This is a genomic window from Marinobacter sp., from assembly GCF_965229985.1.
In the GTDB taxonomy this organism is placed as follows: Bacteria; Pseudomonadota; Gammaproteobacteria; order Pseudomonadales; family Oleiphilaceae; genus Marinobacter.
Window position 1 is genome coordinate 2,754,689 of record NZ_OZ245935.1, and the last position, 115,343, is coordinate 2,870,031.

Sequence of the window (115,343 nt, forward strand, 5' to 3'; positions counted from 1 at the left end):
CCATACCCAGAGCGGCGGACTTGCCCCGGCCCCGGTCTGCCGTGACAACGAGCGGCCGACGTCTCCGGCCAAGGCCAAACCGGACCAGGCGCTGGATCAGTTGTTCCTGATCGCGGGTTGTTCCAATTCGGAAGCTTTGCTCCGGTACGAGGGGCATGGCCGGCAAGGGCGATGTCGCGCTGCCGGTGGATATACGGATCACGGCTTCATGGTCGGCGAGAACGTCGGCCATCCGGGCCGCAAAGGGATGTTCCCCGCCATGGTCCAGGCCGGTTCTGTGGTAATCCGGATCGGCAAACCGGTGCCAGTCATCCAGCGGCGGCATCAACCAGAACAGCAGGCCGCCGGCGGTCAACGCGCCCGAGAGTGCAGCGAAGGCATCCGGTGGGTTTCCCTGCCAGCCGTCCCAGACAATCATGGAGACTTCACGGCCGAGCCATTGTCGGGCCTCGGTGGATACGATCCGGGTCAGGCGGGGATCAGGGCTCCGATCTGCCGGACCGGTCCAGACGCCGGTTTGAAGTTCGAGCTCAGGCAGCAGGCCCGAAAGCCATCTGAGGTTGTTTTCCCGATTGCCCTCCAGCAGAACCAGACGGCGTTCGCCTCTGGCGGCAAGGCTGGCCTGCAGGGCGCGCCACGCCGCCGCGTCCGGCGCAGTTTCGGGTCCGGGATGGCTCATCAGCTAAGGTCGGCACCGTGGGCTTTGAGGTCATCGAGGGCGCACTTTTCCAGGGCCGCCTGGTGGGTGGCACGCAGGCGCACTCGTGGCGCGCTGCCGGCTTCAAACGCTTCCTGCCAGCGGGCGGCGCACAGGCACCAGCTGTCGCCCGGCTTCAGTCCCTCAAAGCCAAATTCGGGCCTGGGGGTGCTGAGGTCGTTGCCCTGGGCTTTGGAGAATTCGAGGAATTCGGCAGTGACTACCGCGCAGACGGCGTGCAGGCCAAAGTCATCGGGGCCTACATTGCAGCAGCCATCGCGGTAGAAGCCGGTAATCGGGTCTTTGCCGCAGGTTTCCAGTTTTTCGCCCAGTACGTTTACTGATTCTGCTATTTCCATTTTTCCAGACCTTCAAGTTTCGGGGGCATTAAGTTGGGATAAGCCTTTCCAAAACACGCTCCTTGCGGCACATCCATGTGGCGCTTGGGCTCCGCCATCCATGGCTCCGCACAGTTTTGGAAAGGCTTATCCCAACTCACTGTCGTACCTGTGAGTTATAGTCCAACGGCCATAATGAGGACTTTCAATTATGCGGCAGCGGTATCCGCTCTACCAGCAGGCCGTTACAATACCGGCCATGCCGACCGAACCCCAAATTTCTGATACCACCAACCTTCCGGATTACCTCACCGATGAACAGCGGGCGATTATTACCGCCGGCTATGAACATTCGGTGATTACCGCCGTGGCAGGCAGTGGCAAGACGTCGACGCTTGCGTGGCGGATTCGGTACCTGCTGGAACAGGGGCATGATCCGGACCGGATGCTGGTGTTGATGTTCAACCGCAGCGCCCGGGTGGATTTCGAGCGCAAGCTGCAGGAGGTGTGTGCTCAGAGTGGGCTGGCGCTGCCGGAGATCCGGACCTATCACGCCATGGGCTTGCGGCTGTACAAACGGTTTGTGCGAGAGGGTTATCTGCCGGGGTTTTCAGACAAGATTCTGACCGAGCAGGAGATCAGTTTTCAGGCCTGGCAGTTAACCCGTCGGCTGGCGCCGGAGGATCTGGCGGATGAGATCCGGCGCAACAAGAAGGATTTTGTCGAGACGGCGACGGGGTTTATTGACCTGGTAAAGACAACGCTGTCGCCGGCGGAGATCGTGTTTGAGGAGTTGGGGTATTCGGACAAGCACAAGTACCTCATTGATCTGTTCCACAGCTTTGAGCAGTGGCGTAAAAGCCAGGGTCGGATCAGTTATGCCGACATGCTGTACGAGCCGGTGATGGCGATTCACCAGAACTCTCCGTTGCAGCGGCTGGTGGGCAACAAGATGGATCTGATTCTGGTTGATGAGTACCAGGACACCAATGAGATCCAGCATCTGCTGTTGCGGTACGTGGCCGGGGACCGGGCCCGGGTGACGGTGGTCGGCGACCCGGACCAGACGATTTATGAGTTCCGGGGCGCGAAGCCCGAGTTTATCCTCAAGCGGTTCAGCGATGAGTTCGAAAGCCCGTTGGAGCAGACCCTCAGTTACACCTTCCGCTACGGCCATCGGGTGGCGTTGCTGGCGAATCATCTGATCTGCCACAACACCGGACGCAAAGATGTACTCTGCCATTCCCACCCTTCCACGCCCGGCACGGAGATCACCCTGCACCGGGCGGAGAGCGATGCCGATACGGTGTTGCAGGTTCTTCAGGGCCAGTCGGAACCGGCTTTGGCAAGGACGGCCATTCTGTTCAGGGTCTGGAGTCAGAGTGTCCCCATCGAGCTGAAATTACTGGCCAGGCAGATTCCCTACCGGATTGATGCCGGCAAGGGTGCCCTGTTCAGCCGGGAGGTGCAGGCGATCACCGCGTTGCTGATGGTGGTGACCGGCAAGCTTGAAAATCTGCCGGACGAGGATCGGCTGGAACTGGCACGACAGTTGTTGCGTTTCCCCCACGTTGGCTTGAAAGAGCCCGAGCTTGAGCAACTGGCGCGGTTCCTGGCCGGGTTTTCCGGCGGCTGGCAAGAGCGGTTGCTGGCCATGGATTTTGACGCCCTGGCACCCATGGCGGCCCGTAAGTTGCGGAAACTGGGCGAGGTGCTTGCTCAACTTCGCAGCTATGGGGGTCCGGTTGCAGGGCTTATCAGTGTCTATGCCGAGCATACCGATCTCTACGAGGGCATCCGCAGCCTGGCCCTGACCCATGAGAGCGCCGAGGAGCGGATTGATACCGTACAGGGCTTTCGGCAATACCTGAAAAGCCTGGATGTCACCGCCGAGGGTGCCCTGGAGCATCTGAAAGCCCTGAAGCAACAGGCGGGCGAAAAGCAGCAGGGGGGCGTTTTGCTCTCGACCATTCATCGCACCAAAGGCCTGGAATGGCCGACCGTGATTATTCCCGGCCTGCAGGAGAAATACCTGCCCTACAGCCCGCGGCCCCAGGACGATGCCCGAGGATTTCTGGAGAGTGAACGGCGGCTGCTCTACGTGGCTATGACGCGAACCCGCCAACAGCTGCACCTGATTACCCGACCCGCCAGCAAGCAACCGCACCTGGACGGCGACCAGGGCCCAAGCAGATTTGTGGAAGAATTCTGCTTCTCCCTGGCCGAGGAGTTCGGGCGCTGGCTGGATGAACGAATCCCGGCCGAGACTTCAATCATCCGCTTGACCGCACCCCTCACGCCGGTCAGCCAGCGCTATGCCGAGCGGGAGAGCGTCACTCTGGAAGGCCAGGCGGCAACATCCGTAAATTCGATGGAACCGCTCTGGCATCAGAAGCGTCTTAGCCACGCGATTTTTGGCCCCGGCTCGGTGGTTTCCGAGGATGAAAGCTCGTTCGAAGTACACTTCGACAACGGCGAGATCCTCAATTTCAGTAAGAAGAGCGCTCACCTGTATTTTTCGGCTCTGGCCTGAAACGACTTCCGGCACGTAATGGTCAACTGGGTACAATTGCGGACGTAACAATCCGTATCATTTTTTTGTCTTTTTTGGCCTACTAGCCTAAATTCCGGGTATACAAGCACTTTTCATGAAGTGGTGTTGTACCAAAACGACAATGAACAGGAGGTTCTGCATGAACGTCATGCGTCCGATTTCCGCGGCGGTCCTCGCCGCCACTCTGACAACCCCGGCCATGGCCGACCGTCAGGAAACCGTCTATATCAACCCGTTTGCCGCCTTCCAGCTGTTTGACGACAAGCGCGACCTGAGCGAGACCGGCACCTTCGGTGTTGGTGTTGAGTACCGCTTCCGCCCTCACTGGTCGGTTGAGGCGCTCTACTCACGTGCCGATGCTGATCGCAAATACGTGGCAGGTGAATCCGAATTTGAGGAAGTCAGGGTCGATGGCACCTATTACTTTGCGGGTCCGGACGAGGCCTGGAACCCGTATGTGTCTCTGGGCGCCGGCAATGCCGATTTTGGTTCTGACAATAGTGGTGTCCGGACCGCTGGTAGCAACCATGACGAAACCCGGGTGAACGTGGGTACCGGCTTCCGCTACAACATCAGCGACGCCGTATCACTGCGTGGCGATCTGCGTGAGTTCCACGGTATTGACGAGAGCACCTTCGATACACAGGTTTCTTTGGGTATCAGCTTCGCCTTCACCCGGACCATTGCCCAGGCCGCACCTCAACCTGCGGACTCCGACGCGGACGGTGTTCCCGATTCCCGGGACCAGTGCCCCGGCACTCCTGCAGGGACAGTCGTTGACAGCACCGGTTGCGAACCGGATGCCGATCGCGATGGCGTTGTGGATAGCCGCGACGACTGCCCGAACACTCCCCGCGGGGCCGAGGTGGACAACCGTGGATGCGAACTGGACAGCGATAACGATGGTGTCGTGAACAGCCAGGATCTGTGTCCGAACACTACCGCCGGCGCTGAAGTCGACGAAACCGGCTGTGAGGGGGTTGTCGAAACCATCGAGACGTTTACCATCGAAGTGCAGTTCCCAACCAACAGCTCTGTCATCGGCAATTCCTTCGATTCAGAGATTCGCCGGGTGGCTGATTTCCTGAGTGAGAATCCTGAAACCATCGTGGAAATCGCCGGCCACTCCGACAGCCGTGGTGCTGCCGACTACAACCGTGCACTGTCACAGCGTCGGGCCGAAGCCGTTGCCGAACGCCTGACCGGCCCTCTGGGAGTTGATCCGTCGAGGGTTAACGCCGTAGGTTACGGTGAGGAAGCGCCTATTGCCTCGAACAACACCGCGGAAGGCCGCGCTGAGAACCGCCGGGTTGAAGCGCGCATTCAGATTCGCCGTTAAGCAACGATCGCAATCTGAGTAGTTTGAAAAGGCGCCTTCGGGCGCCTTTTCTGTTTCTGAAAACACGCGAGGGACCGATGCTCCAAGCCATTGCCCTGTTCTTTACCCTCTCCGCTCTGGCAGTGCCGGCACAGGCCCAGGTTTTTCGCTGCGAAAAAGACGGCAATACGGTGTTCTCCGACCAGCCCTGTGGAGAGGATGCCGAATCAATTGAGTTACGGGACAACCGCATTGGCGGCAGCTTTAATCAAAACCTGCCGGCGCAAGAGGCACCCGATCCCGGGGAACAGGCCGAAGAGTCAGAACCCGAGGAAGAGGCCGGCACCTGCCGGTTTATAAATTCCACCGATCTTCGCCGTTATCTGGTTCGCGAGCAGGTGGTCCGGGGCATGACCCGGGAGCATGTTCGCCGGGCCTTCGGCAATCCGCCTGAAACCTACACCAGCCCGCAGGAAGTCTGGATCTACCAGACCCGCTATTACGGCGCGCTTTATGAGCTGACCTATGTGTATTTCAGGGATGGCTGTGTTGAACGGGTAGAGTATCGGAAACCCTGACGGCATCGAGTAGCAGATTACGGGGCGTTAGCGCCCGGTCGCAGAACTGGCCCAGTCGTACTCGGTAGCCTTGCTCCTCCAGATAGATCGCGTAATCGAGCACCATCCAGAGTTCCAGCGGGCGCCGGAACAGATGCCGGACCAGCTCGTGGCGGCGAACCTCCGCCAGCCGACGCTCACCAAACGACAACCAGAATTCGAAATCGACCGGGTCGGGTAGCTCCAGGTGCTTTTTCGCCGCTGCCCATTGACAAAAAGCCGGAAAGCCTTCGTTCAGCAGTCGCGCCGGATGTGAAGGCACTGGCAGGTATTCGTCATGCCCCCGCAGGAACCGCTGCAGGCCATCGAACCCGAGCCGCCACTGGCTGATACGCCGGGTCTGCTCACGCACGCGTGCAGGCGCCGTTACCGTTTCCTGGACCGCCAGCCGCAGATCGTTTCGGCCCGGTTGCAGCACCTTCTGATAACCCGACGCCCGTCTGGAAAGAGGCCGGTAAATAGTCTGGTCGGTCAGGTGGTAGCAGCAAGGTGAAATACTCAGCCTCGGCAACCCGGCCTCGCTACCCCGCTTCAGAAGCTGTCTATGCAGGTCGCCGCAGGCATGGAGCGCAACACCATGGTGATTGCCAGGAAGCGCCAGTTCCGCCGCCATGACATCCTGGCAGCCGATCGACACCCGATCCCCGAAGTGCTGGGCCAGCCGGTTGCCGTCACGCACCAGTTCCGGATTCCACTCGAGACCCTGTATCTCACCAGGGCAAAACGGCGCCAGCGTCCTGGACAGATGGCCCTTGCCGCAACACCAATCCAGGGCGGAGTGTTCCAGAGGCGTCAGTGCGGCGGCAAAAGCACCCGACTGCAGTCGCTTCCGGCCGGGCATATCCGTGGCCCGGATTTCCGGCAGGGTCGCCTCCAATGCCTTCTCGGCTGATGGCAAAAGCTCCGGCAGCTGCACCAGGTCGGCATAAGCCTCCAGCGACGGCAGCCACCGGGACGCTCGCGCGGCCAGCTCAATGGGGGCGTCATCCAGATGCTGACATTCTGCATCGGTTAGCTCCGCCAGCATCGCGGTCAGTTGCGGATAAACTTTTGCCCAGGCCGGTTCCGGGGTCATGAACGGCGCCGGTTGCCAGAACTCCCGGTGCAGCACCAGCCAGTCGTTCAGCTGCTGCCACCGCTGGTAAAAAGATTCCGCGCCGTGGTGTAAACTCGCCGCCGGAGGTAACGTCATGCAACTGGCCTTTGTACTTGTTGAACCCAAGGTTCCGGAAAATGTCGGCGCAGCCGCCCGCGCCCTGTGCACCATGGGCTTTGGCGAGCTCTGGCTGGTCAATTCCGATCTGCACACCCGCCCGGAAGCCCACTGGCTGGCCCATGGCAGCGACCACATCCTGGACAATGCGCGCATTTTCCCCGATCTGGAAGCGGTAAGAAACTCCGTAGACCTGCTGATGGGCACCTCCGCCAAGACGCGGCATCGGCGCCAGGATTGGCACACGCCCTCAGGCTTGCGGGAAGTATTGGCTACCAAGGGCTCATCCGTGGCCACGGCCGCCCTGGTATTCGGGCGCGAAGACCGGGGCTTGTCGAACGATGAACTTGCGCTCTGCGATCTACTCACCGGCATCCCCATGAAGGTCGCCTACCCCTCCCTGAACCTTGCCCAGTCGGTGATGCTCTACGCCTGGGAAATGTCCGGGCTTTCAGAAACTATGGATAACCAGCCTGAGCCTGCCGACGAAAATCGCCTTGGCGCCCTCCGCGGTCGGCTCGAAACCTTGCTGCCGGAACTGGATACACCGCCTGAAGGGAAGCTGTCCCAGTGGGTTTTCGAGCGGCTACCGTTGCTGTCTGATCGGGATATCGGGTTTGCTCATACGCTGTGCTCTAACGTGGAGCGCGCTCTAGTGAAGAGCAAGAACCGAACGGACAAGCCTTCCCGGGATACGCTGTGAATACGTCCATGTACGCTCGACGAAAACATCCATGTTTTCGACGATCCCGGGAAGGCTTGTCCGTTCGGCTCCCGGGCCTTTTGCGCGCATCGGTTTATTGAGACTATTCCTGAAATCTTCCTGGGCGGAAGGCGTCCAGACAAAGGATTGGGTCCTCGCCATCTATTACTTGGGCAATCAGGTCTGCACTACCTGCGGAAAGGGTCCAGCCGAAGGTGCCGTGGCCGGTGTTCAAATAGAGGTTTTCTCTTGGGCCACGGCCGATAATCGCCGGGCCGTCCGGGGTCATGGGGCGAAAGCCGGTCCAGGTTTCGGCGGCGTCAAGATCGGCGCAGCCGGGGAATCGGGATTCGACCGACTTCTTGATAGTTGCCAGTCGGGCTTCGGGAACATCCCGGTTGAAATCCGCCAGCTCGACAAAGCCGGTAGCGCGCAACCGGTTGCCCAGACGGGTGGAGACGACTTTGTAATTGTCGTCATGGATGGTGGAAGTCGGGCCTCGCTCTGAATCTTTCATCGGCACGGTGAGGCTGTAACCTTTCACCGGATAGATGGGCAGTTCCAGGCCCAGGGGCTGAACCAGGTTGTTGGACCAGCAACCGGCGCTGATCACGACAGCATCCGCTTCCAGGGTTTCCATCACGCCATCGCTGTTTCTGACTGAAATAGCACTGACCTTCTGCTCATCGGCAATCAGTTTTTCGGCTTCCACGTTGTAACGAACGACAACCCCGTTTTCCTCGCAGGCTTTCGCCAGTTCACGTGAGAACTTGTGACAGTCTCCGGTGCCGTCAGTATCGTAGCTCAGGGCACCGTAAAGCGGGCCGTTACCGACCATGCCGGGTTCGGCCTCGCGCACCTGTTCGGGGGTGAGCAAACGGGAAGGAATGCCGAGTTCGTTCAGGAGTTCATGGGTTGTCCGGTAGCCGTCCAGCGCCTCCGGGGTGCTGGCCAGGTGCAAAAGGCCCTGATGGTCCCCGTCGAAGTCAAGATCAAGCTCCTTTTCCAGAGCCAGGAACCGTTCCCGGCTATGGATACCTAGCCGCAACATGGCCCGGCGATTCAATCCGAACAGGCCCGGCGACCAGGCGTAACGGAGGGTGGCGAACATGAATTTCAGTGTTTCCACAGACGGCGGAAACCGCAGTTTCAAAGGGCCATCCTGCTTGAGGATCCAGGGTATGGCCTTGAACACAATCGAGGGATCGGCCCAGGGGTAGACCACGCCATAGGATCGCTGTGCCGCATTGGCTTTGCTGGTCTCGTTGCCGGCCATTGAATGACGTTCCAGCACAGTTACCTGGTGGCCCCTGCGGTTCAGCTCGTAGGCCGTGGTCATTCCCACCACGCCGCCACCGACTACAACAATGTGCATGCATTCCTCCACTGTGTTTATTTCACGCCATTTTTTGCCAACAGGTGCCGGTACTCTTTCAAGACGTTCTCATCTTCTTTCGGGTAATCCGGCGCCAACTGCTTCAGCTGCTCAGCCAGTACTGCCGCAACAATGGCACGGGCCTGGGGTTTCCGGTCACCCGGCACGATGAACCAGGGCGCCTGCTCTGTATGAGTCGCGGCCAGGGCCTCTTCTGCAAAGGACTCGTATTGGCGGCGCTTCTCCCAACCGTCGATATCCGACTGATCAAACTTCCAGCGCTTGCGCGGTTTGTCGAGGCGTTTCAGGAGGCGCTGACGATGCTCGTCCTCTGACAAATTGAGCCAGATCTTGATGACCGTGGTGCCCTCTTCCACCAGATGGTTCTCGAAGTGCCGGATCGACCGGTAGCGGTTTTGCCAGTTATAGCTATCGGGCTCATGGACCGGCCATACCCGCTCGGAGATCACAGCCTCATGATGGCTGCGATTAAAGGCGACCATCTCGCCAAAGCCGGGCAGATAAGGCGTCACTCGCCATAAAAAATCATGGCGGACTTCGGCGCCCCTGGGCCGGCTGAACGACCAGGCATGGAAGCCGGCGGGGTCTGCAAAGGTCGCCAGGGTTCGGATCAGGCTGTCCTTGCCGCTGGTATCCGGGCCGTGGGTGACCAGTAAAACCGCCCTGGCCTGATTCGCCCAGAGCCGGCGCTGATATTCGCCAATCTGTTCCAGGCTGGCCTCCAGTCCCGGCAGCTCCGTTTCATCGCTATCCAGCAACGTCGGGTAATCCCGGAACCGGGGCTTTCCGGGGTCGAAAAGAAAAGTACTGGCAAACGCCGACAGCTTCATCAAGGTGCTCCGTGCAACTCCCTATGGAGGTAATACAGGTCAACAATCGAACAAGCTGGTAAACTTGTGAGCCTGAATTCACAGAATAGCAGCCTGGACGCAGGTTGCGATGGAGTGTAGTGCCCGGCAATGAGTAAAAAACGTCGCGAGATTCCCGTATTCGATCACCCGATCATTGAGACCCACTGTCACCTGGATTACCTCAAGGACCGCCCGCTCGAGGAAACCCTGGAACAGGCACAAGGGGTCAATATCGAGAAAGTGATCACCATTGCGGTGTCCCCGGACAACCTTGCCAGGGTACGCGAACTCAGCCAGGTAGCACCCTGGGTATATGGCACCCAGGGAATCCACCCCCACGATGCCGAAAGCTATTCCGACGAAGTGGAAGCAGAAATCCGTGCCCACGCCCGGGATGAGAAGATCGTTGCCGTGGGCGAAATCGGCCTGGACTATTTTTACGACAACGCCGACCGGGACGTGCAGCGCGAGGTGTTCCGGCGTCAGTTGCAGATCGCCTGTGACACGGACAGGCCCGTGGTTATCCATAGCCGCGAAGCGGATGAAGACACCATTGCCATCCTCGGTGAGTTTGAGGATACCCTCAAGCGCCGTGGGGTGATCCACAGCTTCACGTCCGGCCCGGGGCTTGCCCGGTATGCGCTGGATCAGGGTTGGTGCCTGGGCTTCAATGGCATCACGACATTCAACAAGGCCGAGAATGTGCGGGATATCGTGCGCATGGCGCCGATTGAGCAGATCCTGCTGGAAACCGATTCACCCTTCCTGACCCCGGTACCCTACCGCGGGAAGGAAAACGCACCGTTTTACCTGCCCTTTATCGCCGAGAAAATCGCCGAGGTGAAAGAACTGCCTCTGGATGAGGTGATTGGTAAGACTTACCAGAATAGCCTGAGGACGTTCTTCCCCGGCGAATGATCAAACGCGTCCCCATATCCGCACTCAAGGTCGGCATGTACATAACCGACCTGAACAACGACTGGATTCCCCATAACACCCAGCGCAAGCGCGGTGTGATCAAAAAAGAGGAAACCATCGAGAAAATCCGTCGGATGGGGGTGGAATTCGTTTATATCGATCCATCAAAAGGGCTCGACACCCAGGATTCGGAAACGGCCGCCGAAGTGGATCGCCGGAACGAGTCGGCCCTGCAAAAGGCGGGTGAACTGACGCCCGGCCTACGTCCCTACGTACCGCTTGCCGAAGAAATGGTGATCGCCCAGCAGGTCCACAGCCAGGCTCAGGGGCTGGTCGGCGAATTCATGAATCACGCCAAGGTTGGCGGTGCCATTGATGTGGCCCCCATCCATCAGCTGGCAGACGAACTCCAGCATTCCGTCCTCCGTAATGCCAACGCCCTGAGCTGTCTGGGACGAATCCGGGAGAAAGACAATTATCTGCTGGAACACTCGGTCAACCTGAGTGTGTTGATGTCCCTTTTTGGCAATTATCGCGGCCTGTCTTCCGATGTCCTGCACCAGACCATCGTTGGCGCCCTGCTCCACGACCTGGGCAAGATCCTTACCCCCGATGAGATACTGCACAAACCCGGTCGCCTGACCGCCGAAGAATTCGAGGTGATGAAACTCCACGCCCGCCACTCGCGGGACATTCTGGCCACCACCGAGGGCATTGGTGAGCTCACCGTCATCACCGCAGCCCAGCACCATGAGCGTCTGGACGGAACCGGCTATCCGGAAGGTCTGAAGGGCGACGAGATCTCGGAGTACGGTCGCATGGTCGCGATCAGCGATGTCTACGACGCCATTACGGCAGACCGGGTCTATCACAAGGGCATGACGCCAACCCAGGGCCTGAAGAAGCTTCTGGAATGGAGCGGCAGTCATCTGGATCCGGTACTGGTCAAACAGTTTATCCGTTGCCTTGGCCTTTATCCGGTGGGCTCTCTGGTGCTGCTGGAAAGTGGCCGACTTGGCGTGGTGGTCGAAGCCAACGAGAGCGACCAGAGACTGCCGACTGTGCGCGTTATGTACCACACCAAATTCCGCATGCCGATCACGGTGGATACCATCGATCTGGCGAAACCGGGCACCCAGGACCGTATTCTTCGGGCCGTAGATCCGGATGAGTATAAGATTGACGTCCGGAAATTCCTCGCTTGAGTAGCCGACACCTCCGCTAGCCACGGGCTCTGCTAAGCTCAGAGAAAGCGGGCTTCGACCAAAAAGAACCAACATGACTGCAACTATTTTCCAGATTCTTGGCGGCCTGGCCCTGTTTCTGCTGGCCATGGAAATGATGACCAACGGACTGAAAAGCGCCGCGGGCCATCAATTGCGCCATATGCTCGGTCACTGGACCCGCACACCCCTCAGGGGGTTCTGCGCCGGTGTTCTGATTACTGGCATCGTGCAGTCCTCCAGTGCCGTGACGGTTGCCACCATCGGTTTTATAAATGCCGGTTTGCTTAGCCTGGGCCATTCACTGGGTGTGGTTTTTGGCGCAAACGTCGGCACCACCATGACCGGCTGGCTGGTGAGCCTTGTCGGTTTCGGCTTCAAGATCGAGGCCTTCGCCATGCCTCTTCTGGCAGTAGGCGTGGCCATGAAACTACTGAGCCGGGGCCAGAGAAACCAATCTCTGGGGGAGGCATTGGCGGGCTTTGCACTGTTCTTCCTGGGTCTCTCGGTGCTGAAGGATTCCTTGGGCCAGCTGACTGTCGGGCTTGATAGCTCCGACTTCCTCGGGCAGGGGCTGGTACTGCCGTTATTCGTTCTGTTCGGGTTTCTGGCGACCGTTCTGACACAGTCGTCCAGCGCTGCCCTGGCCATCATCCTCAGTGCCGCCGCCAGCAACCTTCTCTCCCTTCAGGATGCTGCGGGAGCGGTGATCGGCGCCAACCTTGGAACCACATCCACAGCGGCTATCGCGGTGCTCAAGGCAACGGCAAATGCCAGGCGTCTCGCCCTGGGCCACGTCATCTTCAATCTGGTCACCGGCGCCATTGCCATACTGATACTTCCGTTGATGCTCTGGCTCGTTGCCTCGGTAACAGACTGGCTGGATCTCGACACCAACGCCGCCATGTCACTGGCCCTATTCCACACGCTTTTCAATCTGCTTGGCGCCGCCATTATGCTGCCGCTGTTGAAGCCGTTCGCAAAAATCCTTGCCCGTATGTTCCGCAGCAAAGAGGAGGATAACGCCGAGCCCCGTTACCTGGATGATACGCTGATCAACACGCCGGAGCTGGCCGTTGGCGCGGTTGATCAGGAAATGAAGCGGCTGTTCGGTTTGACCCGCGGTCTCCTGCGGGTATGTCTTGACCGAGAGGAGCTGATGCCGGAGCAGATTCGCGCCAGGTCGGAAGCAGCCCTGAGCCTCAATAGCGCAATAACGGAGTACATCTCCCGCCTTCGGGCCGAGAAAATGTTGCCCGCCACGGTAGATACTCTGACCCTGTCCATTCGAACCTGCCGATACCTGGCCGAAGCAACGGGCCTGGCCCCGGCACTTCTGAAGTTCCGGCAGGCCGGAAAACTCGCACAATTGGCATCGTTGAAAACAGAAATGGACGCTTACACCGATTTACTGCGTGATCTGGTGGCATCTGAAGCACGCTTACCGGAAACCTTTGGGGAAACCGAGAAGGTCTACCACATTCTCAAATCCCGAGTGCTGTCCATGATTGTCACCCGGGAACTCCCAGCACTTGTGGGGGAACGAACCCTGGATGATCTGAGTTCAGTTCGCAGACTCTGTGATCAATGGAGTAAATCCCTGGATTGGCGCTCCTCTTCAGAGCTGCTCAATGGAGAGATTCAGGCAGAAGGCTCAACGAACCGGACATAGCGGTTACGGCCCCGGTGCTTGGCCTGATACATGGCCTGGTCCGCCTGCCGCAGCAGCTGATCTCCATCCAGATCCCCGGTTTGCGGGAACAGCGTATAGCCAATACTCGCTGAGACCTCGACGCTGTGATCGGCGACCCAGACCGGCTCTGCCACCCGGGCCAACAGACGCACCAACAGGCTTTCCAGGGATGCGTCATCCTGAACGTTCATGACGATAGCCGCGAACTCATCTCCGCCCAGCCGCGCCAGAGTGTCCTCTTCCCGGAGTTCTGCACGCATTCGGGTTGCAATCTCGACCAGCAACTGGTCGCCCGCCTCATGGCCGAAGGCATCGTTTACCGGCTTGAATTCGTCCAGATCAATGTAAACCACCGCCAGTTTGCCACTCTGTCGCCGGGTCAGGGCCATGGCCTGCTGGAGTCGATCAGCAAACAGGACCCGGTTCGGCATTCCCGTCAGGGCATCGTAGTGAGCCATAATCCGGAGCTTTCTTTCCTGCTCCTTGAGCCGGCTGATATCGCTGAAAATTCCGACAAAGTGCGAGACTTCACCATGATCGCCACGAACACTGCTGAGGGTTACTGCCAAAGCAATGGGCTCGCCGTCATTTCTTCGACTTGCGAACTCACCTGACCAGAATCCCTGGGCGCGGGCACTGGCGAAGATGCCGGTGCCCTCATCCACTGGCAAGGGGGGCAGACGCCCAATGGCCCGATTGCGTGGCCGACCAGTAATGGCCAGGTACGCGTCGTTGGCATCAATCACGATACCGTGATTATCGGTAATGAAAATGGCCTCGCGGGCATATTCGAATACGCTCGCTGCCAGACGCTGGCGCTGTTCTGCCCGTTTCCGCCGGGTGATGTCGTACAGTGAGCACAGAATAAGCGCTTCCGGCTCATCCTCGGTGTGCACAGGGGCCATGGTAAGCTCAACCCAGACTTCGGTACCGTCAGAGCGGTTCAGTACCCACTCGCATTGCTCGACCTGACCTTCGGATACCCGGGCCAGCATGGACGCCAGTTTCTGTCGGGAGATCTCACCATCCGGCTGGTATTCCGGCGAAAAAACCGCCAGATCCTTGCCAATCAACGATTCACTGGAGCTGTACCTGAGCAGATCCACAGAGGCCCGGTTAGTATCGCTGAATACGCCGCCCTGGATCAGTAATGCCGCTTGCGGCCAACTCCGAATCAGCTGTCGCAGACGTCTCTGTTCCGAGGCCAGCTGCCTTTTGCTCCGGCCCAGCCATAGAGAGGATGCAACCAGCAGCATAACCAGGACCAGAATGGTAAAAACCCAGAGCCGATACTGGTGCAAAGCATCGACCCAGGTCAGTTGGGGCACCTGATCATAAGGCGGAACACGCAGCGTCCGCGCCAGATACTCCACGGACTGATAATCCGCGGGCGGCGAAAAGCCGGCAATGCCAATCGCCAGCGCAACATCATCTTCCGGTTCGATGGCAAAAAGCGCCGAAGCGATCTTTCGCACAGACCTTTCGTTTACATGAGGCAACGCCACCAGGGGCCATTCCGGATAAAGACGTGTTGAAACAACATAAGGGAAACCAGCCAGCCGCTGACGGTTCAGAACCTTCACCCTGGTGAACAGATCTGGGTCCGTCTGCGCCAGCTGTTCCAGAATGCTGGTGCGGATGAAACCCACATCGGCATCACCGGACAGTACTGAGCGAACAACCCGGTCATGAGTGCCCAGAAAGCGAATCAGGTTCACTCGCCGGATATCAATGCCGGCGTCCAGAAGTTCCAGAACCTGGGTCTGGTAGCCACCCAGGAAATGAACGCCGGGCGAGGCTATCGTCTTGTCACGGAGATCGGCAAGATGCTCAATGTCGTTACGCCCTGCCCTGGTAAAAATCACGCCACCAAGACTCGCGGTCGAGGATTCGCGGGACCGTCTGACCAGAGTAGCCAGCACACCGGTCAGACTTCGCTCGCTCCGAATCAACAGAAAATGACTGGGGTTGGTGAGAAAAAGGTCCAGCCGGTTGGCGGCAATTGCCCGACTCATGTTCTCCTGGTTGAGGACCTCCAGCCTTATACGGATCCCGGTTTCCCGGGACAGATAGTCGGCCAGAGGCTGGTAGCGTTCCTGAAGCACATGGTCTGGCCGGTAGGCAAATACGCCCAAGGTCAGCGTCTCATCAGCATTGACTTCTGCAATCGCCATCAATTCCGTGGCAATCAGCAGCAACACACTGATAACAAAGCGCCGGACGTTCAAGGGACCCTCGCTGGCAGAAACAAAGGATCTGACAAACGCTGGATGCTCGGGTTCCGATCAATCATTCCCTCGGCAAGCATCAGGCGGGAAAGCGAGCCGGCAATCGTTTCAATGGGACCGGCTGCCCTGAGGTAACGCTGGTTTGCGGCCAGGTCCGGCAGCATAACTGTGGCAAGCGCTGAGCGGACCTCATCAGGTGCTATTCCCTGACGGTCGGCGACCCGGTAAACGGAGTCGTGCATGTTCCTTACCAGGTGCTGCAAACCGGCAAAGTGGGCTCTCACCAGATCACGAACCGAGCTGCTATTCTTTTTTGCGGTCTCGCGGGTCACAACCAGGACATCAAAAATGGTTTCCGGAATATCACTGCTGTCAAAAAGCCGGACTCCACCCAAGCTCTCAATCATGGAAGCCGTTGGCTCGTAGCATACCGAAGCATCCACCTCCCCCCGGGACCAGGCATCCGCATGCTGGCTAACCGGCAAATCCACCTTGGTGACGTCATTCGGGCCAAGGCCTGCCACCTCGAGTATCTTTAACAACATAATGCCCGAGACACCATTCAGCTCCACCGCAATTCGCTGCCCCCTCAATGCTGCCAGCTCATCGATGGCAGGCTTGACCATGAGCACATCGGCGCCGGCTGATACATCGGCCACAGCTACCACCACCAGCTCTAACCCCCTGGACCAGATCCGTATGGTTTCGTCCAGAGTGAGCGCCGCGCCGTCAAGCGCGCCGGCCAGAAGGCCTTCCATGGAGTCGGTTGCAGAAGTGCCCGGCCTCAGCGCAACCGTCTCCGGCAGCCAGTTGAAATCGTCAGCGAGATAGAGCGGTTCGTAGCCAATCCAGGGGTGAATGCCGAATCTCAGAGGGCCGGAACTGCTGCAACCCGGCAATCCCGCCGCGGACAGTCCGGCTGCTATCGAAAAACCAAGAAATTCACGGCGCTGCATCAGGATCCGGACCGGGCTTGGACATTAACAATTGTCAATAAACGTTAGTTTACTGTTTCACATACTACCCGTAAAACCGCAGCATGCATTGCACCGCGTCAATTTATCCCAAAGACAGGAACACCCCCATCAAAACCGGTGACAGGAAAGACAACAGGAAACCGGAGGCGATGGCCACCGGTACACAGGGCAGCCCACCACTGCTGCGGATAACCGGCAGCGTGAAGTCCATGGCGGTAGCACCACCGTAACCAATGGCCATTGCCGGTCGACTGGCGATGAGCAGGGGAATAATGGCCAATGCAACGATCTCCCTGAGCACATCGTTGAGGAAGGCAACCCCGCCCCAGGCAGGCCCGAGGGCTTCGCCAATAACAATACCGGACAGCGAATACCAGCCAAACCCGGAGGCCACTGCCAGGGCATCGTGCCAGGGCAGTCCAAGCCAAGGTATCAGCAGCGCCCCGGCCACCAGGGAACTGAGCGTCAGAGCCAGTGCGATCCCCAGACCCTGACGATTCATCAGCAGCTTGCGCAACGACAGGCCGGCATTACGCAACTGGAGACCTATGAGGAACAGCAGAAACATCAGTGCCCAGGTGGCCAGCTGTTCCGCCATGGGCATGTCCGGCAACAGGTAGTATCCGGCAAGCAGTCCGGCGATCACTGCCACCAACGGCTTCAGGCCGGCAAGGAAAAGCCTGCGGTAGCCAGGGCTGACACTACCTTCAACCCGCTCAACCGACATTGGCTGCCAGCGGTGAAACAGCCATAGCCCGAACATGTTGGCGACAAAAAGCACCAATACCAGTGCGATTACCTGGGCCGCCATGCCACCCAGTTGCGCCGCCAGCCCCTCCATCTGGCCAAGCCCCAGGCCGAGCAGCAGCAGTATGAAGTAGACCAGGCCCTCGACGGTGTAATGGATTACAGTCATGGCCCTTCGATTCTCCAGGGCGATAGCAAATCCCAAGAACAGGGGAGCAAGAATGAGCAGGGCTCCGGTCAGCATGGTGTCCTCAAAAAAACAGAAAGGGAGGTTATCAGGTCAGGGGCTTGAACTGGTCGGGGTCGGATTCAGGCCCGACTGGGGCATCCTCAGGAGTTCCGATGGTTCGGGCAAGGCGCTGGGCAGTCACGGACCAGACGACATAATCGGCTGGACAGGGCTCATACCCCTTTCCCATCATGGTGCCGGCAACACTTCTGAGAACGGATTCGGCACGGGCCTGGGTTGACCAGGGGCCTCGACAGAACTGGCCATCCGGTCGTCCCTGGTCCGGGCCAGACAGAGCCACCAGCCCCCAGCGGCCATCGCCGACAGGCCTGATATGCAGTTCAATCCGCTGGCCCTTCTTCACCATCACAAGGTCCCGAAGCGGGCTGCGGCCGTGAAAATAGTGAAGCTTCATAACGTCGGGGTGTCAGTGCAGAACATTGCCAGACCTGTCCTGAACCAGGACCCAGGGCGCGATGACCACCGCCCAGAGCTCCGCGTTGCAGTCGTACCAGTCTTGCGCTGTATCCGGCGCAACTTCGCCAACCCGGCCGTCCTGCATCCACTGTTCGAAACGAGGTTTGTTGTCCGCTGCCAACTCGGTGGCCACGTCCAGCAGATCAAGCTCCGGCGCCACCCTGACCACCTGCCCCCGGGCAAAATAAGTCTGCAGTTCATGCCAGCGGATGCGGGAAGTCTCGAGATTCAGTTTGGCTTTCAGTTCGTCCCGGGACGGGGAGGATGACATGGGTACCTCATCAATCAAAACAGGGCTAAGGCTGGCCAGACTACCGGAAATTGCGCCCGTCCGCATCTGTTCGAAGCGAGCCAGAAACCGTTCATGGTTCCATTCGGGCCCTGGCCAGAATCTCTGAAATCTGCTCTGCGAGCGTCATGGGGTCAAAAGGTTTTGGAATCACACCCGCGGCACCCAAGGCCCGGTACTCATCAATCTCGGAGCGCTGCAGTCTTGCCGTCATGAAAATGACCGGCACTTGCGCCATGCCCGGCAGTTCCCTGAGTGCCCGCAAAGTTTCAGGCCCGTCCATGCCGGGCATCATGACATCAAGCAGCACCAGTTCCGGGCCAAAGGCCGGGGCTACATCCAGCGCCTGTGCCCCGGATTCGCAGAGCCGGGCCGTAAAACCGCCCACGTCCTGCAGCGCGATTTCAGCGATCGCCCGGATATCAGGGTCGTCCTCCACATACATGACCCGCTGAGGCACACTTTCCTTTTTAGGCACCACGGCCCTACTCCTGTAACTGGTTTTCGGTTTCCAGACCAATACGCCGAAGCAGCTTCTGGCACTCTCCCGTAGCCTTCTCATCAGCAGCCATCATGGCAGCCGCCCGCATAATCAACCGGTCGTCCCGCGTGCAATCGCTCGGGATAAAGTGCACAGCACCGATCAGCTCACGCAGACCGAGTGGCAGCCGCCACTGGACCTTCAGACGATTGCCATAGGGTTGTGACCATTGATTCAGGGCCTGCTGCGCTTCGCTGTCCGCCAGGGAGCCTCCCGCCGCAATGTGCTGGTTAAGCACCTTGAGGACTGCCAGTTCTCCCAAACGACTGAGCAGCCCGGCCTGCTGAAAAACGACTGGCTGCTTTTTCAGCCGGATAGCCAACCGCTGGGCCTCCTTGGCCACCTGCAGGGCCATTTCATGATGTTGTCTCGCCAGTTCCCTGAGTGACTCGTGCTGAAGCTTGTTGGACACATCCAGAGACAATGCCAGAGCCTGATTGAGAGCCATGGCCACACCAAGCGACGCTATGGCGTCTCTGAGGGTCTCCACCGGCTTGCCGGAGCGCCGGAACGAACTGCTGTTTGCAACATCCATCAGGCGAGCAGTCAGACTGGTTTCCTCCCGCCACCGCTCCGCAAGCTGCGCCGGCGACAACTCGTCCTGCCGGCTGATTAACTCGAGAATTTCCTGCGGATCCACATCGGACGGCAGCTGAATCAGCTGTTCCAGGGAATTTTCCAGCAGTTCAGCAACCACCGCCGGCTCCCGGGACTCGATCTTCAGCAGTCTGGAGAGGCGTTCATGCAGAAGCTGGACATTGAAAGGTTTGGTAATGTAACCGTCAATACCGTAATGGGCTGCCTGAAGCACCGACTCCCGGTCAGAGCGACCTGACACCATGACCACCGGCACCTCGCGGTCCGAACTGCGAACCTTTTTGACCAGATCCAGCCCTGACCCGTCCGGCAGATTCCAGTCTGCAATAACCAGATCAAAACGGTCTTTTGCCACTCGTTGAGCCGCCTCAAAAAGAGTTGCGACTACAGTCACACTGACACCGGGATACAGACCGGCCACCACAGTTTCCAGCAGCTCGGAAATGAGATCATCATCTTCAAGTATCAATGCGTTCAAGAAATCACCTCTGGCATGCATGGGCAAGACTATTGGAGAGAGTGCACGGTGACGCCGTTCCGGCCACTGCGCTTGCGTTGGTAGAGTGCCTGGTCAGCGGCCTCGAGGGCGTCATCCCCGTTGGCAAAATCGTTTATGGCGGCCACACCAGCACTGAGCGTAACCTGGAAACTGCCTTCACCAGCCGAGAACTCCAGCTCCGCAAAGCTTTCGCCGATCCGCCGAACAAGCTCCGCTGCTGCGGTAACTTCACAGTGCGGCAAGACTACGAGAAATTCTTCACCACCATATCGCCCAATCATGTCGGTCTCCCGCAACCGGTTTCGCAGCAGGTTGGCGAGAGTGCGAATGACAATATCACCGTACCGGTGGCCCCAGGTGTCGTTGATCTGTTTGAAATGATCCAGATCCAGCATAACCAGACTGGACGGGTGGCCGTCCCGGCGGCATCGGGCCAGCTCTTTTTCCACTTCCTGCTTGATCAGTGAATGTTTGAGCAGACCAGTCAGGCTGTCCCGATTCATGAGTTCCGACAATTGCCGGGCCCGGTAGCACCGGATCCTGACCGAGCGAACCAGGTAATCATCAGAGACAGGCTTCATCAGAAATTCATCCGCCCCCTTGGACAGTGCCTCCAGCTGGTTGTCCGGATCATCCTCGGACGAAAGGTAGATGATCGGCAGACTGAGCCAGCGCGGCTCGAACCTGATCAGCCGCGCCAGGGTGACCCCGGAGTAATCACCGATCTGGACATCCATCAGGACGATATCCGGCTGAAAGGATGACAGCGTAGGCATGAGATCCAGAGGGTCCGACACAGTCCGCGCCTCGATTCCCGCCGACTGAAGGACCAGGCAATAGTGTTCTGCCAGTTCGGTGTCATCCTCAACGATCAACACCCGGCCCTGAACACTGGCGCTTCGCTCAATGGCCAGAGATTCTATGCGTTCGGCAAGTTCGGGGATATCCACGGGTTCCTGGAAGAATGCGAACGCGCCAAGCTTTGCCAGGTGGTACTTGTTGTTGAACGAACCATCACGACCGATGCATATGACCGGCAACCGCCTGTGGAGCCCTTTTGCCGTGGCCTGGTTACGGAGCAACATGACATCCGCCACCGCTGCGTCGCGACATAGTATGGCGGCAGCACCTGGAGTGTCAGCCAGCACCTCCTGTACTGACGCCGAGACCCTCTGGTCAACGGTCTGACAGTTGAAACCATACCGGGCCATCTCGGCACTGAGCGACGCCAGTCCCTCGCAGCCGCTGTCCATGACAATCACGCTCACCTGCATACCGTGACTGCCCTCAAATATGTCAGCCCTTGAAATGGCGGCCCGGGTCTGGCCACTGATTTCGCTTTTCACTTCGACCAGTTTTGCCAGGGCATCAACCCCGTCGGCAAAGCCGTCATTCACATCAATGGTCTGGCTGTGGTTGTTTTCGGTCTCTGTAAGCTCTTCAGCCTGGCTCTTCAGCTTTTTTTCCAGGGCCCGGGCCGCAACACCCAGCTCTGGCAAACCAAAGGTACCGGCGGAACCGGCAAGCCGATGCAGCTGCTGGTAACACTGGATAAGCCCCTCCGCAGAGAGTTCACCGCGGCGGGTCTGCTCCGCGTAGGCACGCAGAACCTGAATATCCTCGCTGGCGCGAACAAGGAATTTCTGCCTCAGCGCAGCCAGCTTTTCCGAGACATCGCCATTTTCCTGCGAAGCCAAATCAAGTCTCCCGATGAATGTGATTTGCCGCCCTTGCAAAATCCACTATTCTCGCCTCAATAAAACCATGTTTAAGGTCGGCCGGCCATAACCTTAAGGAAGTATATTGCGAAATCTGTCCCTCGGCAGTCGAGTAGCGCTGATTGCCATCTTCAGCAGCATTATTACGGTCGCTGTCTTGTTGGCGATCGCTTACAACGAGCTGGTGCGCGACTTCGAAAACGTATTGACCCAGCGCCAGTTGCTCGAAACCGAAACCAGCGCCAATCGCGTGAACCAGGACCTGCAGGTTCGGCTGCAGGCTCTGGGGGCATTTGCCGCACTGCTGACGGACGGTGAAAACCGACTCCCACTTGCACGGCTCAAGAATCTTATGGGCCGGCAACCGACCCTGGAGGCCTACTTTCGGGAGGGCCTCGTAGTATTCGATGAAGACGGCGTTGCCATCGCCGAGACCTTGCATGTTCCCGGCCGCCTCGGCACCTCCTACGCAGACCGGCAGCACTTCCGGGACGCATTTGCATTGCGGGAGCCTGTTATCAGCCGGCCGATCATTGGCCGGACCACCGGTCTCCCGCTGCTATCGTTCCTGGCCCCCATTGAAAGTGATGATGGCGATCTTCTGGGTTTTGCCGGCGGCATCCTCAATCTTGCCGAAGCCAGCATCATTCCAACGCAGGAGGCGAACCGTACGGATATGGTTTTCAAGGTTCTCGATACCGACCATTTCATCCAGGTTGATGCCCTGTCTGGCATCAATACCATGCCGGACCTTCCGGAACCCGGTGAAAACCTGATCATCGACGCCGCCCTGTCCGGCGTCACCTCCGGGGTCGTAACCGATCTGGCAGGCAAAAAATGGATCTATGCCACCCGTCACCTGGAGCGCGTAGGCTGGATGTTCCTTCGGGCTGTGCCTTACGAGCAGGCAACGCAGCCGGCGTGGGCATCATTCCGGAAGTTCCTTGGCATCAGCATCGTTGCCATGCTGATCCTGGCAGTAAGTGCCTGGATACTGGCCCGCGCTGCGACCCGGCCGCTGGAGAAAATGTCGTCCAGAATCCGCGCCATGAGCCGGGATGGTTTCATCTCTGCCCGGCTTCAACCGGCCGGGCCACCAGAAATCCGAAGTGTCGCCTGCGCCTTCAATCAGCTAATGGAGGAGCGGGAAGCCCTGGATGTACTGAAGGACCAGTTTGTTTCCACTGTAAGCCATGAACTGCGCACCCCACTGACCTCCATAAATGGTTCCCTGAAGCTTCTCAATTCCGGCGCCGCCGGCAATTTACCGCTCAAAGCCCGAACCATGGTGGATGTGGCACTTCGCAACAGCGAGCAACTGCAAAGGCTGATTTCCGATCTGCTCGACTTCAACAAGGCTCTGGCCGGACAGATGCCGATCCACCCTGAAATCATCGAGGTCAACTCGGCCATTGAGGATGCTTGCGATGGTAACGGTGCCATGGCCAGACATTACCGGATACCTCTGAATCCTGAGCCGTGCAAATCACAACTTGTGATCGCCGACCCGCTGCGTCTGCGGCAAATCCTCGATAACTTTCTCAGCAATGCCATCAAGTTCTCTCCCCTGGAAGGTACCGTCAGGATCCGATCCGACGCCGCGGCACCTGGCCGGGTGAGGGTTATCGTGTCGGATCAGGGCAAGGGCGTTCCGGAAGATTTTTTGCCCCGGCTTTTCCAGCGTTTTGCCCAGGCGGAGTCCGGCTCAACCCGGGCCAGGGCAGGTACCGGTCTGGGCCTGGCCATCACCCGGGAGCTTGCAACACTGATGGGAGGCGAGGTCGGCTATTATTATGATAACGGTGCCCATTTCTGGGTGGAATTGCCCGCTGCGGATACCGAAGTGCCGGAAACTGGAGAGCGCCATGAAACCCCCTGATCTGCCACCGGATGAAACCCATCGGCTATGTGCCCTGGACGAGCTGAAGCTTCTGGATACACCGCCAGAAGAACGATTTGACCGGCTCACCCGTCTTGCCGCCAGAAGAACGATTTGACCGGCTCACCCGTCTTGCCGCCCGCACCTTCGATATTCCGATTGCGCTGGTTTCGCTGATTGACAGCAACCGACAGTGGTTCAAATCAAGGCACGGACTGGAAGCTCCGGAAACAGCCAGGGATATTTCCTTCTGCGGCCATGCCATTCTGCGGGAAGAGCCCCTCGTCATCGAGAATGCCCTGAACGATGAGCGATTTGTGGACAATCCTCTGGTAACCGGCGAGCCCAACATCCGTTTCTACGCCGGCGCGCCGCTTCACGACCGCCACGGCCATCGTGTTGGCACTCTCTGTGTGATTGATCGCAAACCCCGGTCGTTCTCCGACGAAGACAAAGCCACCTTACGGGATCTCGCGGACCTGGTTGAGCGGGAGTTCGGACTGGGGGAGCTCGGGAATTTTTATGATGAACGCAACCGGGCCCTGAATATTCTTACTGAAATTGCCCTGGATACCCAAGGAGACGCCAGCCAGAGGGTGACACGAGCCCTGGAAATGGCCTGCAACTATCTGGGACTGGAGACCGGTATCGTCAGCCGGATAACCGGCGGCGCCTACACGGTGCACTGGCATTTCACACACCTGCAGGACACCCTGACCAACGGCACCACCATTCCACTGGAGCGCACCTACTGCTCTCTGATGGTGGCGACCGGACAGGTACTGGCCATTGATCATATGGGGCAGTCGGCCTATCGCAACCATATCTGCTACCAGGTCTTCGGGCTGGAAAGCTACCTGGCTGCCCCAATCTGGATTGACGGCGAGATATTCGGCACCATCAATATTTCCTCCAGGCATCCAAGACCGACGCCGTTCACCGCCACCGAGCGCATGTTCGTCACGCTTCTGGCACGCTGGGTCGCGGACACCATATACCAGCAGCAGCATACGGAAACCCTAAACAAGCTGGTGACCCAGACCCCCGGCATGCTTTACCAATATCGCCTCTGGCCCAACGGGCACAGTAGCTTTCCCTACACCAGCCCGGGCATTCAGGACATTTATGGGGTTTCGGGGGAGGAGGTAGCCGCTGACGCCTCTCCTGTGTTCGACCGGATTCATCCGGACGATCTGGCAGGAGTGGCGGAGTCCATCCAGCGCTCTGCAGAGTCACTTGAGCAGTGGCAGCATCAGTATCGCATCCGCTGGAAGACCGGCGGATGGCACTGGGTGGAAGGGCTCGCCCGGCCTGAACCTCTGCCTGATGGCAGTATCCTGTGGCATGGCTATATCTCTGACGTGCACGAGCGCCATAAAATTGATGAAATGAAAAACCAGTTCATTTCCACAGTGAGCCATGAACTGCGAACACCACTGACTTCCATCTCTGGCTCTCTGGGGTTGATTCTGGGCGGCGCCACCGGGCCACTTACCCAGAAAACCACGCAAATGCTGGATATTGCCAGACGCAACACCGATCAGCTCAGGCGTCTGATTGATGACCTACTGGATATCGAGAAACTGGTCACTGGCAATATGACGATTGATGCCTCCGTGCAGGACCTCGAAAGCGCGGTACGGGTAGCACTGGAGGAAATCCAGCCGCTTGCAAACCAGCACAACATCGAGATCCAACTGAGCAACGCCAATCCCGGGGTCTGCGCCAGTTTCGATGGCACCCGGCTGACACAGGCCCTGTCCAACCTGCTGTCCAATGCCATCAAGTTCTCACCGGAGGGCGACATCGTTGATGTCGGTATTCGGCAATCAGGAACACGGATAAGACTGGAAGTCAGGGATCGTGGGCCCGGCGTGCCGGAGACTTTTCGGGACAGGATATTCCAGAAGTTTGCCCAGGCAAACGCTTCATCGTCACGCAGTAAGGAAGGCACCGGTTTGGGTCTGGCCATCACCCGGGAGCTGATGCATGCCATGGGAGGGGAAGTCGGCTTCGACTCCGAAGAGGGCAAAGGCGCCTGCTTCTGGCTAAGCTTGCCCCTGGCCGACGCAGACAATAAAGGCGCCACCTGACAGGCAGCGCCCTTGCTCGTCACTGGCCGGCGAGGTTCAGCTATCCAGCCCTTCCAGAAGACCGGCCATATCGTCGGCGTGCTCCTCTTCCTGGGCCAGGATTTCCTCAATAATCCGCCGGGACGTAGGGTCCTGGTCGCCGAGATAACGGGCAATCTCACGGTAGCTGTCGATCGCGATGCGTTCGGCAACCAGATCCTCAACTACCATGTCCCGGAGCGTTTCGCCCTCAACGAACTCCGCATGTGATCTGGTCAACAGGCCTTCTGGCGAGAAGTTGGGCTTGCCACCCAGCTGCACGATCCGCTCTGCCAGCCAGTCAGCGTGTTGCTGTTCCTGATCCGCATGTTCCAGGAATTCCTGGGCAACAACATTGGCGTTGATGCCATCGGCACGGAAATAATGGCTCTTATAACGCAACGTGCAGACGATCTCGGTCGCCAGCGCCTCGTTCAGAATATTCACCACATTATCGCGGTTGGCGCCATAGCCCTCGGTCAGAGCCCCCTCTTCAATGTGTTTGCGGGCCCTTTCGCGAAGGGTTTTGACGTCTGTCAGAAACGGTTGATCGGTCATAAGGTCTCTCTCGTTTCTCTCTTGAATGTATTGGCCTTGAACCTGCCCTGGCGGATGAATCGGGCATAGCGACAGCCGCTATGCCCTGCCGCCCAATGCACTCAGGCAGTGCGCAGCATCTCCCGCACAACGTAATGGAGGATGCCGCCATGTTTGAAGTAAACGGCCTCGTTCGCGGTATCGATCCGCGATTTCAACTCGCAGCTTTCTGTAGAACCATCCTTGTATTTCACCGTCATCGTCAGGGTCTGGCCCGGTTTGATCTCGCCAGACAGGCCTTCAATGCTGATGGTTTCCTCTCCGGTAAGTTTCAGGCTCTTGCGATCCGTGCCTTCCGGGAACTGGAGTGGCATCACGCCCATCCCGATGAGGTTGGAGCGGTGAATGCGCTCATAGGATTCGGCAACCACGGCTTTCACGCCCAGCAAGCGAGTACCCTTGGCCGCCCAGTCCCGGCTTGAGCCGGTTCCGTATTCCTTGCCGGCAATGACCACCAGCGGCGTGCCCTGCTCCTGATACTTCATGGCGGCATCGTAGATGGCCATCTGATCGCCGGTGGGCACGAATTTGGTGTAACCGCCTTCCACGCCGTCGAGCATCTCGTTCCTGATGCGAACGTTGGCGAAGGTACCGCGCATCATCACTTCGTGGTTACCCCGGCGGGAGCCATAGGAGTTGAAGTCTTTCGGCTCAACGCCGTGTTCCTGCAGGTACTTACCGGCAGGGGTGTCCGGCTTAAAGGAGCCGGCAGGCGAGATATGGTCGGTGGTCACCGAGTCGCCCAGCAGCGCCAGGATGTTGGCGTCCTTGATATCGTCAATGGCATCCGGCTCTTCCTTCAGGCCTTCGAAGAATGGCGGATGCTGGATGTAGGTGGACTTGTCGGACCACTCGTACACCTTGCTTTCCGGCACCTTGATGGACTTCCAGGTGGCGTCGCCGTCGAAGACTTCCGCGTATTCCTTGCGGAACATGTCGGTTTTCACTTTCTCTACGGCCTCGGCAATTTCCTGCTGGCTGGGCCAGAGGTCCTTCAGGTACACTGGATTGCCATCCTTGTCAGTGCCAAGGGCTTCTTTCTCCAGATCAAGACGCACGTTACCGGCCAACGCATAGGCCACCACCAGGGGCGGCGACGCCAGCCAGTTGGTCTTCACCAGCGGGTGCACCCGGCCTTCAAAGTTTCGGTTACCTGAGAGCACCGAGGCGACGGTCATGTCACCATCGGTAATGGCCTGCTCCACCTCTTCGGGCAGCGGCCCGGAGTTGCCGATACAGGTGGTGCAACCGTAACCCACCAGATTGAAGCCAAGTTTGTCGAGATCCTCCTGGAAACCACCAACCCGGAGATAATCTGTGACCACCTTGGAACCCGGTGCCAGGGAAGTCTTGACCCAGGGCTTGGTGCTCAGCCCCTTCTCCACGGCTTTCTGGGCGATCAGCCCTGCAGCCATCATCACGCTCGGGTTGGATGTGTTAGTGCAGGAGGTAATAGCCGCGATCACCACCGCTCCCGGATCCAGCCGGGACTTTTCGCCGTTCATGTGCAGCGGCTGGCTGGACGGGTGCTCGAAATAGGCGTCCTGCGCCCCAACGGCTGTGCCGCCGCCCTCGGACTCCAGATTGGCTTTCCGGTTCTCGGCGGGTCCTTCGGCCGTCTCCATCAGTAGCTCAAAGGACGACTTCATGTTCTTCAGGGCAACCCGGTCCTGCGGGCGTTTGGGGCCGGCAAGGCTGGCCTCAACCTCGCCCATGTCGAGTTCCAGGTTGTCGGTGTACACCGGCTCATGGCCAGGCTCACGCCACAAACCCTGGGCCTTGGCGTAGGCTTCCACAAGCTCGAGCTGCTCTTCTTCACGGCCAGTCAGGCGCATGTACTTGATGGTCTGCTCATCCACCGGGAAAAAGCCGCAGGTAGCACCGTACTCCGGCGCCATGTTGGCGATGGTGGCACGGTCGGCCACTGGCATATCCTTCAGGCCGTCGCCGTAGAATTCCACGAACTTGCCCACCACGCCTTTCTTGCGCAGCATTTCGGTGACGGTCAGTACCAGATCTGTTGCGGTGATGCCTTCCCGAAGCTTGCCGGTAACCTTGAAGCCCACCACTTCGGGGATGAGCATGGAGACCGGCTGACCCAGCATGGCGGCTTCCGCTTCAATACCGCCAACACCCCACCCAAGGATGCCCAGGCCGTTGATCATGGTGGTGTGGGAGTCTGTGCCCACCAGGGTGTCCGGATAGGCGATGGTCTTGCCATCCTGATCCTTCTGCCACACCGTCTTGCCCAGATACTCCAGGTTCACCTGGTGGCATATGCCGGTACCCGGCGGCACCACACGGAAGTTGTCGAAGGCCTGCTGACCCCAACGCAGGAATTCGTAGCGCTCCTGGTTGCGCTCCATTTCGATGGCCACGTTATCCTTGAACGACGACGCGTCGCCGAATTTGTCGACCATCACCGAGTGATCGATTACCAGATCCACCGGCGACAGCGGGTTGATCATGGCCGGATCCTTACCGGCAGCTTTCACCGCCTCGCGCATGGCAGCAAGGTCAACGACGCCGGGCACCCCGGTGAAATCCTGCATCAACACACGGGCAGGCCGGAACTGGATTTCAGTGTCGGAGTGGCGATCTTTCATCCATTGCACCATGGCATCAATGTGGCTTCTGTCCACGGTGGTGCCATCTTCGTTGCGCAGCAGGTTCTCCATCAACACCTTGAGTGAGAATGGCAAACGGTTGAGATCTCCGAGGGTATCCGCGGCCTTGGGCAGGCTGTAGTAGTGAAAGGTTTTACCGCCAGCCTCCAGGCTGGAAAGGGTATTCAGGCTGTCTTTGCTGAGACTTTCGTTCGACATGTGGTGCCTCCTTTTCGTCGTTATCCGCGTGTTCCGGAAGGCTCTTTCGAAGCCCTTTCAGCAACGCATCGACCCGGAAAAGCATTCCGTACCGGGCCATAGCCTGATGAAAGGACTCCACAGCGTGAAGTCACCTTTAACTATTGCAGCAATTAACGAGAGTTCAACCGCGGGCCGATGAATGTTCGGCATCAGTGCGATGAATATCAGACCAACGTCGGAGAGCCGCCATTACATCTGGCGCTCGCCATAAAGCTGGGCGTAGAGGCCCTCTCTGGCAATCAGTTCGTCGTGATGACCCTCTTCGATTATCCGACCGTCTTCGAAAACACAGGCTCGATCTGCCTGTTTAACGGCGCTGAGTCGGTGGGCAATGATCAGGGTGGTGCGCTGCTTGAGAAATGCTTCAAGGTCCCGATGGAGCTGGAACTCGGTTTCCGCATCCAGCGCTGAGGTGGCCTCATCGAGGATTACCACCGAGGGTTCGGACAGGATCATCCGGGCGATGGCCAGCCGTTGACGCTGTCCGCCAGACAGGCGGACGCCCTGGCGGCCAATAACGGTATCAAGCTGGTCTTGCATCGCCGCAACCGTGCTATCCAATTGAGCGATTCGCAGGGCCTCCCAGAGCGCGGCATCGGGCTTGTCCCTCCCCAGAGTCAGGTTCTGGCGAACGGTATCATTAAACAGCGCCGGGTGCTGGAGCACCGTCGCCACGTGCTCGCGAAGGCACGGCAAGCCGATACGCTGAACCGGCACGCCATCAATCAGCACTTCTCCCTGCTGGGGCGTGTACATGCCCAGGATGACCTGAATCAGCGTGGATTTACCGCCGCCACTGGCGCCCACCAGGGCCACTTTCTCACCGGGCGCCAACTCCAGATTGATGCCCCGGAGGACTGCCTCCTCGCCGTAGGCAAAGTGGATATTCCGCAGTGTAAGCCCCACGGTATGCCGGTCGCGGAACGGGTTCTCAAGCGCCGGATAGCGGGGCTCTTCCTTCAGATCCAGCAAACGGTTAATCCGCGCCAGGGCGGCATTGGCGGCGAACCAGGCGTACTGCATGTTCAGCATTTCCTGAACCGGCGTCAGCATGAACCAGAGATAGCCGAAAATGGCGAACATCATGCCAATGCTCAGGTCGCTGAACAGCACGGTCACCATGGCCGCAGCCCGGAAGGCATCAACACCAAACTGGAACAGGGCGAAGCTGGCCCGGCTGGCGGCATCGCTGCGCCATTCGAACTGTATGGCGTGGTCACGTACATTGCGGGCGCGGTCGATCAGCTGACGCAGGTAATGCTTTTCCCGGTTGGCCGCGCGCAATTGGTGAATGGCATCCAGGGTTTCGGTGAGGTCCCCCTGGAACTCCTCGTAAGCGCTGTTCTCACGGCGCTTCAATTCCTTGACCCGCTTGCCGATCAGAATCGTGGCGAAGATAACCAGGGGATTGAACAGCAGAATCAGAAGGGCCAGCTGCCAGTGCACCCAGAGCAGCACCAGGGCGGTACCGAATACCGTGAGACTGGCCACCAGAAACCGACTGATGGTAGTACCCAGAAACTGGTCAACGGTATCCAGATCGGTAATAAAGTGGCTACTGATCCCGCCGGAGCCCCGGGTCTCATACTCCGACATGGCCACCCGCTGCAAACGCCCGAGCAACCGGGAACGGATTCGGAACACCACATCCTTGGAAACCTTGGAAAACTCCCGGGACTGCAAGACGTTGAACGACAGTGCCGCCACCCGGAGCAGAAAGGCTACCACCACCATCAGACCGATATAAACCACCGGTGTTTCCCAGCTCCCCGGCAAAAACGAGTCCATTACCGGCAACACCGGGCCAGGCTCGTCCAGCAGCACTTCATCCACCAGAACCGGGAGCAGCAGGGGCACCGGCACACTCATAACGGTGGCCATGATCGCCAGAAGATTGGCGCGCACCAGTCGGGGCTTGTGCTTGAGCGCAAGACCGAAGATATCCCGCCAGGTGTACTGCTGCCGGGTTTCACGGGTGTCGATACCGGTTACGCTGTTCTGGGGGCGTTCCAAGCAACCTCCGGATAATGAAATGTGCCCGGTTGGATACGCCCGGGAACTGACAATAGTCTACCTGTTAACTGGTTTGCTGCGCTCAAAACCGACATCTGTCATCATGAGCCAACGATTTTCTGATGGACCAGGACACAAGCACCTGTGAAACACGATTGCCACTACCATCCCGGCGACCCCGCCAAATGGCACTGCGGAGAGTGCCAGATTCACTATTGCAGCCGCTGCATGCCCGATGCCGACACCCGCCAGCGCCGGGCTCTATGCCCCCACTGCAGCAAGGCCATGCGATACCTGGGCGCCGCCACCGAGGTGGTCCCTTTCTGGCAGCGACTCGGCGCTTTTTTCCGCTACCCGTTCCATACCGATCCGCTGATCGTTATCGCCATCTGTACCCTGGTGCCGGTGGTTGCCCCGGCCAATCTGATTGGCATCCTTATCTGGATAGTGCTGGCGCTTGCCCTCTTCAAGTACACCTATGCGGTGATCAACTACACCGCTGAAGGTCACCTGAAACCGCCGGCCGTGTCCGTCGCCTTTACCGGCAGCGGCTTTGATATCGTCATCCTGCAGTTCCTGGTCTTCGTGCTGATGGGCGGTCTGGTTGGCGCTGCCGCCATGCTCGGCGGCCCGATTTTGATGATGCTGGCGCTGGCATTTGTCATCCTGGCATTACCGGCCAGCATCATGGTTCTGGCCATGGAGCGTTCTGTGGGTGCTGCGGTGAATCCGATGAATCTGGCGGTGCTGATCTCGCGAATTGGCACCCCTTATTTCCTGCTCTACGGCTACCTGATCCTGCTGACCCTCGCCTCGGGCGCGGCCCAAGACTTTGCCGTTAATCACTTTCCGTTCTGGGTTGCCCAGCCCCTGGCCGGCTTCCTGAACAGTACCTTTACCCTGATTCTGTTCCACATGCTTGGCTACCTGCTGTTCCAGTACCAGGAAGAGCTGGGTTTTGCCTCGGACATCCAGGATGACACCGCCGGGCAGGACACCCACCAGCGAGACCGCAGCGCCCGCTTCGATGCCGATATCGATATGAACCTGAAAGACGGCAACTACGATCGGGTGCAGAGCATGTTGAAGGAAGCTTTGAAGCGGGACCGTGATAACGCCCTGAGAATCGGCCAGCTCTACCAGCTACTGACGGCCCGCCAGGACACCGACGAACTCTACCGCTACCATCCACGCATTCTGGGCTGGCTAGCCGACCGCAACGACGGCGAAGGCATCGCCGGTGTGCTGAATACGATCCAGAAAGCAGAACCTGGCTTCAAACTGGTGGATCCGGACCTGTCTGTGCGCTGCGCCCGGGCCCTTTATCACCGGGGCCAGTTCAAACCGGCCTTGCGAGTGCTTCAGGATTTCCACAAACGCTTCCCGGACAGCGAACAGCTGGCACCAGCCTATCTGCTGGTCGCCCAGACCCTGGCCAACGGCTTGTCCCAGTGGGAAAAAGCGACGGCCTTCCTGACGTTTATCCAGAAAAAATGCGTGAATCATCCGCTGCATGAGCAGATTACGGTTTATCTGCGGCAGGCGCAGAATAAAGAGCCGCTGAAGGGACCGAAAGCAACGTTTTCTGCCCAGGACTGACGCAGGGTATGGGAGGGGCTTCCCAAAACCGTGCGGAGCCATGGGTGAAGAGCGACAGCGCTTCACGGGCAGGCCAAGGACGGCCTGCCCCGGACCCTTGCGCGACGCAGGAGCGAAAAGCGTAAGGGGCGGAGCCGAGCGTACAGGGACGTATTCACAGCGTGTTTTGGGAAGCCCCTCCCATACCCTGCTGCCCCGAGGCTAGCCGGCCTGAAGAAGTTGACGATAATGACGAGCTTTGGGCGCCATCTGGCGCTTTTCAAACTCTTCCACAAGCAACCGACAGGCCTCGGTAGCCAGCATGTCATCGCCCGTGCTTCTGAGCCGCTCGAAGGCTTTCTCTGCAGCCTTGAGGTCATGTTGCTTGAGACTGGTGAACAGGACCCGGTTATGGTCTTCTGCCGCTAGTGGCTGATAGCTCTCCCCTTTGCCCAGGTATTCCTGCCAGATAGCAATCATCTGCTCTGGCTGGCGCCGGCTGAGGGCATCGTTCATAAGCTCTTTGGCGCGATCACGATATTCGGGCAAGTCCGGGCGGAGTTTGGCCAACTGGTATAGATGTTCCAGCAGGATATGGCGTTCCGGGTAGTGCTCACGCAGGGCCTCGAATTGCCGGCGGGCCAGATCAAACTCCATCCGGCCGAGGCTGGCCATGGCCTGCGCGTATCCGGTGGTGAACCGGGCATCCTGCTCTTCCTCTTCCGGCTCGAAGAATTCCTCGCGCACCTGCAGCCAGCTCTTGCCCAGCAGCCAGACCAGGCCTGCGCCGGCAATCAGGCCGCCAGCGTGGGCCATGTAGGCGATGCCGGTGGCACCGGCGTACCAGTAATCGTAGATTTCCTTGCCCACCCATACGGGCAGCAGGGCGATAGCAGGCGCTCGGAAGTAGTTAAAATAGACACCCAGAAAATAGAAGAAACGGATTTTCTGCAGTCCGTAAATGGCCACGTACATGCCCATCAGACCGGAGATCGAGCCCGAGGCACCCACCAGGGGTACATAGCTACCCGCCGAAACCGCGGTAAACATCAGGCCGGAGAGGGCTCCGCATACCAGGTAGGCAATCAGGTACCGGCCCGGCCCTAACGCTTTCTCAACGGTAAATCCGAGCAGGAACAGGAAGATCAGGTTACCGATGATGTGGCCCCAGCCGCCATGTAGAAACTGGTAGGTAATCAGGGTATACAGCGACAGATCCGCCGGCACCAGACCAAGCTGGTTGGCACTGAGTTTCTGGAGATACTCCTGCTCGATGACGCCGCGCTGTTCCTGCCAGTGCGCCCGTTCCGCCGGCGCCCAGATGACATCGCGATTTTGCAGCAGGTATTGGTAGAACTCCCGGTCCATCATCAGGTTGATGGCCAGCCAGAAGTTCTCGTTCTCTTCCCGAAGTTGCTGAAACTGCTGGAGCTCGTAGACCCGGCTCTCTTCGCCCTGGAACTGGATTTGCCGCTGCAGGTAATCCTCGTAGGCTGGCGCCTCCAGCTCATGAAGGTCGGCGGCCAGGTATTGTTCGACCGCTTGCTCGAGTTTGCGGCTGTCGCCCCCCTGATAGAAAAGAAAAACCAGCAGGCAGGCCATGATCAGGCCAAGGGTCACCCAGGGCGGGCGTTTCCAGTTAATGGCGTTTTCGGCGGGGATAATCAGCATGGGCGGTCACAATTCATCATAATCTGTCCCTGAAAGAGTGTTTTTTACCACACCCACGCCTTCTTTTCGCGCTCAAATGGAATCCAGCGCAAAGGTCGTTGGGGGTCAATCCCGGAAATGTGGCACACACCACAGAGTCGGAAAAGCCCAAACGACTGGTCCGGCTGTCATTGGGATGTCACAGAAATGACATTTAATCGGTTCCATCGACGGACTGTACCGGGCCATATATCGACCTTTCGCCAATTGCCGTTGTTCCTGCTCCAGCCAATAGTGAACAGGAATAACAAGAAAAACCGGATACCGAACCAAGGATTTTTCAGATGACCGTACTCGTATTGGATAACCCGGAGCTGATTGCCAATGCCGCGATAGCCGCCGGCTTCACCACAGCCAACTTTGAAGCCGGAACCAGGCGCCCGCACCGTATGAAGTTCCATTACGGCTTCAACAAGCACTCGCTGAACAGTGATGACATTGCGTTCCTGCAACAGCATGCCGCGTATCTGAAGGAACATCCTTCGGTCAGCGTCAGAATTCATGGCCACTCCGACAACTTCGGCTCCGAAGACTACAACCGGTTTCTCTCTCGATTGCGGGCCAACGCGGTCGCGCGGATTCTCATGCAGGAAGGCGTTGCGGAATCCCGGATTCTTGTGAGTCACTGGGGCTCAGCCCGTCCTCTGGCAACCCCGGAAGATCGGGCAGCCAACCGGCGTGTTGAATTGGAATATCGGACTCTGGATGTGGCCCAGGCGCTCTAGGCCGAGGCAACCACGACAAAAACCGCCCCCGAACTTCCGTCATCGCGGGGGCCGAATGCCGCCCGCTCACCAGCGACGAGACACACAACTGAACCAATCTTCGGCTTTTCTGGAATCTCAATTATTCTGATTTATATGGTATTAAGCGGATTAGCCATATTAAGGGTGAAAATTATTATTTAGTAAAAACAGTGACTTAATTACAAAAAAGAAAGCAAACTTACCTTTATTTAACGAACCTTTTGCCCAATTTCCTCGTCTTAGTCATGTATCCAGGGTTTAACTGTTACCTGACTAGAGAGGTCACTATGAACGCAAAAACCTTCACCACTGCCGCACTCATTGGTTCGATGTTCCTTGCCAGCGCCACATTCGCTGCAGGCGGTCCGCGCAACAGCGACGGCGGGGGTCGATCGGCAGAAACTGCCGATTCGGAAGATCTGACCACCATTGAGGTGAGCGATCTGCAGTTCATGCGCGAAGAGGAAAAGCTGGCCCGAGACGTTTATCTCACAATGGACCAGTACTGGGGCGACAGAACGCAGGTATTCGCAAGAATCGCGCTGTCCGAAGAATCTCATACCAGCACCGTAGACTACCTGTTGAAAAAGTTTGATGTTGAAGACCCGGTAGTGAATGACACGATCGGCGTATTCACCAATCAGGAACTTCAGGCCCTGTATGACGAATTGGTTGCCAAGGGAAAAAACTCGTTTGTTGATGGCCTGTTCGTAGGGGGCCTGATCGAAGAGAAGGACATGAGAGATATTCTGGCCGCGATTAATCAAACCGATGAGCGCGCCATCATTCTTGCCTATTCCAACCTGCTGGATGGATCAAAAAGCCACCTGAAAGCCTTTGTAAGCGTCATCGAGGCACAGGGACTGACCTATGAGCCTCAGGTGCTGGATGCGGAAGAAGTGGAGCTTATCCTTAACGACGAGAGCCAGGTTGAGGACTGATCTACCGTAAAACCAGGTCATCGAAACAAGAACGGGGCGGCCCAGAGCCGCCCCGTTCTGTTATTGACTTAGCCATAGACCTGCCAGACGTTCCACAGCAGCAACAATGCAGCCACCAGGATTGCCAGCCAGGTCAGCAGTATGCCCACCATACGCGCCCAGTGGGTGCCACCTCGGCCATTGATCATGCCAAAGGCGTGGAGGATGCGGCCAACCACCAGAGCCATGCCGGTCCAGTAGATCAGGCCGCTGGCAACGCCGTTGAGCTCTGCGATGGCAAGCATGATCAGACCAAGAGGGGCGTACTCCACCAGGTTGGCATGGGCCCGGACAGCCGCCTCAAAGTCCCGGTCATCGGTGACGCCCAGGCCCTTTTTATACTTCAGACGGAATTTGACGACCTGAGCCGACAACACCAGCAAAAGAATGCCAATGACTGCGGCAAACACTCCGGTTACGGGTACGATCATGCTCAGGCCTTCTTGATTGCACTAACGATAGCGAGAAGCAACACAGCGCCTACCGTTGCGGTTACCAGCTCACCAATAGCACCCTGGGCCGCCAGGCCCAAGAGGCGGAACACAAAACCGCCAAGAAACGAGCCGACAATACCAATACCGATGTTGGCCAGAACGCCAAAGCCACGGCCCTTCATGATCAAACCAGCCAGCCAACCGGCCACACCGCCTATAATCAGAAACAGAATCAGATTCATCTCTTGCCTCTCCCTGAGGGTCGTTGAACGAAACGATCAGTCCCGCAAGACTGCCCTGTTTCCAGTGGTGCTTCAAGCACTTCCGGGGGAGTGAATCACAGTGCGGCAATGGCCTCAGACATTTGCCGATGACATCGGGCCATCAGTTCCGGAATATCCTCGACGGTGAGGCCCTCTGTTTCAATGGGTGGCAAAACCCGGATGGCTACCGATTCACGGCGGCCGCTCCAGCCTTTCGCCTCATCGGCGTATTCCTGGACACACACCATAGTGATCGGCGCTCCGGATGCCACCGCTGCGTGAAACGCGCCTTTTTTGAATTTCTGCAGGCCCCGGCCCTTGCTACGGGTGCCCTCGGGGAAAACCCAGAGACTTTTGCGATCCCGGGCGATGGCACTGCTGGTGGCCTTCATAACCGCAATGGCCTTGTGGGAGCGCCCACGATTAAGGATAACGTTGCCGCCCAGCCAGAAGACCTGACCAAAGAAAGGCACCCAGACCAGTGACGATTTACCAACCGTAACGGTGCGCGGCGGCAACAAGTCGCCCACAACAAACAGATCGTCATTGTGCTGGTGATTGGCAATGACGACGGTAGGCCGGTCCTGTGGCATGTTTTCCCAGCCTTCAAGAGGGCGCTCCATACCCAGAACCGCCCGCCCGAAACGAGCGACGACGCGCGCCAGGATACGGTTGTTATCCGGATTGAACGGCCTTGCCGCGTAGAACACCAGCGCGAACAGGCAGATGATCGGGACACTCAGCCACGCCAGCAGTTTTCTGATAATACCCATGCAACCAAACTCTGCAGCCAATTTTTGGCGCACAAGTGTACGCCAACTTTATATTCCGGCAACAGTGTCGATTTGTTCCCTTTGTTTACCCTTTGCTGAAGCCCTGACGACGTATCGCAGCGGCCCACCAGCGTCGACACTGTCGAACGGGTAACAGGTCACCAGCAGAAGCGTTCCTGCCGGCAAACGCTGGGTGTCAATCAGCTCTGAACGGCTGTCCACAACCCGGGCACCCTCAACGAGGTAGCTCTGCCAACGGCCATCCCGGCCTTGCAGGCGAACCTCATTGCCGGTTTCCAGTGCTTTCAGGCTTCGGAAATGGGTATCCCGGTGTCCGGCAATGATCACGGCTCCGCCAGGATCTTCGCTACCGGTTAACCGACCGGGCCCAAATGCCAGACTCTCGCCGTGGGTATCGGCCAGAACAATCATCGTGTCGTTCAGCTCCGGAATAGCCAGGCGAGCCACCGGCCAGGTATCCGCCCAGGGCCACGGCCGTGAGTCCGTCTGCCGGGCCTGGCTTTCCGCCCAGGCAACCTCCAGCAATTCCTGGGCAATAACCGCCTTGAGCGGAATCCATAACCCGAATACCAACAAGGTAGCAGAGCTGGTCAATAACAGAAGCAACAGCTTTGTCATGAAAGTGTCCTCCTCTGCAGCAACACGATCGCCAGGGAGAACATCAGCCCGACCAGGCCAAGCGCGATCAGCAGCGGCGCTGATGTTGCCGTCTGCGGATAGCGCAGCATGCCGGTCTGGCTGCCCGCCGGCAGAAGAGTGGGCAAATTATCCGTTTCCATTGGGGTCTCTGAACTTCGCACCGGTGTGGAATCCACGGCCACAAAACTGGTGTAGGCCGACATCAAGCCGTGGCTGACCGCCAGTTCGGTAATGCCGGCCTTGTCCGGCTCCCGGCCCGTCACCCTGGCCTCATCCTCCAGGCCGTCGATCTTCTCTCTCGCCCAATGGCGATGAAGCCCGCTTGCCGGGGCGGCCTGCTGCAGGTCCAGCGTTCTGGTCCAGTCCTTGCCACCCGGCAGGCGCCCCGACACCTTCAGCTCTCCCATGGCCGGGGCACCCCGCACCACATGAATCAACGGCTCGCCCTGGAACAGGTCGCCCGGGCGCCTCGGAAAGAACTCCTTGCCTGTCTCCTGGCCGGGCCAGTCAACCCGGATATCCGTCAGAACCGGCGACTCCATGGCCGAAAACAGCGCCTGCAAAGGACCATCCACATCGGAAGGCGAGTGGATCGCCGTATAAGTACCCCGGCCCCAGCGGGCGGCCTCACGCATGAAATGCCGATTCGGCGCAGAACCAATGCCCACGGTAAACAACCGCTGTTTGCCCAGTTGCTGACGGATCTGCCGAAACAGCGCCGCCTCATTGCCTACTGCTCCATCGGTAATGAAAATCACCTGACGCACCCGCGCGCCGTCTTCACTCTCACTGGCACTTTCCAGGGCTCTGGACAGAGCCGGCGCCATCTCGGTACCGCCGTCGGCCCGCAGACGGTCAACGTACCGACGGGCCCGGGCGAGGTTATTGCCGGTCGCCACTTCCGGTTGCATAAACAGCGAGTGAGTCTGACTGTTGAACTGAATCACATTGAACCGGTCCCGTGGCGTCAGCGTGTCCAGACCGGCCTGAAGGGCACTTCGGGCCTGACGGATCGATTCCCCCGCCATGGAACCGGAGGTATCGATCACGAACACCAGATCCCGGGGAAGCGCCATGGTGCCGTTTTCGCCCGGCACCAGCATCGCCATGAGATAGTCCTCACCCTGCCAGGACTGGTGAAAAACCGCTGCGGAGGGTTCCAGCCCGGCAACCGGACGCCACCGCACCACGAAATCACGATTCATCAGGACCTCGCCGCCATCGGGACGAATCCTGAAAGTCTGGCCATCCTGACTGCTCGCGAGACGGTGCGACGGACTGGAGACGCTCTCCAGCGGTAGCCCGGAATCAATCACCAGATTGATCACCGCCCGGTGGCTGTCATCCGCCACATCAGCCGGGGTTACCGTAAACGGACTGATAGCACCGGCATCCGGCACCTCGCTCGTCGGCAGCGCCCACCCGCCTTGCCACTGATCCGGTGCATTGCGAACTGGCGCTCCCGGCATGTAACGCGGCGTCAGCGTGGTTGGAACATTGAGCTCGAACACCCCGGCCTGATACTGCACCGGTTGCTGGTACTTCAGCTCAACCGAAACCGTCTCCCCCGGCGGGATATTGGCAACCCGGGCAGTAAACAGATTCGGACGCTGCTGCTCCACATTTGCCGCATGCTGCCCGGCCTGCTTTGCTTTCTCATAGGTCCGACGCGCCGTCTCTTTCGGCTGCACCTTGCCCTCAATGGTCCGCTCCCCAACTTTCATGGTCAGACCATAGACACTGGCCTTCTCGGGCAACGGGAACACGAAAACGCCCTCGCGCCACTGGTCACTGGTATTCCGGAAACTGCGCAGCAACCGGGTGTCGGCAATCAGTCCGCTGACCTGAATGTCGAATTCACTGTCCAGCACCAGCGCCGGTTCCTGCCATTGCCCCTGGCCGTCGACAAAATGCAACTGGCCGACGTTGTCTGCCTCATTCGCCTCGGCATACAGTGGGTGAACAAAAAGCATCAGCAAAACTGCCAGCCAGAGGCTAACTCCCTCACAGATCTGCTTGAAACGACGGTGCAGAAAGCGGCTCATGAACGAGGCCAGCGCCGGGTTCCTTCCGAAACCGTGCGGAGCCATGGATGGCGGAGCCGAGCGTACAGGGACGTATTCACAGCGTGTTTCGGAAGGAACCCGGCGCTGGCCGGGCGGCAGACTCTTATCAGAAGAAGTCGAGTAGAGCTGCAAGAGAGAATTGGAGAGCATCATGAGAGAATCCTTGTGACTGCATGACTGTGCGAAACACCGCCATTTCAGCAATCCGGAAAGGAACTCCCATGGCAGAAAGCGACAAACCACCCTCAAAAAATGATGAATTATGGCAACAACGACCTGCGCGCTTGTTATCACCACCTGCCGTGGTTAAATAGGCACACACCGGCAACGGGAAGCAGCCGCCACCATGAAGAAACACGTTGTACTGATCGAAGACGAACCCGCCATCCGCGACAACTACCGCGCCGCATTCGAGCGCCGTGGCTATCGCGTGACCGCCCATGGCGACCGGTCGTCGGCCTGGCAGGTGTTGCGGCAGTCCTTGCCGGACCTGGCCATCATCGACGTTGGCCTGGGCGACGAGCCGGAGGGGGGCTTCGCCCTGTGCCAGGATCTGAGGTCACTGTCCCAGACCCTGCCGATTATCTTCCTGACCGCCCGTGACAGCGATATCGATTCCGTCCACGGCCTGCGCCTTGGGGCCGATGATTACGTCACCAAAGACATGAGCCTGGACCACCTGCTGGCCCGGGTTACCGCCCTGCTCAGACGGGCCGATGCCTGGGCCGAAGCCCTCCAGAAGCCGGACGAGGTGCTCCAGCGGGGCAAGCTCACCCTCAATGTGGATCGCATGACCGTCGCCTGGGACGAAACCCCCATTGACCTGACCGTCACCGAATTCTGGATGCTGCACTCGCTGGTCCAGCACCCGGGCCATGTGCGTAGCCGCGAACAACTGATGGAAGCCGCCAGCACGGTTCTGGACGACAACACGGTCACCTCTCACATCAAACGCATCCGCCGCAAGTTCCTGCAACTGGATGAGACCTTCGATGGCATCCAGACAGCCTACGGCATGGGTTATCGCTGGAATGCCCGTGAGGTCTGAGCCTTGAATCTCAAGCGCCAGCTGTTCGTCGCCAGCCTGCTGATGCTGCTGATTCCCTGGGCAGGCCTGCAGTTTGTCCTGGAACTGGACGACGCCCTGCGACAACAGGCCCGGCAGCAGCTGCAGGCCCAGGCCGGGAGACTGGCCCAGACGGCCGGCGACCAGATTATCGGCACCACCGTCATCGGGCCTGATGAGCCAGCCATCTACGTGGAGCCCCTGGCCGGCAACCTGAATCTGGATGGTTATGGCGACGACTGGCCGGGCTACGACGAGGAAAACCAGGCAAGAAACTGGCAGGGCCAGACCAGCACGGAGGCCGGCGAGCCATTCCTCCAGTGGCAGGCTGTAACCGACCGGCGGAACCTGTATCTGCTGATCCGCGTCAACCAACGGCAACCCGTGTTCTTCAATCCCGGCAACCCGGATCAGCCCCATGACCGTCTCAGGCTCTGGCTGGAGCCTGCCCCCGGTAACCTTGCCCCCGACGCTATCCGAAGGTCCTGGCTGCTGCGAACGCCAGCCCCGGGCCAGCTTTACGGTCTGGAAGAGGCCAGCCGACAGCCGGACTACCGTATCTCCGGCTTTTTGCAGGGCACCGGCGAGGGCTGGCAACTGGAACTGAAATTGCCCATGCCCGCCGACCGCAGCCGCCTGGGCTTTGCAGCATTATGGGGCCAGGACCAGACAACAGGCGTCTCCACGCCGGTCGACCCACTGCCGGTTCTGGTCAGTCGCAATCTGGCCCTCGAGCGCCAGCTGGAGCCACAACTGAACCAGGGCCAACGGGTACGTCTGGTTGAACCGGCCGGCTGGGTGATCGCGCGACAGCAGTCTGGCTCTGCCACGAAAACACCGGAGTTCGACAGCCTCAGCCCGCTTCAGGTGGTGGAGCAGATCAGTCTCAATGCGCTCCGGGGTCTGGTGCGCCTCTACCAGCCGGAACCGACCGCCATCACAACCGGCACTAACCGCGTGGCAGTTGAAGCGCTCCCGGAGACAGGTCTGGTCCGCCACGAGGATGACAGCGCCTGGCTGCTGACCACCCGGGAGGTTTTCGGTGGTCGCACGCTGATCCTGGAGCAATCACTGGATCAGCTTCTGACCCTCTCCGGCTCTGCCCTGGGCTCGGTAATTGCCCGCAGCACCCTCATCATTGTCGCAATCACCCTGGTTCTGCTTGGCTACGCCAGTTGGCTGTCCTGGCGGATTACACGGCTGCAGCGCGCTGTCAGTGCCAGTATCGACGAAGACGGCCGAATCACCGGCAGAGTGCCGGATGCCCGAAGCAAGGACGAACTGGGCCAGTTGCAACGTCACTTCAGCCTGATGGTGGACCGCCTCCACGGCTACAACCGCTACCTGGAGAGTTTTTCCAGGCGACTGTCCCACGAGCTGAAAACCCCTGTCGCAGTGGTCCGCTCCTCGCTGGAAAACCTTGACCACAGCGACTCGGATGACGAGCGCCGGCAATACATTGAACGGGCCGCTGCCGCCACCGAACGCCTCCGGCAGATTCTCCACGGCATGAGCGAAGCAGCGCGGCTTGAACAGAGCCTGGACCATGCGGATAAAGAACAGTTTGATCTGGCCGAAGTGGCCGCCGAAGCCACGGCCGCCTACCAGGCCCTCGACAGCAACCACCAGATCCGCTATTCAGGACCCGATGCGGGCTGCGCGATCACCGGCTCTCCAGAGCTGATCGTGCAACTGCTCGACAAGCTGGTGGACAACGCCCGGGATTTCACACCGCAGGATCGCCTGATTGAGGTGGGTCTGGAAACCACGCCAGAGGGCTTCTGCCTGTCGGTTTTCAACCAGGGCTCGACACTGCCGGAAGACACCACCACCGACATCTTCAGCCCGTTTGTCTCGATGCGGGACGGCCAGGAACAGGGCCACCTGGGGCAGGGTTTGCTGATCGTCAGCCTGATTGCCGACTACCATGGTGCCCGGGTGGAAGCCCGTAACCGCACCCAAGGTGGCATTGACGGCGTAAGCTTCCGGGTTATTATCCCTGCCATCCATTCTTGAAAACAGGAACTTCCCGCCGTGAGCGCACGCCTGGACTCCCTCGATATTCATCCGCTTCGGAACGATCTCTACAACGAGCTGCATTCACGGCCGTTTCAGGTGCTTCCAACCCCGGCGCGGGTCACCCAGATGGCGGTGATGACGACCCCGGAGCAACGGGAGCAGCAATTCCGGCATCTTCAGGAACTCCATCGCCTGATGGGGCATCCGGTGCCGGAAAACGAGGTGGGCTGCTTTGAACACACCTTCGGTTCACTGCGGGTGCGTCGCGAGATGCACATGGAGTTCGCCTCCTACACCTTTATCAATCTGGAAGCCGGAGATGAAACACCCTTTACCGAGACCGGTATCACCCCGCTGCCCGAAGGATGGCTGGAGCAACTGACCGGTACCGTGATCGCGGCATTCCACCTGGAAGTCCGGCCCGCTTCTGACGGAACCGAGGGCGACCTGGATTACGTGCGCAAGCACTTCGAGGGCATGCGGCTGATTGGCAGCAGTCCCCAGGAGGGTGCCGCCCGGGTATGGGGCACCTTCCGGCTGCACAGCGATGGCTTTGGCAGGTTCATGGTGATGAACCACCACATGTCGGACAGCCAGCTGGGCCGCCTGACCCAGCGCCTGATGGAGATTGAAACTTACCGCCTGATGTCACTGCTGGCGCTGCCGGTTGCCCGGGAAATCACGCCATCCCTGAACGATATGGACGAAAAGCTGGCGGTGATCACCCGGTCACTGGCGGAAAACGAAGATGTGGATGAAGAGAAACTGTTGGCCCAGCTGACCAACATTGCAGCCCGTATCGAAGCCTTCCGGGCCCATTCCACGTTCCGCTTCTCCGCCACCCGCGCCTATCACCGGCTGGTACTGACCCGGCTGGAGGAATTGCGGGAGGACGAACTTTCCGGCCACCTGACCCTGACCGAGTTCATGACCCGTCGGCTGACACCGGCGGTGAAAACCTGCGAAGCCGTGAGTGAGCGACTGGAAGACCTGTCCCGCCGGGTAGACCGGGCCTCAGACATGATGCGCACCCGGGTGGAGCTGGCCATCCAGAGCCAGAACCAGCAGCTGCTCAGCTCCATGGACCGTCGCTCCAAAATTCAGCTGATGATGCAGCACACTGTGGAAGGTTTCTCCGTGGTGGCCATCACCTATTACCTGATTGGCCTGCTCAAGTTCGGCCTGGATTCGGTCTACGAGGCCGGTGTCGTCTTCAACAAAACCCTGGTTCTGGGCATCGCCATTCCGGTGGTGATGGCCCTGGTCTTCCTGGGGGTTCGGGTGGTTCACCATCACTTCATCAAGATGGCAAAACGGCAATAGCTACTTAAGCTTGCCCAGATCCCGGTCGCCGGCAAACTGACGGTAGAACTGCTGGGCCGTTCGGCCGTTGCGCACACCCTTGGCGGTAGCAAAGCGAATCGCCTCGCGATGCAGCCCTTCCCGGTCATCAAATTCCGGGAAAAGCGCATCCACGGCCTGCAGGTACACCCCTTGCGAAAACGCGTAGAACGACAGCTGCAGACCAAACCGGTCCGCCAGGGACACCTGTTCCTCGATGGCCTCCGCCGGATGCAGCTCACCGTCCCGCATCTCGCTCTTGAGGTTGTCAGACATAAACTCCGGCATAAGGTGGCGGCGGTTGGAGGTGGCATACACCCGCACGTTCTCCGGAGGCAGTTCCAGGGAACCCTCCAGTACACTTTTCAGGGCCTTGTAGCTGGACTCACCAACATCAAACGACAGGTCGTCGCAGAAAATCACGAACCAGAACGGCAGATCGCAGATTTCGTCGACAATTTCCGGCAGGTTGACCAGATCGTCCTTGTCCACCTCGATCATCCGGAGCCCGCGCTCCTGATAGCGATTCAACAGCGCCTTGATCAACGAGGACTTGCCCGTGCCCCGGGAGCCCCAGAGCAAAGCGTTGTTGGAAGGCTCGCCGGCAAGAAAGCGCTCGGTGTTGCGGGCCAGGGCCTGCTGCTGTCGGTCGATACCCTTCAGATCCTGCCACTGCACCGGATCGAGCCGGCGGATGGCGCGAAGCCCCGAGCGATGGCGGCGCCAGACGGCGGCCGGGGTGGATTGCCAGTCAAAGGATGCAGTCGCGGACATAAACCTCTTTCCTATTCCGTCCCGGGTCAGGCTGTGAAACACTGACCCTGTAAAAACTGTGATAACAGGAGACTTTACCCCAAATGGCCGTAAAATCCGTCGCTTTGGTGGCACACGACAACAAGAAAAAGGAACTGGTGGACTGGGTTGCCGAAAACCGCACCCGTTTTGCCCCACTGAAACTCTACGCCACCGGCACCACCGGCCGGCTGCTCCGGGACAACCTGGAGCGGGATGACATCCATTGCCTGCTCAGCGGCCCCCTGGGCGGCGACCAGCAAATCGGCGCCAAGATCGCCGAGGGCGAAATCGACCTGCTGGTGTTCTTCTGGGACCCTCTGGAACCTCAACCCCATGACCCGGATATCAAAGCCCTGTTGCGTATTGCCGCACTCTGGAACATCCCCGTGGCCTGCAACCGGGCAACCGCGGAATTTATCCTGACTTCAGCGTACATGACCGACGACCAGCATCAGCCGAGGAAGCCCGATTTCTCCGATTACACCGGCCGCTCGGTCAGCACCTGAGGCAGTAGGCAAGGCCGGTGGTTATGACTACACTGGTAATGTAGCTGTAGAGGACCGCCGGCGCCCCGATGAACTCCCTTGCCACCCCCTGCCAATGCCCGTTCAAGAGAGTGGCCGTCGCTGTTCTTTTCGCACTGGTTTACCTACTCGCCGCACCTCCGGCCTGGGCCCAGGAGGTGTCCGATACCGTTACTGTCGGCATCGTCGCTGACAACAAACCCTATTCTTTTAATGAGGGGCGCGGCGCCTCCGGTTTTTCCGTTGATATTCTGCGGGAAGTCGCCGAACAGGCTGATCTGAAGTTCACCTTCAGGGCCGGCAGCTGGCCAGAAGTCTACGGCGCCTTCATGCGGGGCGAACTCGACGTTATTGATGGCATCTCCTTTCGTCAGGACCGTGCAGAGCAAATCCTGTTTACCGAGCCTTACCACATTCGACAGACTTACCTGATGCATGACACCCAGAATCCAGTCGGGAATGTCGACAGCATTGAGGACCTTCAGGGTCTGAGAGTGGGTGTCGTGCGAGACATCTATTACCGCGATGCCCTTACCGAAAAGGGCATCACACTCAACACATACGACTCGCTGCACAGCCTGATTCGGGCACTGGCTTTCGGATGGGTGGATGTGATTATCGGGCCGCAGCTTACTCTTCAGTATTACGCCAACGAGGCCGGCTTTCGTTTCCTTGCCATTGCCGGCAAGGCACCGCTGGGCGATCTTGCCCGCGAGGACTTCCGCATCGGCGTTCTGAAAACCAATGAGGCCCTGTTCAATCGGATCAGTCAGGGCCTTGCGGAGATTCCGGACCAGCGCAAACGCGAACTGCTGGAGCGTTGGCAGGAATTTGGCGGTGCCAGTCTCTCTGGCTCCGGGAATTTTGTTCTCAGCCCCGAACAGCGCCGGTTCATTGCGGAAACCGGCCCGGTCCGCGTCGGGCTGATGCGGGACTATGCCCCCTACAGCTTTGAGAGTGGTACGCGCATCCAGGGCCTGACGGTGGATATCCTGAACCGGCTGTCAGATCTGACCGGGCTACAGGTAATTCCCGTGGGCGGCCAGTGGATCGAACTGTTGCCACTGTTCCGGAACGGCGAGATCGACATACTGGCAAACATGTCGTTCAGCCCTGAACGCAGCGCTTTCACCCGCTTCACCGAGCCATATCACACCATCCCCAATGTGGCCTTCACCCGAGAACAGGATCTTTCCCTTAACACCCTTGAGGACCTCAAGGGTATGCGAGTGGCGCTGGGCTCCGGCATCTATTACGAACAGCCATTGCAGGAAGCGCTGGGAGACGACGCCCGTATATTCACCGCCCAGGATGCGATGTTCGAAGCCCTCGCCAGAGGCCAGGTCGATGTGGTTCTGGCGGCATTGCCCAACGGCAATTTCTGGGTTCGTGAACTGGGACTTCCGGGGGTCCGTATCGCCGGGGAACTGATTCTGGATGGCCTGCCGGGTGAGGATCTCCGATTCGGCGTACGCCCGGGCCTTGCGCCTCTGGCCGGCATTCTCGATCAGGCCCTGGCCACCATCAGTGCCGAAGAAATCCGCACCATCGAAGACCGTTGGCTCGGCGCCAGCGGTGGAACCCGACAGCCCGGCACTGGCAAGGCAAACCTGACAGAAGCGGAACTGGCATGGCTGGAAAACCGCAGCAACCGGGTGTCCATGTGCATTGACCCCGACTGGCTTCCCCTGGAGGGTAGGGATGCAAACAGAAAGCATGCAGGCCTTTCTGCAGAGGTGTTCCGACTGTTCGCCGAGCGCACGCCAATCCATTTCGACGTGGTGCCAACCGACAATTGGCAGCAGTCCATGCAGGCTGCGCGGGAGCGCCGATGCGATCTGCTGGCCATGGCCATGAAAACGCCGGAACGGTCCGAATTCATGAATTTCACCGAGCCCTACCTGGAAGTTCCCAACGTCGTCCTGGGGCGGATCGAAGCACCATTCATCGAACGGATTGGCGACCTTCGCGGCCAGAAAGTGGGCGTTGTCGAGGGCTATGCCTTTGCCGAGCTCCTGCAAACCCGCTATCCGTCCATGGACCTGATCGGAGTCAGCAACGAGCAGGAGGGGCTCCGGCGCCTTCAAAACCATGAGCTGGACGGCTACATCACGACCCTGGCAACTGCCAGCTACTACATGCAGGAACTTGGCCTGGCGGACCTGAAAGTCATTGGCAGGATCCCCGCAGACTGGTCGCTGGCCGTTGCCATCCGGGACGACGAGCCGGTTCTCCTTGGCATCATGCAGAAACTGGTGTCCAGCCTGACCACGGAAGAGCGACGGAGCCTGGAGAGCCATTGGCGCAACATCCAGTTGAAACAGACAGTGGACTATACGCTGATCTGGCAGCTTCTGATTGCGGGCGCCCTAGTGACGGCCCTGCTGATCTACTGGAACCGGAAACTGGGCCGTCTGAACAAGGAACTGGCGGTCGCCAATGAGACGCTGGCCCGCCTGAGCGTGACCGATGACCTGACTCAACTTGGGAACCGAAGCTACTTCGACCAGGAGTTCCGGAAAAGCTTCCAGTGGTGCCAGCGGCACCACTCCGGTTTTGCGGTGGCCATGGTCGACGCCGACCACTTCAAAAAGATCAACGACACCTTCGGCCATGAGGCCGGCGACCTCTGCCTGAAAGCGCTGGCCGATACCATGCGCAAACACTTTCGTCGGGAAACCGACCGGTTATCGAGGTTTGGCGGCGAGGAGTTCGTGGTTTTTGCGAGCTACGAGGACAGCGATGAAATCCGCAACCGTCTGGAGACATTCCGGGAGGCTGTCGCCAGTGCCTGCAACATATGCGGTCACAATGATATCCGGCTGACCATCAGCATTGGTCTGGCAACGGGGATTCCGGGGCCGGAGGCCTCTCCGGCAGAATTTCTGAGACAGGCCGATCAGGCCCTGTACCAGGCCAAACAGAATGGCAGGAACCGTCTTGAGGTACGAGCGGTCTGATCAGAAGTGGTGCTAAGATGCGGGAAAACACAAGGATAAGGAGAACGCCATGGCACGTATCTACGAGGACAACTCACTCTCCATTGGCAATACCCCGCTGGTAAAACTGAACCGGGTCAACGAAGGCGCAACTATCTGGGCCAAGATTGAGGGCCGCAATCCGGCCTATTCGGTCAAATGCCGGATCGGCTCAGCCATGATCTGGGACGCTGAAAAACGCGGCACTCTGAAACCCGGCATGACCATCGTGGAGCCCACCAGTGGCAACACGGGCATCGCACTGGCATTTGTTGCAGCAGCCCGGGGCTATAAACTGGTCCTGACCATGCCCGCTTCCATGAGCCTGGAGCGCCGCAAGGTGCTGAAAGCCCTTGGAGCAGAACTGGTACTGACCGAACCTGCCAAAGGTATGCCCGGTGCCATCGCCAAGGCCGAAGAAATCTTTGCCGCCGACCCGGACAACCATTTTCTGCCTCAACAGTTCCAGAACCCGGCCAATCCCCGAATACACGAGGACACCACAGGGCCGGAAATCTGGAACGACACCGACGGTGAAATCGATATCTTCGTGGCAGGCGTTGGCACTGGCGGTACGCTGACTGGCGTATCCCGCTACATCAAGGGCACCAAAGGCAAGCAGATTACCACCGTCGCCGTGGAGCCGACGGATTCCCCGGTGATAAGTCAGGTGATGAACGGAGAAGATCCCAAACCCGCGCCGCACAAGATTCAGGGCATCGGTGCCGGATTCGTACCCAAGAATCTGGATCTTGATCTGGTCGACCAGGTGGAAGCGGTATCCAATGAAGACGCCATGGACATGGCCCACCGGCTGATGCAGGAAGAGGGCATTCTCTGCGGTATTTCCTGCGGCGCTGCAGTGGTAGCTGCGGTTCGGATCAGCAAGCAGCCGGAATACCAGGGTAAGAATATTGTGGTGGTCCTGCCGGATACTGCAGAGCGGTATCTCTCGTCGGCATTGTTCGCGGACCGGTTTGGCGAACAGGAGAACGTTCAGTAACTGTAAAAAGGCGCAGCCTCGCGCTGCGCCTTGCACTCATCAGAACTGATACTTCAGGCCGACCCGGCCGGTATCAAACTCCGGTCCGCTGTTGGTTACCTGCCCGTTGAAGTCCTCTTTATCAATGTCGATGTTGTAGCGATTGTACTCGGCGAATGCCGTCAGATCCGGCGTTACCCTGAAATCCACACCGGCACCCACAAAGGGCGATACCTCATCATAGGTTTCACTCTCGTTGAATGCGTCGACATCAAAAGCAGAAGCAAAGGCACCGGCTTTGCCATATACGCCGAAGCTGTCAGTGAGAGGCAGACGACCAACAGCACCCAGGCCAAAGCCTTTCAGCTTGCCCTCCACGTTATCCTCGCCAAAGTTGCCAAAATCGATGTACTCCGCTTCCAGGGCAAGAAACGGATTAAACTGGTAGCCGACGGCGGCGCCAAGCAGATCGTTCTCATCCTCAAACTCGCCCCCGTGGGATTTGTAGCCACCGTAGCTGCCGCTGATATAGGGGCCTGACTGGTCTCGCTCTACGCTGCCCTGAGCCAAAGCTGCGGGCGCAGTGACAAAAGAGGCTGTGAAAAGTGCGGCACTGGTAAAACGGATTGCAGAGTTCATAAGGCGTTCCTCCTGGTGAGTTCAGATATCCTTTCACCGGCAACCGAAAGCTGTCTTTCAATTACCTGAACTCACCCTACAAGGAATTTTGGCCCAACCGGGTTAAAACCGGACTAAGATCTGGTAATCCGGAATTAATTTAGGAGAAACAAGGACTTCAGTTTAAACGGTGGGTCCGGGATCTACGGAGGCTTTATCGTCTTTCAGTGGATCCTCACCAGAAATGGACTCATCAAGCTCTGCGGATTCTGCCTGTTTCATCAGTTCCATGCCGCCTTGCAAAAGCAGTGATTTAAGCCGCGGGTCTTTCTGTTCCGCGATACCCACCGCAAAGGCCATTAGGGCAGCTTCCAGGGGGTTTTCTTTGATCAGATTGCGGATGGCATCGATACCTGAGCCCGATTGAGCATTCGACTCCTTGGGACGCTTGCTAGAGGAAACCGGGCGCGTCAGGCGATGGAAGACGAGCGCAAGTGCGAGCATACACACGAACCCTGCCAGCCCCATGGCGCCGGCCTCGCCGAGCCAGGGTGACAGCGCAAGGACGGCTGCCTGAACAAGCAGGTAAAATCCGAACAGCAGCAGGGCGGTGAGCAAGACCATCGCCAGCAAAAAACCGATGATGGCAGCGGCAGCCTTGCGCACCGCACCCCGTACCTGAGGGGAATCAAGCATGATCAGCGATCAAGCATCTTGCCTACCAGAATACCCGCGAGAAACATGACGATGATGCTGAGGAACGGCCGCTCCTCAATCTTGTGTTCAACATCGTGAAACGCTTTGTCTCCGGCATCCTTGGCACGATGCAACGCCTCATCGCCCCTCTGCCTGACCTGATCAAGGGCCTCGCGACTCTCCCGACGTATTTCATCGCGCAAACTGCTGATGTTGCTTTTCTGGCTTTCCGAAACGGTCCGGGTCAGCTTGGCCAGATCCTCGCGCAGTTCCTGAAGATCCTGCTTAACCTGATTATAGTCGTCTTGGGTAGATTTAGCTTCCATGTTCTGCCTCCTTAAACAATAGATCTACTGCTGATTTGGCGTTTCCTGAATAAGAATGCGCCCCCGCCAATCCAATCATTAATATCGGAGAACGCACTTTCAGCGTAGCACATGGAATTCAGGTACAAGTTACCGGCCGGTAACTCATCGGTTGGCTCCTGAAACGCCGGCTTCTAAATATGCGCGCTGTGTTCCTGCAGAGTCTTCAAATAAACCAACGACGAGTGCCCCGAACGAAAAAGAAAGACATCAACTCAAAATAGATCCAGAGAACCGGACAAAAAACCGGACAAAATCGTACTACTAGCTCACTACTACCCCTGAGCGATTAACATGTAACTCCATATCAAATAGTTATTTTTTGTGGCAAGGTAAATTAGTGAAACCGGACATCAAACCGGACAAAATCGGGCACCAATACTGCGAAGTTTTCGACATGACCGCATTCATGGATATGGCACCTTTCGTTCCACGTGAAGATTCAATGCTTCACTACGGGCTTTTAGATCTGGCGAGCACTCTTAATCGCGAGGCCGCGAAGCTAACAGGACGCTTGGCCGACGAGACAGCAGAAACCATTCGCCAGCACATGGCCGTCATAAACTCTTATTACTCAAATCTCATTGAGGGCAACCGCACCCTGCCCCACCAAATTCGGGAAGCTCAGCGAGGCGACTTCAGCCATGATCCAGTCGCTCGGGATTACCAATTAGAGTCTATTGCCCATATTCAAGTGCAGGACTGGATCAAAGCCGAAAATCCCGACCTGGAACGAGTGTGCTCGCCTGAGTTCCTTTTGGACATACATGAGCATTTCTATCGAGATTTACCTGATTCTCTGCGAATTCTGAAGTCCGATGATGGCAGTGAGAGCATGGTTGAGCCAGGTCGATTCCGAACCCAAACGGTAACGGTGGGTCAGCATAAACCGCCTGCTGCGGAACACGTCAGCCAACTAATCGCTCAGGCCTGCGAGCACTATGCTGGGCGACTTTACGCGGGCGACAAAAGATTCGTTGCTATGGCTTGTGCTCATCACCGTCTTTTATGGATCCACCCCTTCCTTGATGGAAATGGGCGCGTCATAAGGCTTTGGACCGATGCTGCATGGCGAGCTGCCGGACTGGAGAGTATAGGTGTTTGGTGTTTGAGTCGGGGTCTGGCTAGACAGTCAGACATCTACAAGTCAAAACTGGCTCGCGCCGACTTCCCTCGCCAGGGCGATCAGGACGGTCGCGGCTATCTCAGCGAGACCGAGTTAGCCCGCTTCTGCCAATTCATGCTCGAGACTGCGAAAGATCAAGTGGCCTATATTTCTGGACTGTTAGACCTTGGAGGCATGCAGAAACGCATATTGAGGTACGTACAAGCTCGAAACGATGGCCGGGTATCTGGAGTTGATGGTGACCTGAAATCGGAAGCAGCCCAGATTCTATTTCAAGCGTTTATCCAAGGCTCTCTTGAACGCTCGACGGCACTTGAGATGACAGGCGCTAGCGAAAGCCGAACAGCCAGGCGTTTAATAAAACAGCTAAAGGACGATGGCCTGTTAAGTGAAACCAGTAGTCGTTCTCCGTTGAAATGGGAGATTCCGGAACATGCCGAGCTTTTTTACTTTCCTCAGCTTGCTCCGGGCATATGACCACCTGAAGTTAAGCTTTGGACTCACCCCGGTCCGCTCAACGGGTCAAGATCTACTTGGTGGTGGCACCATATTGTTGCCGGATATTGGCCGCTAGGGTCGCAAAGCGGACATTCGGGTTCAGTGATAATTCCTTCAGTATGCGAGCACAATGAAATTGTGCACACCCCGCCAGCTACTTCTTAACCGAAAAGTCCATTTTTTGGTTCGCCAGCTTTTCAGGCTTCCCAGTCCAGGCATATGCAAGCAAGGTTGGCTCGAAATCGCCTGTTGTCATCCGGTGCGCCCTTTTCGGAGGATTGAACAACAGCGAACCCGGCGAGAACACACTGTAGTTGCTGTCTGAAATCGACCCACTGATGCAAATGTAGGACTCACTGATTCCGTCATGGCTATGTTCAGGGTATGTGCATTTGGGCGCAAACAGCACCACCCCCAGAATCAAATTTTCGCTGATTACTGGGCCGTTCGGGCCGAGCAATTCAGCATACGCGTATTTTCGAGCCAATCCGGGACGCATACGCTCATAGCCATATCGCCACGTCAGTTGCTCCTGCACACGCATTAAGGCTCTGGACAAAGGCGCAGTGCGCTCGTTTAAGCCCTGATCAATGGCTCGATTCAACCAAGCGCATACAGGCAAGTGATTGGGTTGGTCGAAAGCAACTGTGGGATTCTGTTCCAGCTCGGCGTTTAGCCGGTTACGAACCTCCTTTAGATGAGACCGTATAGTCGGGTTTCCACCGGCTGAACCAAACCGATAAAGTAGCCAGAACTCACGCAGCAGATATTGCCAGTCGACTTGATCAGAAAGCTTACCCACCCTTTCTCCTTGCAGTTATGCATTTGAAAACCAGGGCTATAGTAGGCATTCAAATTGAGGCGATGTATCCGAGGATTCCTCGACCCCGACACCAGCTGATTGTCCAACGGATTGGGCCCACCTTAGGCTTGGAGGCGTCAAAGAAAAGCACTGACTCGAATGTCCGCTTTTGTTTAAAACCGAGAGCCTAAACGGAGGCGAGCCAATATGTGATAAAGATTCCCGGCCACAACTGGTGACTCATGCCACCGTAACGTGGCTGAAGCGGGCTAAATATGGTGGCAAGAGCTGCTAAGCACAAAAACTGGAAAGGCGCAGCTTGGCGCCGCGCCTTTCTTACCTCAATGCTTCGCCAACCCCATGCAATTGGCATAGAAGGTTGTTGTCGCCGGCCAGTCTGAGAAGATACCGATGACACCCACCTCACGGGCGAGGACATCAATTACGGTAAGCATGTCGCCGTCGTTGTTAATGGCATCGGTCACCGTCTGGTAATACCAGCCACCACCGTTTTCCAGCGGGCCACTGCGTTCAACCGTCCAGGCGATAAGGTCCAGACCGGCGGTGCGAGCATTCTCGGCGTACTCCGACGGAACAATCTCACCGTAGCTGTCGAGCGTCAGCATTTTCCAGAGGGCCGGCGCCAGAATATTCACGCCTCGGGCCTTCAGGCTCTCCATGTAGGCCAACGACGTGTTTTCCGGCGTGGGCCGGGACTGATCAAGGAAAACCGCCTGCCGGCCAAACCTGGGCGTTTCGTTCACCCAGAACAACACATCGTCGAGATCGAACGACTGAGGCCATACCTCCTCAGGCCTGACTCCGGCATCAATGTAATCCTGGATCACCTGGCGGGCATAATCCTGCTGGCTGTAGTCACCCTCAAACGGCATATCCACCACCGGCGATTTCAGCTCCGGGGTGAACTTTACGCCCAGCGCCTTGAACAACTCGATGCTTTCCTTATGGGTCATCAGCGTACCCCGGCTGGCATAAAGATCGGTGCGCCAGTCGGCTGTGCCAGCCAGATACTCCTCCGGGGTGGTCGCCATGGGGTTATAGGCATCCATCTTGCCCTTCAGGGTCTTGAACTCGGCCAGAGTAATATCACTGGTGCGACACTCGGCCCGGGCCGGTATGCCTGAGGCCGGATCGGCCGGAACAAATGGCTGGGTGCACTTGGCGTTCAGCTCGGGTACCGCGACGATATTTGTGGTGGTGTGCAGGTCGTTCTGGGCGTGCCGGCAAACCAGCTCACGGTCCTTGGTGAATGCAACGTCGCATTCAACAATGCCCGCGCCCATTTGCGCTGCGGCAACGTAGGACTCCTTGGTGTGTTCGGGAAACTGCAGCGGTGCACCACGATGGCCGATGGAGAAATCAGAACGCTTGAGATGGCGGGCATTGCAGGACTGCAGGCGCTCCTTCAGCCGGCCCTCATCCATATTCTCAACCAGCCATAACGGCCTTGGCCCCAGATGGATGGGCTGCTTACCGCCAGCGCGCTTATGCCAGGATTGGACAGGCACATCTTTCCAGTCATCCAGACCAGGTGGAACCCAGGAGTCGGGGTGTGACTTACCCGGCGCAGCTTGCGCCACAGAGAGGGCGACTGTGCATAGCAACAGGCCCAGGATCGTGCGTAACTTCATAACCAGCTCCTTGTGAAATGAATGATACTGCATCATCAGTGTTCACAAGGAGGGTTACGACAGAAAGACGTTTTCGTGAAGGCCAAGTGATACTCAGCCCGCTGTTGATGCCTCGTATTCACGAATCATTGAGAACAACTGATCCTTCAGATTCAGCCGCTTCTTCTTGAGATTTTCCAGATATTCATCGGAGGTGTTTTCCGCGCCCGTTTCAATGCGATGAACGGCGTGGTCCACTTCATGATATTCATCAAAGAGCTTGGCGAAGTGACTGCTGTTGGTCTTCAGCAGGTGAATGGCTTCTTTGGATTCGGGCAGTTCGTGAATCAGATCGTGTTTTTCCAGGGACATTCGCGCGGTCTCCGTGACTGTGGGGGATGAGATGTAGTTGACTCATCCCAGTGTATGGCTCGCTGCCTTCGTCAGTCTTGATCCCCGTCAAGCGCCAGTACGCCTGCGCGCCCAATTACCGCGCAGGTTCATCGTTCCGGATACGGAGAAAGCTGGCAAAGCGCGGCAGACCAGTGGCGGTGAGGCCATAGTACTTGAATGTGATCGTGGTTCCGGGTTTTGGAGGTGAGGCTCGCTCGGAGTCGCTGAACCCCGAACCAATCCTGAATTGCCTGCCATCTTCCAACTCCACGAGCAATGACCCCATCACCCCCTCGTATTTGCCCTTGCCAGGCAGTTGATGAACCACCACCGCTTCGGCATCCTGATACCGTTTCACTTTCAGCAGATCATTCGAGCGCCCGCTTCGGTAACCACTGGCGCCCAGCCGCAACATCAAGCCCTCTCCCCCACCAGCCACCACCTTGTCCAGACGCAGCATCAAATTCTCATGGCTGCTCGCTCGTTGCTGATCGACAAGCGCCATATAGGGTGACCCGACTTTCTTGATCAACGCCTTCAGCCGGGCCAGACGTTGATCGAAGGTAGCCTTCTGATCCGGAAGATCAAACACCATGAACCGAATCCGCCGCCAATCGTCCTCATCGGGCAACCCCTGACGCACTGCTCCTGACAATTCCGCAAAACGGCCGCGCCCCATCCAGAGTTCACCGTCCAGGGGGTGCTCCGGAAACCCTTTGGTGAACCAACCGGGTGCCCGATACTCATGACCACCACGGGAAAGAAATCGCTCGCCGGTCCAATATGCGCGCACCCCGTCGAGCTTTTCACTGACCCAGTAGCCGTCCAGCGGCATGCCCTTTTGATACACGTTGGCGAGTGACAGCTCGGGCGGTTTCGCTACCGCCACGGGGGAAAACAGAAGGGAAATCAGCACCGGCAGCGCGGCGCTGAACAATCGAAACGGCATGGCAATTCCTTTGCTCTCAGTTGCTTTTTCCTACAGAGGCCAGACTTTCCTTTCCGCCCCTGGTCAGCACCAGCGCGTTAGTCGTTTCCGCAGGTGCTCCTCACCTTTTCCCGGAAATCCTTACGAATACGGGTATTTTCGGCCTCATTCACATAGACCCGCTCGCCCTGATCGTTGATGTTGTAAAAGGTTGAGACGCTGGCCAGGTGCTTGAGGCGCGCCCGAAGCTTTCTGCACAGTTCGGCTTGCTTCTCCGCTTTCTCTTCAGCCTTGGCATTGGCTGCCTGCCGCGTCTCACGCTCTTCCTGCTGCTGCTCCAGAAACTCGGTCATCTTCTGATGCCGCTCCCGGGCTCCCGCATCCACGCTGGCCGGGGCGGCCTTTACCGTAACTTCACTTGATGCCGCCTTGGCCGGTGGACGGTCTCCAAAATGGGTCTGACCGTTGGCGTCGACCCATTTGTAGACGCCGGCGTTTGCCGAGAGGGGGATAAGACAGACAAAGATCAGAATCAGAAATGCTTTCACAAAGAACTCCTTTTCACTTCGTTAATTCCCTGGCTTACCTGCGAGGATATGCCTTCTACGTCGTTGGAAAGCCTAGCACCTCAGCGAGGAGTAGGTAAGGTCACCTGCTGGTTCAACTGAAGATTCTAGGAGAACTCTGGTCCAACCTCTCTCCGCAAGTAAGCCCTAAGCCACCATTGCCTCGTTCAGATTCGGCACGCTGTACTGCATCTCGTCTTCCCGCGTGTCCCATGGGAAATTTCTGTTTTTTGCCATTTGGGCGGGATAGCCCTCTTTCTCCCACCACTCCAGATCCAGTGTGGTCCAATAGTCTGCCGGGCGCCCGCGCTAGCCCGCTGCATCGTGCTCGGCCGTGCCGGTGGTCCGGAATAAACTGCCCCCCCAGTCCTTAACGATCGAAGTAAGAATTCCTGAAGCGAACAGGACAAGCAACAAAACTTTCAGCATTCCATAATCTGCAAAAGCCCCCGCAAGCATCATCAGGAGCTTCCAGCGAGTCTTTACAAACTCTTTGGGTTGTTGCTTGTGAGTCCAAACCGAATCAGCAAGATTCCTTATATTTCACCCAGCCATTCTAGCTCGGTGAATTCGTGCAGAATTAGGAAACACACTGATGTCGATGTTTGCATAGTCACCCCAAGGCAACCGCTCAATGAAACCCCCTGCATCTAAGTGCTTGGCAAACCCACTGATGTCCTTCTGAGGAGCCTGCTTGGGAATGGCATCCCGGCGATAGGCGCCAGATACGTATGTGGACATCAGTTCGTTACCGGCTTGCATGGTGTTTAATGCCCAGGAGTTGGCCAATTTATGCCAGCATTGTTCCTTGCTTCCCATCCGCCAACGGCAGGCCGCGGCCTTGAATATGGGCGTCGAGAATGCAGTGGTGTTGAAAATTCATGCTCCGAAGGCGGTCCCGGTAGGTTTGCTCGTGGTTCTCGCGCCAGGACTCGGGTGCCATTTTCCGCCACTTGAACGGGTCCCGCCCGGTACGCTGATCCCATTCCCGGGTAACCAGGTCCCTTGAGCGGAATGGCTCGAAGATGGGCACATCCGGCAGGGGCCGGGTGACGTCCATGTACTGCTGGAGCATGTCCCAATAGGCATAGACTTCCTTCTGGTCCATGGCATCGGTAAGCAACCCCTTCATCCACAACTGGTATTTGCTGTAGCGGTGTTGCAGTACCAGGTTGAAGTACCGGCCACCACGGCCCGAGGGTGTGTGAACCAGATAGGCATCGAATTCGATGAAGGGAGCCTCGAAGACCTCGTTGCCTTCCTTGATCCGAACCACACCCTCCCGGCGGTACAGGCCCGTGGGGTTGGCTCGTTGGCTCTTGTCGGTGAGGCGGGCTAACAGGAGGCGGCCATATTTGCCGCCGAAGTAGCAGGCGGCAATTATTAAGTACATGTATAGAAAGACTTGAACCAGCGCAATAACGGAATGGAAATCTGGTCGATTAACAATGACTGAAAGTATGCTGACGATTAAGGGCAAAAAGGATATGAAAAATGCGAGAGCGGCGCACATGTAAAGGACATGCAAAAAGCCCTGCAGCCCACTCAAAAACCCCTTGCTGACCGAGAACACCAACTCTCCCCAGGGATGCCCATCCTCCACATCACTTTCATCTTCAAACAGCCGGGCGTAAGCCAACTGCGTCTCCATGGTGTTGGGCATGACCGGGTACTGGTAGTGGCCCCAGGGCAGGCGCTGGAATGCCTTGTCCATGTCCGGGTGGCCGCCCGGTGGTAGCACCGGGATAGCGTCGGAGCGGTAGGCGGTGTTCTGATAGTCTTCCCTCATAAGTGGCCTACTACGCCAGCATGGCCCCACGCGGCTCTTCCGGCAACTGCAGGCCCCGGCCCTGGATGTGGGCATCAAGGATGCAGGGGTGATGGAAGTGCGTGCTCCGCAAGCGGTCCCGGTATGTTTTTTCGTGGTTCTCGCGCCAGGCCTCCGGTGATATTTTCCGCCACTTGAACGGATCACGCCCGGTGCGCTGGTCCCATTGTGCAGTAACCGGATCACGGGGCCGGAAGGGCTCAAAGATGGGCACGTCCGGCAGGGGATGGGTGACGTCCATGTACTGCTGGAGCATGTCCCAATAGGCATACACTTCCTTTTGGTCCACGGCATCAGTGAGCAACCCCTTCATCCACAGCTGATGTTTGCTGTAGCGGTGTTGCAACAACAGGTTGAAGTAACGACCACCACGGCCCGAGGGCGTGTGAACCAGATAGGCATCAAACTCAATGAAGGGGGCCTCGAAGACCTCCTTCCCTTCTTTGATCCGAGCCATGCCTTCCCGGCGATACAGGCCCGTTGGGTTGGCTCGTTGGCGCTTGTCTGTGAGGTACGCTAATAGGAGGCGACCGTATTTGCCAGTGAAATATAAGACTGCAATTACTAAATAAAAATATTTAACCTCATGAAATAGATTAATGAAATTTTCAGCACCAGGCTTATTGATAGCCACACTGAGAATAAGAAGGGCAAGCCCAAATAGTGATATAAAAAAACCTACTGCCACACACATGTACATAATGTACAAAAAGCCCTGCAGACTACTCAAAGCCCCCTTACTGACCGAAAACACTGAGTCTCCCCAAGGATGGCCATCCTCCACATCACTTTCATCTTCAAACAGCCGGGCGTAAGCCAACTGCGTCTCCATGGTGTTAGGCATGACCGGGTTCTGGTAGTGGCCCCAGGGCAAGCGCTGAAAGGCCTTATCCATGCCTGGGTGCCCCCCCGGTGGCAGAGTCGGAATAGCGTCGGAACAATAGGCTGTGTCCAGGTAGTCGTCCGTCATAAGTTGTTAACTCGTAATCGTGAGCCAGCGAGGATTTTTGTCTGCATGTGCCGGTTCGTCCACAGCCGCTACCAGTGGCTGCTCTATGTCACTGGCCGGCAGCAGGACGCCGTTGCTCAGCGCAATCTGAACCTTCGCCGTCAGTTTTTCCAGAGTCTGCGAACGCCCCCACCGACGCCACTGGGGCTTAGGCATATGGAACCGAAGCATCTGACGCTCGGCATCGTAATAAACATACTCCGGAGTCAGAGCCTTTGTTTTGCTGCCATTCCGCCAGGTCATCCAAAAATGGGCCTGAAACTGTTCCTCCGGTTTGTCCACCAATGCAAAGGCGGCGGATCGGACACCGATCACATGCCCCTCCAAACGGCCATTTTCAAACAGCCGATTCTTCTCTTGGTCTGACAGCAGACCCCGATCATTGAAGCCCGCCAGGCTGTCGCTGTTGCCAACGAGCGGGAACATAGCACCCACCAGGAACTGAAATGCATCCTCCGGTGAACTGTGAAGATGCTCAAACTGACTTGCTGGCTCCACTGTGCCAAAAGGACCATTCTTGAGCCAGGCTTCAAGGTCATCATCGGTGCGCCATATAGCCCAGACCAAAGCTGCGAGGGCGACAATCAAGGCAACGGCCGCCAGGGCGGCCGCAAAGCTCACCCCCAGGATTGGAACCAACCCTGTTCCGGCGAGGTGAGAGAACATGAACACGCCAAAGCCGGCTGCGGCGGTAAAGTACCCCGCAGCGGCATCCGTGTCGTTGGCCTGCAACCGCTGCATTCCTTCCCAGAGCGACAACACCACCTCCAGGGTTGCGCCAAAGACCCCTGCAAACTTGGCGATTGACAGCATCTTATCGGTGAACAAACGCCTGGCTACTGACTTGAGGGCGCTATTACTGATTTTTTCTACATTTACTCGGGTTTTGGTTAGCCAGGACAGTCGGGTCTCCCTTACCAGGTTTTCAGCCTCAACGATGTGACCAAGCCAGTACATCAAGTTTGCAGTCCCGTAAGCAAGCCCAGTCAGCTTTTTCGCAGCACCATCTGGTGAAGCAAGGATTTGTGATGCTGCGCTAACCACATTCCACCCAAACAGCCCCAACATCCCCGGCGGCGCCCAGCGCAAGAGCACACTCCCGGCCCGGCTCATAAAACCTTTCGACATTTTGGCGGCGATGCTGTCCTTGTGTGCCAGGAACATCTCCACCTGAGCGGACGCGGTAGGGGCGCTACCCTGCAGGCCTGCCACCGAAGTGGCGGTGGCGAGCAGTTTGCCATTGCCATTGCGGATAACGGCGTAATTGCCTGCCATACCGGGACCCACTCGATTAATAACGCCACCCTTGGGCCGGACGATCTGGGCTCCGTTGGACTGTCGCAGCGTATTGTTGATGGCTTCGTTTGAGAATGCGCCGATACCCGCTGTCTGGCTACCAAAGCGCATGCCCAGTGGCACCATCTCTGGGTTGGGGTTGGCCATCATGGGGTTGGCGTGCCCCAGGACGAGCCCCTCAAGGAAAGGGTTGCCCAGTTTCATGTATCGTGTCGGGATCTGCAGCGTGTCTGTTACCTGGTAGATTGGGCCATTGCCGATGTTCCTCAACAACGCCCGCTGGGTAATCAGGTAGAACTCACTGCTAAGGTCCGCCATCAGTTGCCCCATGGTGGTGTAGGACGCCGTCGCCCACTGGAGCAATTCCGGGTCCGCCATGTTACGGATATTCTCGTAGACCTTCTCCCGCTCCTGTTCGCTCAGTTCGTACTGGTCCCGCAGGGCCTCCGGCAGGTCACCGACGGCCGGCCTTTGGGCCTGGAGCCATTTCAGGAGCCCAGGGCGGGGCTTGCCAGAGCCGTCGTTCGGTTCCGGCTCACCAACCTGCTCTTGTTCGATATCCGTCTCTGTTGCCAGGAAGGCAGACAAACCGGCTTGCCCGCGGGCCAGTTTCTTGATGAACTCTGCCCCGGCTTCGTCGCGATAGGCCTCGCTCTCCCTGGCGACTTTACTTACCAGCGGATCAAAGTGGAACACAGAGGTTTCCAGGTGGGCGAGCAGCGGATTCAGTGTTTGCAGGGAGATGGGGTGGCACAGGCCATTGAGCGCAAACAGGTCGTTAAACACCGGGACGGCCTGGTTTTCCAATAACCTGATCCTGCGCTCTATCAGCTCGTAGCAGTTGGCGCGACAGGCCTCGCGGTCTGCCTTGCGCAATGCTGCGTCCAGCTTTTCAGTGTCAACGGCATATCTGTAGTTGTCGAACGGGCCCCGTTCATAACCCTTGTGATCAAAGATGGCCGAGTGTACCAGCATGGCGCTCTTGAAGTGGGGATGCGCCTGGGCAGACTCCGCCACTGTCGACAGGTGGGTCAAGTGCAGACCAGTCTGGTTCGTGAGCCACTCCAGTTCAAACAACAAGTCCGGTAACGGCACAGCGGGTATGTTCCGTTCCCGGAGAGAGGCGAGCTGGTCCTCATCACTGTCGCCAGCCCTCAGGCGACGACGGACCTCATCCAGCAGTACCCTGCGGGCAGCTTCGGATTTATCCGTGGCTTCTGCCGCACCCGGGGTGGTCTGTCCGCCGCCGAACTGGGCCCGCCAGTCCTCCCCGAGCAGGTCGTCCACCCATCGGGTCAAACCGCCGGCGAACTCAACGGTCTCTGCCGCCTTACAGGCGAAGCCTTCCATCCGCTCCAGTTCGTACCGGATTTTGCCCAGCATGCTGTTGTCATCGTCCAGGCCGCTGCCGTCCAGTGCCTGGGCCACAACAGCAGGGTTGGTGGCATCTTTTTCACGGTTCGGGTCCCGGCGACGGCAAGGGGCTGCGTCGCTCAACGATACCCAATCCCTGCCTGAGTTATTGTCGGGGCCGAACCGTCGGCGGTGCCCATACCCCTTGAGCATCTCCAGGTTCTTACAGCGGGCGTGACGGCGGGCGTTAATGGCCCGCGCCCCGTTCTTGCCGTATGCGGGAATACCGGTCAGTTCGCGGTAACTAGCCGGAAGGTGGATGATTTCCTGCCCGGACTCCAGGGATTCAACGTACTCCCAACTCCACTGTTGCTCGGACCAGGCCAGTTCCACATCGCCAATGGTCCACTGTGCCGCCCCCACGGTCTGGAAACGGGCCGGTACCCAGAGCGTGTCCAATACCACGCCGGCGGGTTCACGTTCGCCCGCGGCGATGGGGCCTTCGCTTTTAACCAGTTCCCTGTAATGGGGCAGATCAATATCCCGCAACTTGCCATTTTCATCGGTCTGAAGTTCACGCCAAAGGATGCCTTTCCAGAAAACATACAGATAGCCGGGCCTTAGCAGGGCGTGCCCCGCTTCGCCCTCCACCCGTGGCATTTCGGCCAACGGGTAGATCGGAAACAACAGGTTGGGCTGGGTGTACGCGGAAAGCCGGGTTGGGTGAGGTTGATCCAGCAACGGCAAGCGCAGGGTGCCCCCCTGCTCCTTCTCAACCGTAAGTGTGAGGGTATGGTCAAAACGCTCAGCGGCACCCACCGCGTACTCGCACTCATAGCGCTGGTGCAATTGGCGCTGTTCCATTGAGAATGTGTTGACAGGCTCACCGTTTTTCTCCAATACCAGCCCATGGCCTGGGTGAACGTCGGTTCCGGCCACTTCAACATAGAGCTTTTCCGGCTCCTTACAGGGGGAGCCTGCTGAAATACATGGTCCTGTCACCGTTGACCCTCCTTCCAATTCCGTTTGGACATGAGCCCTTGATGAACGGCCAGCTGGCTTTCTGTGCTTAGCTGTAACCACCCTTCGCTCAGTGCCTGATCTTCCGTCGGCATTTCTCCTGGCCGTTCTGCCCTACAAACCTCCCCACCCCGGGGCCAAAGCCATTGACAGATCGGTCCATGAAACTTGGCCCGCTCTGTGTCCTCAAGGGTTGGGTAGAGCGCACTCGCAATCCAGGAATCGTGAAAGCGGAATAGAGAATCCACGCCACCTTCAACCCGAACAGACACCAGTGTCCGCAAATGGTCTGCCACGGTTTCAAGGCTTGTTTCAGAGCCCAGCATCGAACCGGCAAGGCCAGGAAACACTTGTTGCCACTGTTGTAACCATTTGTGGGGGTGGTCCAGCTTAATCAGCACCGGACTTACCTTAGCGAGCGCTTCGTAGGGAGCAAACTGATAGATTGCCACCCACTCCGGGGTCGCTATGTTTTTATAAACCAGATCCAGGGTGTTGTAGGCGGGGTGCGCCCCTTCGAGTAGCGCGAACCATTGCAAGCCACTGTCGCGGAAGCGGAAGCCGCCGGCCTCCATCGTTTCTATGTCGGCCATTATGCGGTCTCCCGACAGGGGCAGTGATCAAGGGGGCAACTACCATCGGGCTGCTCCATGCATTTGTCTACCAGTGCCAAGTCTTCTACCGCTGCGACTTCCAGCAGTTCTATGGTCTCATCTGCCTTGCCAATAGGACGAACAGGGGCTTCTGCCAACTTTACAGGCGCAACACCCCCCCCATTCTTCTCCACCAACCCAGGCATCTCCGGCACCTGAACCTTCTGACCACTCCCCTTACCCGGAGCCCCTCCAGCATTCAGCTTGATGACAGTGCCACCCATGGCCACGCCGCTTGGGTCGATCTTCACAAAGCTGCCACCAGCCTTGAGGGTGATTTCCGCACCCGCTTCAATCACGGCTTTCTGGCCGGCCTTGATGTGCAGTTCGGTGCCGGAGTCAGTTAGCCAGGCGGTGCCGGCTTTGAGGTGGAGGGTGCCGGTAACGCTGAAGCTATGGTCTTTCCCGGACTGTTCGCGTTTCTCGCCGGCCACGGTTTGGTGGCTACTGCCTTTGACGTGGCTGAAGCGATGCTTGCTGACCGTCAGGTGGCTGTCATTGCCGATGACTTCGGTACGGTTGTTTTCGGTGAGCAGAGCCAGGTCTTTCTGGGCGTGAACATAAACCTGTTCTTCGCCGGCTTCGTCTTCAAACCGCAGCTCGTTGCTGCCCTCGCCCTTGTGGGTTTTGGTTTTCAGGGTGGTTCGGGTTTTGTGTTCCGGCAGAGCGTACGGCGGCGTGTTGGTGACATGCCAGGTCCGGCCGGTGATGATGGGCTGGTCAGGGTCGCCGTCCAGGAAAGAGACGATCACTTCATGGCCAATCCTCGGCAGTGCGGTGAAACCATACTGGCCGCCGGCCCAACCCTGGCTGACCCGGAGCCAGGCACTGCTGTGTTCGTCATTTGACGCATAGCGATCCCAGGGAAAACGCACTTTCACCCGGCCATATTGGTCGCAATGGATTTCTTCGCCTTCCGGGCCGGTAACCACCGCCATCTGGGGCCCATCCATCAGGGGTTTGTGTTCACACAGCGGCCGCCAGCTCCGGTCTGCAGGAATGGCGTTAAAGTGGTTGCCATAGCGCGTCGGTTCGCTGCCACCCTCTTCTTCCAGGGCCTGTGGTTGTGAGCCGGTGTGGGTGACCGCCGTGAGCAGCCAGTCGTGGTTCATGGCTTCATTGTCGTGGTCGGTTAGCGGCACCCTGGCACCAGCTGCGAAATCCGGGCGATTGCTCTCGCCAAAGGCTGTGCTGGCGTCGCTGCGCAGTGCCGCAAGCCTGGCTTCAGTGAACGGCCGACCACTGGCGTCCTGCTTGAATCGGCCAGGGTAGTCGTAGTGCTGGTAGTCCACCCGGTGGAGGATCTGGTCGCCAGCTTGTTCATGCATCAGGGCGTAAGCCGGGTTTTTGAAGGTGTAATCCTTCATGGCGACCGATGCGGGGCGTACTCGCTCCCGGTACCCAAACCGGAACACACAGGGCGTTCGGGCACTCCCTCCTGCTTTTCCGTTGTATGGGGCAGCCTCAAGCCTGGGCGAATCGCGATGATGATCGGCAAAAATCAGTGCAGGTGGCTCCTGGCCATCAAGGCCGCCATGCTGGTAGCGATAGTGCCAGCCTTCCTCCGCAGCCAGACGTTCAACAAAGGCCAGATCACTTTCCCGGTGCTGGACGCAGTATTCCCGCTCCTCGGGGCCGCGTTTAAGATCAAAAACGGTATCGACGATCCCCCGCTCCTCCAGCAGGGTACGCACAATCTCATCCGTGCCCCGGTTCTGGAAAATACGGCTGTTGTGCATCAGCGCCAGGCGCCAGAGCGGTGGCCGGAAAACCAGTTCGTAGCGGGTACGCCGATGGCCGGAATCGCCGCGGGCAAATTCGCTGACCACGCCGGTAAAGCGACGCAGCGGCATCCCGTCCTGCCAGACTACCAGATCCACCGGTTGCTCCAGCACATTCGAGGCGCCAACAGACGGATCGGTACTGGCCAGGTCAAGGCGTCCCTGGAACAGCTCGGACAGCCGTTCTGTCAGTGCAAAACCAACAACGGAAAAGTGGTCAGAGGAGTATTCGCCAATGGTGGCGGTAAATTGCAGTCCGTTTGCCTGGGGCATGTCTTCGGTCCCTGAAGAGAAAAGAAAATCCGGGCTTTCGCACCATCCTGTGCGAAGGCTCAGCCCTGATGAAAACGTCCTGCTCTCATCAGGGCGGCCCTGGTGTACTGAAAGAGTTTAATACAAGCTGCGGGGTATGCGGTACCCCGCCAGTAGTTGCTGTGTGAACGGGTTGGTATTGCTGGCCGCGTGGAGGCGATAACGCATCTCCCCGTCGTCAACCCGGAACCGGACATCCACCGCGCTGCTGCTCACGCCGGTAATGTCGGCTTTATCGAGCAGTCGGAACAGGGCCCAGGGGCCGCTTTCCGAGAGGCTGCGGGGTGAACGGTTCACCTGGACCGGCACCAGGGTAATACGGCTCTCAACAGAGTCCCGCAGGGTATTGGGCCAGACCAGCGGAATGCTCTGGCGCGGGCCGTGGCTGAACTCGACCAGTTGGCCATCCACATTCACCACGCTGCGGCGTTTGTTGGCTGAGAGATTGAGCGGTTCCAGCGCGAACTCCACATCCAGGGAACCACCCCGGGTAAAATAGGCCCTGCGGATTTGGTCGGCATTTTCCAGGGAAGTCAGTACCGCACCGCGCACCAGGCCGGCACGTCGGGCATCACCCACTTGTTCCGGGTGATCCTCGAGGAACAGTTTCAGGTTGTCCTGATAGAAGGCGTCCAATACGCCGCCCGGGGCAAAGAACCGTTCAAAGTCCTGCAGTGCAACATCCCGCCCGGAGTCCGGATTAAACGGATAGTGGCGGGCCAGATTCTGCTGAAAAGGCTGATACACCTCGCGATACCACTCACGCTCCAGCTGCGCCACCGCCTGGTCCAGAACCACCCGCCAGCTTTCCGTGGCCAACCGGGTCAGCAGCCGGTTCAGGGGCTCCGGCTGGTTGTCGGCCATGCGCTGCAGGGTGAAGATCGGGTCGGCTCCCTGCAGGCCCATGCGGGCCCGGGCGGCGGCCAACGCAGCCTTGCCCTTGTCTGGCGCTTCCTGGATGTTGCGCATGTACTCGTGAAGTTCACCGACTACCAGCATGATCTGTTCAAGCCCGGTTGGCTGATCGCCATTTTCCCCGGTCAACTGGTTGAGCTCCGCAAACTGCCGTTCAATATCCTGCAACATGCGGAAATGGGGCGACTGCTCCAGAAGCTCCCGGGCTGCGGCACTCTCCCCTTCTGCCGAAGGCACAAGACGCGTGTTATGGCGAACCTGCCCGAGCAGGCTTGCCAGGGGCTCGTGGCCGCTGGTCAGGCTCTCCAGAATACGTACGCCGTGGTTCAGGTCCTCAAACCGCTGAATATCGATGCGGCTCAAGGCAGTACGCCAGGCCTCGGCATAGTGCTCGGCATAGAGGGTCTGCAAACTGGCCAGCAGTCTGGCTTCATCCGCCTTGCTGAAGTCAACGTTGTCCCGGCGGCCCAGCACCCAGGCGTCCACCAGAGCCAGCTCCGTTACCGAGCCGGACTTGCGCAGGAACCATTTTTCCAGTCCCTCCCGGGTCAGCAACGCGGGGATGGTCAATGGATCTTCTTCCACCGCTGCCCCCGAGTCCGACGGCTCGCCATAGCCATCCAGCCGGGTGAACACCGTGCTGAATGCCGGCCCGGATGCCCGGGCCAGTTCCAACGGTGCCCGGAATTCCTGTTCTGCTTCAATTTCCAGATCCCGATAGACCCGGTCTGGCGTGGCAATCCGACCAAGCTCATGTTGTGCCCACTCGACACTGCTACGAAACGGCGCCAGGGTCATATCGGCAACCGCATCGCCCTGGCGAGTTAGCTGTGCCAGATCGGTATGCGCCATGGCATAGTCCAGATGACCCAGTAGCCGCTGCTGCAGTTCACTCTGGCCGGGGAACGCCTCCTGCCAGTGGTTCTGCATGTAGCGGGTCACAATATCGTCCCGACGACCACTGGCGTCATACAGCATGCGCAACACCCGCAGATGCTCCAGGCGCTCAGTGCTATTGTCCGGCGCCTGACCCATCTCGGCCATCACACCGAACATCAGGGCTGGCAAATATTGGTATGCCAGCATATCCAGGTAGGATTCCTCAACTTCCGGGCCCACCTCATGGCCACGGTACAGGCCCATATCACTGAGCAACGGCCAGTTCCGGCGATGGTCGCCAAAGGCCAGCGTTGCCTCACGAAGTTCATCCAGCGGGCCGAGCAGGTTCCGGCCGGTGTTGTCCGGTTCAAAGCCCACCGGCTGCCAGTTATCGATAAAGCCCTGAACACGGGCTTCCACGGCGGCAGCGGCCTCTGCATTCTTGATAAAGAAATGCTGCCAGCCGGCGGTCATACCCGCACCGGCACAAATAGCCACCACGGCGGCCACGGCCAGCCGGCGTTGCCGGGACTGAATCACCCGTCGGTTATCACCGGCCAGGCCAGCCTCCGGATAGATGATCTCGGGGAACAGTGCCCGGGTAAACAGGGTGGCGGACTGCCCTGCCCGTTGGGCAGGCTGAATGGGCCCGGCAATCTGGTAGTTGGCGGCAGCTGCCGAGACAAAGGCATCTTCCGGCACGCCCTCCTGCAACACCGAGGTGAAGTAGGTGCCGCGAACCATCGCCGGTGTCGAGAACACATCCGCAGACAGCAGGTCGGTCAGGAAATGCTCCAGAACAGGCTTCAGGCCTGCAAGCTGGCGGGTAAAGGAATAGGCCGCTGCCCGCTCCTCGGCATCCCGGGTATTGGCCAGAACATCCGGCAAGCGATCGGTAAGCCGCTCAACCATGGCGGTGTATCGGTCAGCGAACTGGTTCAGCCAATCGTCGTTATCCATCTGGCCTTCGAGGCTGAAGGTGAAGCCCAGGGCCTGCTCCTTGTCCTGCTTGCTCAGGGTCCGCACGAGCGGGCCAAAACCGTAAAGCAGGTCCATCTTGGTGAAGGTGACATAAACGGGCAGGCGGGAGCCGATCTGCTCCATCAGTTCCCGCAAGCGCGTGCGCAACAGGATGGCCCGGTCCCGCCTCTGGCCGGAGTCTGCCACGCTGAGACTGGCCAGATCTATGGCCAGCACCACACCATTCAGGGGGCGTTGAGGGCGATTTCGCTCAAGCCAGGCGATGAAATGATGCCAAAGACGCTGCTGGATCTCCGCGCCTGCGCCCTCACCCTGACTCTGGCTCAGCAGTTCACCATCAGGATCGATAAGCACGCCTTCATCGCCGATCCACCAGTCAAAACCGAAGGCATTGCGATCCACCCGATTGTTGCGGGTTACGTTGGTGAGCGTGTAGGTCTGCCCGGACCGTTGAATCAGGCTGGTCTTGCCAGCATCCTCAAGGCCCATCACCAGATACCAGGGCAGCCGGTAAATGCCTTTGCGGCCGGGGAGGTTGCTTTTCAGGGCCGCCAGCTGACGATCCAGCAGGCGCTGCTGCTTGCGCTCCATGGGCAGAATCGGATCTTCCTGTTCCTTCTGCGCTTCGGCCTGCCGGACGTTCACCTTGCGCAGGCGGCGCGCCAGCACCATGCCCCACATCATCGCGACCACAAGGACAACTCCCAGGGTTACCAGGGCCCGCATCTGCCAGGCCGCTAATGGAAACTCACCATTGAGTTCCCAGCGCGGCCCCAGCCACCAGGTGGCCACCAGCAAGGCGATAACGCCCAGTGTCAGGGTGACCGGGGCTGCGTTTTTAAGGTATGGCAGAAGCCAGCGACCGATGAGTAAAGCTTTTCTCCACATGGTTTCCATTCCTGCTGTGATTCCTTGGTGTGCTCCGGGGATCAGCCCAGCTTTTCAAGCTGCCTGATCAGAGCGGGCTCCCAGTCCTCGAGAGCCAGCCCGCGAACCTGCGTTTGCAGATCCTGAATCTGCTGCGTGGCCAGTGATTTCAGGCCTGCGTCTTTCATCAATCGGGCGCTGGCAAGACGCCAGTAAAAGCGGTCTCTTGGCTCTCTCGCTTCCGCCAGCCCGTCCTCCAGAAGTTGCATCCCGGCAGCCAGTCCCTTTTGTGAAACCAGATCCCGAGCTTTGTCATAAGCCTGCTCCCAGGCGTTGGCGCTGCCGGCGGAACCACCGATCGCCGGCGCGGACCAGAGCCACTCTTCTGCCTCGCGGGAGAGGAACGGCGTGCCATCGTTGAAGGTGAGCTCCGGCAACTGGGCAAGGCGCTCGACAAACTCCTTTGCAGACACACGGATTGCCTCTGCGCAGGCGTGGTGGCCAAGGGCCGTTGCGACCCGGGCACTTAGCCAATGGCCGTCCAGCCAGAATGGACTGACCGACAGGCTCTGCTCGATTTTCTGCCACAACGCCAGGTCTGCGGATTTTTCCAGGGCTTCCCGATAGTCAGCCACACGATCGGCACTCACGGCGGCAAGATCGGTGCGCTTTCCATCCCGTGTCGGCGGTACCGTGGTGATGTTCTGCCAGATAGCATACCGGCGGACCTGGTACCCCAGAGGCTGGTCCGGCCCGGTTTCGGTGAGCATGTCCGCGACTTTCAGAAGACTCTGCCGGGTTGCTCGCTCATCACCCGGGTCGAGGGTGAGAGCCCCCAGGGAGGGCTTTGCCGGTGCGGGTTTCTGCTCTGGCGTTTCAGTTCCCGAATCCTGGCTGACCTGCCCTGCCTGCGGACGGGTTTCGGGGGCTGCCGTGGCGTCGTTAACCCTGGGCAGCTTTTCAATTGCCCGTTTAAGATCCTGCAGTGACCCCTCCGGCAGTTCCCGGCCAGCGGCCTGGTCCATCAATCTGGCCAGAATTTCAAGGCAGAACGCCCGACCGTCGCCAACACTGCCATCGAACGCCAGGGCGTCTACGCCTTTGCCGGCACGCTGGAGCATCTGGGTGAACATCATCTTGCGGGCCCGCTTGCCCTTGTCCCCGGGATACGGCCAGGCCTGCTCCCACCATTCGTCGAGGATCCGGTGCAGCAGGTACAGAGACAGTGCGAACCGTTCACCGTCGCCGCCACGTTGCAGGGCGATCAGCAGAAAACCGAGTACTTTCAGATCCTTGCTGCGGTCCGAGAGAATCGTCAGGGCATCGCTTTCAACCTTGCTCCAATCGATATCGGTATGGGCCAGAGAGCCCACCTTCATGACCTCGTTTTCCAGAAATTCGAGCGTTGCATCGTCTCCAAGTGCCTCGCCGACACCGGAATCGCCGGGCAATGGTGAGACAACCTGTTCAACGTAGGGATGTTGCTCAATGATCTGCATGTTGCTGTCCTGATTCGCTGTGTTCAGCCGGCATTTACCAGCCACAGGTCTCGCGTAGCGGCTCGATTGCCCGGCGGTATCCCGAAAGATCAAACAGCAGGCCATCAATGCGACTGTTGGGCGAGTCAATGCGGGCCTCTGTGCCGTCGATCATGGCTTTCACGGTACGAATGGCTGGCAGTCCCCGGCCGCCGCTGAGCACGAAACCGTTGTCCCGCACCCGCCAGACGGTCTGTCCCCGGCCAAACCCCAGTTGAACCCGCTCCTCGTCCATTGCCTCAGGCAGCATCAGCGTGAGTTCAGTAATGTTGTTGTGGCACTGAAGGGCCAGCAGAGGTCGGGGAGGTTGAACCCCCAGAGCCGGAACCGTCACCAGTTGGCCAGCTGCTCGCCCGGTATTCCGGTAAAGCACGCCAGCACCGGCATTTTCTGCATCAAGGGTGGCGTAGGCCTGTCGCCATCGCTCGGATCGCCGAGCATCCGGGGCCGCAAGTTCCTCGCCTGATGCCGCCAGGGGGGTACCAAAAACTTCGTCAAAGCAGGCCAGCCGTTCAAGTCGCTGGGGCTCACTGGTACAGAGGCGGGCATCCTCAAGCTGGCCAGCGCAGGCATTGGCGACCAGAAGAACCTGCACCACAGCTGACGCTAAGTGACGTATTAATCGCACTTTTCGGGGAATCATGAGTCGGTCACCTGGTACTTGAGGCACTTATGGGCCAGGGTTCGCTTTGGCAGGCCGAGGCTTTCCGCCGCCTGGGCCCGGTTGCCAGCGTACTGGCGCAGACGCTCGCGAATAATCGCCGCTTCAAAGGCCTGTGCCGCGGCCTTAAGATCCCGGATCTCTTCTACAGCGGGTAGATCAACGGGATTTCTGTCTCTGGCATCCCAGGGCGCGCTGGTCCAGCCATCTGACTCTTCAAACAGGTCATTAATCCTCAGAACTTCCGGCTGGATATCATCCCCGCCCGGGGTCTGCAGGCAAGCCAGTTCAATGATGTTGCGCAGCTCACGGACATTGCCCGGGAAGTCGTATCCGGCCAGCAGGTGCAGAGCGTGGCTGGAAATGCCCATGGGCCCGATACCCTCACGCTCGGTATACAGGCGGATAAAGTGACGGCTCAGGGCTTCGAGGTCCTCGGGACGCTCCCGCAAGGGCGTCACCCGCAGCGGAAACTGGCTCAGGCGGTAAAACAGGTCCCGCCGGAAGCTGCCGTCTTCGATACCTGCCTGCAGCGGCTGGTGGGTGGCCGCTACTAGGCGAAAATCCGAATGCTGTTCCTCGCGGGCGCCCAGTGGGCGGAACTGACGGCTCTCCAACACCCGAAGCAGCTTCGACTGCAGGGCCAAGGGCATGTCGCCGATTTCATCCAGGAACAGGGTGCCGCCGTTGGCCTGTGCCAGAAGCCCCTGCTTGTCCCGGTCGGCGCCTGAGAACGCGCCTCGGGTATGCCCGAAAAGTTCGCTTTCGAGAAGGGTATCCGGAATGGCGGCGCAGTTGACCACCACCATCGGGCCGTCGGCCCGGTCGGACAGTTCATGGATACCGCGGGCGACCACATCCTTGCCGCAGCCGGTTTCACCCTGCACCAAAACGGACAGTTGGCTGCCGGCGGCCCGGACGATCTGGGCCCGGAGGCTGGTCATGGCCTGGGAATTGCCAACCAGGGTTCGGGCCAGTTGTTCGCACCGGGTGCGAACGGTTTCGGCGTCGTGCAAATGATCCAGTGACCGCTTGAGCAGGCGGCGCTGCCAGACCTGATCACGGCTCTGTAACTGGGTAATCCATTGATGAACCAGCAGTTGCCGTAGGCCACAATACAGAGGTTGGCCGATAATGCCGTCCCACTCGGGTTCGTCCCGACACAGGACGAGCATCCCCAGGGTTCGGCCATCATTACCAGTGAGGGGCTCGAGCCACAGGGAACGCGGCCGGTCGCTGGCCTCAAACAGGGCCTGGAAGCCGACGTGGTCCAGGCGATAGCTGGCGGCACGGGTAAGTTCCCGGGCTTTGCCGGTTTGCAGCACATGGGCAAAGGGGTGGCTGAAGTCGCCGCAGTCGAATTCGCCGTGTTCGGCGAGGTCGCTGCAGTGCAGGGTCCGGCCACTGAGGTCGAGTTCGAGTGCCCAGCAGCGGGTCAGGCCGAAGGCGTTTTCCAGCTGTCTTGTGGCGGTTTTCAGCAGATCCGGCAGGTTGTCCTGCTTGATCAGGGCCACCGCCAGGTCGATGCCGGTGTGCAGTTCCATCTGCATCCGTCCCATTCTTCCTTTCCCTGTTGGGTTGTTGTGGAGTTCGCCGACCGCGCAGTCTGCGGGGTGGCTTTCCAAAACACGCTGTGAATACATCCTTGTACGCTCCGCTCCGCCCCTCACTGCTTACTGCTCCTGCGTCGCAGTGAGGGTCCTGTCTTGGCCATCCCTGGCCAACACGTGAAGAGCTTTCGCTCTTCACCCATGGCTCCGCAGGGTTTTGGAAAGCCACCCCGCAGGCTACGCTACGCTTCAGTTGCCTTAGGCAACAGTTCCTACGAATCGATGCTCATCGACCCCCAGCGTCACCTTATTCACCGGCTCCCTCGCAGCCAGTTTCTCCAGCAACGCCAATGAAACCGGCGGCAACAACTCACCCTCTATGATCGACTCAAGCATCCTTGCGCCGTTTTCGCTTCTTGTCGCACGGCTGCGGATGGCATCGATCAGGCCGTCCTGCAGTTCCACTTCGGCGTGATAACGGGCCTTGATCTGGTCCGCCAGGCGCTGGAGTTTGTCGCCAACGATTCGGTTGAGGGTTTCCTCGCCCAGGGGCAGGTAGGGCACCACTTCCATTCTTGCCAGCAAGGCCGGTTTGAAGAAGCTGGCCAGTTCCGGGTAGAGGGCTTCGTCCAGGCTGGCCGGGGACTCGGCGTGGTTGACGATGGTCTGGTAGCCGAGGTTGGAGGTGAGGAAGAAGACAACGTTTTTGCAGTCGATGAGTCGGCCTTCGCCGTCAGCCAGTTCGCCTTTATCGAATGCCTGGTAGAACAGGTTGAGGACTTCCGGATGGGCTTTTTCGACTTCGTCGAGCAAGACCACGGAGTAGGGTTTCTGTCGGATGGCTTCGGTGAGGATGCCGCCTTCGCCGAAGCCAACGTACCCCGGCGGTGAACCGATCAGGCGTGAGACGGTGTGTTTTTCCTGGTATTCGGACATGTTGATGGTGGTGAGGAACTGGCGGCCGCCGTAGAGCAGTTCGGCCAGCTGTACCACGGTTTCGGTTTTGCCAACGCCGCTGGGACCCACCAGCAGGAAGGCGCCCATGGGGCGGCCGGGCCGGCGCAGGTCGGCGCGGGCGGTGAGCAGGTGCTGGTGCAGGCAGTCGATGGCGGTGTCCTGGCCTTTGATGTGCTCCTGCAGGTACGCCGGCAAGTGAGTAATTTTCTCCAGTTCGTCGGTGGTCATTCGATTGACCGGAATGCCGGTCCAGTCGGCGATGACTTCGGCCACCTGTCTGGCGTCAACGCGGGCGTGTACCAGCGGCTCGTCGGCCTGGAGTTCAGTCAGTTCCTGCTCGATGGCGGCGGCTTCGCTTTTCAGGTCCGGGCGTTCTTCTGTACCCCCATCGGTCAATTCAGAGGTATCCGCTTCGGCCTGCGATTCGCCGGTGAGCAACTGTTCACGAATCTCCACCAGTCGTGCCACCAGCTCGCGCTGGTCGTTCCAGCGTTGTTCCAGTGCTTCGGATTCGGCAGCGATCCCGGCAATGCGCTTTTCCAGTTCCCGTTCCCGTTCGGCATCCACGCTCTGCCCCAGGGTGTGTTCCCGGCTCAGCAGGTTCTGTTCCATGGCCAGCTGATGCAGCTCGCTGCGGACGTGGCTCAGGCGTCTGGGCGGCATGCTCAGATTCAGGCTGACCCGGGCGCAGGCGGTGTCCAGGACGTCGATGGCTTTGTCCGGTAGCTGGCGGCCGGCAAGGTAACGGGCAGACATGTCGGCGGCGGCTTTCAGGGCGCTGTCGGCGATCAGGACCTGATGGGCTTTCTCATAGACGGTACGCAGGCCACGGAGGATGTGGACGGCTTCGCCGGGTGTGGGCTCATCCAGCGCCACAGGCTGGAAACGCCGGCTCAGGGCCGGGTCTTTTTCAAAGTATTTCTTGTACTCGCGCCAGGTGGTGGCGGCGATGGTTCTCAGTTCGCCCCGGGCAAGGGCCGGTTTGAGCAGGTTGGCGGCATCGGAGCCGCCTTCGCTGTTGCCGGCGCCAATCAGGGTGTGGGCTTCGTCAATGAACAGGATGATGGGGGTAGCGGAGCCTTTGACCGCTTCGATCACGCCTTTGAGGCGTTTCTCGAACTCGCCCTTCACCGAGGCGCCGGCCTGGAGGGCGCCCATATCCAGGGTCCAGAGCTCAACGCTTTTCAGGCGGTCAGGCACGTCGCCATTGACGATGCGTAGAGCCAGGCCCTCCACCACGGCGCTTTTGCCCACACCGGCATCGCCCACCACAATAGGGTTGTTCTTGCGGCGGCGGCAGAGGATGTCGATCATCTGATCGATCTCGGCGTCACGGCACACCACCGGGTCCAGTTTGTCTTCCCGGGCCAGTCCGGTGAAGTCGGTGGCGTAGCGTTTGAGCGGGTCCAGATCCGCGCTGGCCACCGGTTGCCCGAATTCGTGCTCGCTCGGTTCCAGCCGCTCCGCGGAGCCCTGGGTGAACCGATCAAATTGCTTGCGCAGCTGCTCACGGTTGATGTCCGCCAGTAACTGTGCCACCCGGGGCATAAGGTATCGGTCAGCATTCATCAGCAGGGCCAGGAATACCGCGCCGGAACGCAGTTCGGTGTGGCCCAGTTCGGTGGAAGCCAGCAGCCAGGCATCCTGCATCAGTTCCACCAACAGCGGCGAGAACGATGGGTAGGGCTCAGCACTTTGCGCCTCTCCGTTCAGGCTGTCGCCTACCAGCGGTTGCAGTTGCTGATGCTCAATGCCGGTGTGCTCCAGAATCTGGCGCACGTCGGAAAACGGTGTTTCCAGCAGTTTGAACAGTAAATGGGCCGGAGTGATTTCCGCGCCCTGGCGGCTGATGCACAGGGCGGCGGAGGCTTCCAGCGCCTGGCGTGAAATGTCGTTGAGGCGCCCGATCAGCGCCGGCAGTTCTACCCGAATCACGTTGATGTCCTTATTTCGGTAGTTGGTCGAGTACGCGCAATACGTCCGTGATGCGCTCGTTCAGTGCCATGTTATACAGGGAGTAGATGCCGGCCATGACCGCCACAAACAGACCTGCAATGCCCCAGACGGGCATGCCGCTGCGCAACCGGTTCCGGGTTGGCGTCACGTTCGCCCGGGCATCCGCAAGAGGCGGCTGGTCCTGTTCCTCCTGCAACGCTTTCAGTTGCTCGTGCAGGCCACGGACAATCTGGTCGTATTCATCCCGGCCGTTTTCCATCACCTTGTACCGCCCTTCGAAACCCAGAGAGAGGCACAGGTAGATAAACGACAGCATGTCGCGATAGCGGGCCGGTTCCTGTTCCATCCGGGCAAGAATGGCAAAAACCTTTTCCCCACCCCAGGTCTCGTTGTGGAAGCGGGACAGCAGGGAGTGCTGAGACCAGACGCTATGGGCGCCCCAGTCGGTTCCCAGCACGGCCTCGTCGATGAAGGCGCAGAGAACGTACCGATAAGCGACAACAACCGGCCGGTCGTAACCCTGTTCCACCAGTTCCCGGTCGATGGCAGCGATTTCATCCACCACCTGCTGGTAGAGGGTTTCCACCGCGCGATAATCCGCCAGCCTGCGTATCCTGATCACCAGGCCAAGCAAGGGTGTGGCGGCGTCAATCAGGCGGTTATGTTCCAACCCCCTGAGCTGGAACTGCTCGTCGACCTGGCCTTCCCTGTTGCCCTCAGCGGCTGCCCGGCTGTTGGCAAAAATCAGATCACTGAACGCACTGCTGCCGGAATTCCTGCTGCCGTTGGGTAAGTCCATTACCTGTGCATCTGCCATGATTTAGCTCCTGATTGCCCAGAACTGCATTTCCATGCCCGGGAAACTGCCGGCCACGTGGAATGCGAAGCCGCTGGCGTTGTCGAGCATTTGCCAGGCCTGGCTCTGGTCGTCCAGGCGGAAGTACACGAAGCCGGCGTGGTAAGGCAACTGCCGGGGTGCAACCGGTAACGCAGCGAGCGGAATTCCCGGCAGCTGCAGGCTGATGAGATCCCGTATTTTCTCCACCGAGGCCACCTTGCACTGCTGGGTGAACTGCTTGCGCAGATCGTCCAGCGGCATGTCGGCTTTGACCGCAAGAATGAATTCCGCATCCCGGACCAACTGGGCATCCTGAACCGGGGCCACGGTCAGGCCATACTGGCGCTGCTGAAGCTGGATAGCCAGGGCTCTTGGTTCCAGCACCGTGCTCAGGGACTGCCGCAGAACCTGCATGAGCGGGGTAAAACAATCCTCCGGCAGATCGTGGTCATAGGCCGGGTACTCCCTCGGCAGGCGCCCTTCATCGGTGAAGGTCACCAGCTCGCCACACAGTTCCAGCAGGGCTTCGAACAGCCGTTCAGGATGCAACTGGCGCAGGCGGGCCAGGTGCATGAACCTGGGATGGGCCCGATTCAGCATCTGCAGCAACATGAAATCCGCCACGTCGGCAACACCGCCCTGCCCCGGTGCACCGACACGCTCGGCGATATTGCGTGCCCGCTCCCGCATCAGTCCGGCCATTTCACCGACAAATCTCTGGAGCCTGGGTGCGGCTCGCACACTCAGCATGGTGGGGAGGAAGTTCGGATCCATCACCAGGCTTCCGTCCGGGCGCTTTTCAAGAATCCGGCCGATAGCCAGGGCCGCATAGGCGCTGCGATCTTCCCGCTCCAGCATCAGGCGGGGCGCCACGCGGCCCACATCAATGGTGTGAGCATCGCCGTCGATAGAATGCAGATCCCGGATTTCCCGGGAGTCGGCACGGAACCGGCCGGCCACGGGGGCGTCCGGCCATTCCACTTCCGCCAGGCTTTCACTGCCCAGCGGCAGCGCCAGGTAGACGACCTGATTGGCCACTGAGGCTTCGGTGATTTCCATCGGTTCAGGCATCACGTCTTCCTGGGGCAGACTGAAGCGGGTGCCATCCGGGAACAGGCCGGATGCCCGAACCAGGCCAACCCGGCCGAAACTCAGGTACTCTGCGTTCAGTTCCAGGTCGCTGAAGCCATAAAGATAATCGGAGATCGCGAGCGCCCGTTCATTGATCTGGTGTTCCAGATATCGCTGCTGTTGCTGGAAGTGTTGGGGCTTGATGAACAGGCCATCACTCCAGACGACTCGATTGGTTACCGCCATCAGGTGTCATCCGAATGCTTGAGTTGAACTTCCCGCTCCCGCAGGTTCACCAGCAGGTTGTAGCGGCCGCCGATTGGATCCACCTTCACCACCTTCTTCCACTGAGACAGGTTGGGATAGGCGTAAAAGGCGATCACGCCGATAAATCGGGTGTCCTGGCCAATCTCGAAGGGTTCGATGAACTTGAACTGGCCCGGCACCAGGGAGTAATCGCTGTGATCGACATAGTTCTGGCCCAGTGACGACTCGAGGTCACTCAGTAGCTGGTCGAAATCCCCGGCCATCAACAGTGAGCTGTCGCGCATCTCGATGATCTGAAACGCAATGGGCGTGGGTGCCAGAGATTCGTTCGGGTTTACATCCGGTTCGGCCACCATGGTCAGACCGACCCGGCTGGGCAGATCCTCCGGGTACCCCACCGGGATATCCGGGTCCCAGAGCACTTTTGCGGTTTTGGTGACCGCGTTATATGGGGTGCTGCATCCGGCAAGCACGAATACGATGGCCAGCAAACTCCATTTGCAGGTCTTCACAACGGGTTCTCCCTCTGTAGTTGGCGCAGGTTCTGGTCGTAAGCCTGTTCGAACACTTCCTGGAACAGGCGCTCGAATCCCTGCTGACGACTGGATTTCAACTCTCGGTAATAATGCTGGTACATATCCCAGGCCCAGCGCCCCTCGTCCTCGTTCTGGCGCAGTCCCCGACGGTAACCATGGAAACGACGCAGCAAGGCCTCGGGCGAAAAGGCATGCAGGATGGCCTCCAGCGCCTCGCTGATGGCCTCACGGGTTGCCTGCTGGTGGTGATCCAGGCTCTGCAGACTCTCCCGCACCGCCGCCGGCGCCGACAGGTGAACCGGGCTACGATGGCTGGCGAACAGGGTCTGCACCGTATCTTCATAACCCTCACCCAACCGCAGTGGATTATCCTCAATGGGTTGCAGGCGGGTTCGCAGCGCCTGATGCCTGCTGTCTTCTCCCTGGTGCAGCGCCAACAACCCTTCCACGGTCGCCTTCAGAGTCTGCCCCGCTTCCTCCAGGAACAGACGCATCTCATCGCTGTCAGCAAAGTCCAGCCCGGCTTCCATACCCCGCAACAGGGGGGCACCACTGATGTGTTTGCTGCTCTGATCTGAAGCCTCCCGGCGATCAGCGCTCTTTGCAATCTCAGGCATCCTGTCTTTCTCTCCTTTGCGAACGGGTAGGCCCATTGCTACGTCGCGGTTTTCACGGTACTCATCCGAAACATGCCTTTCAGCGGCGCGCCAGGAGGTCTCGCTGGCCATCAGCGCATCAGTATCCGACTTCTGCTCGTCCGGCTGCCCGTTCCAGGGCGCCAATGGGTCATCACTGACGGCCTCCCCGGCTACCAGGGCAAGATTCTGCAGTGGCTCCGGGTTCCCGGTCTGGCTGGTTAAGTCCTCGGCCCGCATCAGCGGCCCTTCATCGACATCAATCAGTTGCCCGGCCTGCTCTGCTTCACCGCTCTCAAGCAACGGTTCGCCAACACCCTCGGCCAGCTCCGCACGAAGTTGGTAGCGACCAATACTGACGGTATCACCATGATTCAGTCGTGCCCGACGGCCCCGACCCACAGGCTGACTTGCGCTATTGATGTAAGTCCGGCCACTGCGATCAATCAGGCAGAAGCCGCCGTCCAGAAAACGGATCTCCGCGTGGCCGGGAACCGCACCCGTTCGCTGGGAGGATAACCGCCAGGTATCACTGGCTGCTGTACCGATAGAGCCACCGCGAACGCTGAAACAGTGCTCGATGGTTGCCCCACCGCCGGCAACGGTCGGATTGGTAACTGTCAGCTTGAGGCCCGCAGCCTGTTGTTCATCCATGAATGCCTTCCCTGCCGGGTTTACCGGCGAATCTGAATCCGGACCGCCGGTCGGCGCCGAGCCTTTTCCGGGGTCACGAAGGAATTCCAGCCCAGCCGGACATCTTCCCCCAGCTCCATGGGGCGGATGTCTTTCGGACGCATTTGAAGCTCCAGGTCGTAGGCCAGTTGCTCCCGTGTAGCGAACTCCACGAGTTTGACCAGGCGCTGGTGGTCCTGGCCATTGGGCAGGAAATCCGCAAAGCGCTGTCGGCTGAGATTCCGCAACCGGAGCACGAATTTGCCACTGCGATCCCGAATGGCCGATCCCACCAATGTGTCGCTGCCCAGAGAGGCGTTGGCCTGGCCCAGTCGGGTCTGTTGATCATCGGCGATGGCCACCTTGCGCAGGACCCACTGTTCAATACTGACATCGTCCAGATCGAAGCAATGGGCGACGATGCCGCTCACCACCTCCGGCGACCGGCTGCGACCGGCCATCAGGCCGGAATAGGCCAGCATCTTGGACCAGTTAACCGGTGTTGCCTCCCGCAACCGGCTGTCGCCGAGTCCTATCAGGGCAAAGATCAGTTCTGAAAAGCCGTCCGAGGCACCGGGTTGAAACCGAACGTAATAGCGATACTTGCGCCACGCCCGGTGGAACAGCGTGACCAGGCGGTGATTGAAAAAATCAAGAAAATGCCGCCGGATGCCCAGATTCTGCCCCGCTTCCCAGGCCAGATCCTCCAGGTAATAGCCCGGCAACGGCGACTGGGAGCCGTGCAACCCCAGAAAGCTGACTTCCATCTGATACGGCGCATGCTCGTGCTCCGGCGACAGCGCCGAAACCACATCGCTGCCGGGAAACCCCAGCCCCGCGGAGGCGGAAAACCGGATCCGTTCCTGACGGGGCTGGTCGTCGCTGTTCCGCTCCAGATCATCCCCGTGGTGCCGGTGAATCAGATCCACCAGCTGGAAAAAACTGTATCGCCGCGCATTGCCCAGAACGGGTTGCAGCTCGGCTACATCAGCGGCTGCTGACCTTGCTGTAACGTCCATGTGTACCGTTCCTGATTATCGGTGTTCACCACTTCCAGTTGGTGAAATGCGTTGATACTGGCGTAAAGAGCAAAGAACTGGCTGAGAACCGTGCCAAACAGGTAAAGATCACCCTCCGATGCAAAGGCCTGCTGGTCCAGTTTCAGTACCGAGCGAATTCCCCGCACCGGCAGGCCCTTGACCATCCGGTCAACCGGAGCCGTCTCGATACCGGTAATACCAGCCAGACGCTTCTGGGATACCCGCTCCGCCTGACGGTCCACCAGAGCCCGGAAATCATAGACCCGCAGCACCGTGCGCAGGGCATCCACGTCCAGCATGGACAGGTAATTGAGTGACAGATTCGAGATCAGCGTCCACAACAGGCTGCCATCCAGGGTTGGCCGCAGGGTCGCGGTGGGCCGGGTAATGTTGCTGAAGGTGGCAAACGCCGGCGTGCTCTCGGTCGCCATGCAGATTTCGCCAACCGCCAGCTGGCTGGGCAACTGGCGGTTGGTACAGGTCAGGGTCAGGGAAACCGCTTCTTGCCGGCTCAGGCACTCGGATTCGTCGCCCCGGACAAATGACATGTAATGATCAAAACCGTCCCCGCGCACGCTGTCCCGGGCCCGGACCCGGTAGTACAGGGCGGTACGTCCCCGGTCCCGTTCCACCTCATGCTGGAAACTCTCGAAGGCCGTGTAGATGCGGGGCTCACCGCGCCCGGACCGACCCTCCAGCCAGCCTTCCACCTGCTCGATGCTGAACACCTCGTAGTGGTCCGGGGAGCGGCTGGAAGGCGAAATCCGGTATTCGGTCTGGCGGCCGTTCAGATCCACCGGTTCGCCTTCATGGGTAAACAGGTTCACCGCCGGTGTGCAGTAGAGCTGAAAATTGTCTTCCCGCACCTTGGCGTCCGGCGGCAGGATACGGCTGAAATGGAAACGCAGGCTGATTTCGTCCGCCTGCAGCGCAGGCAGCCGGCGTGCCAGGCCGTGGATGTCCACGAAACGGAAGGCCTCAGGGAAGCTGAGGTATTCCTGCAGAATGCGGTAGCCGGGGTAGGCGTTCTTTGGGTACGGTAGCAGAGCCTCATCGTTGCCAAATCCCACCGGCTGCAACAGCGAGGCCGGCAGGCGGTATAAAGCGTCCCCCACCACCAGATCGATGCGTTCGAGATAGTGGTTCAGCCAGAGAAACAAGGTTTCGGCGATATGACTCTCGCCGCCCAGATAAAAGCGCAGGCTTTCCATACCCAGTGACGACAGGGGCTGATCGGTATGCAGCGCAAGGTCCACGGTGACAGACGATACCTCGCGCGAGTGTTCGGCATGGGCCGCGGCAACGCTCACGGGAAATACGTCCACCGCGCGGCAGGTGCGGAACCGGCACTGGGTCTGGCGATTGGCATCGCCCAGGGGCCGGCTCTTGATCTCGGTGTGGCGGTCTACCCTCTGGCGCTCACTGATGGCATGCAACTGCGGATCAAAGCGCATGATCGTGCAACTGGGTACCGGCCGCAGATAATTCGGCCACAACATGTTCAGCAGCGAGTGGGTAATCTCCGGGAACTCGTCCTCGACCTTTTCCCGGAGCTTTCCGGTCAGGAAAGCAAAACCTTCCAGCAGCCGTTCAACATCTGGATCGGTGCTCTGCTCGGACAGAAACCGTGTCAACTGCGGATGGGCATCCGCGAATTCCCGGCCCTGAAGCCTGAGAAAACTCAACTCGTCCCTGTAGAACCGATTTAACTTCATACAACTACCGCATCCTTGGGAGTATGAGACGGTCGGTACACTTTTCTTCCGGGAAAAAACAACTCGCTGCGCTCAGACATTTTTTTCCCTGCAGAAAAGCATCCCCACCGTCTCTCGCCATCCTTGGTGTTTGCTTATCCGTTTCGTTACACCACCTGGTAGTAACGTTTGTCATCCAATACTAAATCTATGGTCGTTTTGTCGTCATTTGCGCCGACATTCAGGTACACGGTCACCTGAAACCGCAACTGCAGCGGATCGGGTCCCTGGGGCAGATTAACCACATCCACCCGCTTCACCCTGGGTTCGAACTTCTCGATGCACTGCCGGATCGCGCCACGGATCTGGACGCTCAGATCGTGGGTGCCGAGCGTGGCGTCGTTGAAGTCCAGCAGGCCCAGATCCGGCACGCTGGCGCTGTTGCCCGGGTGGGCGTTCAGCAGCCGAACCAGATGGCGCTTGATGGATTCAACAACGTGGGTGACTTCTCCCATACTCTGGCCGGCCGGTTCGGCAGCCTGCTCCAGTCTCTCGAACAGGCTGCCGCTGCCGGCCTGCGATCCGTCGCTGGCCGGGTGCTGGAACACGGATTAATCCTTGTCCAGCCGGCCAACCAGTGACAGTTCGAAGTTGGCACCCATGTACTTGAAGTGGGGCCGAACCGCCAGGGACACCTGGTACCAGCCCGGATCGCCTTCCACGTCAGAGACGGTGACCTGTGCCGCGCGCAGGGGTCGACGGCTGCGGACCTCCGCGGGCGGGTTTTCCTGATCGGCCACGTACTGGCGAATCCAGGTGTTCAACTCACGCTCCAGGTCCTGGCGCTCCTTCCATGAGCCGATCTGTTCCCGCTGCAGAACCTTGATGTAGTGGGCCAGGCGGTTGACGATCATCATGTAAGGCAGCTGGGTACCCAGCTTGTAGTTGGTTTCCGCTTCCTTGCCTTCCTTGGTGTTGGGGAACTGCTTGGGTTTCTGCACCGAGTTGGCGGAGAAGAAGGCCGCGTTATCGCTGCCCTTGCGCATGGTCAGGGCAATGAAGCCCTCGTCTGCCATTTCGTATTCGCGACGATCGGTGATCAGCACTTCGGTCGGGATCTTGGCTTCCAGCTGACCGAAGGATTCGAACAGGTGCACCGGCAGGTCCTCGACTGCGCCGCCACTTTGGGGACCGATGATGTTCGGACACCAGCGGTATTTGGCGAAGCTTTCGGTCAGGCGGGTGGCCAGCAGGTAGGCTGTGTTGCCCCACAGGTAATGCTCGTGGTCCGCCGATACGTCTTCCTTGTAGTTGAAGCTGCGCACCGGGTTTTCGGTGGGATCGTAAGGTACCCGCAGCAGGAAGCGCGGTGAAGTGAGCCCCAGATAGCGGGCGTCTTCGGATTCACGCAGAGAGCGCCATTTGGCGTATTTCGGGCCTTCGAAAACGGCCTTCAGTTCCTTGATGGCGGGCAGTTCCTGGTAGCTGTCGACGCCGAAGAACGACGGGGCCACCGAGGACAGGAACGGGGCATGGGCCATCGCTCCGACAGATGACACGTACTGCAGCAACTTCATGTCTGGTGTAGACGGGGTAAAGGCGTAGTTGCCAACAACCGCGCCGACCGGTTCACCACCGAACTGGCCATATTCCGTGGAATAGATGTGCTTGTAGAAGCCGGTCTGGGTGACGTCGGGCGCGAACTCGAAGTCTTCCAGCAGTTCGGTCTTGGTGGCGTGGAGGATATCCACCTTGATGTTTTCGCGGAAGTCGGTGCGATCGACCATCAGCTTCAGGCCACGCCAGGAAGACTCCAGTTCCTGCAGCTTGGGCGCGTGCAGGATTTCATCCATCTGGGCGCTGATCTTCCGATCCAGCTCAACCACCATCTGGTCCACCAGAGCCTTATTGACCGGTTGGCCTTTCTCCTCGCTTTTCAGCAGGTTGGCGATAAACGTTGCCACGCCCTTGCGAGCGACATCGTAACCCTCATCCGCCGGGGCCATACGGCTGTTGGCCATGACCTGGTCCAGCAAAGACCCTTCTGCAACGGATTCGGAGGCAGCAGATTGCTGCACAGCAGTATCAGACATACCACATCCCTTCAGTACGTTTTGAATTCAATCGGAAGTTATGAGCGCGCGTTCGCTTACTCGTTGCTGTCGGTGGCCAGTTCCAGTTCGGCCAGCAGCTTGTCCCGGGCGTCGTCGTTGTCCAGCAGTTCCTGGAGCTTGGAGCGGAACGACGGCACGTTACCCAGAGGGCCTTTCAAGGCCACCAGGGCTTCCCGCAGTTCAATCAGCTTGTTCAGCTCCGGAACCTGACGGGCAACGCTGTCGGGGGAGAAATCATCAAGAGTCTGGAATTCCAGGTTTACCGGCAGTTCGTCGGCTTCCTCATCCAGCTTGTTGGTCACGGTGGTGGAAAGGGTCAGGCCGGCTTCCTTCATGACCGAACGGAAATTGTTCTTGTCGACGGAAATGGCCTTGCGATCTTCGATCGGGGTTTCTTCGGCGTGTCCCTTGAAATCACCAACAACGAACATCTTCAGCGGCAATTCGGTTTCTGCCTGCTGATCTCCGGTGGCGGGGACGTACTTGATATTGATGCGCTCTTTAGGCGCGACGGAACCGTCTTTTGAAGACATGCGCTTGCTCCCTGTGCAAATCATTTGCAATTGTTCAATCCCTTGTACGCACCCTCCTGGCACGCAACGAGAAAAACTCTACACAGATCATTTGCCTTTCTCAAGCAAAAACTGGCCAGCATTTTTCCGTAATGTGCACCCGGGCAAGCTTTTGCCAGAATGCCCGGGCTTTCCTTTCCGCCAATAACCAAAGAAGATTCGGTCAATGACGGAGCCAGTGGCGGTGGCTATACTCGCTCAACAAACAGGACCAAAGTAAAACCATACGGAGATCAACATGAGTGACCTGAAAACCCGCTTCGACGAAGCCGTTAACTATATCCAGACCGCTGAGGGCGACTTCAAACCCTCCAACGAGATGAAACTGGAATTCTATGCCCTCTACAAGCAGGCCACCGAGGGTGATGTGTCCGGCAAGCGCCCGGGCATGATGGATTTTGTCGGCCGCGCCAAGTTTGATGCCTGGGAGAAGCTGAAAGGCATGTCCAGCGATGATGCCATGCAGAAGTACATCGACAAGCTCGAAGCCCTGAAATAACTAGCGTTCCAGCCCAGACTCTGGTCATAAACTGACCAGAGTCAATCTTCCTGAATAAAGCTTTGCGCTCGTAAATCTCTTGTCATAAGATGCGCCCAAAATAACAAGACCAATTCATCAGCAAGAGTTATTTATGGACATCACCGAGGCGCTGGAACAGTCCCAGCCAGGCTTAGTGGCACGGGTCAAGGACGCCATTCACAAGCACAAGCTCAATCACCGCTCAGAGCAGACCTACCTTCACTGGATCACCCGATTCGTGCTGTTCACCGATCTGAAGGATCCTGATGCACTGGCCAATGAAGATCGCCAGCTCTTTCTCGAGTATCTGAGTGATCGCATGCGGGTATCCCGCGCGCGTTTCAATCAGGCCAGCCAGGCCCTGGCATTCTTTTATGAGGATGTACTGGGTAGGACGGCTACCGGTAACGACGGCTGCGCCGCCGCCTGACATTCTGCCTCAACGCTCGTTCATATTGATGTTCAGAGCGTCGTAGGTGCGGTTCTCCGGCGGACGAATCACGTAGTTGTTACTGTGGGTTTGCCCGGGAATGGACTTGGGATTACTGAACCGGAACTCCACCGGAATCTGGGAACGGCCAAGGTCAGTGCGGCTATCACCAGGGCGAAGGCCCAGCGGATCCAGGTAAAAATCGTCCTCAACCCGGGGCTTCAGTGGAACACCCGCAGCCGGCGCCGACAAACCACCCTCGATGACCGTGTTGGCCAGGGTCTCCTCCTCCATGGAGTTAAGCTGGATAGTATGGATTGTTGAACGCTCCTCATAATGGAAAGCGGTGTCCTGCTTGTCGCTCTGCGCAAACGCCCCACCCGTAAAAACGGGAACGGCAATCAGCCCCGCCAACACCAGCGGTTTGCTTAGCCTGCTCTGGACGTTCCTGGTTCTTCCACGCATACCCATGGCAATTACCCCGGCAGACTATCCTGTCTGCGTACAGTTGTGACAAATTTTGATCAGTTTATCGACAAATCACACAACCTGCCCGGGCACTCGCCAATTTTGTGACATCATTCACTTGTCGTCGGCGGGCGCCTGGTAACGAATACCAACCACGAATACCGACTTCCAGCCTTCCGGAGTGCGAACGCTCACCTCATCGTCCAGGCGTTTGCCAATCAGGGCCCGGGCCAGGGGTGAGTTGATGCTGAGATAGCCTTTGTTCAGATCAAACTCGTCCGCGCCTACCAGCCGATAGGTCTGTTCCTCGCCCTCCTCGTCTTCCACCGTTACCCAGGCACCAAAAAACACCTTGTCGCGGTCATCTGGTAAACGGTCAACCACTGTGAGTTCTTCCAGGCGCTTGCTGAGGAAACGCACCCGACGGTCGATTTCCCGAAGCTGCTTCTTGCCGTAGATGTACTCGGCATTCTCGGATCGATCACCAAGGGCGGCGGCCTCACGCACGGCCTGAGTCACTTCCGGGCGCTTGACCTTCCAGAGATACTGCAGTTCGTCACGCAAGGCCCGTTCGCCTTCCGGCGTGATGTATCTAGGGCGGGGGCCGCCATTACCGGGAACCTGGGTCATTGGTCTCGCAACGTCCTCTACCAATTGGAAATCAGAATATGGAAGGGCATAAAAAAACCCCGTAAAAACGGGGTAAGGCTAGCGCTGTGCTGGAGGGAGAAGCAAGCAACAAATCTGCAGGCTTCCAAAGCTACAGTTTCAATTATGCACACCAAGGATTACACCGGCGTGGCCAAGGAATTACCTTTTGGTCAGGGAAACTACGAACGCTGGCTTCGGGAATTAGGTTGCAGACTCTAGGATCGGAGCATAACGTAAGAGCATATTGTTTCTCACAGATTCCCTTCACGGAGACACCAACATGAATACCCAAACGCTGCTGAACATGGCACTTAATGGCGTGGATGCTATTGGCTACCGGTTGGACCAGTACGGCATTACCGGCAAGATCAACCGTCACAACATTGCGGCTTTTCTGGCGGCAGAGCAGAAGCATCTGGAAGGTGAGTGGGACAGCGTTCAGGTGCGGGTAAATCGTCGCCGCTCTCAGGTTGAAAAGATTACCCACGAGATCGAGTCCCGCAAAGACGCCCTGATCGGCCCGGTGCTGTCGAAGATCAACCGGTTCCGCGCCAGTCAGTGAGTATCTACACCAGTGGATTCTGAGGCGGTTCGGGTTTCCCCGGCCGCTGAATCCGCCGGCTGCTCGGCTTGGGCTGCGCGGATTCGCTTACGAGCTTCGGTAAAGGCAGGCATTCTTACCGCTACAGTCAGCCCCGGCGGGGTTTCACCAGGCTGTGTATCACTCAGAACAATCCGGCCCTGATGAATCTCTGCAACAGCGCTCACCAGGCTGAGCCCCAGGCCGTTACCCGGTAGCGACCGACTCTTGCCCACCCTGTAGAAACGCTGGAAAACCTGGTCTTTCTCAGCATCGGGAATCCCAATGCCACTGTCGCGAACTTCAAAGACGGCTTCAGCGCCCTCCCGGCGAACGGCAACGCCAATCACGCCATGCTCGGGGGTGTACTTGATCGCATTATCAATCAGATTGCTGACCATCTGGAACAGAAGGTCACGATCACCCTCAATCTTCACACCGCTTTCCAGCTCCTGTTCAAAGGACTGGTCCTTATCCTCTGCCAGCGCTTCATAGAGTTCGCAGGCATCGGCAACCAGCTCGTCCAGCGATACCGGCTTCATATCTGCGGTATTGCCACGGGTTTCCAGTCGGGCGATGCGCAACAGGGCGTTAAAGGTTGCCAGCAACTGGTCAGCTTCGGCAACGGCACGGCCAGCCTGCTCCCTTGCTTCGTCGTTATCCACCGACATCAGGGTGTTTTCCAGCTGGTTGCGTAGGCGGGTCAGGGGGGTACGCAAATCGTGGGCAATGCTGTCGGAAACGTGCCGAATACCTTCCATCAGGTACACAATCCGGTCGAGCATCTGATTCAGGTTTTCCGCCAGCTGGTCGAAATCATCGTCGGTGCCGCGGGTTGGAATTCTCAGGGACAGATGGCCGTTCATGATCCGGCGGGAGGTGTTGTTGATCACCTCGATGCGCCGGGTCGTGCTCCGGCTCATCAAAAAACCACCGAGTAACGCGAGTGCAAGGGTGATCCCCATTCCCCAGTTAATGGCGGTTTCAATCACCCGCTTGAGATTGGTGAGTTCGTCGACGTCACGGCCCACCAGCAGGCGCAAGCCACCCTGAACCTCAAAAATTCGCGCGCGGGCGAGGCGTTCGGGCCCGGTCCAGCCCACGGATTCATTGAGGGTGAAATTGATCCAGCCACTCTCGGAACGGCTGCCTTCCGGCCAGGTTTCGATATTGCCGGCCAGCTTGAGGAAGTCATCGGTGGTCAGCAGGTAGATGGATTTGGCGTTGGGGTCGCGGGCAACACGTTCACGGATGATGGTGATGAGACCATTTACGCCACGGCCACGATACTGCTCCGCCAGACCGGCGATTTCTGCTTCAATGGTTTCGTCGGTCTGGGCGGTCATGAAGCCCGCCGTACGCCAGTAGATAAAGGCCAGTAACAGAAATACCGAGGTGGCAAACACCACCATGTACAGCAGGGCTAGCTGGAAGGACGAGGTCCTGAGCTGGCTAAGCAGTTTCACGTAACATGTACCCTGCACCCCGAATGGTCTGCAGTAAGGGTGTATCGAATTCCTTATCGATCTTGGCTCGCAGCCGGCTGATGTGCACGTCAATCACATTGGTCTGGGGATCAAAATGATAATCCCAGACTTTCTCCAGCAGCATGGTCCGGGTGACCACCTGGCCGGCATTACGCATCAGGTATTCCAGCAGACGGAACTCCCTGGGCTGGACATCAATATTCTGGCCGGCACGCTTTACCGTGCGCGCCAGCAGGTCCATTTCCAGGTCCGCCACCCGCAATACGGTTTCGGTTTCGGCCGACTGGCGATTACGCCGCACCAAAGACTCGATACGCGCCAACAGTTCGGTGAACGAGAAGGGCTTGGTCAGGTAGTCATCCCCGCCGCCTCGTAAACCTTCAACACGGTCGTCCACATCACCCAGGGCGCTGAGAATCAGAACAGGCACCTGGTTTCCGGTCGCACGTACCGTTTTGATAATGGACAGACCGTCCATGCCCGGCAGCATGCGATCCACAATCATGATGTCGTAATCTTCGCTGGCCGCCATCATCATGCCTTCCTTGCCATCGGCCGCATGATCGACCACGAAGTCGGATTCCTTCAGCCCTTTGACAAGATAATTTGCAACGTCCTGATCGTCTTCGATTACCAGCGCTTTCACCGGCTCTCCTCCCGATAGCGGATTACAGTAACGACAAGGGTACGAAGAAGTTGGCAACCCGGCCAGTTACGATCTTGTAAGAGGGTGTCGCCAATGGCGACGGTCAGACCTTCCTCTCAAACCAGCCGAGGCTGGCAGCCGTCGCCCCGGTGGGCCGGTATTCCGCGCTTACCCAGCCGTCATAACCCATGGCATCGATGGCCTCAAAAACATTCAAAAAGTTAATCTCCCCTGTGCCTGGCTCGTGCCGCCCGGGGTTATCGGCGAATTGAATGTGGCCAATCCAGGGCAACAGGCACTCCATTGAGCGCACCAGATCCCCTTCCATAATCTGCATGTGGTAGAGGTCATACTGCAGACGCAGGTTGTCTGCATCCACTTGCTCAATCAACGCGAGTACCTTGCCGGAGGTATCCAGCACGAAACCGGGCATGTCCACTCGAGAGTTAATGGCTTCCAGGCACAGAGTGATGCCCTCGTCCGCCAGCCTGCCCGCTGCCCAGCCGACATTGTCCACCAGCGTCTGCCAGGCAATGTCATCTGAAACATGATCTGGCTTCAGCCCTGCCAGGCAATTCAACTGGCGGCACCCCAGAGCGCGGGCATGGTCAATCGCCTGATCCACCCCGGCCTGGAACTCTTCAACTCGGTCCGGCAGGCAAGCGATGCCCCTCTCACCGGCATCCCAGTTACCGGGTGGCAGGTTAAACAGCACCTGAGTCAGCTTGTTGTCGTTCAGAATCTGACTAAGCAGCTCTTTGGGATAGGCGTAGGGGAACAGATATTCCACCCCCTCAAAACCGGCGGCCCGGGCCATGGCAAACCGCTCCGGAAAGTCCACTTCCGTGAACAGCATGGACAGGTTGGCAGCAAAACGGGGCATGGCGTTATTACTCCTTCGGGCCGCGGCCAAGGGAGCCAAGCAGGACACCGTTCAGGTGCTCCAGCTCCAGCAGCAAGCCACTGTGGTCGACATCACTGTGGCCATTGGCCACCAGCGACAGGTATTCATTGTGAGTCTGCTGGGCCAGGGGCAGGGTTAACCCTTCCGCACGGGCCTCATCCAGAATCATCCGCATGTCCTTTAGCTGGATCCGAGCCGGCGCGCCGGGTGCAAATTCCCGGTCGATCATCCGCTGGCCATGGAGCTCCAGAATCCGGCTACCGGCAAACCCGCCCAGCAAAGCCTCCCGCACGGCCGCAGGATCCGCACCGCCTTTCGCCGCAAGTAGCAACGCCTCGGACACGGCACCAATGGTGATTCCAACAATAGCCTGATTGGCCAACTTCGCCAGTTGCCCGGCGCCAACAGGCCCGATCCGCGTGCATGTGCCGAGCGCCTCGAAAACCGGCCGGGCGCGATCCACATCCGCTTCCAAACCACCCGCCATGATACTCAGGCGGGCTTCAGCCGCACCCACAGTTCCCCCGGACACCGGCGCATCCACATACCCAGCGCCCCGCTCTGCAACCAACTCGCCATGGCGCCGGGCAACGGAAGGTTGAATTGAACTCATATCGATCACCAGCGCGCCCGGCTTCAGGGCATCAATCACGCCCTGAGCCACCAATACCTGCTCCACCACATCGCTGTTCTCCAGCATGGTGATCACCACATCGGCACCGGCAACCGCCTCCACCGGGGATTCGGCAATGGTCGCCTCCGATGAAAAGGACTCGCACTTGCTGGACGTGCGGTTCCACAGCGTCATTGGAAAACCCGCGTTCAGTAGGTTACGGGTCATGGGCGCGCCCATCAGGCCGATGCCAAGAAATGCGATATGAGGATTAGTCGAGGTCATGTTAATTGGGCCTTACTCAAAGGTTCGGGGCGTGGTTGGGTAAGCGATTATACAAACAAAAACGCCACCAACCGGAACCGGTGGTGGCGTTTTAACTTTTCCAGCCTTTAGAGACCAGCCAATAACTCAGGCCGCCTCGGACATCTGCATGCGAATCTTCTTCATCGCATTCTTCTCAAGCTGCCGGATACGTTCCGCCGATACGCCGTACTTGTCCGCCAACTCATGCAGTGTTGATTTGCTCTCAGACAACCAGCGCTCCCGCAGAATATCCTGGCTGCGCTCATCCAGCTGCTCCAGAGCCTGCATCAGCCGGCCGTTGGAATCATCGGACCAGTCGGCGTTCTCAAGCTGGGTTGCCGGGTTGCTGCGAGTGTCTTCCAGATAATATGCAGGTGCCTGATAGGCGTTGTCGTCATCGTCATCCTGCGGACCGTCAAACGCCGTATCCTGGGAAGCCAGCCGGCCTTCCATCTCCCGGACAACCTTGGGCTCTACACCCAGATCCTCGGCAACAGCGTTCAGCTCGTCATGGCTCAGCCAGGCAAGCTTTTTCTTCTGGCTGCGCAGGTTAAAGAACAGTTTGCGCTGGGCCTTGGTAGTGGCCACTTTCACAATGCGCCAGTTGCGCAGGATAAATTCGTGAATCTCTGCCTTGATCCAGTGCACCGCAAAGGAAACAAGGCGCACGCCGTATTCCGGATTGAAGCGTTTAACCGCTTTCATCAGGCCAACGTTGCCTTCCTGAATCAGGTCGGCCTGTGCCAGACCATAACCCGAATAACTCCGGGCAATGTGAATCACAAAGCGCAGGTGAGACATAACCAGTTGACGGGCAGCTTCCACGTCGCCTTCGTAATGGAGCCGCTCTGCCAGCTCCCGCTCTTCATCCACTGTGAGCACCGGAATGCGGCTCGCAGCCTGAATATAAGACTCGAGATTCTGACCCGGAACCAGCCTATCAACCAGTTGTAAACTCGTACCCATGCTCTAACCTCCGAACCCAACGGCCCTTAAATATACCAATTACTCTTTAGACCGCCAAGAACCCTGAAAGTTCCCGAAATCTCCAGTAAAACGTTTTAAATCAACTGCCTGGAAATTTCACCGTGGCTTTACTGCCTCTTAACCTACGCCAGTAGAAGCCGTTTCTTCAATACGGTTTTCCCGCTATCCGGATCATCCCCCTCCGGCAATATCACCCGGCTCCATGTCATCCAGATGACGCTTCACCGCTACCCAGGCGCCCAGCCAGCCTAGCAGCATCGCAACAATTATCAACGCCAGGGCCCCATCAAACTGCAAACCGTCGAGGGAAAAATCACTCCGATACAGCCCTGCCAGCCGCTCTATGGGCCCACTGAGCCACCAGAGTGACAATTGCAATAATATAAGAGCAACAATCCCGCCACCGAGTCCGAACCAGGCGCCGGTGTACAGAAAGGGCCTGCGGACAAAGCTGTCTGTGCCACCGACCAGTTTCGCAACCAGAATTTCGTCCCGGCGGCTCTCAATCGAAAGACGCACGGTGTTGCCGATCACCAGCACAACTGCCGCAGCCAGCAGGATCGCCAGCGCCCAGACGGCACGGGCCAGAAGATCGGTCATGGCGTTCAGGCGCTGCAACCAACCCAGGTCTACCTGAACCCGCTCTACGCCTTCCATGCCCTCGATAAACCGCACCAACCCCTCCACACCCTCGGTGGAACGGGTGCCTTCCTCCGGGGTAATCAGCAGCGTATGTGGCAGCGGGTTATCTTCGAGATAATCCAGGGCATCTTCCAGGCCCGATGAGGCCCGGAACTCCGCCAGCGCCTGGTCCCGATCAACCAGCTCGACACCGGCCACCCGGCCGTCTCCGGCAATGTCATTGCCCAACACCCGGGCCCGCTCAAGCGGCACATCCAGCTCGATGTAGGCGGTCACCCGGGCACTGCTCTCCCAACCCGCGCTGACTCCCTGGAGGCTGGTCAGCAACAGCAGCAGCGCCACCGGCAAAGCCAGGGCAACCCCCATCACAGTCCAGGTCATCAGGCTGGCCACCGGATTACGCCAGAGACGCCGGGCGCTATCCTCGGCAACCTTGCGATGATGGGTGAAATAGCTTTCAGCCTGCTCGCGCCAGGGCGAACGGGCTTTGTTGGCACCCCGAGCTGGTTGTGACTTTTTGCGCGGATCAGCGGCCATTGGCACCTCCGCCAATAACCGAGGCGCCGCCGGTAACCAGACGGCCATGATCCAACTTCAGCGTTCGCCGCCCCATCTCGTTAATCAGGGCGATGTCGTGGGTTGCGATCAGTACGGTAACGCCAACCTGACTGAACTGCCCGAACAGGTTCATGATGTCGGCAGACAGGGCCGGGTCCAGGTTACCTGTGGGCTCGTCTGCCAGCAGCACCGGGGGCTTGTTCACCACCGCCCTGGCAATACCCACGCGCTGCTGCTCCCCGCCGGAAAGCTGCATCGGGTTCATCTTTTCCTTCTGCAACAGCCCCACCTTGTCCAGGGCGGCGCGCACACGACGCCCCGTGTCTCTGGGCGACGCACCCATGACTTCCAGAGGCATTGCCACGTTGTCGAAAACGGTGCGATCAAACAGCAGTTGGTGATTCTGGAAGACCACGCCAATGTGGCGACGAATGTAGGGGATCTGACGGCGGGGCAGACGGTTCAGGACCTGCCCGCCTACCACCACCTCGCCGGCACTGGGGCGCTCCATCACCATGATCAGTTTCAGCAGGGTACTTTTGCCGGCGCCGGAATGGCCGGTCAGAAACGCCAGCTCGCCGCGCTCCAGGCCAAAATTGACCTGCCGCAGGGCGGTGTGATCACTGTCGTAACGCTTGGTGACCTGGCGAAACTCAATCATGGGCGGCTTCCACGCGGCTGGATTCCGGGCTACTCGTCAAACAGAGCATCCACAAAGGTTTCGGCATCAAAGCTGCGCAGGTCGTCCACCTGCTCACCAACACCAATATACCGGATGGGCAACCGCAACTGTCGGGCGATGGCAAACACGATACCGCCTTTGGCCGTGCCGTCCAGTTTCGTTAACGTAATGCCGCTCACACCGACGGCCTGCTGGAACACCTGGGCCTGGCTCAGGGCGTTCTGGCCGGTGCCCGCATCCAGCACCAGCATCACTTCGTGGGGAGCGGATTCGTCCAGCTTTTTCATCACCCGGACCACCTTCTCCAGCTCCTGCATCAGGTTGTCCTTGTTCTGCAGTCGGCCGGCGGTATCGGCAATCACCACATCAACGCCACGGGATTTGGCAGACTGGATGGCGTCGAAAATAACCGAGGCGCTGTCAGCACCGGTGTGTTGCGCCACAACCGGCACGTTGTTGCGCTCACCCCAGACCTGCAACTGCTCGACCGCCGCAGCGCGGAAGGTATCGCCCGCGGCCAGCATGACCGATTTGCCTTCGTTCTGGAATTTCTTGGTGAGCTTGCCGATGGTGGTGGTTTTACCCACCCCGTTTACACCCACCATGAGGATGACGTAAGGGGTCTTGCCGGAGTCGATCTGCAGCGGCTTGGTCACGTCCTTCAGCAGCCCATGCAATTCATCCCTCAAGGCCTTGCGCAGGGCTTCCCCATCCTTGAGCTGATTGCGCTCGAGCTTGTCGGTGAGAGAATCAATGATTTCGGAGGTGGCGGTAACACCCACGTCGGCCATCAGCAGCGTGGTTTCAATTTCCTCCAGCAGCTCCTCGTCAATTTTCTTGCTCAGGGAGAACAGATCCGACAGGCCGCCGGTCAGGCTCGCCCGGGTCTTGCCCAACCCCTTTTTGATGCGCTCGAAAACGCTGACCTGTGGCTCGGGCTCCGGCGCTTTCTGCGGCTCTTCTGCCGGAGCGGGCTCGGGTGCCGGTTCCGGCTCAACCACCGGCTCTGGTTGCGGCTCGGCGGCAGGCGCTTCACTCTCGCCTTTTTCCGGCTCCGGAGCTGGCCCCTTGGCAACCTCTGGCTTGCGCTGTGGTACCGGCTTCGGGCGTGGCGCCCGGCTGCGGTTACCAGCGATATCCAGGACAAATACGAGCACAAGAAGGGCCAGAAGGCCGATTGAAATCCACTCTGCCGTCATAAAATTCAATCCATCAGTCTGAATGGGCGGGACAAAGAAAGCCGACATTCTAGCAGACTGTCCCGATGAAGTGAGGGCCGCCCGAATTATCACGCCAGTCCCGGTTTCCGGTAAGATGCGCGTAGATACCCAGAACCCAGCAAAGCCCCGGAGCCGCGACCATGGCGCGCCGAAAACCCACAAGCCAGAGCCCTTCAAGAACCAACCCGCCCAATCGCGGTGCGGCTGGGGCGCGCAACAACACCGGTACCGGTGAACTGCGAATCATCGGCGGCGACTGGCGCAGCCGGAAACTGCGATTTCCGGATGCCGGCGGCGTGCGGCCAACCCCCGCCCGAACCCGGGAAACCCTGTTCAACTGGCTCGCCTTTCACCTCGCAGGCAGCGACTGCCTGGATCTGTTCGCCGGCTCCGGCGCGCTTGGGCTGGAGGCCCTGTCCAGAGGTGCCGCACGAGCAACCCTGGTGGATCACACCCCGGCCCTGGCGAAGGCGCTCAGGGACAACCTCAGGCTGCTGAAATCCGAAGGTGGTGAGGTGGTGTGCTCAGATGTGGAGAGCTACCTGCGCCAGAGAACCCGACCGCCGTTCGATATCGTGTTCATGGATCCGCCGTTCCGCCAGGGCTGGCTGGAAAAACTGTTTACGTTGCTCGACGAGCAGGCCTGGATTAAGCCCGGCGGCTGGGTTTACGTGGAACACGAGAGCGAATTGCCGACCCCGGTAGTGCCCGCATCCTGGCGACTGCACCGTCAGAAAAGCGCTGGCCAGGTGACCTACTCGCTGTTCCGGGTCATTTCCGGGCCAGAATGAAAAAAGGGTCAGATGAAAGCTTTCATCTGACCCCATATTCACCGCCGAAGCAGGTTCAGGTCGATTCTATGCGCCGGATCAGGCCGAGGGTCTCAGCGAATACGCTCTGAGGTGCTCGGCAAACTCCTCGAGATACCGGATGCCGCTGGCTTCCGCCTCCCGACACCACTCCATCAGAGCATTCAGCTTGTCCTGGGGCTTGAGCCCACGCTGACGCCAAAGCGCCTGTAGCTCATGGCTCTTCTCGTAGATCTGGCGAAGCACCGCGTTACGTTCCAGCACAGACTCGAGAGTTTCCTTCTCCTTCGGATGAATAAGCGTAATCTCGCGGGAGAGCAGCTGCTTGAGCTTCCGATAACGGGGACGAATTTCATCATCCATCAGTGACTTCTGCTGGCGCAACACCGGTTCCATAACGCGCTTGCGGTACTGGCGCATGATGTCAAAGCGGTTATTGGCGATTGCCTGAACGGTTTCTACGTCCACCTCCAACTTGCCCGGTACATGGTGGGCAATCGGACGATAGCCCTTGGGCTTGGCCAGACCGAACAACTGGAACAGCCGGATGTAGCCCCAGCCGATATCCACTTCAAACCAGCGACGGGACAGCTTGGAGGAGTTCGGGTAGGTGTGGTGGTTGTTATGCAGCTCTTCACCGCCAATAAGAAGACCCAGTGGGCTGATGTTGCGGGCGTTGTCGGCACACTCGTAGTTCCGGTAACCCATCCAGTGACCAATGCCGTTAACCACGCCGGCAGCCCACACCGGGATCCACATCATCTGTACGGCCCAGATCCAGATGCCATGAACGCCGAACAATGCCAGGTTGATGACCGCCATCAACGCGATGCCCAGCATCTTGTATCGGCTGTAGACATTCCGCTCTACCCAGTCTTCCGGTGTCCGCTGGCCATAGCGCTCGAGCGTTTCGGGCGTCGCCGATTCCGCATAGAGTTCGGCGCCCTGGAACAGTACCTTGCGAATACCCAACACTACCGGGCTGTGGGGATCTTCCTCGGTTTCGCACTTGGCGTGGTGTTTCCGGTGGATAGCCGTCCATTCCTTGGTATTCTGGGCGGTGGTGAGCCAGAGCCAGAACCGGAAAAAGTGTTTCAGGGCCGGATGCAGATCCAGCGAATTATGCGCCGAGTGGCGGTGCAGGTAGAGCGTTACACTGACAATCGTGACGTGTGTCATTCCGAGGGTTACCAGAATGAGCTGCATCCACGACAGGTCAAGAAGACCGTTAAACCACATAGAAAATCCTCAAAATCATTATCTTTGGCGCGAGGCCAACCTGCCAACTTTAGCGTACAGCTGTAAGCCACAACAACAGCATTTGGATGCAAAATTGTTACTGATTACACTTATGCGTTTTCTGTCGGAGACTCCCACACGTGCCCGAACTGCCTGAAGTAGAAACCACCCGCCGTGGCATTGCCCCTCACTGCGAGGGCGAAACCATTGCCCGTGTGACCGTGCGCAACGGCAGCCTGCGCTGGCCTGTTCCGACCGATCTTGGCGAGAAACTGGAAGGTCAGGTCATAAGAAGTATAGACCGACGGGCCAAGTATTTGTTCCTGAACATGGACCAGGGCACCGTGATTGTTCACCTCGGCATGTCCGGCAGCCTGCGCATTATCACCAACAACACGCCACCTCTGACCCACGACCATATCGACCTTGATTTACAGTCCGGGGTCATCCTGCGATTCAACGATCCCCGTCGGTTTGGCTGCTGGCTCTGGGCCGACTCCGCCAGTGAGCACCCGCTGATCAGCCATCTTGGCCCCGAACCCCTTGCCCCTGAGTTCAACGGCGCCCTGCTATTCCGGTTGTCCCGAGGCAAAAACACTCCGGTAAAGTCCTTCATTATGGACAATCATGTGGTGGTTGGGGTTGGAAACATCTATGCCAACGAAGCCCTGTTCAAATCGGGCATTCATCCCCGACGCAAAGCCGGGCGAATCAGCCTGGACCGCTATCACAGGCTGGCCGAGGCGATCCGAGAGACGCTCAGCGCCGCCATCCTGATGGGCGGAACCACGCTCAGGGACTTTGTTAACAGTGATGGGCAGCCCGGCTACTTTGCCCAGTCTCTGCTGGTATACGGTCGCGGCGGCCAGCCCTGCAAGGAATGTGAGACTTCGCTGAAAGAAATCCGGATGAATAACCGTGCAACGGTTTATTGCCCACGCTGCCAGCGTTGAATGCTTACGAGATGGCACATTCAGCAACGAAAAATCGTTTGAAAATGCGCAAATATGATTCATAGTTAACAGAGGATTAACGCCCAAGGTTTATAATGGGTTGGTATTTAGGGCCAAAAAGCTCAGGAGACAGTACGATGACCCGCAAGATTTCCCGCACTCTGGTGGCCACTGTGGCGGCCTGCCTGTTGGCATTCTCATCCCTCGGGCATGCCCAGGCCGTGGACGAAACCCCGTCAGCACTGGCCATGACCGGCGACGCGATTTTTGTTCGCCCGGCACTGCTGGCAACCACTATTGTGGGCAGCGCGGTCTACCTGGTATCCCTGCCCTTTTCACTGCTGGGCGGCAACGCCGATGAGGCTGGTGAAGTACTGGTGATGGGTCCTGCGAAGGCGACCTTCGTACGCTGTCTTGGCTGCACCCGCACTGGCAAGAAGCCCGAGACGGTTCAAACCAGCAACTGATCCGGCTCCACCGGACAAGCCTCCGTACTATCACGGCTTGCCCCAACGAGCGAACTCCGGCAGCCTGAAGAAAATTCTTCAGGCTGTTTTGCTCTATGGTTGACTGGTCTTCTCTTCACACAGTGTTCCTGGATATGGACGGAACACTGCTTGATCTGCATTTCGACAATCACTTCTGGCTCGAACACCTGCCAGCTCGCTATGCCGAGCACTACGACCTCCACCCCCAGGAAGCAAAAGACCGCCTGATCCCGATGATCATGGCTGAGCGTGGATCGCTGAACTGGTACTGCACCGACTACTGGAGCGAGCGGCTATCCCTGGACATCACCGGCCTGAAAGCAGAAGTGGGCGACCGGATTGGTTACCGGCCGCACGTCACCGATTTTCTGGACGCACTCAGGCAATCCGGACTCCAATCGGTGATTGTCACCAACTGCCACCCGGATCCCCTGGCCCTGAAGCTGCAGCGTACCGGCCTTGATACGCGGGTGGATGCCATTGTCTCCAGCCATCAGCTCGGCAAGCCCAAGGAAGACCCGTCTTTCTGGCACGATCTCCAGCGCCTGGCGCCCTATCGGGCTGAAAACACCCTGATGGTTGATGACAGCTTTCCGGTGCTGGAAAGTGCCCTTGCAGCCGGCATTGGCCAATGCCTTGCGGTACTGGCGCCGGACAGCCAGCAGGAAGCACGGCAGCGACACCCGGAAATCCCCTGTATCCATCACTTCGATGAAATTCTTCCAGCCCTTCGCCAACGCTCGCCCCTGCCATCCGGCCGATGACAGGGTTATAATTGGGGCACAAGCCCATCAGGTGAGGAGACATGACGGCATCAACCGCTGACGACCAACGTGTAAGACTCGATAAATGGCTCTGGGCCGCCCGATTCTACAAGACCCGCTCCCTGGCCAAGGAAGCGATCGAGGGTGGCAAGGTCCACTACAACAGCCAGAGATGCAAACCCGGCAGGCTGGTGGAAGCCGGCGCAAAGCTGACGTTGCGCCTGGGCTGGCAGGAAAAAATCATTATTGTTGATGACATCAGCGACCGGCGCCGGGGTGCACCCGAAGCCCAGAAGCTCTACCACGAAACCGAAGACAGCGTTAAGAAACGCGAGGAAATGGCCTGGCAACGTAAGACCATGCAGGCCGCGCAGCTTCCTCCGGCCAGAAGGCCCTCAAAGAAAGACCGCAGGGATATCCAGCGCTTTCGCGAACAGAACGGCCTCTGAACCCTTTTTACATCCCCGCCCTCAATCAACGTGCAACGACCGGCATTTAGCATTCAGGAGACACAACATGGCATCCCGCGACCAGTTCCAGCGCTTTATTTTCGAACACAGCCAGGTGCGGGGAGCCTGGGTACAACTGGCCGACAGCTATCAGGAAATTGGCAGCCAGGCGCCTTACCCGGACACCGTTCGGGAACTCCTCGGGGAAGCCCTGGTGGCAAGTATTCTGATGAGCAGCACTCTGAAGTTTGAGGGCACGCTGTCCGTTCAGGCCCAGGGAGAGGGTCCGTTGCGCACACTGATGGCCGAGTGCAGCCACGACCGACACATTCGTGGTTTGGCCCGTTTTGATGAGCATGCGGTCAGCGAAGACAGCTTCCACGATCTGCTCGGTGAGGGCCGTATGGCCATCACCATTACGCCTAACCGCGGCAACCGCTATCAGGGCGTGGTACCCCGCGATCAGGAGACACTCGGCGGCTGCCTTGAGGAATACTTTGATCGTTCGGAACAGATTCCCACCAGCCTGTTCCTGTTTGCCGATGAAAACGGCGCCGCCGGACTGATGCTCCAGCGCCTGCCGGGTGCAACGGAGGAAGACGAAGACCTCTGGGAGCGGGTAAACCATCTGGCCCGGACAGTGGAAGCCTCCGAGTTGCTGGAACTGGACAGTGAAACCCTCCTACATCGCCTGTTCCACGAGGAAACTGTGCGGCTGTTCGATGCCGAGCCGGTCGCCTTCCGGTGCAGCTGCTCCCGGGAGCGCACCCTCGGCGCCCTGGAAGCCATTGGCCGCGAAGAGTGCTACAGCATTCTGGAGGAACAGGGCTCCATCGAGATGGATTGCCAGTTCTGTCACGCTCACTATCGCTTCGATAGAAATGATATTGATCATCTTTTCACCGGTCATACGCTACACTAGAAGCACACTCGATTAGCCGGGAACCCGCTGATAGCAAGGCTTCCCGGGCAGTCGTTTTTTACCGGCGTCTCTGGCATAATAGCGCGCCTGAATTGACCCGATTGCTCAGATTTCCGTCAATTTTGGGGGGCGGCCTGAGCAATCACTAAGACATCCCGAGGGCGAGGTCGAAGTGAGCAACACTTATAATGATCTGAGTACAGCACGACTGGTCGAGGTGGCACTGGCGCGTCAGGAAGGCCAGCTGGCATCCAACGGTTCCCTGGTCGTAAAAACCGGTGACCGCACAGGCCGGTCTCCCAAGGACCGTTATATTGTCGAGGAGCCCAGCACCTCCGACGATATCCACTGGGGTCCGATCAACCGTCCTTTCGACGCTGAAAAATTCGACGCCCTCTGGGACCGTGTTGAAGCCTATATCGCCGAAAAAGACCAGTTCGTGTCTCACGTGCATGTCGGTTCCGACCCGGAACACTATCTGCCGGTTAAAATGACCACCGAGACCGCCTGGCAGAACCTGTTCGGCCGCAACCTGTTTATCCGCCCGGAAAGCTACAACCCGGCCGACAAGCAGGAATGGCAGATCCTGAACGCCGCCAACTTCGAGTGTGTGCCCGAGCGCGATGGCACCAACAGCAACGGATGCGTGATGATCAACTTTGCCAAGCGCAAGGTTCTGCTGGCCGGCATGCACTACGCCGGCGAAATGAAAAAGGCCATGTTCTCGGTGCAGAACTTCCTGCTGCCGGAAAAAGACGTGCTGCCCATGCACTGCTCCGCCAACGTTGGAGAAGACGGCGAGACCTGCCTGTTCTTTGGCCTTTCCGGCACCGGCAAGACCACCCTCTCCGCCGATCCGCACCGCTTCCTCATCGGTGACGACGAGCACGGCTGGGGCCCGGGCACCGTATTCAATATCGAAGGCGGCTGCTACGCCAAGTGCATCGATTTGTCCCAGAAAAACGAACCGATCATCTGGGACGCCATCCGCTTCGGTGCCATCGTAGAGAACGTGACGATCGACCCGGAAACCCGTGAGCCGGATTACACCGATGTGTCCCTAACCGAAAACTCCCGCTGCGCCTACCCGCTCGAGCATGTTGAAAAGCGTGTGATCGAGAACCGCGCAGGTGAGCCGTCCCACATCGTATTCCTGACCTGCGACATGACCGGCGTTCTGCCGCCCGTGTCCATCCTGAGCCGCGAAGGCGCCGCTTATCACTTCCTGAGTGGCTACACCGCGCTTGTCGGATCTACCGAAATGGGTTCTTCCTCCAAGTTGAAGTCCACGTTCTCCACCTGCTTCGGCGCGCCCTTCTTCCCGCGTCCGGCCGGCGTTTACGCCGAACTGCTGATGAAGCGGATGGACGAGTTTGGCAGCAAGGTCTTCCTGGTCAACACCGGCTGGACCGGTGGTCCCTACGGTGAAGGTCAGCGATTCAGCATTCCGACCACCCGCGCCATCATCGCCTCAATCCAGAACGGCGATCTGGACGACGTGGAAACCGAACACCTGCCGACGCTGAACCTGGACGTGCCCAAGCATGTTCCGGGCGTGGATACCGAGCTGCTGAACCCGCGCAACACCTGGGTAAGCCCGGATTACTACGATGGTAAGGCACAGGAACTGATCGCCCAGTTCGTCGAGAACTTCAAGAAGTTCGATGTGGCGGATTCAATCGTCGAGGCCGGCCCGAAGCTGAGCTAAGTCGATTCCTGCAAGTAAAAAAAGCGCCCTGCGAAAGCACGGCGCTTTTTTTGTATGATAGCCCAACACACTCTAGGAAACGGCTTCATGAAACAGCGTCTACGCCAGCTCTTTTCGTTTATTCTCAAACCACTGGAATCCGGAAAGGTTGGGCCCAGCTACAAAGATTCGCACCGCACCGTGCTGAATGTGGTGGGCATCCTGTTCCTCGTTCTGGCGACGGTGTCAGCGGCTATGCTCGTATACACCGGTAAGGCAGGCGCCTTGATTCCCGTGCTTGTTTTCTTCGGTATTGGTGGCGTGTCGTTGGTCGTCGGGACGTTGGGCTCCGATGCCGCGGTGTCGAAGATGTGGGGCAATCGGTGAGCTGAACCGGTTCCAACAAGGAGGGTTATTCGTGGTGAAGCACTCATGGAAGTGAAGCGCAGTCTTCTCGATCAAGCCGCAGGCAAGCAGATCATAACGGACGAACAGGCTGACCAACTCTGGACGTTCCTCTCAGAACAGCAACAACAAACACCCTCTTTCCGTTTCACCCACATCCTCTATTACTTCGGCGGGCTGATTGCAATCGGGGCCATGAGCCTGTTCATGACCCTCTCGTGGGAAAGCCTTGGTGAATGGGGTCTGCTACTGATTGCCCTGATCTACGCCGGCGCAGGCCTGTGGCTCACCGAGTTTTTCCTGAAGCGGCTGGACCTGAAAATTCCTGCCGGGATCACTGCCACTTTTGTCGTTGTCCTTACTCCACTCGCGGTTTTCGGGTTTCAGGCCGGCATGGGCTGGTGGTCGGGGGGCCATGAATACCGGGACTTCCACCGCTACATCGACTGGAGCTGGTTATTCATGGAACTGGCAACACTGGCCTCAGGCGCAGTCATGCTCTGGCGCTACCGATTGCCCTTCCTTGTCATGCCGGTGGCCGTCACGCTCTGGTACATGAGTATGGATCTGGCTCCCTTCCTGTTTGGTGAGGAGTACGTTCCCTGGGAACTCAGGAAATGGGTCTCCCTGTGGTTCGGCCTCCTCATCGCCCTTTTGGCTTTCTGGGTGGATATCCGAAATCAGAGCAGCCGCGACTTTGCGTTCTGGTTATACATATTCGGTGTCACGGCTTTCTGGAGCGGACTTTCCCTGATGGAGTCTGAGAGCGAATGGAGCAAGCTGCTCTACTGCATGATGAATATTGCCATGATTTTCACCGGGGCCATTCTGGGCCGGCGGGTATTCGTGGTCTTCGGCGGCCTGGGAGTCGCCGGGTACCTTGGCTATCTTGCCTACGAGGTTTTCGAGAACAGCCTTCTGTTTCCAATTGCGCTTACGTTGATTGGTCTGGCGATCGTGTGGTTGGGCATTCTGTGGCAACGGCACGAACAGCGCGTTTCAGACCGGTTGCGACGCCTTCTTCCCGCACCGCTCAGGGAACTGATCGCGCGTCGCCATTAGACAGAGAGCCAACACCAAAACCTCAGGCGTAAAAAATAAGGGGTATGAAGGCCACCAACACCAGCGAAATCCCCATGGCAATCAGCGGCATGATGATACGCTCATGGCGCTGATAAAAAGTCCCCGTTTCCTGTTGCGCCGCCAGCACTTCCGCCTCGCCAACCACCTGCCGGGTCAGCAGATGGTTCAGGGCTACCGGCGGGCTAAGGTAGCCAAGTTCAAATGCCACCAGGGTCACCATCCAGAAATGGATCGGATGAATCCCGCTGGAGTAGGCAATCGTAGCAACCGTGGCGGTTACCAGGATCACGGCACCGAATGCGTCCATGATCATGCCCAGGATCACCAGGATCACCACCATCAGCAGCATTGCCGACCAGGCACTGTCAAACGACTGTGGGAAAGCCTCCATCAGGTGGGCCCGCTCGATCACACCACCGATACTGACCGACAACCCCAGCAACAGCAACAGCGCGCCAATTTCCGCCGTCGTATCGTTGGTGGCGCCACGGAGACTTCGCTCCAGCCCCTGGTGGTTGATCTCCCCCGAGGCTTTTCCTTTCCGGTTTTTCAGGCTGATGTGCTCGTACACAAGGATTGCCAGCATGATCACAGGCAGCAGCCTTGGCGCCGAGAATTCATCCATGCTCACGTCGAGTGCCAAACGATAGAACAGCACCACGGCAGCGATTACCAGAACATAGGGAATCAAGGGTTTGAGCGCCTGCGTCATGGCAGGGAAGGCTTCGGCAGAAGGCGCCAGATTGAACTCACTCTGGCGGTTCACACTCAGGGCCACAATCGCGAACATGGTGGCGGTCAGCACGAACACCCAGATGCCCCAGCCAAAGAGCTCATCAGTGGTGACTTCCCGGTTCAGATAAGCAATCACAACCACCAGCAGACAGGGCCGCAAGACCACACCCAGGGAACCGGACATGGCGGTCGCCGCCAGGGCCAGATGCCGCCGGGCACCGGCGGCACGCAGCTCACTGTAGATGACGGCACCGGCCGCGATGACGAATATGCCCGAGGCACCGGTGTAGGCCGTGGGCACGGCAGCCACCAGAACCGCTACAACCGCCAGCATTTCCGGCGGCATGCGCCAGGGCCGGAAGACATTGAACACCAGGGTGGCCAGGCGGGTCTGCTTCAGCATCATGCCCACCCACACATACAGACCGACATTCAGGAACATGTCGGACAGCTCCATCATCTTGCCGAGATAGATACCAATCCCCGACGCGTGTCCGATCAAGGCAAAATAGGTGCCGGAGATCAGACACATCACGGTATAGAGCGGAACGGCCAGGAAGGCCTTGTTCAGGCTGCCGCCCTCCTCAAGATCATCAGGCACCCGGAATAGCCGGTAGAGGCTGGCCAGCGTGAGGCAGGCGAAACCGATAATCCAGAAATTGTGCAGCAACAGCTCTTCGGAAGAGACCGCCGTGTCTGAACCCAGGCTGGATTGACGGAAGATTGCGCTCGAGCCCAGCAGCATGGCATTGGCGATGGTTTGAAGAGTGTGGGAGACGGTGTAATCCAGCCGGGTTTCCATGGCACGCATGGCGATGTGGTGGCGGGTCAGGGTCGCGGTAACCGCACACAGCATGACCAGGATCACCAGAATGAAACGCTGTGATTCCAGGCCAAACGCAATAAGGTCGGCAATGAACAGTTCAACGGCCCGGTAGGCTTTTACACCCGGCGTCAGCTGGTCCCTGAGATTCTCGAAATTCTGGTGGGCCTCGCGGCAGTCAGCAACCGCTCGTTCGATAGCAAGCCGGACGTCAGCCGGGTCTTTTTCCTCGGCCCCCAGCAACGCCGCCATCGGGTCATCCGTCTCGGCATCCGCCGCCATTTCTTCAGCAACCGCCGCGTCGATATCCCGGTTCGGGTCGCAGGTGGGCTGGACCGGATCCATCCGCAACTTGTAGTAGCCGCTCCAGAGTTGTTCACCTCCGCGCAACATCTGATTGTGGATGTCACTGCTCGTGGAGAAGATGACCACCGCCAGTAACAGCAGACAGGCCGGCAGTGATGAAAACCACTCCAGCCCGCTACGATGAAAACTGCCCTTCGACATAACTGATTACTCTGGGTAGGGAGTGGTTACAGCAGATCGTCCAGATCCATGGTTTCTACCTCTTCCCGCTGGTCATCCCAGAAGGTGCCGAGCTGGCCCATGGGCGTACGATGCCCGGTGTTCTCGACCCACAGACGATCAGACACCGCGACAATCATGTCGGTTGCCATGGCATCCACGAATCGCCAGTCCTCGTTGGCCGGAGTGTTCTGGACCGATTCAGCGTGCTCCCGAATCACGTCACGTACCATTGCCTCGTCCCCTTTGTTCAGGGCCGCGATGGCATGGAAGACGTAAGGCAGGCGTACACCGGCAGCATCACCCTGCTCGCCGGCAATAGCCAGCCGCTCAAAGGCATCCTCACCCTCGGGCTGGGCACCCGGTATCATCGCCCATACCGTTGCCCGCAAAGCCATGGGTGCGCCCCACCATTTTTCATTATCAAGACAGCTGGTGGCCCGGGCGGCAATGGAACCAACGTTGGCCGGCACCCCAATAGAGGAGGTGGACTGGATCTGGGCGTTCAGGGCCTGGAGGCCGGAGAGAAGACCGGCCATGTAGATAAACTCGTCCATGTCGTCATCGAAATCCGGGCATTCGCCATTGGCAGGATTTCCGTAATGGGCATTGTGGTGCTGCCAGGCGTTGTAATAGCGCCGGGCAGCGACGCTGTGGGCCCGCTTCTGGCGGATCATGGCATCTTCGGCCGCATTCCCGTTCATGGCATGCAGAGCGGCAAGGGCGGCCAACTCATGTTCCCTGGCCTCTTCCTCTGCACAGCCGCCGGCTGACAAATAAAGCATCACCGCCAGCTGGTCCGGCTCATTGGTGACTCGACCGAAGGACATCAGCAATGGTGCAGTCGCCTCGCTCATGGCGCACCCCATGGCCAGGTCATTGCTCTCCATCAGAAACGGCACGGTGTGATCCCTGGAGAAACCCTGCATCACATCCCCGGTGGTCTTGTACATCACGTGATTCACCGCACCACAGCCACTCAGGACTACACTGGCCATAAAAGCCGCCATGAGGTTACGTACACGGCACATGGAAAAAAGCGCCTTGCGGGAGGGATTCCGGAAATGGGTCATACCTTCTTCACCTTTTCGTTTTTTGTTCTGATGCAGTCTTGCTGCGATGCCACGGGTCAGACTCCGGCAGACAAACCGGTTTGTTACAGACTGTAACCAGGCACGCATTATGGCCCACGGGCCCCGGTTTTTATGCGACCGATGCCGCAAATGACGCTAAATTAAACACACCATTGCCGCCCCGGGGTTTGCACAATGAGTCAGGAGCCACTATAGATTGGAGCAACCGTGAGTCGTTGTGATTCCGGCCAGGACAGAGACTGAAACAACAGAAATACAATAAAAGGAGTATCCGATGCGCAAACCTGAACTCGCCGCGGCCATTGCCGACCGAACCGGCCTGACCCGTGACAAGGCCAGCGAAGTGATTACCGCGTTTACCGACCAGGTGTCTGCCGCTGCCTCCCGGGGCGAAGATGTCACCCTGATCGGCTTTGGCACCTTCAATATCCGCAGTCGCGAGGCGCGGGACGGACGCAACCCACAAACCGGCGAGACCATTCGCATCCCTGCCAGCAAGACCGTCGGCTTCAAGGCCGGGAAGGCTCTTAAAGACGAAATCCGCTAGTCAGGCAAAGGCCCGCGACGCGGGCCTGATCAACTCCTGCCTCAGGTTCCGGCGACGGAGGCACACTCGGAGCGGGTGGCATCTACCCGGCACCGAATCGCTTTCATCAACTTGATGGCCCGCTCATCGTAAACACCGTCCTCCAGTAACGACAGCCGCACCTTGCGCAGCATCTTGTCGTACTCGGCGGTATCCTCCCGGGGCAGCTCCATCCAGACTTCTTCAGGAATCTCCGCCTCTGCCTGGGCGATGATTTCATAAGCCTCGTCAATGCGTTTTATCGCCTGGTCCCGGACCATCTGGCCGGCGGAATCCGGGAACCGGTCCCGGTGGATGATCACCTGGAAGTTCATGTACCCCAGGGCATATTTGACCACTGCACCGTTTGGCTGAACGCCCTTGTACAGTTCCAGCGGGGTGTAGGCGACGGCCGGAGCATAAGCCAGGTCAACGCTGCCGTTATTGAACTTGCCGGCAAAATTGGCGGAATTGGAACCCACCACGGATGCACCCACATGGCGAACCATCCGGACGGATGCCTGATCGTAGTCCAGGGTAGCAATCCGTTTGCCCTGCAGCTTCTCGACCGAATCGATACTGCGGTCACGGGTGTGCAGGTAAATGGCTCCCCCCGGGAACACACCGGCCACTTCGTAGGGGCCATCAATCAGGAATGGCCGGGCCTTGGGTTGGCTCAGGGTGTTATATAGCAGCCGCATTTCCTCTTCGCCTGGTACCGCGCCCATGGCTTCAAGGCTGCCAGTGAATTTATTGAATTCCCGAGCACGGGTGCCGGTAAGCAGAACGGCATCACACTGCCCCGCCTTGAAATCCTCGGCGGCCACCTTCTCATCGGTGTAGGCGCGAAGGTCCAGCTTGATGCCGTTCTTCAGGGCAACCGGCTGGAAGGTCTTGGTGATGGCAAACAGAGGGCCATTGGCACCAACCGGGTCAAAAACGCAAAAACTGCGTTCCAGAGGCTCGTTCTGTGCCTGTGCCTGACCCATTGAGGGCAAGATCAGACTGGCACAGAGGGCAGCCGCCATGGCTACCCGCTGGGGGAGGTTTGCTGATTTCACGGGATGACTCCTGGTTATTATTGTCGGGCGCCGGTCTGATTAAAGCTACCGGCCAGGCCACGCTTTCCTTGGTCGACCATAGGGCGACGGCTACAAGAATACGTTGGCACAGGTGCCTGCCATCAAGGGTTTTTCAGCAATAGGGGGAGATTCTGTGATGGTGTCGACAGAGGTTTCGTAACCTCTGCCGCACTTTCAGTCCGTATGACTAGATCAGATCACGGCCTGGGACCAGGCCTTCCGACCCTCACTGAGGGTGAGACGGATGACACCCGGCAATTCGCGGTCGGTCACCGGTGCATGACGACCGGCTGAAACCAGTGTTTTCGAATTCGGCGTCCAGAATGCATCGGGATCGAACAGGCAAATATCGGCCGTTTCCCCCTCAGCCAGACGAGCCGTCCGGCCAAGCACGGAGGCCGGGCCGGTGGTCAGCGCCCGGATCAGGTCAGGCAGCGCCAGTTCATTCATTTCCACCAGCTCAAGACCCAGCGACAACACACTCTCGATGCTGGACAAGCCAGGCTCAGTGGCCGCCATGGGCGCCTGCTTGGCAGCAGTATCATGGGGCTGATGCTGGCTGACGATGGCGTCAATAATGCCTTCCCGGACGCCAGCAATCAGGGCCTTGCGATCGCTCTCGCCGCGCAGTGGCGGCCGAACATGGAAGCGGCTGTCAAACCCCGACAGGGCGTCCTCGGTGAACACCAACTGGTGCATGGCCACATCGGCAGTTACCGAAATACCCCGGCTGCGGGCATCGGCCAGCATTTCAACACTGCGACCGCAAGAGAGCTGGCTCAGGTGCAAACGAACCCCGGTTTCCTCCGCCAGCAACAGCATTTCCATCACCGCGGCGGTTTCCGCCACTTCCGGAATCCCCAGCAAACCCAGCCGCGAGGTCACCAGCCCGTCGTGGGCGTAGCCGTCGGCGGCCAGGGCCTGGTTCTCGGGGCTGAACATCACTGTCAAACCAAAGGTCTGGGCGTAGGCCATGCACCGGCGCAAAATGCGGGCATTGCGCACACCCCGGGAGCCATTACCGACTGCGACACAGCCAGCTGAAGCCAGACCGGCCATGTCGCTGAGCAGATCGCCCTCAAGACCCCGGGTAATCGCACCAATGGGCAAAACCCGGATGGGCGAACGGCTGGCAGCACCGTCACGGATAAGGTGGGTGACCGCACTGGAATCGTTTACCGGGGAGGTTTCCGGTGAGGCGCATACCGTGGTGAAACCGCCATGGGCCGCCGCCAGTGTCTCGGAAGCGATATTACCTTTCTGGCCATTGCCCGGCTCACGGAGGTTACAGCACAGATCCACAAACCCCGGTGTGATCACGCTGTTTTCTGCGCTGATGGTCTCGTCGGCCGTTTCCCGGGCAGCGGCCTCGCCCACCGCGGCAATGCGGCCATCCCGAATCAGCAGTGCGGTATTTTCCTGCTCCGCACCCTGACCATCGAACAGTCGGCCTCCGGTGATCTTCAGACTGATTCCGGACGTGTTCACACTGCTCATGCCTGGCCCCTCTCACTCAATTTCTGCTGCCGTTCGGAAACCTGACCACCCATGGCCATGGACATAACCGCCATCCGGATGGCAATGCCGTTGGTCACCTGGTTCAGGATTACCGATTGCGGCCCGTCGGCCACTGCGGATTCGATTTCAACGCCCCGGTTGATCGGCCCCGGGTGCATAACGATGCACTCCGGGTGAGCCAGCGCCAGCTTCTGCTGGTTCAGGCCGTATAACCGGTAAAACTCCCGCTCGCTGGGCAACAATGCCCCTTCCATCCGCTCTTTCTGCAGTCGCAGCATGATGACCACATCCAGATCCTTCATCCCGCGGGTCATGTCGTATTCCACCGTGCAGCCGAGGCTTTCCACGTCTTTGGGAAGCAGGGTACCCGGGGCAATAACACGAACTTCTTCCGCGCCCAACTCGTTCAGGGCGCGAATCTGGGACCGCGCTACCCTCGAGTGCAGCACATCACCGACGATGGCGACTTTCAGTCCCTCGAACTGTCCCTTGTGCTGGCGAATGGTGAGCATATCCAGCATGGCCTGGGTCGGGTGCGCATGACGGCCGTCACCGGCGTTGATGATGGCGACGCCGGGCGTCACGCTCTCGGCAATGAAATGCGGCGCACCACTCTGGGAGTGCCGGACCACAAACATGTCGCTGGCCATGGCTTCGAGGTTCAGCAGGGTGTCCGAGAGGGATTCGCCCTTGGAGGTGGCCGAGGTGCTGATATCCAGGTTAAGCACATCCGCAGAGAGGCGCTTGGCCGCCAGCTCAAAGGTACTGCGGGTTCGAGTGCTGGACTCGAAAAACAGGTTTACCACGGTTCGCCCGCGAAGCAGTGGCACTTTCTTGATGGTTCGCTCACCGACCTCGATAAAGGAGTCCGCAGTGTCCAGGATGTCGGTCAGCAGCGCCCGATCCAGACCGTCGAGAGTGAGAAAATGCCGCAACTGACCATCCCGGGTCAGCTGCAAGTGGTGCGGGGAGGAGTCGTTAGCGGTCATGGGTCGCCTGTTATCCGATTCGGAGGTTTATTGTCCGGCTTCCTGAAGCTCGATACGGAGCGGGTCGGGGCCACGCAGTTTGACACGTTGATGGGATTCCAGCGCCATTGTCTTGCCAGCCACATCCGGCTGGATGGGCAGTTCCCGGGCACCGAGGTCAATCAGGGTGGCCAGTATGATACTGGCTGGACGGCCATAATCGAAGATCTCATTCATGGCGGCGCGAATGGTCCGGCCGCTCATGATGACATCGTCAATCAGGATGATGTCCCGGCCTTCGGTATCGAATGGCAGGCTTGAAGGTTTGACCCGGGGGTTCAGGCCGATGCGGCTGAAATCATCGCGGTAGAAGGAAATGTCCAGTTCGCCGAATGGCTCTTCGATACCCAGGCGCTTGCTGAGCACATCCGCCAGCCAGACACCACCCGTCCTGATACCGATCAGAACCGGTGATTCCACGCCCCGTTGCTCAAGCGCCTGACGCAGCCCGGATTCCATCTGGTCAAGCAACTGATCAATATCAAGCAATGCCGTCATTCAGTCCTCACTGTCTTAAAAGCCAGCCTGCGTCACGCGCCGGCATCATTTTCCCGCTGACCAAACCAGGTTTCCAGGATCAGAACGGCGGCCCGATCATCCACCCCGTGACGGCCAAAATCACGACTGCCTCCGGCGGCCATCACCTCACCCTTGGCCTCGAAGCTGGTGAGCCGCTCATCCACCATCTCGACCGGCACATGGTAGCGACCATGCAGACGCTTGCCGAACTTGCGGGCCCGGGCACACATGTCGTTCTCGGTGTCGTCCATATTGAGCGGCAGGCCAACCACCACCAGATCCGGGCGCCACTCCTCGAGCAGGGATTCAATCTGTTGCCAGTCCGGGATACCGTCACGGGCCGGAATCAGCGCCACTGGCTGCCCGGTGCCCAGCAACTCCTGGCCGACCGCTACGCCAATACGGCGGGTACCAAAATCGAACGCCATGACGCGACGGCTGGCCGGTTCAGGCATGACCGACCGATTCGCTGAGCTGATTGAGATCAATGCCGATCAGCTGCAGCACCGCCTTGTAGCGCTCTTCCCAGGGAGTACGGAACAGGATGTCAGTGGTGGCAGGACAAGTCAGCCATGCATTACTGCCCAGCTCTTCTTCCAGCTGCCCCTCGCTCCAGCCGGAGTAGCCAAGGGCTACCAGGTATTCATCGGGGCCCTCAGCGCGGCCAATGCCGGCCAATACGTCGCGGGAAGTGGTCAACAGAACATCTTCGGTGACCTTGGCCGTATTCTGCCAGCTGGTTCCGGGCGGGTGCAGCACAAAGCCCCTTTCCGGCTGCACCGGACCACCGCTGAATACCGGCAGGTCCAGCTCACCGCCTGGCAGGTCCAGTTGTTCCAGAATTTCACCAAGGTGGATGTCCAGCGGCTGATTGATCATTAACCCCAGGGCACCGTCGTCGGAATGCTCGCAAATATAGATCACGCCACCATGGAAACGCGGATCAGCGAGATAGGGCGATGCCACCAGGAACTGGTGGCGCAAACTATGGGGAGAGTGTTTTGATGCTGTCATCCGGATGTCAGCCCCCGACGCTGGAAGGACCAGGTACGTATGATTTCGAGTTCGTCCACCTCTTGCCGCATTTCGTCCGGAAATGGTGCAAAAGGCGCGGCCATCCTGACTATGCGTATGGCAG

At 58.6% G+C, this 115,343-nt stretch carries 103 protein-coding genes (2 of these 103 running past the window's edge); 33 read left to right on the forward strand and 70 right to left on the reverse strand.

Annotation, left to right across the window (positions count from 1 at the left end):
* A protein-coding gene (locus ACO06L_RS12655) for a tRNA(Met) cytidine acetyltransferase TmcA (protein WP_202346086.1) crosses the window boundary here: on the reverse strand, positions 1-679 show its 5' end (the start). 1,481 nt of this gene lie to the left of the window's left edge; 679 of the gene's 2,160 nt are visible here — the first part of the coding sequence; the start codon lies at positions 677-679; its stop codon lies beyond the left edge, outside the window.
* Positions 679-1,056: a DUF2237 family protein gene (locus tag ACO06L_RS12660; RefSeq protein ID WP_064229690.1), complete on the reverse strand. Its 378-nt coding sequence runs from the start codon at positions 1,054-1,056 to the stop codon at positions 679-681. The genes ACO06L_RS12655 and ACO06L_RS12660 overlap by 1 nt, the downstream gene beginning before the upstream one ends.
* A 190-nt stretch (positions 1,057-1,246) precedes the next feature.
* Here ACO06L_RS12660 and ACO06L_RS12665 point away from each other — a divergent pair, with 190 nt between their 5' ends.
* From ACO06L_RS12665 to ACO06L_RS12675, 3 genes are all read left to right on the forward strand, one after another.
* Positions 1,247-3,568, forward strand: coding sequence for an ATP-dependent helicase (locus ACO06L_RS12665; protein ID WP_202346087.1), 2,322 nt, complete (start codon positions 1,247-1,249; stop codon positions 3,566-3,568).
* A gap of 160 nt (positions 3,569-3,728) precedes the next feature.
* Complete coding sequence (locus ACO06L_RS12670) at positions 3,729-4,928, forward strand: OmpA family protein (protein WP_202346088.1); 1,200 nt, start codon at positions 3,729-3,731, stop codon at positions 4,926-4,928.
* Positions 4,929-5,005: 77 nt separating this feature from the next.
* Positions 5,006-5,485, forward strand: coding sequence for a DUF4124 domain-containing protein (locus tag ACO06L_RS12675; protein WP_202346089.1), 480 nt, complete (start codon positions 5,006-5,008; stop codon positions 5,483-5,485).
* Here ACO06L_RS12675 and ACO06L_RS12680 read toward each other — a convergent pair.
* Positions 5,442-6,716: a methyltransferase gene (locus tag ACO06L_RS12680; protein ID WP_202346090.1), complete on the reverse strand. Its 1,275-nt coding sequence runs from the start codon at positions 6,714-6,716 to the stop codon at positions 5,442-5,444. The genes ACO06L_RS12675 and ACO06L_RS12680 overlap by 44 nt on opposite strands.
* Between ACO06L_RS12680 and ACO06L_RS12685 the strand changes: the two genes are divergently transcribed.
* Positions 6,715-7,440 (forward strand): tRNA/rRNA methyltransferase, encoded by a 726-nt coding sequence (locus tag ACO06L_RS12685; protein ID WP_202346091.1) that lies wholly within the window; start codon positions 6,715-6,717, stop codon positions 7,438-7,440. The two genes, ACO06L_RS12680 and ACO06L_RS12685, sit on opposite strands and share 2 nt — an antisense overlap.
* 103 nt (positions 7,441-7,543) lie before the next feature.
* Here the strand turns inward: ACO06L_RS12685 and ACO06L_RS12690 are convergent, their stop codons facing one another.
* Both ACO06L_RS12690 and ACO06L_RS12695 read right to left on the reverse strand, forming a co-directional pair.
* Positions 7,544-8,815 (reverse strand): D-amino acid dehydrogenase, encoded by a 1,272-nt coding sequence (locus tag ACO06L_RS12690; protein ID WP_202346092.1) that lies wholly within the window; start codon positions 8,813-8,815, stop codon positions 7,544-7,546.
* A 17-nt stretch (positions 8,816-8,832) separates the two neighbouring features.
* The gene (locus ACO06L_RS12695; RefSeq protein ID WP_202346093.1) at positions 8,833-9,666 is read right to left on the reverse strand and encodes a polyphosphate kinase; all 834 of its coding nucleotides are present in this window, start codon (positions 9,664-9,666) and stop codon (positions 8,833-8,835) included.
* A 129-nt stretch (positions 9,667-9,795) separates the two neighbouring features.
* Between ACO06L_RS12695 and ACO06L_RS12700 the strand changes: the two genes are divergently transcribed.
* The 3 genes from ACO06L_RS12700 (at position 9,796) to ACO06L_RS12710 (ending at position 13,500) form a co-directional block, all read left to right on the forward strand.
* Positions 9,796-10,605 (forward strand): TatD family hydrolase, encoded by an 810-nt coding sequence (locus ACO06L_RS12700; RefSeq protein WP_202346094.1) that lies wholly within the window; start codon positions 9,796-9,798, stop codon positions 10,603-10,605.
* Positions 10,602-11,810, forward strand: a complete 1,209-nt coding sequence (locus ACO06L_RS12705; RefSeq protein WP_202346095.1) for an HD-GYP domain-containing protein — start codon at positions 10,602-10,604, stop codon at positions 11,808-11,810. Before ACO06L_RS12700 ends, ACO06L_RS12705 begins: the two co-directional genes overlap by 4 nt.
* Before the next feature lie 73 nt (positions 11,811-11,883).
* On the forward strand, positions 11,884-13,500 hold the full coding sequence (locus tag ACO06L_RS12710) for a Na/Pi cotransporter family protein (protein ID WP_202346096.1): 1,617 nt from the start codon (positions 11,884-11,886) through the stop codon (positions 13,498-13,500).
* Here the strand turns inward: ACO06L_RS12710 and ACO06L_RS12715 are convergent.
* From ACO06L_RS12715 to ACO06L_RS12750, 8 genes are all read right to left on the reverse strand, one after another.
* Positions 13,470-15,749, reverse strand: coding sequence for a diguanylate cyclase domain-containing protein (locus ACO06L_RS12715; RefSeq protein ID WP_202346097.1), 2,280 nt, complete (start codon positions 15,747-15,749; stop codon positions 13,470-13,472). The genes ACO06L_RS12710 and ACO06L_RS12715 overlap by 31 nt on opposite strands.
* Entirely contained in the window at positions 15,746-16,705 is a 960-nt protein-coding gene (locus ACO06L_RS12720; RefSeq protein ID WP_202346098.1) for an ABC transporter substrate-binding protein, read from the reverse strand. The genes ACO06L_RS12715 and ACO06L_RS12720 overlap by 4 nt, the downstream gene beginning before the upstream one ends.
* A 103-nt stretch (positions 16,706-16,808) precedes the next feature.
* Positions 16,809-17,717, reverse strand: a complete 909-nt coding sequence (locus ACO06L_RS12725) for a lysine exporter LysO family protein (RefSeq protein WP_202346099.1) — start codon at positions 17,715-17,717, stop codon at positions 16,809-16,811.
* Positions 17,718-17,748: 31 nt separating this feature from the next.
* On the reverse strand, positions 17,749-18,117 hold the full coding sequence (locus ACO06L_RS12730) for a hypothetical protein (protein WP_064229676.1): 369 nt from the start codon (positions 18,115-18,117) through the stop codon (positions 17,749-17,751).
* Positions 18,118-18,129: 12 nt separating this feature from the next.
* Positions 18,130-18,450 carry a DUF2288 domain-containing protein gene (locus ACO06L_RS12735; RefSeq protein WP_202346100.1) on the reverse strand — a complete coding sequence of 107 codons (321 nt, stop codon included), beginning with the start codon at positions 18,448-18,450 and terminating at the stop codon, positions 18,130-18,132.
* A 91-nt stretch (positions 18,451-18,541) separates the two neighbouring features.
* Positions 18,542-18,913, reverse strand: coding sequence for a response regulator (locus ACO06L_RS12740; RefSeq protein WP_064230106.1), 372 nt, complete (start codon positions 18,911-18,913; stop codon positions 18,542-18,544).
* A gap of 40 nt (positions 18,914-18,953) precedes the next feature.
* Entirely contained in the window at positions 18,954-20,084 is a 1,131-nt protein-coding gene (locus ACO06L_RS12745) for a response regulator (protein ID WP_064230105.1), read from the reverse strand.
* Positions 20,085-20,113: 29 nt separating this feature from the next.
* Positions 20,114-21,802: a diguanylate cyclase gene (locus ACO06L_RS12750; protein ID WP_202346102.1), complete on the reverse strand. Its 1,689-nt coding sequence runs from the start codon at positions 21,800-21,802 to the stop codon at positions 20,114-20,116.
* Positions 21,803-21,908: 106 nt separating this feature from the next.
* Between ACO06L_RS12750 and ACO06L_RS12755 the strand changes: the two genes are divergently transcribed.
* From ACO06L_RS12755 to ACO06L_RS12765, 3 genes are read left to right on the forward strand one after another with little or no spacing between them, the layout of a single operon-like run.
* Positions 21,909-23,702: a sensor histidine kinase gene (locus ACO06L_RS12755; RefSeq protein WP_202346103.1), complete on the forward strand. Its 1,794-nt coding sequence runs from the start codon at positions 21,909-21,911 to the stop codon at positions 23,700-23,702.
* Positions 23,689-23,820, forward strand: a complete 132-nt coding sequence (locus ACO06L_RS12760; RefSeq protein WP_421845774.1) for a hypothetical protein — start codon at positions 23,689-23,691, stop codon at positions 23,818-23,820. The genes ACO06L_RS12755 and ACO06L_RS12760 overlap by 14 nt, the downstream gene beginning before the upstream one ends.
* Positions 23,780-25,795 carry a GAF domain-containing protein gene (locus ACO06L_RS12765; protein WP_421845776.1) on the forward strand — a complete coding sequence of 672 codons (2,016 nt, stop codon included), beginning with the start codon at positions 23,780-23,782 and terminating at the stop codon, positions 25,793-25,795. The genes ACO06L_RS12760 and ACO06L_RS12765 overlap by 41 nt, the downstream gene beginning before the upstream one ends.
* 36 nt (positions 25,796-25,831) lie before the next feature.
* Here ACO06L_RS12765 and ACO06L_RS12770 read toward each other — a convergent pair whose 3' ends face one another.
* The 3 genes from ACO06L_RS12770 to ACO06L_RS12780 form a co-directional block, all read right to left on the reverse strand.
* Complete coding sequence (locus tag ACO06L_RS12770) at positions 25,832-26,371, reverse strand: ferritin-like domain-containing protein (RefSeq protein WP_064229672.1); 540 nt, start codon at positions 26,369-26,371, stop codon at positions 25,832-25,834.
* Between the two features lie 101 nt (positions 26,372-26,472).
* Positions 26,473-29,235: an aconitate hydratase AcnA gene (gene acnA / locus ACO06L_RS12775; RefSeq protein ID WP_202346105.1), complete on the reverse strand. Its 2,763-nt coding sequence runs from the start codon at positions 29,233-29,235 to the stop codon at positions 26,473-26,475.
* Between the two features lie 231 nt (positions 29,236-29,466).
* Positions 29,467-31,290, reverse strand: coding sequence for an ABC transporter ATP-binding protein (locus ACO06L_RS12780; RefSeq protein ID WP_064229670.1), 1,824 nt, complete (start codon positions 31,288-31,290; stop codon positions 29,467-29,469).
* A gap of 144 nt (positions 31,291-31,434) precedes the next feature.
* Between ACO06L_RS12780 and ACO06L_RS12785 the strand changes: the two genes are divergently transcribed.
* A complete protein-coding gene (locus tag ACO06L_RS12785; RefSeq protein WP_202346106.1) occupies positions 31,435-32,889 on the forward strand; it encodes a hypothetical protein in 1,455 nt (484 codons plus the stop codon).
* Positions 32,890-33,090: 201 nt separating this feature from the next.
* Here ACO06L_RS12785 and ACO06L_RS12790 read toward each other — a convergent pair whose 3' ends face one another.
* Positions 33,091-34,539, reverse strand: coding sequence for a rhomboid family intramembrane serine protease (locus ACO06L_RS12790; RefSeq protein WP_202346107.1), 1,449 nt, complete (start codon positions 34,537-34,539; stop codon positions 33,091-33,093).
* A 323-nt stretch (positions 34,540-34,862) separates the two neighbouring features.
* On the opposite strand from ACO06L_RS12790, the gene ACO06L_RS12795 reads away from it, so the two are divergent.
* Both ACO06L_RS12795 and ACO06L_RS12800 read left to right on the forward strand, forming a co-directional pair.
* Positions 34,863-35,303: an OmpA family protein gene (locus ACO06L_RS12795; RefSeq protein WP_202346108.1), complete on the forward strand. Its 441-nt coding sequence runs from the start codon at positions 34,863-34,865 to the stop codon at positions 35,301-35,303.
* A 308-nt stretch (positions 35,304-35,611) separates the two neighbouring features.
* Entirely contained in the window at positions 35,612-36,265 is a 654-nt protein-coding gene (locus tag ACO06L_RS12800; protein ID WP_158253186.1) for a DUF2202 domain-containing protein, read from the forward strand.
* 68 nt (positions 36,266-36,333) lie between these two features.
* Here ACO06L_RS12800 and ACO06L_RS12805 read toward each other — a convergent pair whose 3' ends face one another.
* From ACO06L_RS12805 to ACO06L_RS12825, 5 genes are all read right to left on the reverse strand, one after another.
* Positions 36,334-36,735: an MAPEG family protein gene (locus tag ACO06L_RS12805; RefSeq protein ID WP_064229665.1), complete on the reverse strand. Its 402-nt coding sequence runs from the start codon at positions 36,733-36,735 to the stop codon at positions 36,334-36,336.
* A gap of 2 nt (positions 36,736-36,737) precedes the next feature.
* Complete coding sequence (locus ACO06L_RS12810; RefSeq protein ID WP_064229664.1) at positions 36,738-36,980, reverse strand: GlsB/YeaQ/YmgE family stress response membrane protein; 243 nt, start codon at positions 36,978-36,980, stop codon at positions 36,738-36,740.
* Positions 36,981-37,075: 95 nt separating this feature from the next.
* A complete protein-coding gene (locus ACO06L_RS12815) occupies positions 37,076-37,774 on the reverse strand; it encodes a lysophospholipid acyltransferase family protein (RefSeq protein ID WP_064229663.1) in 699 nt (232 codons plus the stop codon).
* A 48-nt stretch (positions 37,775-37,822) separates the two neighbouring features.
* Positions 37,823-38,413: a class GN sortase gene (locus ACO06L_RS12820; protein ID WP_064229662.1), complete on the reverse strand. Its 591-nt coding sequence runs from the start codon at positions 38,411-38,413 to the stop codon at positions 37,823-37,825.
* On the reverse strand, positions 38,410-40,653 hold the full coding sequence (locus ACO06L_RS12825) for a marine proteobacterial sortase target protein (protein ID WP_202346109.1): 2,244 nt from the start codon (positions 40,651-40,653) through the stop codon (positions 38,410-38,412). The genes ACO06L_RS12820 and ACO06L_RS12825 overlap by 4 nt, the downstream gene beginning before the upstream one ends.
* Positions 40,654-40,846: 193 nt before the next feature.
* Between ACO06L_RS12825 and pdsR the strand changes: the two genes are divergently transcribed.
* Genes pdsR through ACO06L_RS12840 form a run of 3 tightly spaced genes read left to right on the forward strand, consistent with a single transcriptional unit; the run spans position 40,847 to position 44,908 of the window.
* The gene (gene pdsR, locus ACO06L_RS12830) at positions 40,847-41,548 is read left to right on the forward strand and encodes a proteobacterial dedicated sortase system response regulator (protein ID WP_202346110.1); all 702 of its coding nucleotides are present in this window, start codon (positions 40,847-40,849) and stop codon (positions 41,546-41,548) included.
* Between the two features lie 3 nt (positions 41,549-41,551).
* Positions 41,552-43,582, forward strand: coding sequence for an ATP-binding protein (locus ACO06L_RS12835; protein WP_202346111.1), 2,031 nt, complete (start codon positions 41,552-41,554; stop codon positions 43,580-43,582).
* 18 nt (positions 43,583-43,600) lie between these two features.
* Complete coding sequence (locus ACO06L_RS12840) at positions 43,601-44,908, forward strand: DUF3422 family protein (protein ID WP_064229658.1); 1,308 nt, start codon at positions 43,601-43,603, stop codon at positions 44,906-44,908.
* Here the strand turns inward: ACO06L_RS12840 and ACO06L_RS12845 are convergent, their stop codons facing one another.
* Positions 44,909-45,700 carry an ATP-binding protein gene (locus ACO06L_RS12845; protein WP_064229657.1) on the reverse strand — a complete coding sequence of 264 codons (792 nt, stop codon included), beginning with the start codon at positions 45,698-45,700 and terminating at the stop codon, positions 44,909-44,911.
* Between the two features lie 83 nt (positions 45,701-45,783).
* Between ACO06L_RS12845 and ACO06L_RS12850 the strand changes: the two genes are divergently transcribed.
* From ACO06L_RS12850 to cysK, 3 genes are all read left to right on the forward strand, one after another.
* Positions 45,784-46,227, forward strand: coding sequence for a methylglyoxal synthase (locus ACO06L_RS12850; protein ID WP_064229656.1), 444 nt, complete (start codon positions 45,784-45,786; stop codon positions 46,225-46,227).
* Between the two features lie 68 nt (positions 46,228-46,295).
* Positions 46,296-49,205, forward strand: a complete 2,910-nt coding sequence (locus ACO06L_RS12855) for a transporter substrate-binding domain-containing diguanylate cyclase (protein WP_202346112.1) — start codon at positions 46,296-46,298, stop codon at positions 49,203-49,205.
* A 49-nt stretch (positions 49,206-49,254) separates the two neighbouring features.
* Positions 49,255-50,226: a cysteine synthase A gene (cysK, locus tag ACO06L_RS12860; protein WP_064229655.1), complete on the forward strand. Its 972-nt coding sequence runs from the start codon at positions 49,255-49,257 to the stop codon at positions 50,224-50,226.
* A gap of 39 nt (positions 50,227-50,265) precedes the next feature.
* Here the strand turns inward: cysK and ACO06L_RS12865 are convergent, their stop codons facing one another.
* The 3 genes from ACO06L_RS12865 to ACO06L_RS12875 form a co-directional block, all read right to left on the reverse strand.
* Positions 50,266-50,844 carry a porin family protein gene (locus ACO06L_RS12865; protein ID WP_202346113.1) on the reverse strand — a complete coding sequence of 193 codons (579 nt, stop codon included), beginning with the start codon at positions 50,842-50,844 and terminating at the stop codon, positions 50,266-50,268.
* Positions 50,845-51,006: 162 nt separating this feature from the next.
* Positions 51,007-51,519, reverse strand: a complete 513-nt coding sequence (locus ACO06L_RS12870) for a hypothetical protein (protein ID WP_227715749.1) — start codon at positions 51,517-51,519, stop codon at positions 51,007-51,009.
* A gap of 2 nt (positions 51,520-51,521) precedes the next feature.
* On the reverse strand, positions 51,522-51,845 hold the full coding sequence (locus tag ACO06L_RS12875) for a DUF883 family protein (protein ID WP_202346114.1): 324 nt from the start codon (positions 51,843-51,845) through the stop codon (positions 51,522-51,524).
* 379 nt (positions 51,846-52,224) lie between these two features.
* Between ACO06L_RS12875 and ACO06L_RS12880 the strand changes: the two genes are divergently transcribed.
* Positions 52,225-53,487 (forward strand): Fic family protein, encoded by a 1,263-nt coding sequence (locus tag ACO06L_RS12880; protein ID WP_320407621.1) that lies wholly within the window; start codon positions 52,225-52,227, stop codon positions 53,485-53,487.
* Positions 53,488-53,662: 175 nt separating this feature from the next.
* Here ACO06L_RS12880 and ACO06L_RS12885 read toward each other — a convergent pair whose 3' ends face one another.
* The 24 genes from ACO06L_RS12885 to tssB form a co-directional block, all read right to left on the reverse strand.
* Positions 53,663-54,310, reverse strand: a complete 648-nt coding sequence (locus ACO06L_RS12885; protein WP_202346115.1) for a dimethylsulfonioproprionate lyase family protein — start codon at positions 54,308-54,310, stop codon at positions 53,663-53,665.
* A 341-nt stretch (positions 54,311-54,651) separates the two neighbouring features.
* Positions 54,652-55,962: a glycerophosphodiester phosphodiesterase family protein gene (locus ACO06L_RS12890; RefSeq protein WP_202346116.1), complete on the reverse strand. Its 1,311-nt coding sequence runs from the start codon at positions 55,960-55,962 to the stop codon at positions 54,652-54,654.
* Positions 55,963-56,055: 93 nt separating this feature from the next.
* Positions 56,056-56,313, reverse strand: coding sequence for a YdcH family protein (locus tag ACO06L_RS12895; protein WP_202346117.1), 258 nt, complete (start codon positions 56,311-56,313; stop codon positions 56,056-56,058).
* A gap of 115 nt (positions 56,314-56,428) precedes the next feature.
* Positions 56,429-57,283 (reverse strand): DNA ligase, encoded by an 855-nt coding sequence (locus ACO06L_RS12900; protein ID WP_202346118.1) that lies wholly within the window; start codon positions 57,281-57,283, stop codon positions 56,429-56,431.
* A 77-nt stretch (positions 57,284-57,360) separates the two neighbouring features.
* Positions 57,361-57,810: a DUF4124 domain-containing protein gene (locus tag ACO06L_RS12905; protein ID WP_320407620.1), complete on the reverse strand. Its 450-nt coding sequence runs from the start codon at positions 57,808-57,810 to the stop codon at positions 57,361-57,363.
* Between the two features lie 808 nt (positions 57,811-58,618).
* Complete coding sequence (locus ACO06L_RS12910) at positions 58,619-59,617, reverse strand: hypothetical protein (RefSeq protein ID WP_202346119.1); 999 nt, start codon at positions 59,615-59,617, stop codon at positions 58,619-58,621.
* A gap of 10 nt (positions 59,618-59,627) precedes the next feature.
* Positions 59,628-60,626, reverse strand: a complete 999-nt coding sequence (locus tag ACO06L_RS12915) for a hypothetical protein (RefSeq protein ID WP_202346120.1) — start codon at positions 60,624-60,626, stop codon at positions 59,628-59,630.
* A gap of 6 nt (positions 60,627-60,632) precedes the next feature.
* Positions 60,633-64,316, reverse strand: coding sequence for a hypothetical protein (locus tag ACO06L_RS12920; RefSeq protein WP_202346121.1), 3,684 nt, complete (start codon positions 64,314-64,316; stop codon positions 60,633-60,635).
* The gene (locus tag ACO06L_RS12925) at positions 64,313-64,927 is read right to left on the reverse strand and encodes a DUF4123 domain-containing protein (protein WP_202346122.1); all 615 of its coding nucleotides are present in this window, start codon (positions 64,925-64,927) and stop codon (positions 64,313-64,315) included. Before ACO06L_RS12925 ends, ACO06L_RS12920 begins: the two co-directional genes overlap by 4 nt.
* A complete protein-coding gene (locus tag ACO06L_RS12930) occupies positions 64,927-67,041 on the reverse strand; it encodes a type VI secretion system Vgr family protein (RefSeq protein ID WP_202346123.1) in 2,115 nt (704 codons plus the stop codon). The genes ACO06L_RS12925 and ACO06L_RS12930 overlap by 1 nt, the downstream gene beginning before the upstream one ends.
* 117 nt (positions 67,042-67,158) lie before the next feature.
* On the reverse strand, positions 67,159-70,752 hold the full coding sequence (gene tssM, locus ACO06L_RS12935; RefSeq protein ID WP_202346124.1) for a type VI secretion system membrane subunit TssM: 3,594 nt from the start codon (positions 70,750-70,752) through the stop codon (positions 67,159-67,161).
* A 32-nt stretch (positions 70,753-70,784) separates the two neighbouring features.
* Positions 70,785-72,221 carry a type VI secretion system protein TssA gene (gene tssA, locus ACO06L_RS12940; protein ID WP_202346125.1) on the reverse strand — a complete coding sequence of 479 codons (1,437 nt, stop codon included), beginning with the start codon at positions 72,219-72,221 and terminating at the stop codon, positions 70,785-70,787.
* Between the two features lie 34 nt (positions 72,222-72,255).
* On the reverse strand, positions 72,256-72,858 hold the full coding sequence (gene vasI, locus ACO06L_RS12945) for a type VI secretion system-associated protein VasI (protein WP_320407619.1): 603 nt from the start codon (positions 72,856-72,858) through the stop codon (positions 72,256-72,258).
* Positions 72,859-72,899: 41 nt separating this feature from the next.
* A complete protein-coding gene (locus tag ACO06L_RS12950; RefSeq protein ID WP_202346553.1) occupies positions 72,900-74,471 on the reverse strand; it encodes a sigma-54-dependent Fis family transcriptional regulator in 1,572 nt (523 codons plus the stop codon).
* A gap of 258 nt (positions 74,472-74,729) precedes the next feature.
* Positions 74,730-77,363 carry a type VI secretion system ATPase TssH gene (tssH, locus tag ACO06L_RS12955; protein ID WP_202346127.1) on the reverse strand — a complete coding sequence of 878 codons (2,634 nt, stop codon included), beginning with the start codon at positions 77,361-77,363 and terminating at the stop codon, positions 74,730-74,732.
* Positions 77,364-77,373: 10 nt separating this feature from the next.
* Positions 77,374-78,201 (reverse strand): type IVB secretion system protein IcmH/DotU, encoded by an 828-nt coding sequence (icmH, locus tag ACO06L_RS12960; RefSeq protein ID WP_064229636.1) that lies wholly within the window; start codon positions 78,199-78,201, stop codon positions 77,374-77,376.
* Positions 78,202-78,204: 3 nt separating this feature from the next.
* Entirely contained in the window at positions 78,205-79,539 is a 1,335-nt protein-coding gene (gene tssK / locus ACO06L_RS12965) for a type VI secretion system baseplate subunit TssK (RefSeq protein ID WP_064229635.1), read from the reverse strand.
* Positions 79,539-80,072 (reverse strand): type VI secretion system lipoprotein TssJ, encoded by a 534-nt coding sequence (gene tssJ, locus ACO06L_RS12970; RefSeq protein ID WP_064229634.1) that lies wholly within the window; start codon positions 80,070-80,072, stop codon positions 79,539-79,541. The genes tssK and tssJ overlap by 1 nt, the downstream gene beginning before the upstream one ends.
* The gene (tagH, locus tag ACO06L_RS12975; RefSeq protein ID WP_202346128.1) at positions 80,069-81,385 is read right to left on the reverse strand and encodes a type VI secretion system-associated FHA domain protein TagH; all 1,317 of its coding nucleotides are present in this window, start codon (positions 81,383-81,385) and stop codon (positions 80,069-80,071) included. Before tagH ends, tssJ begins: the two co-directional genes overlap by 4 nt.
* Before the next feature lie 20 nt (positions 81,386-81,405).
* Positions 81,406-82,422, reverse strand: a complete 1,017-nt coding sequence (tssG, locus tag ACO06L_RS12980; protein WP_064229632.1) for a type VI secretion system baseplate subunit TssG — start codon at positions 82,420-82,422, stop codon at positions 81,406-81,408.
* On the reverse strand, positions 82,386-84,158 hold the full coding sequence (gene tssF, locus ACO06L_RS12985) for a type VI secretion system baseplate subunit TssF (protein WP_202346129.1): 1,773 nt from the start codon (positions 84,156-84,158) through the stop codon (positions 82,386-82,388). The genes tssG and tssF overlap by 37 nt, the downstream gene beginning before the upstream one ends.
* 146 nt (positions 84,159-84,304) lie before the next feature.
* Complete coding sequence (tssE, locus tag ACO06L_RS12990) at positions 84,305-84,745, reverse strand: type VI secretion system baseplate subunit TssE (protein ID WP_008175712.1); 441 nt, start codon at positions 84,743-84,745, stop codon at positions 84,305-84,307.
* 3 nt (positions 84,746-84,748) lie between these two features.
* Positions 84,749-86,230, reverse strand: coding sequence for a type VI secretion system contractile sheath large subunit (tssC, locus tag ACO06L_RS12995; protein WP_064229630.1), 1,482 nt, complete (start codon positions 86,228-86,230; stop codon positions 84,749-84,751).
* Positions 86,231-86,286: 56 nt separating this feature from the next.
* Positions 86,287-86,784 (reverse strand): type VI secretion system contractile sheath small subunit, encoded by a 498-nt coding sequence (gene tssB, locus ACO06L_RS13000; RefSeq protein ID WP_008175709.1) that lies wholly within the window; start codon positions 86,782-86,784, stop codon positions 86,287-86,289.
* Between the two features lie 277 nt (positions 86,785-87,061).
* Between tssB and ACO06L_RS13005 the strand changes: the two genes are divergently transcribed.
* The gene (locus ACO06L_RS13005) at positions 87,062-87,322 is read left to right on the forward strand and encodes an acyl-CoA-binding protein (RefSeq protein WP_069182250.1); all 261 of its coding nucleotides are present in this window, start codon (positions 87,062-87,064) and stop codon (positions 87,320-87,322) included.
* Positions 87,323-87,455: 133 nt separating this feature from the next.
* Positions 87,456-87,773 carry a site-specific integrase gene (locus tag ACO06L_RS13010; RefSeq protein ID WP_064229628.1) on the forward strand — a complete coding sequence of 106 codons (318 nt, stop codon included), beginning with the start codon at positions 87,456-87,458 and terminating at the stop codon, positions 87,771-87,773.
* A gap of 9 nt (positions 87,774-87,782) precedes the next feature.
* On the opposite strand, the gene ACO06L_RS13015 is transcribed toward ACO06L_RS13010, so the two are convergent.
* Positions 87,783-88,238 (reverse strand): hypothetical protein, encoded by a 456-nt coding sequence (locus tag ACO06L_RS13015; protein WP_227715746.1) that lies wholly within the window; start codon positions 88,236-88,238, stop codon positions 87,783-87,785.
* Positions 88,239-88,355: 117 nt separating this feature from the next.
* Complete coding sequence (gene greB, locus ACO06L_RS13020) at positions 88,356-88,871, reverse strand: transcription elongation factor GreB (RefSeq protein ID WP_064229626.1); 516 nt, start codon at positions 88,869-88,871, stop codon at positions 88,356-88,358.
* A gap of 301 nt (positions 88,872-89,172) precedes the next feature.
* Here greB and ACO06L_RS13025 point away from each other — a divergent pair, with 301 nt between their 5' ends.
* Entirely contained in the window at positions 89,173-89,454 is a 282-nt protein-coding gene (locus ACO06L_RS13025; RefSeq protein ID WP_064229625.1) for a hypothetical protein, read from the forward strand.
* On the opposite strand, the gene ACO06L_RS13030 is transcribed toward ACO06L_RS13025, so the two are convergent.
* The 8 genes from ACO06L_RS13030 to ftsY all read right to left on the reverse strand — a co-directional run bounded on the left by ACO06L_RS13030 (position 89,448) and on the right by ftsY (position 97,496).
* Complete coding sequence (locus ACO06L_RS13030; RefSeq protein WP_064229624.1) at positions 89,448-90,938, reverse strand: HAMP domain-containing sensor histidine kinase; 1,491 nt, start codon at positions 90,936-90,938, stop codon at positions 89,448-89,450. The two genes, ACO06L_RS13025 and ACO06L_RS13030, sit on opposite strands and share 7 nt — an antisense overlap.
* Positions 90,925-91,605, reverse strand: coding sequence for a response regulator transcription factor (locus ACO06L_RS13035; protein WP_008175694.1), 681 nt, complete (start codon positions 91,603-91,605; stop codon positions 90,925-90,927). Before ACO06L_RS13035 ends, ACO06L_RS13030 begins: the two co-directional genes overlap by 14 nt.
* A gap of 103 nt (positions 91,606-91,708) precedes the next feature.
* Positions 91,709-92,488: a hydroxypyruvate isomerase gene (hyi, locus tag ACO06L_RS13040; RefSeq protein WP_202346132.1), complete on the reverse strand. Its 780-nt coding sequence runs from the start codon at positions 92,486-92,488 to the stop codon at positions 91,709-91,711.
* Positions 92,489-92,495: 7 nt separating this feature from the next.
* Entirely contained in the window at positions 92,496-93,407 is a 912-nt protein-coding gene (locus ACO06L_RS13045; protein WP_202346133.1) for an NAD(P)-dependent oxidoreductase, read from the reverse strand.
* 126 nt (positions 93,408-93,533) lie between these two features.
* Entirely contained in the window at positions 93,534-94,394 is an 861-nt protein-coding gene (gene rpoH, locus ACO06L_RS13050; RefSeq protein WP_064229621.1) for an RNA polymerase sigma factor RpoH, read from the reverse strand.
* Between the two features lie 192 nt (positions 94,395-94,586).
* A complete protein-coding gene (gene ftsX, locus ACO06L_RS13055; RefSeq protein ID WP_202346134.1) occupies positions 94,587-95,594 on the reverse strand; it encodes a permease-like cell division protein FtsX in 1,008 nt (335 codons plus the stop codon).
* Positions 95,584-96,276: a cell division ATP-binding protein FtsE gene (ftsE, locus tag ACO06L_RS13060; protein ID WP_202346135.1), complete on the reverse strand. Its 693-nt coding sequence runs from the start codon at positions 96,274-96,276 to the stop codon at positions 95,584-95,586. Before ftsE ends, ftsX begins: the two co-directional genes overlap by 11 nt.
* A gap of 29 nt (positions 96,277-96,305) precedes the next feature.
* The gene (ftsY, locus tag ACO06L_RS13065) at positions 96,306-97,496 is read right to left on the reverse strand and encodes a signal recognition particle-docking protein FtsY (RefSeq protein WP_202346136.1); all 1,191 of its coding nucleotides are present in this window, start codon (positions 97,494-97,496) and stop codon (positions 96,306-96,308) included.
* 161 nt (positions 97,497-97,657) lie between these two features.
* Between ftsY and rsmD the strand changes: the two genes are divergently transcribed.
* A complete protein-coding gene (rsmD, locus tag ACO06L_RS13070; protein ID WP_202346137.1) occupies positions 97,658-98,308 on the forward strand; it encodes a 16S rRNA (guanine(966)-N(2))-methyltransferase RsmD in 651 nt (216 codons plus the stop codon).
* A gap of 78 nt (positions 98,309-98,386) precedes the next feature.
* Here the strand turns inward: rsmD and ACO06L_RS13075 are convergent, their stop codons facing one another.
* Positions 98,387-99,565 (reverse strand): DesA family fatty acid desaturase, encoded by a 1,179-nt coding sequence (locus tag ACO06L_RS13075; RefSeq protein WP_064229616.1) that lies wholly within the window; start codon positions 99,563-99,565, stop codon positions 98,387-98,389.
* Between the two features lie 140 nt (positions 99,566-99,705).
* On the opposite strand from ACO06L_RS13075, the gene mutM reads away from it, so the two are divergent.
* The 8 genes from mutM to ACO06L_RS13115 all read left to right on the forward strand — a co-directional run bounded on the left by mutM (position 99,706) and on the right by ACO06L_RS13115 (position 106,295).
* Positions 99,706-100,518 carry a bifunctional DNA-formamidopyrimidine glycosylase/DNA-(apurinic or apyrimidinic site) lyase gene (mutM, locus tag ACO06L_RS13080; RefSeq protein WP_202346138.1) on the forward strand — a complete coding sequence of 271 codons (813 nt, stop codon included), beginning with the start codon at positions 99,706-99,708 and terminating at the stop codon, positions 100,516-100,518.
* A gap of 137 nt (positions 100,519-100,655) precedes the next feature.
* Complete coding sequence (locus ACO06L_RS13085; protein WP_008175672.1) at positions 100,656-100,985, forward strand: hypothetical protein; 330 nt, start codon at positions 100,656-100,658, stop codon at positions 100,983-100,985.
* 95 nt (positions 100,986-101,080) lie between these two features.
* Entirely contained in the window at positions 101,081-101,770 is a 690-nt protein-coding gene (yrfG, locus tag ACO06L_RS13090) for a GMP/IMP nucleotidase (protein WP_064229614.1), read from the forward strand.
* 41 nt (positions 101,771-101,811) lie between these two features.
* Complete coding sequence (gene hslR, locus ACO06L_RS13095; RefSeq protein WP_008175667.1) at positions 101,812-102,219, forward strand: ribosome-associated heat shock protein Hsp15; 408 nt, start codon at positions 101,812-101,814, stop codon at positions 102,217-102,219.
* Between the two features lie 67 nt (positions 102,220-102,286).
* Positions 102,287-103,141 (forward strand): Hsp33 family molecular chaperone HslO, encoded by an 855-nt coding sequence (gene hslO / locus ACO06L_RS13100; RefSeq protein ID WP_064229613.1) that lies wholly within the window; start codon positions 102,287-102,289, stop codon positions 103,139-103,141.
* 172 nt (positions 103,142-103,313) lie between these two features.
* Positions 103,314-104,849, forward strand: a complete 1,536-nt coding sequence (locus ACO06L_RS13105) for a phosphoenolpyruvate carboxykinase (RefSeq protein WP_202346139.1) — start codon at positions 103,314-103,316, stop codon at positions 104,847-104,849.
* Between the two features lie 87 nt (positions 104,850-104,936).
* Positions 104,937-105,215, forward strand: a complete 279-nt coding sequence (locus ACO06L_RS13110) for a hypothetical protein (protein ID WP_064229611.1) — start codon at positions 104,937-104,939, stop codon at positions 105,213-105,215.
* 45 nt (positions 105,216-105,260) lie between these two features.
* Positions 105,261-106,295 (forward strand): DUF2157 domain-containing protein, encoded by a 1,035-nt coding sequence (locus ACO06L_RS13115; protein ID WP_202346140.1) that lies wholly within the window; start codon positions 105,261-105,263, stop codon positions 106,293-106,295.
* A gap of 22 nt (positions 106,296-106,317) precedes the next feature.
* Here the strand turns inward: ACO06L_RS13115 and ACO06L_RS13120 are convergent, their stop codons facing one another.
* Entirely contained in the window at positions 106,318-108,381 is a 2,064-nt protein-coding gene (locus ACO06L_RS13120) for a TRAP transporter large permease subunit (protein WP_202346141.1), read from the reverse strand.
* A 26-nt stretch (positions 108,382-108,407) separates the two neighbouring features.
* Positions 108,408-109,472 carry a hypothetical protein gene (locus ACO06L_RS13125; protein WP_202346142.1) on the reverse strand — a complete coding sequence of 355 codons (1,065 nt, stop codon included), beginning with the start codon at positions 109,470-109,472 and terminating at the stop codon, positions 108,408-108,410.
* Positions 109,473-109,767: 295 nt separating this feature from the next.
* Here ACO06L_RS13125 and ACO06L_RS13130 point away from each other — a divergent pair, with 295 nt between their 5' ends.
* The gene (locus ACO06L_RS13130) at positions 109,768-110,040 is read left to right on the forward strand and encodes an HU family DNA-binding protein (protein WP_064229608.1); all 273 of its coding nucleotides are present in this window, start codon (positions 109,768-109,770) and stop codon (positions 110,038-110,040) included.
* 41 nt (positions 110,041-110,081) lie between these two features.
* On the opposite strand, the gene ACO06L_RS13135 is transcribed toward ACO06L_RS13130, so the two are convergent.
* The 7 genes from ACO06L_RS13135 to ACO06L_RS13165 form a co-directional block, all read right to left on the reverse strand.
* Positions 110,082-111,047 (reverse strand): putative solute-binding protein, encoded by a 966-nt coding sequence (locus ACO06L_RS13135; protein ID WP_227715775.1) that lies wholly within the window; start codon positions 111,045-111,047, stop codon positions 110,082-110,084.
* A gap of 285 nt (positions 111,048-111,332) precedes the next feature.
* A complete protein-coding gene (locus ACO06L_RS13140; RefSeq protein WP_202346143.1) occupies positions 111,333-112,637 on the reverse strand; it encodes a dihydroorotase in 1,305 nt (434 codons plus the stop codon).
* The gene (locus tag ACO06L_RS13145) at positions 112,634-113,647 is read right to left on the reverse strand and encodes an aspartate carbamoyltransferase catalytic subunit (RefSeq protein ID WP_064229605.1); all 1,014 of its coding nucleotides are present in this window, start codon (positions 113,645-113,647) and stop codon (positions 112,634-112,636) included. The genes ACO06L_RS13140 and ACO06L_RS13145 overlap by 4 nt, the downstream gene beginning before the upstream one ends.
* 27 nt (positions 113,648-113,674) lie before the next feature.
* The gene (pyrR, locus tag ACO06L_RS13150) at positions 113,675-114,184 is read right to left on the reverse strand and encodes a bifunctional pyr operon transcriptional regulator/uracil phosphoribosyltransferase PyrR (RefSeq protein ID WP_064229604.1); all 510 of its coding nucleotides are present in this window, start codon (positions 114,182-114,184) and stop codon (positions 113,675-113,677) included.
* A 32-nt stretch (positions 114,185-114,216) separates the two neighbouring features.
* Positions 114,217-114,660: a Holliday junction resolvase RuvX gene (gene ruvX, locus ACO06L_RS13155; RefSeq protein ID WP_064229603.1), complete on the reverse strand. Its 444-nt coding sequence runs from the start codon at positions 114,658-114,660 to the stop codon at positions 114,217-114,219.
* Positions 114,653-115,219, reverse strand: coding sequence for a YqgE/AlgH family protein (locus ACO06L_RS13160; RefSeq protein ID WP_064229602.1), 567 nt, complete (start codon positions 115,217-115,219; stop codon positions 114,653-114,655). The genes ruvX and ACO06L_RS13160 overlap by 8 nt, the downstream gene beginning before the upstream one ends.
* Positions 115,216-115,343 carry the 3' end of an energy transducer TonB gene (locus ACO06L_RS13165; RefSeq protein ID WP_202346144.1) on the reverse strand. The gene runs 739 nt beyond the window's last position, so only the last 128 of its 867 coding nucleotides appear in the window; its start codon lies beyond the right edge, outside the window; the stop codon is at positions 115,216-115,218. Before ACO06L_RS13165 ends, ACO06L_RS13160 begins: the two co-directional genes overlap by 4 nt.

What these genes read in the sequence shown, in the direction of transcription:
- ACO06L_RS12925 (WP_202346122.1), bottom strand. Translation starts at nt 64,927, where the DNA reads ATGGCCGACATAGAAACGATGGAGGCCGGCGGCTTCCGCTTCCGCGAC.
- ACO06L_RS13130 (WP_064229608.1), top strand. Translation starts at nt 109,768, where the DNA reads ATGCGCAAACCTGAACTCGCCGCGGCCATTGCCGACCGAACCGGCCTG.
- tssF (WP_202346129.1), bottom strand. Translation starts at nt 84,158, where the DNA reads ATGAAGTTAAATCGGTTCTACAGGGACGAGTTGAGTTTTCTCAGGCTT.
- icmH (WP_064229636.1), bottom strand. Translation starts at nt 78,201, where the DNA reads ATGGCAGATGCACAGGTAATGGACTTACCCAACGGCAGCAGGAATTCC.
- ACO06L_RS12740 (WP_064230106.1), bottom strand. Translation starts at nt 18,913, where the DNA reads ATGTATGTGGAGGACGACCCTGATATCCGGGCGATCGCTGAAATCGCG.
- ACO06L_RS12900 (WP_202346118.1), bottom strand. Translation starts at nt 57,283, where the DNA reads ATGCCGTTTCGATTGTTCAGCGCCGCGCTGCCGGTGCTGATTTCCCTT.
- ACO06L_RS12825 (WP_202346109.1), bottom strand. Translation starts at nt 40,653, where the DNA reads ATGATGCTCTCCAATTCTCTCTTGCAGCTCTACTCGACTTCTTCTGAT.
- ACO06L_RS13120 (WP_202346141.1), bottom strand. Translation starts at nt 108,381, where the DNA reads ATGTCGAAGGGCAGTTTTCATCGTAGCGGGCTGGAGTGGTTTTCATCA.
- ACO06L_RS13085 (WP_008175672.1), top strand. Translation starts at nt 100,656, where the DNA reads ATGACCCGCAAGATTTCCCGCACTCTGGTGGCCACTGTGGCGGCCTGC.
- ACO06L_RS12870 (WP_227715749.1), bottom strand. Translation starts at nt 51,519, where the DNA reads ATGCTTGATTCCCCTCAGGTACGGGGTGCGGTGCGCAAGGCTGCCGCT.
- ACO06L_RS12865 (WP_202346113.1), bottom strand. Translation starts at nt 50,844, where the DNA reads ATGAACTCTGCAATCCGTTTTACCAGTGCCGCACTTTTCACAGCCTCT.
- rpoH (WP_064229621.1), bottom strand. Translation starts at nt 94,394, where the DNA reads ATGGGTACGAGTTTACAACTGGTTGATAGGCTGGTTCCGGGTCAGAAT.
- ACO06L_RS12720 (WP_202346098.1), bottom strand. Translation starts at nt 16,705, where the DNA reads ATGCAGCGCCGTGAATTTCTTGGTTTTTCGATAGCAGCCGGACTGTCC.
- tssK (WP_064229635.1), bottom strand. Translation starts at nt 79,539, where the DNA reads ATGGCGGTAACCAATCGAGTCGTCTGGAGTGATGGCCTGTTCATCAAG.
- ruvX (WP_064229603.1), bottom strand. Translation starts at nt 114,660, where the DNA reads ATGCCTGAACCGGCCAGCCGTCGCGTCATGGCGTTCGATTTTGGTACC.
- ACO06L_RS13075 (WP_064229616.1), bottom strand. Translation starts at nt 99,565, where the DNA reads ATGTGGTTTAACGGTCTTCTTGACCTGTCGTGGATGCAGCTCATTCTG.
- yrfG (WP_064229614.1), top strand. Translation starts at nt 101,081, where the DNA reads ATGGTTGACTGGTCTTCTCTTCACACAGTGTTCCTGGATATGGACGGA.
- ACO06L_RS12950 (WP_202346553.1), bottom strand. Translation starts at nt 74,471, where the DNA reads ATGCAGATGGAACTGCACACCGGCATCGACCTGGCGGTGGCCCTGATC.
- ACO06L_RS13160 (WP_064229602.1), bottom strand. Translation starts at nt 115,219, where the DNA reads ATGACAGCATCAAAACACTCTCCCCATAGTTTGCGCCACCAGTTCCTG.
- ACO06L_RS12910 (WP_202346119.1), bottom strand. Translation starts at nt 59,617, where the DNA reads ATGAGGGAAGACTATCAGAACACCGCCTACCGCTCCGACGCTATCCCG.
- ACO06L_RS12815 (WP_064229663.1), bottom strand. Translation starts at nt 37,774, where the DNA reads ATGGGTATTATCAGAAAACTGCTGGCGTGGCTGAGTGTCCCGATCATC.
- ACO06L_RS13045 (WP_202346133.1), bottom strand. Translation starts at nt 93,407, where the DNA reads ATGACCTCGACTAATCCTCATATCGCATTTCTTGGCATCGGCCTGATG.
- ACO06L_RS12930 (WP_202346123.1), bottom strand. Translation starts at nt 67,041, where the DNA reads ATGCCCCAGGCAAACGGACTGCAATTTACCGCCACCATTGGCGAATAC.
- pyrR (WP_064229604.1), bottom strand. Translation starts at nt 114,184, where the DNA reads ATGACGGCATTGCTTGATATTGATCAGTTGCTTGACCAGATGGAATCC.
- ACO06L_RS12805 (WP_064229665.1), bottom strand. Translation starts at nt 36,735, where the DNA reads ATGATCGTACCCGTAACCGGAGTGTTTGCCGCAGTCATTGGCATTCTT.
- ACO06L_RS12660 (WP_064229690.1), bottom strand. Translation starts at nt 1,056, where the DNA reads ATGGAAATAGCAGAATCAGTAAACGTACTGGGCGAAAAACTGGAAACC.
- ACO06L_RS12685 (WP_202346091.1), top strand. Translation starts at nt 6,715, where the DNA reads ATGCAACTGGCCTTTGTACTTGTTGAACCCAAGGTTCCGGAAAATGTC.
- ACO06L_RS13135 (WP_227715775.1), bottom strand. Translation starts at nt 111,047, where the DNA reads ATGGGTCAGGCACAGGCACAGAACGAGCCTCTGGAACGCAGTTTTTGC.
- ACO06L_RS12845 (WP_064229657.1), bottom strand. Translation starts at nt 45,700, where the DNA reads ATGTCCGCGACTGCATCCTTTGACTGGCAATCCACCCCGGCCGCCGTC.
- tssC (WP_064229630.1), bottom strand. Translation starts at nt 86,230, where the DNA reads ATGTCTGATACTGCTGTGCAGCAATCTGCTGCCTCCGAATCCGTTGCA.
- tssM (WP_202346124.1), bottom strand. Translation starts at nt 70,752, where the DNA reads ATGGAAACCATGTGGAGAAAAGCTTTACTCATCGGTCGCTGGCTTCTG.
- ACO06L_RS13145 (WP_064229605.1), bottom strand. Translation starts at nt 113,647, where the DNA reads ATGACCGCTAACGACTCCTCCCCGCACCACTTGCAGCTGACCCGGGAT.
- ACO06L_RS13010 (WP_064229628.1), top strand. Translation starts at nt 87,456, where the DNA reads ATGGACATCACCGAGGCGCTGGAACAGTCCCAGCCAGGCTTAGTGGCA.
- ACO06L_RS12850 (WP_064229656.1), top strand. Translation starts at nt 45,784, where the DNA reads ATGGCCGTAAAATCCGTCGCTTTGGTGGCACACGACAACAAGAAAAAG.
- ACO06L_RS12875 (WP_202346114.1), bottom strand. Translation starts at nt 51,845, where the DNA reads ATGGAAGCTAAATCTACCCAAGACGACTATAATCAGGTTAAGCAGGAT.
- ACO06L_RS12700 (WP_202346094.1), top strand. Translation starts at nt 9,796, where the DNA reads ATGAGTAAAAAACGTCGCGAGATTCCCGTATTCGATCACCCGATCATT.
- ftsE (WP_202346135.1), bottom strand. Translation starts at nt 96,276, where the DNA reads ATGATTGAGTTTCGCCAGGTCACCAAGCGTTACGACAGTGATCACACC.
- ACO06L_RS12895 (WP_202346117.1), bottom strand. Translation starts at nt 56,313, where the DNA reads ATGTCCCTGGAAAAACACGATCTGATTCACGAACTGCCCGAATCCAAA.
- greB (WP_064229626.1), bottom strand. Translation starts at nt 88,871, where the DNA reads ATGACCCAGGTTCCCGGTAATGGCGGCCCCCGCCCTAGATACATCACG.
- ACO06L_RS12855 (WP_202346112.1), top strand. Translation starts at nt 46,296, where the DNA reads ATGAACTCCCTTGCCACCCCCTGCCAATGCCCGTTCAAGAGAGTGGCC.
- ACO06L_RS12735 (WP_202346100.1), bottom strand. Translation starts at nt 18,450, where the DNA reads ATGTCATCCTCCCCGTCCCGGGACGAACTGAAAGCCAAACTGAATCTC.
- ACO06L_RS12730 (WP_064229676.1), bottom strand. Translation starts at nt 18,117, where the DNA reads ATGAAGCTTCACTATTTTCACGGCCGCAGCCCGCTTCGGGACCTTGTG.
- ACO06L_RS12790 (WP_202346107.1), bottom strand. Translation starts at nt 34,539, where the DNA reads ATGCTGATTATCCCCGCCGAAAACGCCATTAACTGGAAACGCCCGCCC.
- ACO06L_RS13110 (WP_064229611.1), top strand. Translation starts at nt 104,937, where the DNA reads ATGAAACAGCGTCTACGCCAGCTCTTTTCGTTTATTCTCAAACCACTG.
- hslR (WP_008175667.1), top strand. Translation starts at nt 101,812, where the DNA reads ATGACGGCATCAACCGCTGACGACCAACGTGTAAGACTCGATAAATGG.
- ACO06L_RS12795 (WP_202346108.1), top strand. Translation starts at nt 34,863, where the DNA reads ATGACCGTACTCGTATTGGATAACCCGGAGCTGATTGCCAATGCCGCG.
- ACO06L_RS12890 (WP_202346116.1), bottom strand. Translation starts at nt 55,962, where the DNA reads ATGAAGTTACGCACGATCCTGGGCCTGTTGCTATGCACAGTCGCCCTC.
- rsmD (WP_202346137.1), top strand. Translation starts at nt 97,658, where the DNA reads ATGGCGCGCCGAAAACCCACAAGCCAGAGCCCTTCAAGAACCAACCCG.
- ACO06L_RS12760 (WP_421845774.1), top strand. Translation starts at nt 23,689, where the DNA reads ATGAAACCCCCTGATCTGCCACCGGATGAAACCCATCGGCTATGTGCC.
- ACO06L_RS12680 (WP_202346090.1), bottom strand. Translation starts at nt 6,716, where the DNA reads ATGACGTTACCTCCGGCGGCGAGTTTACACCACGGCGCGGAATCTTTT.
- ACO06L_RS13125 (WP_202346142.1), bottom strand. Translation starts at nt 109,472, where the DNA reads ATGACCCATTTCCGGAATCCCTCCCGCAAGGCGCTTTTTTCCATGTGC.
- ACO06L_RS12710 (WP_202346096.1), top strand. Translation starts at nt 11,884, where the DNA reads ATGACTGCAACTATTTTCCAGATTCTTGGCGGCCTGGCCCTGTTTCTG.
- ACO06L_RS13015 (WP_227715746.1), bottom strand. Translation starts at nt 88,238, where the DNA reads ATGCGTGGAAGAACCAGGAACGTCCAGAGCAGGCTAAGCAAACCGCTG.
- pdsR (WP_202346110.1), top strand. Translation starts at nt 40,847, where the DNA reads ATGAAGAAACACGTTGTACTGATCGAAGACGAACCCGCCATCCGCGAC.
- ACO06L_RS13140 (WP_202346143.1), bottom strand. Translation starts at nt 112,637, where the DNA reads ATGAGCAGTGTGAACACGTCCGGAATCAGTCTGAAGATCACCGGAGGC.
- hyi (WP_202346132.1), bottom strand. Translation starts at nt 92,488, where the DNA reads ATGCCCCGTTTTGCTGCCAACCTGTCCATGCTGTTCACGGAAGTGGAC.
- ACO06L_RS13025 (WP_064229625.1), top strand. Translation starts at nt 89,173, where the DNA reads ATGAATACCCAAACGCTGCTGAACATGGCACTTAATGGCGTGGATGCT.
- ftsX (WP_202346134.1), bottom strand. Translation starts at nt 95,594, where the DNA reads ATGGCCGCTGATCCGCGCAAAAAGTCACAACCAGCTCGGGGTGCCAAC.
- ACO06L_RS12770 (WP_064229672.1), bottom strand. Translation starts at nt 26,371, where the DNA reads ATGACCGATCAACCGTTTCTGACAGACGTCAAAACCCTTCGCGAAAGG.
- hslO (WP_064229613.1), top strand. Translation starts at nt 102,287, where the DNA reads ATGGCATCCCGCGACCAGTTCCAGCGCTTTATTTTCGAACACAGCCAG.
- tssB (WP_008175709.1), bottom strand. Translation starts at nt 86,784, where the DNA reads ATGTCTTCAAAAGACGGTTCCGTCGCGCCTAAAGAGCGCATCAATATC.
- tssA (WP_202346125.1), bottom strand. Translation starts at nt 72,221, where the DNA reads ATGCAGATCATTGAGCAACATCCCTACGTTGAACAGGTTGTCTCACCA.
- ACO06L_RS13115 (WP_202346140.1), top strand. Translation starts at nt 105,261, where the DNA reads ATGGAAGTGAAGCGCAGTCTTCTCGATCAAGCCGCAGGCAAGCAGATC.
- tagH (WP_202346128.1), bottom strand. Translation starts at nt 81,385, where the DNA reads ATGGATGAACAACAGGCTGCGGGCCTCAAGCTGACAGTTACCAATCCG.
- ACO06L_RS12695 (WP_202346093.1), bottom strand. Translation starts at nt 9,666, where the DNA reads ATGAAGCTGTCGGCGTTTGCCAGTACTTTTCTTTTCGACCCCGGAAAG.
- ACO06L_RS12820 (WP_064229662.1), bottom strand. Translation starts at nt 38,413, where the DNA reads ATGACAAAGCTGTTGCTTCTGTTATTGACCAGCTCTGCTACCTTGTTG.
- ACO06L_RS12915 (WP_202346120.1), bottom strand. Translation starts at nt 60,626, where the DNA reads ATGACGGACGACTACCTGGACACAGCCTATTGTTCCGACGCTATTCCG.
- cysK (WP_064229655.1), top strand. Translation starts at nt 49,255, where the DNA reads ATGGCACGTATCTACGAGGACAACTCACTCTCCATTGGCAATACCCCG.
- ACO06L_RS12690 (WP_202346092.1), bottom strand. Translation starts at nt 8,815, where the DNA reads ATGCACATTGTTGTAGTCGGTGGCGGCGTGGTGGGAATGACCACGGCC.
- acnA (WP_202346105.1), bottom strand. Translation starts at nt 29,235, where the DNA reads ATGTCGAACGAAAGTCTCAGCAAAGACAGCCTGAATACCCTTTCCAGC.
- ACO06L_RS12665 (WP_202346087.1), top strand. Translation starts at nt 1,247, where the DNA reads ATGCGGCAGCGGTATCCGCTCTACCAGCAGGCCGTTACAATACCGGCC.
- ACO06L_RS12675 (WP_202346089.1), top strand. Translation starts at nt 5,006, where the DNA reads ATGCTCCAAGCCATTGCCCTGTTCTTTACCCTCTCCGCTCTGGCAGTG.
- ACO06L_RS12725 (WP_202346099.1), bottom strand. Translation starts at nt 17,717, where the DNA reads ATGCTGACCGGAGCCCTGCTCATTCTTGCTCCCCTGTTCTTGGGATTT.
- ftsY (WP_202346136.1), bottom strand. Translation starts at nt 97,496, where the DNA reads ATGACGGCAGAGTGGATTTCAATCGGCCTTCTGGCCCTTCTTGTGCTC.
- tssG (WP_064229632.1), bottom strand. Translation starts at nt 82,422, where the DNA reads ATGGACGTTACAGCAAGGTCAGCAGCCGCTGATGTAGCCGAGCTGCAA.
- ACO06L_RS12670 (WP_202346088.1), top strand. Translation starts at nt 3,729, where the DNA reads ATGAACGTCATGCGTCCGATTTCCGCGGCGGTCCTCGCCGCCACTCTG.
- ACO06L_RS12810 (WP_064229664.1), bottom strand. Translation starts at nt 36,980, where the DNA reads ATGAATCTGATTCTGTTTCTGATTATAGGCGGTGTGGCCGGTTGGCTG.
- ACO06L_RS12800 (WP_158253186.1), top strand. Translation starts at nt 35,612, where the DNA reads ATGAACGCAAAAACCTTCACCACTGCCGCACTCATTGGTTCGATGTTC.
- ACO06L_RS13005 (WP_069182250.1), top strand. Translation starts at nt 87,062, where the DNA reads ATGAGTGACCTGAAAACCCGCTTCGACGAAGCCGTTAACTATATCCAG.
- ACO06L_RS12705 (WP_202346095.1), top strand. Translation starts at nt 10,602, where the DNA reads ATGATCAAACGCGTCCCCATATCCGCACTCAAGGTCGGCATGTACATA.